The organism is Streptomyces sp. SCSIO ZS0520 (genome assembly GCF_025643355.1).
In the GTDB taxonomy this organism is placed as follows: Bacteria; Actinomycetota; Actinomycetes; order Streptomycetales; family Streptomycetaceae; genus Streptomyces; species Streptomyces physcomitrii.
In genome coordinates this window covers 1,549,339-1,664,681 of record NZ_CP092644.1, presented here as the reverse complement: position 1 = coordinate 1,664,681, position 115,343 = coordinate 1,549,339, and the positions used below count along the sequence as shown (strand labels likewise).

Genomic DNA, 115,343 nt, shown 5'->3' with positions numbered 1-115,343 from the left:
CTTCAAGGTCGCCGGCACCAAGCAGTTCGTGACCGCCCTCCAGCTCGACACCAAGCTGGACGGTATCCCGGCCTCCGTCCTGGGCGCGGCCCTCAAGCAGGCCCGCGACGCCCGCCTCCACATCCTCGACGTGATGATGGAAGCGATCGACACCCCGGACGAGATGTCCCCGAACGCCCCGCGGATCATCACCGTCAAGATCCCGGTGGACAAGATCGGTGAGGTCATCGGCCCCAAGGGCAAGATGATCAACCAGATCCAGGAGGACACCGGCGCCGACATCACGATCGAGGACGACGGCACCATCTACATCGGTGCCCAGCAGGGCTCGCAGGCCGAGGCCGCCCGCGCCACGATCAACGGCATCGCCAACCCGACCATGCCGGAGGTCGGCGAGCGCTACCTGGGCACCGTCGTGAAGACGACGACCTTCGGCGCGTTCGTGTCCCTGCTGCCGGGCAAGGACGGTCTGCTGCACATCTCGCAGATCCGCAAGCTCGCCGGCGGCAAGCGCGTGGAGAACGTCGAGGACGTCCTCGGTGTGGGCCACAAGGTCCAGGTCGAGATCGCCGAGATCGACTCCCGCGGCAAGCTCTCCCTGATCCCCGTGATCGAGGGCGAGGACGACAGCGCGGAGAAGAAGGACGACGCCGACAAGTGACGTCCCGTAGTCCCGAGACGACGGCCCGCACCTCCCCGGAGGCGCGGGCCGTCGCCCGTACCCAAACCCTCCTCGAAGGCCGCGACGGCATCGGCACGGTCCGCCGTACGACCCTGCCGGGCGGCCTGCGCGTGGTCACCGAGACCCTGCCCACGGTGCGCTCCGCGACCTTCGGCATCTGGGCGCACGTCGGCTCCCGCGACGAGACCCCCAGCCTGAACGGCGCCACCCACTACCTGGAGCACCTGCTCTTCAAGGGCACGAAGAAGCGTTCCGCCCTCGACATCTCCGCCGCGATCGACGCGGTCGGCGGCGAGATGAACGCCTTCACCGCCAAGGAGTTCACGTGCTACTACGCGCGTGTCCTCGACAACGACCTGCCGCTCGCCATCGACGTGGTCTGCGACATGCTCACCGGCTCGCTGATCCGCCAGGAGGACGTCGACGCCGAGCGCGGCGTCATCCTCGAGGAGATCGCGATGACCGAGGACGACCCCGGCGACTGCGTGCACGACCTCTTCGCGCACACCATGCTCGGCGACACCCCGCTGGGCCGCCCCGTCCTCGGCACCGTCGACACGATCAACGCCCTGACCGCCGACCGCATCCGCCGCTTCCACAAGCGGCACTACGACCCGACGCACCTGGTCGTCGCCGCGGCCGGGAACGTCGACCACCACAAGGTCGTACGCCAGGTCCGCGCCGCCTTCGAGAAGGCGGGAGCCCTCGGGAGCCCCGGCGCCGAGCCGGTCGCCCCCCGTTCCGGCCGCCGCGCGGTCCGCGCCGCGGGCAAGGTCGAGCTGCTGCACCGCCGCACCGAGCAGGCCCACGTCATCCTCGGCATGCCCGGGCTGGCCCGCACCGACGAGCGCCGCTGGGCGCTCAGCGTGCTGAACACCGCGCTCGGCGGCGGCATGTCCTCCCGGCTCTTCCAGGAGGTCCGGGAGAAGCGCGGCCTCGCGTACAGCGTCTACTCCTACACCTCCGGCTTCGCCGACTGCGGCCTCTTCGGCGTCTACGCGGGCTGCCGCCCGAGCCAGGTGCACGACGTACTGAAGATCTGCCGCGAGGAGCTCGACCAGGTCGCCCGCGGCGGGCTGCCCGACGAGGAGATCGGCCGGGCCATCGGCCAGCTCTCCGGCTCCACCGTCCTCGGCGTCGAGGACACGGGTGCGCTCATGCACCGCATCGGCAAGAGTGAGCTGTGCTGGGGCGAGCAGATGTCCGTGGACGACATGCTGGCCAGGATCGCGGCGGTCACCCCGGACGACGTACGCGAGGTCGCGCGCGAGGTCCTGGGGCAGCGGCCGTCCCTGTCGGTCATCGGCCCGCTGAAGGACAAGCAGGCGGACCGCCTGCACGAGGTGGTCTCCTAGTCCGGGAGAGCACCTGGACAGTCCAGGAGAACACCTGGCGGAGCGGCCTTCGGAGAAGCGCGTCTCGGAAGAAGCCGTCTCCCGGAACGGAAGCGGTCACCCGGCCCCGGGCACTCCCGGGGCCGGACCGCCGGCTGCGAAGGAACGAAGACATGAGCAAGCTGCGTGTGGCCGTGCTCGGCGCGAAGGGCCGCATCGGCTCCGAGGCGGTACGGGCCGTCGAGGCGGCCGAGGACCTGGAACTCGTCGCCGCCCTCGGCCGGGGCGACAAGCTGGAGACCCTCGCCGAGCGGGGCGCCCAGGTGGCGGTCGAACTCACCACCCCCGCCTCGGTCATGGGCAACCTCGACTTCTGCGTACGGCACGGCATCCACGCCGTGGTCGGCACCACCGGCTGGACCGAGGACCGCCTCGGCCAACTGCGCGGCCGGCTCGCCGACTTCCCCGGCACCGGGGTGCTGATCGCCCCGAACTTCTCCCTCGGCGCCGTCCTGACCATGAAGTTCGCCCAGATCGCCGCCCCGTACTTCGAGTCCGTCGAGGTCGTCGAGCTGCACCACCCGAACAAGGCGGACGCCCCCAGCGGCACCGCGACCCGCACCGCCCAGCTCATCGCCGCCGCGCGCGAGCAGGCGGGCAGCGCACCGCAGCCGGACGCCACCGCCACCGCCCTCGACGGCGCTCGGGGCGCGGACGTCGACGGGGTCCCCGTGCACTCGGTGCGGCTGCGCGGGCTCCTCGCCCACCAGGAGGTCCTGCTCGGCGGCGAGGGCGAGACCCTCACGGTGCGCCACGACTCGCTGCACCACAGCAGCTTCATGCCGGGCATCCTGCTCGCGGCCCGGCGCGTGCCCACCGTGCCCGGCCTCACCTTCGGCCTGGAACACTTCCTGGACCTCGGCTGAGCATGCGCGCCAAGCTCGCCTACGCCGTCACGGCCGCCGCCCTCCTCGTCTACTTCGTCCTGGCCGGCAGCCGCGGGGTGCTGCTGCTCCGGCACGGCACGGCCCTCAGCGTCGCCCTCGGCGCCGCCGTGCTCGTGCTGCCGCTGATCGGCCTCTGGTTCCTGTGGCAGAGCACCCGCTTCGCGATCCGGGGGGGCCGGCTCGCCGCCGTACTCGAAGCCGAGGGCGGGCTGCCCGTCGACGAACTCCGGCGCACGCCCAGCGGCCGCATCGACCGGGACTCCGCGGACGCCGTCTTCGCCCGGCGCAAGGCGGAGGCGGAGCGCTCACCCGAGGACTGGCGGTGCTGGTTCCGGCTGGCGGTCGCCTACCGCGACGCCCGCGACACCCCGCGCGCCCGCCGGGCCATGCAGCGCGCGATCGCCCTGCACGAGCAGGACGGGAAGCCGCACGCGGTCTGAGCCCGGCCGTGGTGCGAGCCTGGCCGTGGTCCGAGCGCGGCGGGCCACCCGCCCAGGGCACGACCGCCCGTACGCGCGGGCGCGTGCCGTCCGGCCTCAGTGGTGGCCGTGCTCCTGCGCCCAGGCCTCGATCCGGTCGGCGGCCCGCTCGAAGGCGGTGGGCCGCGCGAGGAAGTCCGCGTCGTGGGTGGTCAGCAGGGCCCGCTGCGGCTCGCTGTGCTGGGTGAGCCGTTCCAGTACGAGCGCCTGGCCCTGCACGGTGCGCGGCAGGCCGAGCCAGCGCACCGGCTGCTGCCGGGTGCGCACCGAGACGACATGCGCCCAGGACACCGTGCGGGTGCTGAACATGCCCACGTGGCGCAGCCCGCGGCCGCCCACCCAGGTGCCCATCCGCAGCATCCGCAGCGCCGCCGCGATGATGACCACGGCGAGGGCGCCGCAGACCAGCATCTCGACCGGCGACCCCGCGAAGGCGATGATCACCGCGGAGAGCAGCACGAAGGCGGAGAGCAGCAGCAGGGAGGCGGCGAGGCCCACCCGCCAGGGGCCCGGGCGGTACGGGCGGCGCCAGCGGTCCGGGTCCTCCGGGAAGAGCTGGTCCTCCTCGTCCCGCGACTCGTCGAAAGCGCGGTCGGCCGTGAGAAAGGTCAAGGGCACGGACGGTTCCTCACTCAAAAGCGGCTGGGGCTGCCCGGTGAGGCTATCGAGCCCGGACCGCGCCCACCAGCCTGGGTGCCCTCGGCTCAGCGCCCGTGGGAGGCCTCGGAGTGCTGGGTGACCTCCGGTGACTGCTCCGGCGAGAGGGCGGGCATCCCCACGATCACGGACCCGACCAGGCCCGCGAGCACGGTGGCACCCAGCAGGACCTGGCCGGCTATGCGCCGTGCCGAGGCCCGCTCGCGGGGCGGGGGAGCGATATTGCTGCGGAAGGTGTCGGCTTCGGCGATGAAGGCGAACGGTACGGGCTCACGCCGACGGAACATGGGTGCTGCTTCTCCTTGCGGGGTTGCGGGGCCGGACCTCGCAGGACCCGGAGAGCGCGAGGAGCACGGCGGACGCGACCGAGGTGACGGAGGCGACCGGTGCGCAAGGCTCTGCGGGCGCGGCGAGGAAGAACGACTGTCACCAGGACAGACGTACGAGAACGCCGGAAGGTGCCCGTATGCGCCGAGTTCGCCGAACTTCGTTGTGCTTCGGTGACCTTGGGGCCTTGGTGATCTTCGCCGGGTTCGGGCGCCGCTCGGCGGTGCGGCCGATTGTCGGAGGCGAGTCGTAGAGTTGGCGCCGCCCGAGAGCCGTGATGGGAAGGACCCCGCGACGTGACCGACACCCCCGCCGAAGACACCAAGCCCGCTTTCCGCAGCGAGGTCGCCGTGGAGCTGGTGAAACACGCGGCGAGTGACTCCGACGTGTTGTGGGCGGCCCGCGTCTCCACCGTCGGCGAGCAGTCCCTGGACGAGCTGAAGAAGGACCCCGAGCGCTCCAAGGGCCTCATCAACTACCTCATGCGGGACCGGCACGGCAGCCCCTTCGAGCACAACTCGATGACCTTCTTCATCAGCGCCCCGATCTTCGTCTTCCGCGAGTTCATGCGGCACCGGGTCGGCTGGAGCTACAACGAGGAGTCCGGCCGGTACCGGCAGCTCCAGCCGGTCTTCTACGTCCCGGGCGAGGAGCGCAAGCTCGTCCAGGAGGGCAGGCCGGGCAAGTACGTCTTCGTCGAGGGCTCCGCGGAGCAGCAGGCGCTCACCGGCCGCGTGATGGAGGAGTCCTACCGCCACTCCTACGAGGCGTACCAGGAGATGCTGGCGGCCGGGGTGGCACGCGAGGTGGCCAGGGCCGTGCTGCCCGTCGGGCTCTTCTCGTCCATGTACGCCACCTGCAACGCGCGCTCCCTGATGCACTTCCTCGGCCTGCGCACCCAGCACGAGCTGGCCAGGACCCCCTCCTTCCCGCAGCGCGAGATCGAGATGGTGGGCGAGCAGATGGAGGCCCACTGGGCGACCCTGATGCCGCTCACCTACGCGGCCTTCAACGCCAACGGCCGGGTCGCCCCGTGAGGCACTGATGTACGGGTCAGTCCTACGAGGCGTCCGGATTGCGGGGGTTCGAGAAGTTCCTCTAGCCTGATCGAACGGACCCGGCACTGCTTGAACCCCCGAGCAGGCAGTGCCGGGCTCCGTCTACGTCACGTCCCCGCTCGTCCCCCGAGGGACGACCGCGCGCTGAGCAGCGAGTAGCGTGTTACCCATGGCTCCGATCTCCACTCCGCAGACGCCCTTCGGGCGCGTCCTGACCGCCATGGTCACGCCGTTCACGGCGAACGGCACCCTCGACCTCGAGGGCGCGCAGCTGCTGGCCCGCCACCTGGTCGACGCAGGCAACGACGGCCTGATCGTCAACGGGACCACCGGCGAGTCCCCGACCACCAGCAATGCGGAGAAGGAAGCCCTCGTACGCGCGGTGGTGGAGGCGGTCGGCGACCGCGCCCACATCGTCGCCGGAGTCGGCACCAACGACACCCGGCACAGCATCGAGCTGGCCGAGGCCGCGGAGCGGGCCGGGGCGCACGGTCTGCTCACCGTGACGCCCTACTACAACAAGCCCCCTCAGGAGGGCCTGCTCCGGCACTTCACCGCGGTGGCCGATTCCACCGGACTTCCCGTGATGCTCTACGACATCCCGGGCCGCAGCGGAGTGCCGATCAACACCGAAACCCTGGTGCGCCTGGCGGAGCACCCCCGTATCGTCGCCAACAAGGACGCCAAAGGGGACCTGGGCCGCGCCAGCTGGGCCATCGCCCGCTCCGACCTCGCCTGGTACTCGGGCGACGACATGCTGAACCTCCCCCTCCTCTCGGTCGGCGCCATCGGCTTCGTCTCGGTCGTCAGCCATGTCGTGACCCCGGAGCTGCGCGCACTGATCGACGCCTACACCGCGGGCGACGTGCACAAGGCGACCGAGATCCACCAGAAGCTGCTGCCCGTGTTCACCGGCATGTTCCGCACCCAGGGCGTCATCACCTGCAAGGCCGCACTCGCCCTGCAGGGTCTGCCCGGCGGACCGCTGCGCCTGCCCCTGGTGGAACTCTCACCCGAGGAGACGGCCCAGCTCAAGATCGATCTCGCCGCCGGCGGGGTACAGATCTGATAAGCGGAACGCCCGCCCCCCGGGTGCCCCGGTCTCCGGCCGGGGCCGCGCTCCGCGCACAGACCTCACAACTGAATAGGCGGGGACTCACCGTCCCCGCCATCCCTGCACACAGCCATACGCACGAACGTCATACGCGCCACGTGCCCGCGGGGTACGTGGCGCGCATGGTCAGGAGAGTCTTTTGAGTCATCCGCATCCCGAACTCGGCCCGCCCCCGAAGCTCGCCAAGGGGGCCCTCCGGGTCACCCCGCTCGGCGGCCTCGGCGAAATCGGCCGCAACATGACCGTCTTCGAGTACGACGGCCGTCTGCTGATCGTCGACTGCGGAGTGCTCTTCCCCGAGGAGGAGCAGCCCGGAATCGACCTGATCCTGCCGGACTTCACGTCCATCAGGGACCGCCTCGACGACATCGAGGGCATCGTCCTCACGCACGGCCACGAGGACCACATCGGTGGCGTACCGTTCCTTCTCCGCGAGAAGCCCGATATTCCGCTGATCGGCTCGAAGCTCACCCTCGCTCTCATCGAGGCGAAGCTTCAGGAGCACCGCATCCGCCCCTACACGCTCGAAGTGGCCGAAGGCCATCGCGAACGCGTCGGACCCTTCGCATGCGAGTTCGTCGCGGTCAACCACTCCATCCCGGACGCCCTCGCCGTGGCCATCCGCACCCCCGCGGGCATGGTCGTGCACACGGGCGACTTCAAGATGGACCAGCTGCCGCTGGACAACCGCCTCACGGACCTGCACGCCTTCGCGCGGCTGAGCGAGGAGGGCATCGACCTCCTCCTCTCCGACTCGACGAACGCCGAGGTCCCCGGCTTCACCCCGCACGAGCGCGACATCTCCAATGTGCTGCGCCAGGTCTTCGCCGGGGCACGCAAGCGGATCATCGTGGCCAGCTTCGCCAGCCATGTGCACCGCATCCAGCAGATCCTGGACGCCGCCCACGAGTACGGCCGCCGGGTCGCCTTCGTCGGCCGCTCGATGGTCCGCAACATGGGCATCGCCCGCGACCTCGGCTATCTGAAGGTCCCGCCGGGGCTCGTCGTGGACGTCAAGACCCTCGACGACCTGCCCGACCACGAGGTCGTCCTGGTCTGCACCGGTTCCCAGGGCGAGCCCATGGCCGCGCTGTCCCGGATGGCCAACCGCGACCACCAGATCCGGATCGTCCAGGGCGACACCGTGATCCTGGCCTCCTCGCTCATCCCGGGCAACGAGAACGCGGTCTACCGCGTGATCAACGGTCTGACCCGCTGGGGCGCCAACGTCGTCCACAAGGGCAACGCCAAGGTGCACGTCTCCGGGCACGCCTCCGCCGGCGAGCTGCTGTACTTCTACAACATCTGCAAGCCGCGGAACCTCATGCCGGTCCACGGCGAGTGGCGCCACCTCAGAGCCAACGCCGAACTGGGCGCGCTCACCGGTGTCCCGCACGACCGGATCGTCATCGCCGAGGACGGCGTCGCCGTCGACCTCGTCGAGGGCAAGGCCCGCATCTCCGGCAAGGTCCAGGCCGGTTACGTGTACGTCGACGGCCTCTCGGTCGGCGATGTCACCGAGTCCTCGCTGAAGGACCGCCGGATCCTCGGCGACGAGGGGATCATCTCGGTCTTCGTGGTGATCGACTCCAGCACCGGCAAGATCACGGGCGGTCCGCACATCCACGCCCGCGGCTCCGGCATCGAGGACTCGGCCTTCGGCGCGGTGGTCCCCAAGGTCCAGGAGGTTCTGGAGCGCTCCGCGCAGGACGGGGTCGTCGAGCCCCACCAGATGCAGCAGTTGGTGCGCCGCACGCTGGGCAAGTGGGTCTCCGACACCTACCGCCGGCGCCCGATGATCCTGCCCGTCGTGGTCGAGGTCTGACACCTCGGCAGGGGCCCGCAGGGGCCGTACCGGAGCGGAGGCTCCCCGATTTGCCTCGGGGGACTCCGCTCCAGTACGTTTACGGCTCCGCCAGCGAGGGAACGGCAGCCGCTCATACGGTTGTTGGGCCCGAAGCGGGTGGAAAATCCGACTCAGAACCTCTGATAAAGTCGGGTCCACCGAAAGGGAGCCGGAAGGCGACTGAATAGGTACGGCTCTCCAACGGCCACTGGATGACATTACGGACCGGAAATCGGGACGGAAAGCGTCTGGTAGGGTTGGAAACACCGAAGGGAAACGCCCGGAGGAAAGCCTCGGCTGAATGGTCGGGGTGAGTACGAAGGAAGTGTCCGTTCCTTGAGAACTCAACAGCGTGCCAAAAGTCAACGCCAGATATGTTGATACCCCTGACTCTCGGCAGTCGTTTGTGGCTGTCTTGGGTTTGGGTTCCTTTGAAGAAACACACAGCGAGGATGCTGTGGACCGGGGGGATTATTCCTCCCTCTGGTTCCGCTCTCGTGTGTGTGACCGGATTACCGGTACACATTCACGGAGAGTTTGATCCTGGCTCAGGACGAACGCTGGCGGCGTGCTTAACACATGCAAGTCGAACGATGAACCCGCTTCGGTGGGGGATTAGTGGCGAACGGGTGAGTAACACGTGGGCAATCTGCCCTGCACTCTGGGACAAGCCCTGGAAACGGGGTCTAATACCGGATATTGACCTGCTTGGGCATCCAAGTGGGTGGAAAGCTCCGGCGGTGCAGGATGAGCCCGCGGCCTATCAGCTTGTTGGTGAGGTAGTGGCTCACCAAGGCGACGACGGGTAGCCGGCCTGAGAGGGCGACCGGCCACACTGGGACTGAGACACGGCCCAGACTCCTACGGGAGGCAGCAGTGGGGAATATTGCACAATGGGCGGAAGCCTGATGCAGCGACGCCGCGTGAGGGATGACGGCCTTCGGGTTGTAAACCTCTTTCAGCAGGGAAGAAGCGTGAGTGACGGTACCTGCAGAAGAAGCGCCGGCTAACTACGTGCCAGCAGCCGCGGTAATACGTAGGGCGCAAGCGTTGTCCGGAATTATTGGGCGTAAAGAGCTCGTAGGCGGCTTGTCGCGTCGGTTGTGAAAGCCCGGGGCTTAACCCCGGGTCTGCAGTCGATACGGGCAGGCTAGAGTTCGGTAGGGGAGATCGGAATTCCTGGTGTAGCGGTGAAATGCGCAGATATCAGGAGGAACACCGGTGGCGAAGGCGGATCTCTGGGCCGATACTGACGCTGAGGAGCGAAAGCGTGGGGAGCGAACAGGATTAGATACCCTGGTAGTCCACGCCGTAAACGGTGGGCACTAGGTGTGGGCAACATTCCACGTTGTCCGTGCCGCAGCTAACGCATTAAGTGCCCCGCCTGGGGAGTACGGCCGCAAGGCTAAAACTCAAAGGAATTGACGGGGGCCCGCACAAGCGGCGGAGCATGTGGCTTAATTCGACGCAACGCGAAGAACCTTACCAAGGCTTGACATACACCGGAAAACTCTGGAGACAGGGTCCCCCTTGTGGTCGGTGTACAGGTGGTGCATGGCTGTCGTCAGCTCGTGTCGTGAGATGTTGGGTTAAGTCCCGCAACGAGCGCAACCCTTGTCCCGTGTTGCCAGCAGGCCCTTGTGGTGCTGGGGACTCACGGGAGACCGCCGGGGTCAACTCGGAGGAAGGTGGGGACGACGTCAAGTCATCATGCCCCTTATGTCTTGGGCTGCACACGTGCTACAATGGCCGGTACAATGAGCTGCGATACCGCAAGGTGGAGCGAATCTCAAAAAGCCGGTCTCAGTTCGGATTGGGGTCTGCAACTCGACCCCATGAAGTCGGAGTCGCTAGTAATCGCAGATCAGCATTGCTGCGGTGAATACGTTCCCGGGCCTTGTACACACCGCCCGTCACGTCACGAAAGTCGGTAACACCCGAAGCCGGTGGCCCAACCCCTTGTGGGAGGGAGCTGTCGAAGGTGGGACTGGCGATTGGGACGAAGTCGTAACAAGGTAGCCGTACCGGAAGGTGCGGCTGGATCACCTCCTTTCTAAGGAGCACTTCTCGGCTGTCCGGCTCTGCCGAACAGTCCAGAGGCCAGATCGCGAGCGAACGTCTCGCGCTGGTTGCTCATGGGTGGAACGTTGACTACTCGGCACACTCGGTTCGGTGGGTTCGCTAGTACTGCTCGTAAGGGCGTGGAACGTGAAGATCGTGGAGCTGGGGGTGTCGGGCACGCTGTTGGGTGTCTGAAGGTACGGCCGTTGAGGCTGCCTTCAGTGCCGGCCCCGGTGAAGCATCACGTTGGTGGTGTGTGACGGGTGGTTGGTCGTTGTTTGAGAACTGCACAGTGGACGCGAGCATCTGTGGCCAAGTTTTTAAGGGCGCACGGTGGATGCCTTGGTACCAGGAACCGATGAAGGACGTGGGAGGCCGCGATAGGCCCCGGGGAGCTGTCAACCGAGCTGTGATCCGGGGGTGTCCGAATGGGGAAACCCGGCAGTCGTCATGGGCTGTCACCCATGCCTGAACACATAGGGCATGTGGAGGGAACGCGGGGAAGTGAAACATCTCAGTACCCGCAGGAAGAGAAAACAACCGTGATTCCGGGAGTAGTGGCGAGCGAAACTGGATGAGGCTAAACCATGTGTGTGTGAGACCCGGCAGGGGTTGCGCATGTGGGGTTGTGGGATTCTTCTTGATCAATCTGCCGGTTGGTCGACGAGTCAGAAACCGTTGGTGTAGGCGAAGGACATGCGAAAGGTCCGGCGTAGAGGGTAAGACCCCCGTAGCTGAAACATCAACGGCTCGTTTGGAGAACACCCAAGTAGCACGGGGCCCGAGAAATCCCGTGTGAATCTGGCGGGACCACCCGCTAAGCCTAAATATTCCCTGGTGACCGATAGCGGATAGTACCGTGAGGGAATGGTGAAAAGTACCCCGGGAGGGGAGTGAAATAGTACCTGAAACCGTGTGCCTACAAGCCGTGGGAGCGTCGGGCAAGCACTTGTGCTTGTCTCGTGACTGCGTGCCTTTTGAAGAATGAGCCTGCGAGTTTGCGGTGTGTTGCGAGGTTAACCCGTGTGGGGAAGCCGTAGCGAAAGCGAGTCCGAATAGGGCGGTATAGTAGCGCGCTCAAGACCCGAAGCGGAGTGATCTAGCCATGGGCAGGTTGAAGCGGAGGTAAGACTTCGTGGAGGACCGAACCCACCAGGGTTGAAAACCTGGGGGATGACCTGTGGTTAGGGGTGAAAGGCCAATCAAACTCCGTGATAGCTGGTTCTCCCCGAAATGCATTTAGGTGCAGCGTCGTGTGTTTCTTGCCGGAGGTAGAGCACTGGATAGGCGATGGGCCCTACCGGGTTACTGACCTTAGCCAAACTCCGAATGCCGGTAAGTGAGAGCGCGGCAGTGAGACTGTGGGGGATAAGCTCCATGGTCGAGAGGGAAACAGCCCAGAGCATCGACTAAGGCCCCTAAGCGTACGCTAAGTGGGAAAGGATGTGGAGTCGCAGAGACAACCAGGAGGTTGGCTTAGAAGCAGCCATCCTTGAAAGAGTGCGTAATAGCTCACTGGTCAAGTGATTCCGCGCCGACAATGTAGCGGGGCTCAAGCGTACCGCCGAAGTCGTGTCAATCCAGCAGATAGCCCTAACGGGTGTTGGGTTGGGTAGGGGAGCGTCGTGTGCCGGGTGAAGCCGCGCCGGAAGGCAGTGGTGGATGGTTCACGAGTGAGAATGCAGGCATGAGTAGCGATACACACGTGAGAAACGTGTGCGCCGATTGACTAAGGGTTCCTGGGTCAAGCTGATCTGCCCAGGGTAAGTCGGGACCTAAGGCGAGGCCGACAGGCGTAGTCGATGGATAACCGGTTGATATTCCGGTACCCGCTGTAGAGCGTCAAACATCGAGCATCGTGATGCTAAGGCCGTGAAGCCGCCCTGATCTCTTCGGAGTTGAGGGGAGTGGTGGAGCCGCCGGTCCAAGCGGTTAGTAGGTGAGTGATGGGGTGACGCAGGAAGGTAGTCCATCCCGGGCGGTGGTTGTCCCGGGGTAAGGGTGTAGCCCGTGCGATAGGTAAATCCGTCGTACATAGGGGTGAGACCTGATGCCGAGCCGATTGTGGTGAAGTGGATGATCCTATGCTGTCGAGAAAAGCCTCTAGCGAGTTTTATGGCGGCCCGTACCCTAAACCGACTCAGGTGGTCTGGTAGAGAATACCGAGGCGTTCGGGTGAACTATGGTTAAGGAACTCGGCAAAATGCCCCCGTAACTTCGGGAGAAGGGGGGCCATTTCTGGTGATCCCACGTGCTGGGTGAGCTGGGGGTGGCCGCAGAGACCAGCGAGAAGCGACTGTTTACTAAAAACACAGGTCCGTGCGAAGCCGTAAGGCGATGTATACGGACTGACGCCTGCCCGGTGCTGGAACGTTAAGGGGACCGGTTAGCTCACTTTCGGGTGGGCGAGGCTGAGAACTTAAGCGCCAGTAAACGGCGGTGGTAACTATAACCATCCTAAGGTAGCGAAATTCCTTGTCGGGTAAGTTCCGACCTGCACGAATGGCGTAACGACTTCTCGACTGTCTCAACCATAGGCCCGGTGAAATTGCACTACGAGTAAAGATGCTCGTTTCGCGCAGCAGGACGGAAAGACCCCGGGACCTTTACTACAGTTTGATATTGGTGTTCGGTTCGGCTTGTGTAGGATAGGTGGGAGACTGTGAACTTGTCACGCCAGTGGCGGGGGAGTCGTTGTTGAAATACCACTCTGGTCGTGCTGGATGTCTAACCTGGGTCCGTGATCCGGATCAGGGACAGTGTCTGATGGGTAGTTTAACTGGGGCGGTTGCCTCCTAAAGGGTAACGGAGGCGCCCAAAGGTTCCCTCAGCCTGGTTGGTAATCAGGTGTTGAGTGTAAGTGCACAAGGGAGCTTGACTGTGAGACCGACGGGTCGAGCAGGGACGAAAGTCGGGACTAGTGATCCGGCGGTGGCTTGTGGAAGCGCCGTCGCTCAACGGATAAAAGGTACCCCGGGGATAACAGGCTGATCTTCCCCAAGAGTCCATATCGACGGGATGGTTTGGCACCTCGATGTCGGCTCGTCGCATCCTGGGGCTGGAGTCGGTCCCAAGGGTTGGGCTGTTCGCCCATTAAAGCGGTACGCGAGCTGGGTTTAGAACGTCGTGAGACAGTTCGGTCCCTATCCGCTGTGCGCGTAGGAATATTGAGAAGGGCTGTCCCTAGTACGAGAGGACCGGGACGGACGAACCTCTGGTGTGCCAGTTGTTCTGCCAAGGGCATGGCTGGTTGGCTACGTTCGGGAGGGATAACCGCTGAAAGCATCTAAGCGGGAAGCCTGCTTCGAGATGAGTGTTCCCACCTCCTTTGAGAGGGTAAGGCTCCCAGTAGACGACTGGGTTGATAGGCCGGATATGGAAGCCCTGTGAGGGGTGGAGTTGACCGGTACTAATAGGCCGAGGGCTTGTCCTCAGTTGCTCGCGTCCACTGTGTTGGTTCTGAAACCACGAACAACCGCTGCCCCGCATCCAGGTGGGTGTGGTGTGGCTTCGGTTGTGTGTTTCATAGTGTTTCGGTGGTCATAGCGTGAGGGAAACGCCCGGTTACATTCCGAACCCGGAAGCTAAGCCTTACAGCGCCGATGGTACTGCAGGGGGGACCCTGTGGGAGAGTAGGACGCCGCCGAACTCAACGTCAGGGAGCGGGTTCTCGATCTTAGGATCGGGGACCCGCTCCTTTTTGTTTCCCGTCATCTGACGTTCATGTCGCGCGGTGACCATCGCCGGTATGGGGACACTTGCATTGCTGCGGGCCGCAGGTATCGGCGCTGGTGACGAGGTTGTCGTCCCGGCGTTCGGGACTCCGGAAGCGGCCAGGGTCGTGGTCCTTGCGGGGGCCGTGCCTGTCTTCGCCGACATCGATCCCATCACCTACTGCCTCGACCCGGCGGCGGTCGCCGAGGTGATCGGCCCTCGTACCGCCGGAGTGGTCGCCGTGGGCACCTTCGGCAGACCCGTGGAGAGCGTGCGGCTGCACGGTCTGGGCCGGCGGCACGGACTCCTCGTACTGGAACACCGGGAGGAGGGGGCCGCGGTGGCGGATGTGCCGCAGCGGCGGGTGCATGCGGCCTATCTGGACCGGCGGTTGAGCGGTGTGGTGACGCCGGAGTGCGTCGAGGGGCACAGCTACCGGCAGTACGTGGTGCGGGTGCCCGGGAACGGGCGGCCCGACCGGGATGCCTTCGCGCGGGCCATAAGGGCGCGCGGGGTGGCGTGCAGCGTGCCGGTGAAGACGCCGGTGCACCGCACCCCGGACTATCTGCGGCGAGCGGTGCTGCCGCGTACCGAGCGGGCGGCGGACGAGACGCTGGCGCTTCCGGTCGACGCGGCGATGAGCCGGCGGGACCTCCAGCGGGTCGTCTCGGCCTGCAACGCGCTGGGCGGGCTGCTCGCTCCGGCCTGAGGCCGGGCCTTCGGCGGACTGAGCCCGAGAGCCTACGGAGTCCGCATCCGCTGAGCCCGCGCCTCCGGGCGGTGCGCCGTGCCGTGCGCGGTGCGGGTTCCGCCCGGAGGCGGTGCCGAGCACCCTTCCGTACGGGGTATGATCTACATCGTCGCCAAGCGGGATTCCGCGCAGGCGACAGGCCCCTATAGCTCAGTCGGTAGAGCGTCTCCATGGTAAGGAGAAGGTCAACGGTTCGATTCCGTTTGGGGGCTCCACCACAGCAGAGGACCCCGCCCAACTGGGCGGGGTCCTCTGGCGTTTGAGGGGTGTGCGGGACGGGGGCGGAGGAGATCCGCCCCCGCGGCTCAGTCCGTCTGGAGGCCGGGGACGCGCATGGCGAGGATGGCCATGTCGTCGGAGGGGGCGTCCGAGGCGAAGCGCTCGACGGCGCGCATCACGCGGGCGGCGACCGCGCCGGCGGTCAGGCCGGTGCAGGTGGTGAGGACCTCGGTGAGGCCGTCGTCGCCGAGCATGCGGGTGCCCTCGCGGCGCTCGGTGACCCCGTCGGTGACGCACAGCAGGACGTCGCCCGGGTCGAGGGTGACCGTCTGCTCGTACAGCTCCAGGTCGTCCATGACGCCGAGCAGCGGCTGCGGTTCGGCCGCCGGTTCCACCGAGCCGTCCTGGCGCAGGCGCAGCGGCAGCGGATGGCCCGCGCAGACCACCTTCAGTACGGCGCTGCCGTCCTCCTGGGGCCACAACTCCCCGTAGAGCAGGGTGAGGAAGCGGCTGCGGGCGCCCTCGTCGAGGATGGCGGAGTTGAGGCGCTCCAGGACGGCCGGGCCGCCGAAGCCCTCGCGGGCGAGCAGGCGCAGGGCGTGCCGTGCGAGGCCGGTGACGGCGGCGGCCTCCGGTCCGGTGCCGCAGACGTCGCCGATCGCGAAGCCGTAGGCGCCGTCGCGGATGGGGAACAAGTCGTAGAAGTCGCCGCCGACTTCGTTGCCCTCGCCCGCCGCCCGGTAGATGACCTCGACCTCGACGTTCGGCACCTGCGGCAGCTCCGGCGGGAGGAGGCTGCGCTGCAGGGACTGGCTGATGGCGGTGCGCTCGGAGTAGAGGCGGGCGTTGTCCAGGGCGAGGGCGGCCCGGCGGGAGAGGTCCTCGGCGAGTTCGAGGATCTCCTGGCGGAAGTGCTCGTCGGTGGGCTTGCCGAGGGTGAGCATGCCGATGACGCGGTTGCGGGCGACCAGGGGCAGGACCACGGTCTCGCCGCCTACCGCGGAGGCGGTGGCGAGGGTGGTGCCGACGCCGGAGCCGAGGCGCGGGGTCTCGCCGAGGTCGAGGCTGCGCATCGAGGTCCGCAGGGCCGCCTCGTGCGCGGCGGTGGCGGGGGCGTTCCAGATCCGGGCGCCGGGGGTGGGCACCGGGTCGGGCGGCGCGATCCGGGAGAGCAGGGCCTTGAGACCGTCGATGCGCTCCTCGTCCTCGTGCAGGACATAGGAGAGGTACGGGTCGGAGGCCTGGTCGGCGATGGTGTAGACGGCGCACCAGGTGGCGAGCGTCGGCACGGTCATCTGGGCCATCAGGGCGAGGGTCTGGTCCCGGTCGAGGGTGCCCGCGAGCAGGTCGGAGGCCTCGACGAGGAAGGAGAGCGAGCCGCGGCGCAGCCGCTCCAGCTCGCCGAGGCGGGCGGACTCGACGGCGAGCGCGATGCGGTCCGCGGCGAACTGCAGGCGCAGCGCCTCCTCGTTGGAGTAGCGCCCGGGGCCCTCGGCGGCGACGCCCAGGGAGCCGGTGAGGCGGCCCTCGACCTTGAGCGGGACGGTGACCACCGAGCGCATGCCGGTGCTGCCGAGCAGCGGCACCGCGCCGGGGACGACGGTGAGGTCCTCGTGGACGGCGGGCATCCGGGCCGAGCCGTAGCGGCCGGGGCCCGCCTCGACGGGGACGCGGGCGAAGCGCTGGCGGGCGGAGGGCAGTCCGGTGGAGGCGCGGACCTCCAGCTCGGTCTCGTCGTCGGTGGCGAGGAGCAGGAAGGCGGCGTCGCCGTCGAGCATGTCGCGGGCGCGTTCGACGGTGCGCTGGAGCAGCCCGTCGAGGTCGTCGGGGGCGGGGGAGCCGATGAACACCTCGAAGGGGTCGGCGGCGCCCGCCTCCTGGCTCCCGCCGGACCCGCTCTCGGTGCCGTTGGCACGCAGCGGGGTCTGCAGCACGGCGCGCTCGTGGTCGCGTACGAGGAGGCAGACCGTGGAGGGCTCGCCGTCGGCGTCGCGGACCCGCAGATGGGAGGCGTAGACGGGGGTGACGCGGCCGTCGGAGCTGCGGATGCCGTAGCTGCCCTCCCAGCGGGAGAGCTGGAGGGCCTCGGCGATGCCGGTGCTGATGCCGGGGGTGTGCGGCCAGGCCGCGAGGTCGGTGAGCGGCTTGCCGGTGACCTGGTCGGCGGGATAGCCGAAGAGGTCCTCGGCGTCGTCGTTCCAGGCGCTGATGCTGCCCGCGCGGTCGATCTGGACGACGCCGACGCGTACCCGGCCGTCCGCGAGGGGCAGCACGTCCGGGGGCAGGGTCGGTCCGGCGGAGCGGGTGCCCACGGAGCGGGCCGGCAGGTCGAGCTGGAACCAGACGCGCTTGTGGGTGGGGCTGTACTCCACTCCCCAGTTCCCGGCGAGCGCGGCGCAGAGCTGGAGGCCGCGGCCGCCCTCGCGGTCGGGGCTGCCCATGTTGACGGCCGACTGCTGGAGGGGGATCTCGCGCTCGGGGTAGCGGTCGGCGACCTCGATGCGTACGGCGTCCTCGCTGCGCAGGCACAGGACCTCGGCGGCGGTGCCCGCGTGGACGACGGCGTTGGTGACGAGTTCGCTGGTGAGGACGACGGCGTCATCGATGACGTCGGTGAAGCCCCAGCCCTGCAGGGTGTCCCGGACGAAGGAGCGGGCGGTCGCGACGGAACGCCCGACGGGGTCGAAGGTCGCGGCCGCGCGGGCGGTGATCACAGAGCTCCTTGTACCGATGTCGTCATGCAGTGCCTGGCGGCCCGCCTCGTGCGCCCCGGGTTCAGGCGTGTGTTCCCCGGGCAGGTGCAGTCCGGTGGTCATGTGCGGCCGCGCCCTCCGATGCCCGTGTTCTTCCCCTGCCACCCCCGGCCGGGCGGACCGGGTGGGTGGACAGCCGTCGCCCAGGTTACTTACCTTCGCCATTCATGCGGATGCCGCCCGCAACACTTTCCGCCCGGAGGGTGTGCGGAGGGTGTGCGAAGCTGCCGAACTGTTATGGCCTGGTTCAGCCGGGGTGAAACACTGGGCAGGCTTGAAACAGAAGCCCGAACACGAGGTCAACCCCTGCGGGAGGGACACGGTGGAGTCTGGCGCAGCGACGCGTAGCACCGGCACGCGCGCACAAGGCGGACAAAACCCGGGTAAGCCGCGAAAGTCGCGCAACGGGACAACGGCTGTCGACGCGGCAGCCATGAAAAGACTGCTCGCCGCCCTGGTGGCGATGCGCGACGGGAACTTCCGCAAGCGCCTCACTGTCTCCGGCGACGGAGAAATGGCCGAGATCGCCGCCGTCTTCAACGAGGTGGCCGAGCGCAATATGCACCTCACCGGCGAGCTGACGCGGGTGCGCCGCATGGTCGGGCGTGAGGGAAAACTCACCGAGCGCCTGGAGAAGGGGGCGAGCGAGGGCTCCTGGGCGGTCGCCATCGACGCCTCCAACGCGCTGGTCGACGACCTCGTACGCCCGGTCTCCGAGGTCGGCCGGGTGCTGTCCGCGGTCGCCGAGGGCGACCTGGAGCAGCGGATGGAGCTGCGGGCGGAGTCCGACGAGGGGGCGGGGCATCCGCTGCGCGGCGAGTTCCTGAAGGTCGGGCGGACCGTCAACAACCTCGTCGACCAGCTGTCCACCTTCACCGACGAGGTGACCCGGGTGGCCAGCGAGGTCGGCACCGAGGGCAAGCTCGGCGGGCAGGCCCGGGTGCGCGGGATGTCGGGGTCCTGGAAGGACCTCACCGACTCCGTCAACACCATGGCGTACCGCCTCACCGCGCAGGTCCGCGACATCGCCCTGGTCACGACGGCGGTGGCCAAGGGCGACCTCTCCCGCAAGGTCACCGTGCACGTCGCGGGCGAGATGCTCGAACTGAAGAACACCGTCAACACGATGGTGGACCAGCTCTCCTCCTTCTCCTCCGAGGTGACCCGGGTGGCCCGGGAGGTGGGCACCGAGGGCGAGTTGGGCGGTCAGGCCCAGGTGTCCGAGGTCGCCGGTGTCTGGAAGGACCTCACCGACTCGGTGAACCTGATGGCGGGCAACCTCACCGCCCAGGTCCGCGGGATCGCCCAGGTCACCACGGCCGTCGCCAACGGCGACCTCTCGCAGAAGGTGACCGTCAGCGCGCGCGGCGAGGTCGCGCAGCTCGCCGAGACCATCAACCAGATGACCGAGACGCTGCGCACCTTCGCGGACGAGGTCACCCGGGTCGCCAACGAGGTCGGCGCCGAGGGGCGGCTCGGCGGCCAGGCCAATGTGCCGGGCGCCGCGGGCACCTGGAAGGACCTCACCGACTCGGTCAACACGGTCTTCCGGAACCTGACCACCCAGGTCCGCGACATCGCCCAGGTGACGACGGCGGTGGCCAGCGGCGACCTCTCGCAGGAGGTCACGGTCGACGTCTCCGGCGAGATGCTGGAGCTGAAGAACACCGTCAACACCATGGTCGGCCAGCTGTCCTCCTTCGGCGCCGAGGTCACCCGGGTCGCCCGCGAGGTCGGCGTCGAGGGCATCCTCGGCGGTCAGGCCGAGGTGCCGGGCGCTGCGGGTACCTGGAAGGACCTCACCGACTCGGTGAACACCGCCTTCCGCAACCTCACCGGGCAGGTCCGCAACATCGCCCAGGTGACCACGGCGGTGGCCAACGGCGACCTCTCGCAGAAGGTCACGGTCGACGTCTCCGGCGAGATGCTCCAGCTGAAGAACACCGTGAACACGATGGTGGACCAGCTCTCCAGCTTCGCCGACCAGGTCACGCGGATGGCCAGGGACGTGGGCACCGAGGGCCGCCTCGGCGGCCAGGCCCGGGTGGACGGGGTCAGCGGTACGTGGAAGGAGCTGACCGACTCCGTCAACTTCATGGGCCAGAACCTCACCTCCCAGGTCCGCCAGATCGCCCAGGTGACGACGGCCGTCGCCAGCGGCGACCTCTCGCAGAAGATCGACGTGGACGCCCGGGGCGAGATCCTGGAGCTGAAGAACACCATCAACACGATGGTCGACCAGCTGTCCGCCTTCGCCGACCAGGTGACCCGGGTGGCCCGCGAGGTGGGTACCGAGGGCCGCCTCGGCGGTCAGGCGCAGGTGCCCGGCGTCGCCGGTGTCTGGCGGGACCTGACCGACTCGGTGAACGGCATGGCCGGCAACCTCACCGCGCAGGTCCGCAACATCGCGCAGGTGGCCACGGCGGTGGCCCGCGGTGACCTCTCGCAGAAGATCGACGTGGACGCGCGCGGCGAGATCCTGGAGCTGAAGAACACCCTCAACACGATGGTGGACCAGCTCTCGAACTTCGCCGAGCAGGTCACCAGGGTGGCCCGCGAGGTGGGTACGGAGGGCCAGCTCGGCGGTCAGGCCGAGGTGCAGGGCGTGAGCGGTACCTGGAAGGACCTCACGCAGTCCGTGAACTTCATGGCCAACAACCTGACCATCCAGGTGCGCAACATCGCCGAGGTCACCACCGCGGTGGCCAGGGGCGACCTCTCGAAGAAGATCACCGTGGACGCGAAGGGCGAGATCCTCGAACTCGTCACCACCGTCAACACCATGGTCGACCAGCTCTCCAACTTCGCGGAGCAGGTGACCCGGGTGGCCCGCGAGGTGGGCACCGAGGGCAACCTCGGCGGCCAGGCCCGGGTGCCCGGGGTCACCGGCATCTGGAAGGACCTGAGCGACAACGTCAACCTGATGGCCAACAACCTCACCGGCCAGGTCCGCAACATCTCCCAGGTCGCCACGGCGGTGGCCAACGGCGACCTCACCAAGAAGGTCACAGTCGAGGCCAGCGGCGAGGTGGCCCAGCTCGCCGACACCGTCAACACCATGGTGAAGACGCTGAGTTCCTTCGCCGACCAGGTGACTCGGGTGGCCCGCGAGGTGGGCACCGACGGCATCCTCGGCGGCCAGGCCCGGGTGCCCGGGGTCTCCGGCACCTGGAAGGACCTCACCGAGTCGGTGAACGGCATGGCCGCGAACCTCACCGGCCAGGTCCGCAACATCGCCATGGTCACCACCGCCATCGCCAAGGGCGACCTGACGAAGAAGATCGACATCGACGCCCGGGGCGAGATCCTGGAGCTCAAGACCACCATCAACACCATGGTCGACCAGCTCTCCAGCTTCGCCGAGGAGGTCACGAGGGTGGCCCGCGAGGTGGGTACGGAGGGCCAGCTCGGCGGCCTCGCCCGGGTGCGCGACATCGACGGCACCTGGCGCGACCTGACCGAGTCGGTGAACGAGATGGCCGGGAACCTCACCCGGCAGGTGCGCGCCATCGCCGCGGTGGCCACCGCGGTGACCCGCGGCGATCTGAACCTCAAGATCGACGTGGACGCCGCCGGTGAGATCCAGGTCCTCCAGGACAACATCAACACCATGATCGCGAACCTGCGCGACACCACCCTGGCCAACAAGGAGCAGGACTGGCTCAAGGGCAACCTGGCCCGCATCTCCGGCCTCATGCAGGGCCGCCGCGACCTCGACGACGTCGCCTCGCTGATCATGAGCGAGCTGACCCCGGTGGTCTCCGCCCAGCACGGCGCCTTCTTCGTGGCGATGCCCACCGACGACGATCCGGGCGCCGTCCAGGAGAACGCGTACGAACTGCGGATGCTCGGCAGCTACGGCTACTCCATGGGCTCCATGCCGACCAGCTTCCGCCCCGGCGAGACGCTGATCGGCACGGCCGCCCTGGAGCGGCGCACGATCCTGGTGGAGAACGTGCCGCCGGGCTATCTGAAGATCGCCTCCGGGCTCGGGGAGGCGCCGCCCGCGCATGTCATCGTGCTGCCGGTGCTCTTCGAGGGGACCGTGCTCGGCGTGATCGAGCTGGCCTCCTTCCAGCCGTTCACGCAGATCCAGAAGGACTTCCTGAGCCAGATCGCGGAGATGATCGCGACCAGCGTCAACACCATCTCCGTCAACACCAAGACCGAGGTGCTGCTCAAGCAGTCCCAGGAGCTCACCGAGCAGCTCCAGGAGCGCTCGGCCGAGCTGGAGAACCGGCAGAAGGCGCTCCAGGACTCCAACGCGGAGCTGGAGGAGAAGGCGGAGCTGCTCGCCCAGCAGAACCGCGACATCGAGGTGAAGAACACCGAGATCGAAGAGGCCCGGCAGGTCCTGGAGGAGCGCGCCGAACAGCTCGCGGTCTCGATGCGCTACAAGTCCGAGTTCCTCGCCAACATGTCGCACGAGCTGCGCACCCCGCTCAACTCGCTGCTCATCCTGGCCAAGCTGCTCGCCGACAACGCTGACAGCAACCTCACCCCCAAGCAGGTCGAGTTCGCCGAGACGATCCACGGCGCGGGCTCCGACCTGCTCCAGCTGATCAACGACATCCTCGACCTGTCCAAGGTCGAGGCCGGCAAGATGGACGTCTCCCCGACCCGGATCGCCCTCGTCCAGCTCGTGGACTACGTGGAGGCCACCTTCCGGCCGCTGACCGCGGAGAAGGGCCTCGACTTCTCCGTACGGGTCTCCCCGGAGCTGCCCGCCACCCTGCACACCGACGAGCAGCGCCTGCTCCAGGTGCTGCGCAACCTGCTCTCCAACGCGGTGAAGTTCACCGACTCCGGCGCGGTGGAGCTGGTCATCCGCACCGCGAGCGCCGATGTGCCGGTGGCGATCCGGGAGCAGCTTTTGGAGGCCGGTTCGCTCGTCGACGCGGACGCCGATCTGATCGCCTTCTCGGTCACCGACACCGGTATCGGCATCGCGGCCAGCAAGATGCGGGTGATCTTCGAGGCCTTCAAGCAGGCGGACGGCACCACCAGCCGCAAGTACGGCGGTACCGGGCTCGGACTGTCCATCAGCCGGGAGATCGCGCGGCTGCTCGGCGGCGAGATCCACGCGGCGAGCGAGGCGGGCCGCGGCTCCACCTTCACCCTCTACCTGCCGCTGCACCAGAGCGAGCTGCCCCCGCAGGGCTATCCGCAGCCCTCGCCGGGCGCCGAGGGGCCGGAGCACGGCGGCTCACCGGAGGAGCGCCCGGAGGTCTCCACCCCCGCCGAGGTGAAGTCGTACCAGGAGACGCAGAACGGCCCCGCCGCGCTCTTCCGCAAGCGCCGCAGGGCGGCTCTGACGGAGAGTGAGCAGCCCTTGGCCCTGCCGCCCGCGCCGCCGGTCCAGGAGGAGGCGCCGCCGGGCCCGCCGCCGGAGCAGCAGGACGCCGCGGAGGCGCCGCAGCCGCGGGCCGGCGGCGCGCGGGGGATGCACTTCGCCAGCGAGAAGGTCCTCATCGTCGACGACGACATCCGCAATGTCTTCGCGCTGACCTCCGTCCTGGAGCAGCACGGGCTGACCGTGCTGTACGCGGAGAACGGCCGGGAGGGCATCGAGGTCCTGGAGCAGCACGACGACATCACCGTCGTCCTGATGGACATCATGATGCCGGAGATGGACGGCTATGCGACCACCACCGCGATCCGCAGGATGCCGCAGTTCGCGGGGCTGCCGATCGTGGCGCTGACCGCGAAGGCGATGAAGGGCGACCGGGAGAAGGCGATCGAGTCGGGCGCCTCCGACTACGTCACCAAGCCCGTCGACCCCGACCACCTCCTGTCGGTGATGGAGCGCTGGATGCACGAGAGGTGAGCCCCCCGCGGGCCCGCGTGCCCGCGGGAGGCAGGGCCCCGCGGCCCCAGATGGTGCCCGGGGCAGCGCGCGGGGTGACCTAGGCCCTAGGGTGAGAGGGACAGGCCGGAGGGACGTACCCCATGCGCGGGAACTTTCCCTTCGCCTGCCCCGTTTCCGGGATGTGCACAGTGACATCGCGGTGACAGGGTGTGGCGACGGGCAGGGTACGGCTACCATGACCGGCACAAGGGCGGGCGGCGCAAGGGAGTCGCCGCCTGGGGCGGCGCCCGGCTCAAGGCCGGGTCGAGGAGGGCGGGCCATGGTGCAGAAGGCCAAGATCCTCCTGGTCGATGACCGGCCGGAGAATCTGCTGGCGCTGGAGGCGATCCTCTCGGCGCTGGATCAGACGCTGGTACGGGCATCCTCCGGGGAGGAGGCGCTCAAGGCGTTGCTCACGGACGACTTCGCGGTCATTCTGCTGGACGTCCAGATGCCGGGCATGGACGGATTCGAGACCGCGGCGCACATCAAGCGCCGGGAGCGGACCCGGGACATCCCGATCATCTTCCTCACCGCGATCAACCACGGCCCGCACCACACCTTCCGTGGGTACGCGGCCGGGGCGGTGGACTACATCTCCAAGCCCTTCGACCCGTGGGTGCTCCGGGCGAAGGTCTCCGTCTTCGTCGAGCTGTACATGAAGAACTGCCAACTGCGGGAGCAGGCGGCGCTGCTGAGGCTCCAGATCGAGGGCGACGGCAAGGCGGAGGTCGCCAAGGAGCCCGCCGGGCTGCTCGCCGAGCTCTCCGCGCGGCTCGCCGCGGTCGAGGAGCAGGCGGAGGCGCTCTCCAAGCAGCTCGACGAGGAGTCCGCGGACACCGCGGCCGTCGCCACCGCGGCGCACCTGGAGCGCAAACTCACCGGTCTGCGCAGGGCACTTGACGCCCTGGAGCCGGGAGCGGGCTCGGACGCGCCGCCGCTGCCCTCGCAGAACTGACCGCGGGGCCACTCGGCGGCGCGGCGGAACTGCCGGTGCGGGAGGGGCCCGTTGAGGAAGCGTCAGTTCCGCGTGTCGCCGAGTACGACACGAACGGGTGAACCAGCGGGCGCACGTGTCCGAGGCCTCCGGCACCGGTAACCTCACCACCATGGCCTCACGTACGTCCGGCAAGGGTTCCCAGGGCACGGCGGGCACCGGCCGTACCGCGGGTGCCGCCAAGAAGGCGCCCGCGAAGAAGGCACCCGCCAAGAAGGCGGCGGCGAAACCCGCCGCCAAGAAGGCTGCCGCGAAGCGGGCACCGGCCAAGAAGGCGGCGCTCAAGAAGCCGCCGCCCAAGCCCGCGCCCAGTCCGACCAGCGGAGTGCTCCGCCTGGTGCGCGCCGTCTGGCTCGGCGCGGCGCACACCGTCGGCGCGGGCTTCCGCGGTGTGGGCCGGGGGGCCAGGGGCCTCGACCCCGCCCACCGCAAGGACGGCAGCGCGCTGCTGCTGCTCGGCCTCGCGCTGATCGTGGCCGCCGGCACCTGGTCCAACCTCAAGGGCCCGGTCGGCGACCTCGTCGAGATGCTGGTCACCGGCGCCTTCGGCCGGCTCGACCTGCTGGTGCCGATACTCCTCGTCATCGTCGCGATCCGCCTGATGCGGCACCCCGAGCGTCCCGAGGCCAACGGCCGTATCGTCATCGGCCTGTCCGCGCTCGTCGTCGGCGTCCTCGGCCAGGTCCACATCGCCTGCGGCTCGCCCCGGCGGGACGAGGGCACCCAGGCCATCCAGGACGCGGGCGGCCTGATCGGCTGGGGAGCCGCCGCGCCCCTGCTCTTCACGGTCGGCGAGATGCTCGCGGTGGCCCTGCTGCTCCTGCTCACCGTCTTCGGCGTCCTCGTCGTCACCGCCACCCCCGTCAACGCGATCCCGCGGCGGCTGCGCGTGCTCGGCGTCAAGCTGGGCATCCTGGAGGGCCGCGAGGGCGAGAACGGCCCGCACGGCTCCGGCTACGACTACGACGCCGATCCCGAGGACGAGGACGCCTACGACGAGAGCTGGCGCGAGGAGGCCAGGCGCCCGCGCCGCGGCAGCCGCGCCCCGCAGCAGGCCGGTGACCCCGAGCAGGCCGAGCAGGACGCGCTCGCCAAGCGGCGCAAGCCCCGCCGCCCCTCCGTACAGCCCGCCATGGACGGCTCCATGGACCCGGTCGACGTCGCCGCCGCGGCGGCCGCCGCCCTGGACGGGGCGGTGCTGCACGGCATGCCGCCCTCGCCGGTGGTCGCCGGACTCACCCAGGGCGTCACCGTCGAACGCGACCCCGAGCCCTCGCCCTCCGTGCCGCCCGCCCGCGTCGACGAGGCGCCGCCCGCGGGCAGGCCCGGCGCGGTGGCGGGCAAGCAGGGCGCGCTGCCGGTGCAGGACCTGACCAAGGCCGCGCCCGAGCAGCCCCGGGAACTGCCGTCGCGCGCCGAGCAGTTGCAGCTCTCCGGCGACATCACCTACGCGCTGCCCTCGCTCGACCTGCTGACCCGGGGCGGCCCCGGCAAGGCCCGCAGCGCCGCCAACGACGCCATAGTGGCCTCGCTCAGCAATGTCTTCAGCGAGTTCAAGGTCGACGCGGCCGTCACCGGCTTCACCCGCGGCCCGACGGTCACCCGCTACGAGGTCGAGCTCGGCCCCGCGGTGAAGGTCGAGCGGATCACCGCGCTCACCAAGAACATCGCCTACGCCGTCGCCAGCCCCGACGTCCGCATCATCAGCCCCATCCCGGGCAAGTCCGCCGTCGGCATCGAGATCCCCAACACCGACCGCGAGATGGTCAACGTCGGCGACGTGCTGCGCCTCGCGGACGCGGCGGAGGACGACCACCCGATGCTCGTCGCACTCGGCAAGGACGTCGAGGGCGGCTATGTGATGGCCAATATGGCGAAGATGCCGCACATCCTCGTCGCCGGCGCCACCGGCTCCGGCAAGTCCTCCTGCATCAACTGCCTGATCACCTCGATCATGGTGCGGGCCACCCCCGAGGACGTCCGGATGGTCCTCGTCGACCCCAAGCGCGTCGAACTCACCGCCTACGAGGGCATCCCGCACCTGATCACGCCGATCATCACCAACCCCAAGCGGGCTGCCGAGGCGCTCCAGTGGGTCGTACGCGAGATGGACCTGCGCTACGACGACCTCGCCGCCTACGGCTACCGGCACATCGACGACTTCAACGCGGCCGTGCGCAGCGGCAAGGTCAAGCCGCCCGAGGGCAGCGAGCGCGAGCTGCAGCCCTATCCGTACCTCCTGGTCATCGTCGACGAGCTGGCCGACCTGATGATGGTGGCGCCGCGCGACGTGGAGGACGCGATCGTGCGGATCACCCAGCTCGCGCGCGCGGCCGGCATCCACCTGGTGCTCGCCACCCAGCGGCCCTCGGTGGACGTGGTCACCGGACTGATCAAGGCGAACGTGCCCTCCCGGCTCGCCTTCGCCACCTCCTCGCTCGCCGACAGCCGCGTCATCCTCGACCAGCCGGGCGCCGAGAAGCTCATCGGCAAGGGCGACGGGCTCTTCCTGCCGATGGGCGCGAACAAGCCCACCCGGATGCAGGGCGCCTTCGTCACCGAGGAGGAGATCGCCCAGGTCGTCCAGCACTGCAAGGACCAGATGACGCCCGTCTTCCGGGACGACGTCACGGTGGGCACCAAGCAGAAGAAGGAGATCGACGAGGACATCGGCGACGACCTGGACCTGCTGTGCCAGGCGGCCGAACTCGTCGTCTCCACCCAGTTCGGCTCGACGTCGATGCTCCAGCGCAAGCTGCGCGTCGGCTTCGCCAAGGCCGGGCGCCTCATGGACTTGATGGAATCGCGCAATATCGTCGGACCGAGTGAAGGTTCGAAGGCTCGTGACGTTCTTGTGAAGCCTGACGATCTCGACGGTGTGCTCTCCGTGATCCGGGGGGAGGCTCAACCCTGAGGATCCGGTGCACTCGCACGGACGGACGGCGCTCGGACCGCCGATCGAGTCCTTTCCGTAAGCGATGCGAGGGCAACCGTTTCCCTTCGGCGTACGTCAAGTTGAGGGAGGGGACAGAATGGTGTCCCACCATGGGAGACAGCGGCCATTCAGATGGCGTAAGAAGTCCCGACGCCCGGTTGCCCCACTCTTTCGCACCCCCCCTAGACTGAACCTCCAGCAGGTGGCTACACGCTCGAAAGGCGCCCCCGTGTCCATCGGCAACTCCCCCGAAGAAGACAGCCAGTCGGACATCCCGTCGGTACCCGACGGCCCGTCGGTCGGTGAGTCGCTCAGGCAGGCCCGCATCGAAGCCGGTCTCAGCGTCGAAGAAATCAGCGCGGCCACCAGGGTCCGCGCGCCGATCGTCCAGGGCATCGAACAGGACGACTTCTCCCGCTGCGGCGGCGATGTGTACGCCCGCGGCCACATCCGCACGCTCGCCCGCGCCGCACACCTCGACCCCGACCCCCTCACCGAGCGGTACGACGCCGAGCACGGCGGCCGTCCCGCCCCTACCCCGGCCACCCCGCTGTTCGAGGCGGAACGTATCCGCCGTGCGGAGCCCCGCCGTCCCAACTGGACCGCCGCCATGGTCGCCGCGATCGTCGTGGTGATCGGCTTCGTCGGCTTCACTCTGGTGAACGGCGACGACAAGGGCGCCAAGAACCACGAGGCGGCCGAAGGCTCCACCCCGCAGACCAGCAAGCCGGGCACCAAGCCGGGCCACTCCAAGGACACCGAACCCAAGCCCGACCCCTCGGAGAGCGCCATCGCGGCGGCTCCCCGCGACAAGGTCACCGTCCTGGTGGACGCGGCCGAGGGCCGCAGCTGGATCTCCGCCAAGGACCACAACGGCCGCATCCTCTTCGACGGGCTCCTCGAAAAGGGCCAGAAGAAGACCTTCCAGGACAAGCAGAAGATCGACCTGATCCTCGGCGACGCCGGTGCCATACAGCTCATGGTGAACGGCAAGCAGATCGAGGACGAGTTCCGTCCCGGGCAGGTCGAGCGGCTCTCGTACACCAAGGGCGACCCCGAAGCCGGATGAGTCCGGGGCAGGGGCGCGATGATCTTGCGGCGGTGATCGTGGCAGGGGCTGTCGGCCGGGCGTGGATGTCCGCGTAGGCTTGCCCCATGCCCGATCGCCGCACCGTCGCCCTTGTCACGCTTGGCTGCGCCCGCAACGAGGTGGACTCGGAGGAGCTCGCAGGCCGCTTGGAGGCGGACGGCTGGCAGCTCGTCGAGGACGCCGAGAGCGCGGACGTCGCCGTCGTCAACACCTGCGGCTTCGTCGAAGCCGCCAAGAAGGACTCCGTAGACGCCCTCCTGGAAGCCAACGACCTCAAGGAGCACGGCCGCACCCAGGCCGTGGTCGCGGTCGGCTGCATGGCCGAGCGCTACGGCAAGGAACTCGCCCAGGCACTGCCCGAGGCCGACGGAGTCCTCGGCTTCGACGACTACGCGGACATCTCCGACCGGCTGCGGACCATCCTCGGCGGCGGCATCCACGCCTCGCACACCCCCCGCGACCGCCGCAAGCTGCTGCCCGTCAGCCCCGCCGAGCGCCAGCAGGCGGGCGCGGACGTCGCGCTCCCGGGCCACGGCCCCACGGACCTGCCCGAGGGCCTCGCCCCGGCCTCGGGCCCGCGCGCCCCGCTGCGCCGCCGCCTCGGGAACTCCCCGGTGGCCTCGGTGAAGCTGGCCTCCGGCTGCGACCGGCGCTGCTCCTTCTGCGCCATCCCCTCCTTCCGCGGCTCCTTCATCTCCCGCCGCCCCTCGGACGTCCTCGGCGAGACCCGCTGGCTCGCCGAGCAGGGCGTGAAGGAGATCATGCTGGTCTCCGAGAACAACACCTCGTACGGCAAGGACCTCGGCGACATCCGGCTCCTCGACACCCTGCTGCCCGAACTCGCCGCCGTCGACGGCATCGAGCGCGTCCGCGTCAGCTACCTCCAGCCCGCCGAGATGCGCCCGGACCTCATCCAGGTGCTCACCTCCACCGAGAAGGTCGTCCCCTACTTCGACCTCTCCTTCCAGCACTCGGCCCCGGCCGTGCTGCGCGCGATGCGGCGCTTCGGGGACACCGACCGCTTCCTCGGGCTCCTGGAGACCATCCGCGCCAAGGCGCCCCAGGCCGGGGTGCGCTCCAACTTCATCGTCGGCTTCCCCGGCGAGAGCGAGGGCGACCTCGCCGAGCTGGAAAGATTCCTCACCGGCGCGCGTCTGGACGCGATCGGCGTCTTCGGCTACTCCGACGAGGAGGGCACCGAAGCGGCCGGATACGAGCAGAAGCTGCCCGAGGACGTGGTCACCGAACGCCTGAGCCGCGTCTCCCGTCTCGCCGAGGAACTCACCGCCCAGCGCGCCGACGAGCGGATCGGTGAGACCGTGGAGGTACTGGTGGAGAGCGACGGCCACCGGGCGGACGAGGAGGGCGAGGTGTACGGCCGCGCGGCCCACCAGGCCCCCGAGACCGACGGACAGGTACGCCTGAGCGGCGGCGCGGGCCTTCGGATCGGCCGTATCGTCGAGGCGAAGGTGGTGGCCACCGAAGGGGTCGACCTGGTCGCCGAGCCGATCGGGGTGAGCCACGAGTGTCACGAGGAGGCGGGCAGATGACCGGAGTTCCGGCGTCCGCCGCGGGTGGCTCCGGCGCCTCGGCGGCGAAGCCGGTGCGCGGGGGGAAGCCGGGCGGCCCGGCCGTCAGGCAGGCCAGCCTCTGGAACGTCGCCAACCTCCTGACCATGGTCCGGCTGCTGCTCGTGCCCGCCTTCGTGGCGCTGCTGCTCACCGGCGGCGGATACGACCCGGCCTGGCGCTCGCTGGCCTGGGCCGCCTTCGCCGTCGCCATGATCACCGACCTCTTCGACGGCCACCTGGCGCGGACGTACAACCTGGTGACCGACTTCGGCAAGATCGCCGACCCGATCGCGGACAAGGCGATCATGGGGGCCGCGCTGATCTGCCTCTCCGGCCTCGGTGATCTGCCGTGGTGGGTGACCGCGGTGATCCTCGCCCGGGAGCTGGGCATCACCGTGCTGCGGTTCTGGGTCATCAGATTCGGCGTCATCCCCGCCAGCCGCGGCGGCAAGATGAAGACGCTCGCCCAGGGCACCGCCGTCGGCATGTACGTACTGGCCCTGACCGGCCCGCTGGCCACCCTGCGGTTCTGGGTGATGGCCCTCGCCGTCGTCCTCACCGTCGTCACCGGACTCGACTACATCCAGCAGGCCGTGGTGCTGCGCCGGCGCGGCAAGGCGGCACAGGCCCGCGCGCTGGCCGCCCCCGGCAAGCACGACGAGCCGCTCCTCCCGGCCGGAGCCGCCCCGGAGACCGAACCGGTCAGCGGGGACGGCACCCTGCCCGGGCTCGGCAGAGCGGCGGGCGCCGCCCACGAGGCCGGGGGCGGGGAAGTGGCCCCGCGCCAGCCGGTGGAGCGGGAGTGACCCAGCCGCCCGCCGCCGAGGTACTGCGCCTGTTGCAGGCGCGGCAGCAGACGCTCGCCGTAGCCGAATCGCTGACCGGCGGGCTCGTTGCGAGCGATCTCACATCCGTCGCCGGGGCCTCGGCTGTCTTCCGCGGCTCGGTCACCGCCTACGCCACCGAGCTGAAGCAGCGGATCCTCGGCGTCGACGGGGCCCTGCTTGCCGCCCGTGGCGCGGTGGACGCGCAGGTCGCGGGGGAGATGGCGCGGGGCGTCCGCGCGGTACTCGGCGCGGACTGGGGCCTTGCCACCACCGGTGTCGCGGGCCCGGAGCCGCAGGACGGGCAGCCCGTGGGCACCGTCTTCGTGGCCTTCGCGGGTCCGTCCGGTGAGGAGAAAGTGGCCGCACTGCGGTTGAACGGCGACCGGGCGGAAATCCGTAGGGAGAGTGCACGGAGCGTGCTCACGATGCTCCGGGCACACCTTCTGGGCCAACCGGCGCGGAACGAGCGGACACAGGATACGGAAGAATACGGGGGGACTTGATGTTTGCAGCCCTGAGTGAACACGACATCGTCCCCCGCACGACCGCGGCGCTAGGCGGTACGGTGGGGCGAGAAGGATGCGGCTACACGGTCCGAGGAGGGAGCCACCGATGATTCTGCTCCGTCGCCTGCTGGGTGACGTGCTGCGTCGGCAGCGCCAGCGCCAGGGCCGTACTCTGCGCGAAGTCTCCTCGTCCGCCCGAGTCTCTCTCGGCTATCTCTCCGAGGTGGAGCGGGGGCAGAAGGAGGCTTCCTCCGAGCTGCTCTCCGCCATCTGCGACGCGCTTGATGTACGGATGTCCGAACTCATGCGTGAGGTCAGCGACGACCTCGCACTCGCCGAGCTGGCCGAGTCGGCAGCCGCCACCGAACCGGTGCCCACGCCGGTGCGCTCGATGCTGGGTTCTGTGTCGGTGACCGGTGTGCCACCGGAACGCGTGACGATCAAGGCGCCCGCCGAAGCGGTCGACGTGGTCGCCGCCTGATTCCCGCGCCTGCCGGAGCCCCGGCCGGGGCAGGGTCCGCACAGGATCCGCCGCGGCCGGGGTTTCGCCTTTCCCAGCTCCTGCCGATATGCCCTACTGGGTCCCCGTCTGCGTTTTTTGCGGCTCTTCACCGAAATGTTTCCTTTGCTCTTGTGTGACATGGTGGGACGAGTCCGGGGAAGACGTGGGGGAGCAGACGAAGCAATCGGAGGATTCGGATGTACGTCGTGAAGAGCCCACTGGCCGATGCGGACCTGAAGGTCGTCTCGGAAGCACTGCAGGGCGCGCTGGTCGACCTGGTGGACCTCTCCCTGGTGGCCAAGCAGGTCCACTGGAATGTCGTCGGCCCGCGATTCCGTACGGTGCATCTGCAGCTCGACGAGGTCGTCACCAGCGCCCGCACCCACTCCGACACCGTGGCCGAGCGGGCGTCCACCCTGGGTGTCTCGCCGGACGGGCGCGTGGTGACCGTCGCGCAGAGCAGCGGGATCGACAAGGTCGCCGAGGGCTGGATCAAGGACACCGACGCCGTGGAGACGCTGGTGAAGGCGCTCGGCGCGGTCATCACCAGGATGCGTGAGCGGGTCACCGCCACCGCCGACCCGGACCCGGTGAGCCAGGACATCCTCATCGCGGTCACCGCGGACCTGGAGAAGCACCACTGGATGTTCCAGGCCGAGAACGGCTGAGCAGCAGCCGCACACGAGACCCGCCGCGGTGCGTGACACCGCACCCGGGCCTCACCGGACCACCGGGCGAGCCCCGGCCGCGCACCGCGGCTGGGGCTCGCCGCATGTCCGGGGCGGACGGGAACGCCGGACTGTCCCTGCCCGGGGGCCGGTGTCGGCGCCGAACCGTTCCTGGTGCGGGTCCGGGGCGCCCGGGTGAGACTGTTCCGCGGAGGTCGATGCCGGATGCCTGTGTGCTGCGGTCATGACGTTCCGTACGAGGACGGTCGCCGCCGGTGCCCCTGCCGGGGTGCCGCCGGAGGCCGGGTCCCTGGGCTCCACCGGCGGGAGGTGGCCCCGTGGCCGGGCGAATAGGCCGCTGGGGGGCGGCGTTGATGCTGGGCGGTCTGTGGTGGGTGGCCGTGCTGCGGCTCGCCTTCTCGCCGGGCGCCGGGGTCCTCGAGGGCACGGTGGCCGCGGGCGGCTGGGGGCTGAGCGTGCTGCCGGTGCACTGCGTACCGCGAGGGCGGGCCCGCCGGGTGGACGCGGGGAGCGCGGGCGGCCGGGAGTGGGCGGGTTCCGGGGGACCGTACGGGGTGGAGGTGCGAGACGGGTATCCGGCGGGACCGCATGGGTCGGAGGTGCGGGGCGGGTATCCGGCGTCATGGGGTGAGCCGCCCGGCTCTGGGGGAGAGCTGGCCGAGCCGTGGGAGGAGTCCCCGGCGTCTTGGGGTGAGCCGCCGGCCTCGGCGGGTGAGCCGCCCGGGGTGTGGGACGAGCCGCGGGGGAGGTAGGGGAGGTCGGCGTCGGGCCGGGGCCCGGGAGTTCAGCGGGGCCGGGGTGCCGGTGCGGGGGCGGGGCCGTGCTGGCAGTGGGGGCACCAGTAGGTGGGGCGTTCGCGGCCCGGCTCGCCCTGGTCGGCGCTGCGGATCGGGGTGCCGCAGCGCAGGCAGGGGCGGGGAGCGCGGCCGTAGACGTAGTGGCGCTGGTCGCGGCGGCCGGTGGTGAGGCGCATCGGGCGGTCGCGGTTGGCCTCCAGGGCGCGCTGGGCGAGGGCGGGCAGCCGCTCTGCCGCGGGCCCCGGGAGCTCGCCGACCGGGAGCCAGGGGGTGGCGCCCACCAGGAAGCAGATCTCCGACTTGTAGATGTTGCCGAAACCGGCCAGGTTGCGCTGGTCGAGGAGGGCCTCGCCGAGTTCCCTGCCGGGCTCGGTGAGGAGGTTGGCCAGGGCCTGCTCGGCGTCCCAGTCCGCCCCGAGCAGATCGGGGCCGAGGTGGCCGACGGCGCCCTGCTCGTCGGCGGTCCGGAGCAGTTCCAGTACGGGCAGCCGGTAGCCGACCGCGGTGTGCGCCGCGTTGCCGAGGACCGCGCGGATCTGGTGGCCGGGGCCGCCGCGCCAGCGCTCGCCTGCGCCGAAGACCCGCCAGGAGCCCTCCATGCCGAGGTGGGTGTGGAGGGTCAGCCCGCCCTCGAACCGGCTGAGGAGGTGCTTTCCGCGCGCGACGACCTCCAGGACCCGGCGGCCCCGGAGGTCGGCCGTCGCGAACCGCGGCACCCGCAGATCGCACCGGGTCACCTCCTGCCCGGCGAGCGCGGTGTGCAGCTTGCCGGCCGCCTGCCAGACGGAGTCACCTTCGGGCATGGCACCAGGGTGGCACGGGGCCGCGGGCCATCGGGCCGCTCATGCCCGCAGCCGCAGTCCCCGCGGGGTGGCGTGGAAGCCCGCGTTCTCCAGTACGGGCCCGAGCGGCGAGGTCAGCGCGGGGGCGCCGTTGATGCGCTCCACGGTGACCGTGCCGAGGGAGCCCGCGGCGGCCGCGGCGGCCAGGGAGGCGGCGGCCGCGGTGAGCCGGGTGTCCTCCAGGGCGTCGGCGGCGCTCTCCGCGGGGGCCCAGGCGAGCAGGGTCTTGCCGCCGCGCTCCATGTACAGCGTCAACTCGCCGTCCACCAGGACCACCAGGGAACCCGCCTTGCGGCCCGGTTTGTGGTGGGCGCCCGGTGGGGGCTCCGGCCACGGCAGGGCGGCGCCGTAGGCGTTCGCCGGGTCGGCGGCGGCCAGCACCACGGTCCGCTGCGCCGCCGCCGCCGCGGCGGGGGCGGGGCGGGGGTAGCCGTCCGCGTAGGAGGACTCGCCCGCGGTGGGCAGGGCCGCCGCGCGTTCGCGGGCGGTGGCCGCGGCGCGCAGCCGGTCCACGGCGCCGTCCATCGCGAACTGGGCCGCGCCGAGGCCCTCGACCACATAGCCGCGGCGGGCCTGGCCGCTCTCCTCGAAGGCGGACAGCACCCGGTAGACCGCGGCGAAGCCGCCCTCGACGCCTTCCGCGCCGACCGCCCCGCGGGTGACCACACCGTGCCGGTCGAGGAGCGCCCGGGCCCGGGCGTGCGCCCGCACGGTGGCATCCGGTTCCGGGGAGGGCAGCAGCGACCAGCGACCGGCGACCGTCGGCGGGCCGGTGCGCGAGGCCGTACGCGCGGCCGCGGTCAGGCTCCCGTACCGGCCCCGGGGCACGCTCCGCTTCGCCCGGTGGGCGGTGGATCCCGCGGTGCGGCCCGAGCCGAGCAGTGCCCGCATCGGCGCGAGGGTGTCGTTGGTCAGCCGGCCCGACCAGGCCAGATCCCAGAGGGCGTCGGCGAGTTGGGGGTCGGTGGCCTCCGGGTGGGTGGTGGCGCGTACCTGGTCGGCGATCTGGCGGAAGAAGAGCCCGTACCCGCCCGCGAGGGTGTCCAGGACCGACTGGTGCAGCGGGGAGAGTTCGAGCGGATGCGGGGGCGGAAGCAGCAGCGGGGCGGTGTCGGCGAGGTAGAGGCTGACCCAGCCGTCCTTGCCGGGCAGCGCCCCCGCCCCCGCCCAGAGCAGCTCGCCCGCGGAGGTGAGCTCGTCGAGCAGCGCGGGGGTGTAGCCGCTGACCCGGGAGGGCAGGACCAGGCGTTCGAGTGCGGAGGCGGGGACCGAGGCGCCCTGGAGCTGCTCCACCGCGCGCACCAGGCCGTCGATGCCGCGCAGCCCGTGGCCGCCGAGGTTCTGCCACTGCGGCAGGAACTGGGCGAGCGCGGCCGGGGGCACCGGCTCCAGCTCTTGGCGCAGCGCGGCGAGGGAGCGTCTGCGGAGCCTGCGCAGCACGGTGGCATCGCACCACTCCTGGCCGATGCCCGCGGGATGGAACTCGCCCTCCACCACCCGGCCGCCCGCGGCGAGACGCTTCAGGGCGCCCTCGGTGACCGCGCCGCCGAGGCCGAAGCGCGCCGCCGCGGTGGCGGTGGTGAACGGCCCGTGGGTGCGGGCGAACCGGGCCAGCAGATCGCCGAGCGGATCCTTGACCGGTTCGGTGAAGGCCTCGGGCACCCCCACCGGCAGCGCGGTGCCCAGCGCGTCCCGCAGCCGCCCCGCGTCCTCGACGGCGGCCCAGTGGTCCCGCCCCGCGAGCCGTACCCGGATCGCCCGGCGGGCGGCGGCCAGCTCCTCGGCCCAGCCCTCCTCCGCGCCCCGCTCGGCCAGCTCCGCGGCGGTCAGCGGACCGAGGAGGCGCAGCAGATCGGCCACGCCCTCGGAGTCCTTCACCCGGCGGTCCTCGGTCAGCCACTGGAGTTCGCGCTCCAGCTCGGTGAGGACCTCGGCGTCCAGCAACTCCCGCAGCTCCGCCTGGCCGAGCAACTCCGCGAGCAGCCGGGAGTCCAGCGAGAGCGCCGCGGCACGGCGCTCGGCCAGCGGTGAGTCCCCCTCGTAGAGGAACTGCGCGACATAGCCGAAGAGCAGGGAGCGCGCGAAGGGGGAGGGCTCGGGGGTGGTGACCTCGACCAGCCGCACCGAGCGGGACTCGATGTCGCCCATCAGCTCCGTCAGGCCCGGTACGTCGAAGACGTCCTGGAGGCATTCGCGGACCGCTTCCAGGACGATCGGGAAGGAGCCGAACTCCCCGGCCACCTCCAGGAGCTGGGCCGAGCGCTGGCGCTGCTGCCACAGCGGGGTGCGCCGCCCCGGGCTGCGGCGGGGCAGCAGCAGGGCGCGGGCCGCGCACTCGCGGAAGCGGGAGGCGAACAGGGCGGAGCCGCCGACCTGTTCGGTGACGAGCCGGTCCACCTCGCCCCGGTCGAAGGCGACATCGGCCGCGCCGAGGGGTGCCTTCTCGCTGTCGTACTCGGTGCCCGGGGAGAGCGGATCCTGGTCGAGCAGGTCGAGGCTCATCAGACCGGCGTCGGGCAGCCGCAGCACGATGCCGTCGTCGGCGTGCATGACCTGCGCGTCCATCCCGAACCGCTCGGTCAGGCGGGCCCCGAGGGCGAGCGCCCAGGGGGCGTGGACCTGGGCGCCGAAGGGGGAGTGGACGACCACCCGCCAGTCGCCCAGCTCGTCCCGGAAGCGCTCGACGACGATGGTGCGGTCGTCGGGGATGTGGCCGCAGGCCTCGCGCTGCTCGCCCAGATAGGCGAGGACATTGTCCGCGGCCCAGGCGTCCAGGCCCGCCGCGAGGAGCCGCAGCCGGGCGTCCTGCTCGCCGAGCGCGGCGATCTCGCGCAGGAACGCGCCCAGCGCCCGGCCGAGTTCGAGGGGGCGGCCGAGCTGGTCGCCCTTCCAGAACGGCAGCCGCCCCGGCACCCCCGGCGCGGGCGAGACGAGGACCCGGTCGCGGGTGATGTCCTCGATGCGCCAGGAACTGGTCCCCAGCGTGAAGACATCGCCGACGCGGGACTCGTAGACCATCTCCTCGTCCAGCTCACCGACGCGTCCGCCGCCCTTCTTCGGATCCGCCCCGGCGAGGAAGACCCCGAACAGGCCCCGGTCCGGGATGGTCCCGCCGGAGGTGACCGCGAGGCGCTGGGCGCCGGGCCGCCCCGTCACGGTGCCCGCCACCCGGTCCCAGACCACCCGCGGGCGCAGCTCCGCGAAGGCGTCCGAGGGATAGCGGCCCGCGAGCATGTCCAGGACACCGGTGAACGCCGACTCGGGCAGCGCCGCGAACGGGGCGGCCCGGCGGACCAGGGCCAGCAGGTCGTCCGCCTGCCAGACATCCATCGCGGTCATCGCGACCAGCTGCTGGGCGAGCACGTCCAGCGGATTGGCGGGCACCTTCAGCGCCTCGATGGCGCCGCTGCGCATCCGCTCGGTGACCACCGCCGCCTGCACCAGATCGCCCCGGTACTTGGGGAAGACGACACCGGTGGAGACCGCGCCCACCTGGTGCCCGGCCCGGCCCACCCGCTGCAGACCGGAGGCCACCGACGGCGGCGACTCCACCTGGACGACCAGGTCCACCGCCCCCATGTCGATGCCCAGCTCCAGGCTGGAGGTGGCGACGACCGCGGGCAGCCGCCCCGCCTTCAGATCCTCCTCGACCAGCGCCCGCTGCTCCTTGGAGACCGAGCCGTGATGGGCCCGCGCGAGAACGGGCGCGGCACCCCGCGCGCCCCCCGAGCCGCCCATCAGCTGCGCCGGGGCGTGCGCCTCCTCCAGCGGCTCGCCGGTGGCGCGCTCGTGGGCGATCTCGTTCAGCCGGTTGCACAGGCGCTCCGCGAGGCGGCGGGAGTTTGCGAAGACGATCGTCGAGCGGTGCGCCTGCACCAGGTCCGCGATCCGCTCCTCCACATGCGGCCAGATCGACGGACCCTCCCCGCCCTGCGCCTCGCTCTCCGCCGCCCGGCCCGCCGGGGCGGGCGCCTCGCCCGGTGCGCTGAGGTCCTCGACCGGCACCACCACCGAGAGGTCGAACTCCTTGCCGGACGGCGGCTGTACGACCTCCGCGCTGCGCTGCGGCGACAGGAACCGGGCCACCTCGTCCACCGGGCGCACCGTCGCCGACAGGCCGATCCGCCGCGCGGGACGCGGCAGCAGCTCGTCCAGGCGCTCCAGGGTCAGCGCCAGATGCGCGCCGCGCTTGGTCCCGGCGACCGCGTGCACCTCGTCCAGGATGACCGTCTCGACCCCGGTGAGCGCCTCCCGGGTCGCCGAGGTGAGCATCAGGAAGAGGGACTCGGGCGTGGTGATGAGGATGTCCGGGGGCCGGGTGGCCAGCGCCCGGCGCTCGGCGGGGGGAGTGTCACCGGAGCGGATCCCGACCCGCACCTCCGGCTCGGGAAGCCCCTGGCGCACCGCCTCCTGGCGGATCCCGGTCAGCGGACTGCGCAGATTGCGCTCCACATCCACGGCGAGCGCCTTCAGCGGCGAGACGTACAGCACCCGGCAGCGCTTCTTCGCCTCCGCGGGCGGCGGGACGGCGGCCAGCCGGTCGAGCGCGGCGAGGAAGGCGGCGAGCGTCTTGCCGGAACCGGTCGGCGCCACGACCAGCACATCCGAGCCCTGCCCGATCGCCCGCCAGGCACCCTCCTGGGCGGGCGTGGGCGCCGAGAAGGCCCCCGTGAACCAGCTGCGGGTCGCGGGGGAGAAGTCGTCGAGCGCGGACCTGACCATGCCCCCATCGTGCACCCGGCCACCGACAATCACCTCCCACCTGGGGAAACACCCTCGCGGGCGGTATCGCAGAATGGGGCCATGGCCGGATCACAGGAGCAGGCGCGGCACTGGCGGTACGCGCCGCTGCCGGACGTGGACCTGCTGCGCGCCAGCTATGTGCACAAGACCTTCGTACGGCACACCCACGAGAACTTCGTGATCGCCGGGATCGCCGAGGGCGTCGAGATCTTCCAGCACCACAGCTCCGAGGTGCACGCGGGACCCGGCACCCTCGCCCTCGTCAACCCCGACACCCCGCACACCGGCCGCGCGGGCGTCCCCGAGGGCTGGCGCTACGGAGCCGTCTACCCCGCGCCCGCACTCGTCGCCGAGATCGCCGCCGAGACCACCGGCCTGCGCGGCGCCCCCGGATTCCGGGAACCCGTCTTCGAGGACCCCTACGCCGTACGGCTCGTGCACCAGGTGCTGCGCGCCGCCGAGGAGGGCAACGCGCTCGCCGCGGACACCCTGCTGCGGGTCGCCGTCACCCGCCTCCTGCGCCGCAACGGGGGCGTGCTGCCCAGCCGCCGGGTGCCCACCGCGGGGGCGCGGATCGCCGGGCGGGCCCGCGCCCTGCTCGCCGAGCGGATGGCCGCGCCGCCCTCGCTCGACGCGCTCGCCGCCGAACTCGGCACCAGCCCCTTCGCCCTGCTGCGCGCCTTCCGCGAGACCTACGGGATGCCGCCGCACACCTGGCTGACCGACGCCCGGGTCCGCCGCGCCCGGCGCTTCCTGGACCAGGGCACCAGCCCCGCCGAGGCGGCCGTGGCCGTGGGCTTCACGGACCAGCCGCACCTGAACCGCCATTTCACCCGGATCGTCGGGGTGCCCCCGGGCGCGTACCAGCGCGAGCGCAAGAACGTACAAGACGATGAACACCAACTCCTCGTACCGTCCGGGACGTGGGAGAACAGGAACTCGCAGCAGCGATACGACGAGCACGCACACGACGCGCAGAACCGGCACGACGAGCAGAGCGACCCGACGACGGCCGAGGAGCCGCCGGGGACGCCCGGGGCACAGCCCTAGCAGCCGGCCCGGCGGACACCGACCCGGCCCGCGCCGCGTCGGGACCCGCCCAGGACGGGCACGGCCACGACGACGGTGACGGCAAGAGCGCTTCCGCGGTGGTGCGGGACGCCCTCGGGGTCGGTGTCGCCGTCGGGCTCTCCGGCTTCGCCTTCGGGGTGACCTCCGCGGGCGGCGGACTCAGCATCTGGCAGACCTGCGCGCTCAGCCTCCTCGTCTTCACCGGGGCCTCGCAGTTCGCCCTGGTCGGCGCGCTGGCCGCGGGCGGCAATCCGCTCACCGCCGCGGCGGGCGCCTTCTTCCTCGGCGTACGCAACGCCTTCTACGGGCTGCGCCTCTCCCAACTCCTCGCCCTGCCCCGGGCCGTACGCCCCTTCGCCGCGCACTGGGTCATCGACGAGACCACCGCCGTGACCCTGGCCCAGCCCGGCCGCCGCAGCGCCCGCCTCGGCTTCGCCGTCACCGGACTGAGCCTCTACCTGCTGTGGAACCTCACCACCTGGCTGGGCGCGGCAGGGGCCGAAGCCCTCGGGGACACCGCCGCCTGGGGACTGGACGCCGCGGGCCCCGCCGTCTTCCTGGCGCTGCTCGCACCGATGCTGCGCACGGCCACCGAACGCGCCGTCGCCGCCCTGGCCGTCGTGCTCGGCCTCGGCCTGCTGCCGGTGCTGCCCACCGGGGTGCCGGTGCTCGCCGCCGCCCTCGCGGCACCGGCGGTGCTGCTCCTCAAGGGAGCCGGGCCGCGGAAGGCAGCGCGGGGAGAGAAGGACAAGCGGGACCGGCAGGCCGAGCGGGCACAGCGAGAAGCAGGAGAGAAGGAAGACCGTTGAACATCTGGATCGCCGTCGCCGTCACCGCCGCGGGCTGCTACCTCGTCAAGCTCGCGGGCCTCCTCGTCCCCGCCGGTGTGCTCGAACGGCCCCTGGTGCAGCGCCTTGCCGCGCTGCTCCCGGTCGCCCTGCTCGCCGCGCTCACCGCCCAGCAGACCTTCGCCGCAGGGCAGAGCCTCACCCTCGACGCACGCGTGGCCGGGGTCGCCGCCGCGGGCGTGGCCCTGCTGTGCCGCGCGCCCTTCCTCCTCGTCGTGGCCGCGGCCGTGCTGGTCACCGCGGGGGTGCGGGCGCTCGGCGGCTGACCGGGCGGGACTCGGCGGGCGGGGCCGACCGGGCGTTCAGTCCAGGCGGCGGCCGTAGGCGTCGAGGGTGAGCAGCCGCCCGATCGTCACCACCGGACGGCGCTCCAGGACCGTGCCGGGAGCCTGCGCCCGTACCCGCAGCTCCGCCGGACCGCCCATCGGCCGGTCCGGCCAGCCGCCGTCCTCGCGCTGCTGACCGGCGAGGAAGTCCAGCGCCGCCGCCGTCTCCGCGTCGGTGAACCAGGACCGGGCCAGCGAGGACGGCCGGGGCGCGAAGTCGTACGGGAGGTAGTGGGCGCTCGACGTCCCCGGGCGGGCCGGGTCGAGGACCACCAGGCGCTGCTCGCGGACGAGCCTGCCGAGACGGTCGGCGGCGGCCTGGGCGCGGCAGCGGTCCGCGGCCCCGTCCAGGAAGGTGACCGCGGCCGCCACCTCGTGCGGATCGGGCGCGGACAGCGCGTCCACCGCCCGCCAGCAGAACTCGGTCGCGCGGAAGAGCCAGGCGTGCCAGACGTCGTTGCGGTGCAGGAGGCCGACCACGGGACCGGTCACGGCCAGCTCCCCGCGCGGGTGGCGCCGGGCGGCCGCGCCCCGGGGCACCGGCACCGCCGCGCTCCTCGGCGCGCCCTCCTCCGCGAGCGCGGGCAGGGCGCCCTCGGCCGTGGAGACGGAGGTCAGGTAGCGGCAGATCAGCTCCGCCCTGCGTCCGCCGCAGCGCCCGATCGCATCGAGCACGCCCAGCGCGTGCGCCGTGTGCGCCGCGCGGCTGAGGGGCCCGCGCACCGCGGGGTCGAGGGCGTGGCCGAAACCGCCGTCGTGGTTGGCGTAGGCGGTCAGTGCCGCGTCGACCGCCTCGGCCGGTCCACCGAGGAAGTGGTGGTCGAACAGCCGCTGTTCGAGGACCCGGGCGGTCAGCCAGACGAACTTCGCGGCCCGCCCGAGCGCCGTGGCGGGCGGCTCGGCGGGCGCCGCGGGCGCGGACCGGCCCACCGGCGGGGCGCCTCCCGGACGCGAGGGGAGTGCGGTAGCTCCTGTTTCGGCCATGTTCCGACGGTAGAGCGCCCGGCCGCCGCGGCAAGGCTTCTCCGTCCGGCTGCACTCTCAGGAGCGGGATACTGGTGTCATGCGGTTGACGGTTTTCTGGCAGCGGATGGCGGACCACTTCGGCGCCGGGTACGCCGACACCTTCGCGCGCGACCATGTGATGAGCGAGCTGGACGGGCGCACGGTGCACGAGGCGCTGGACGCGGGCTGGGAGGCCAAGGACATCTGGCGCGCGGTGTGCGTCAGCATGGGAGTGCCGCCCGAGAACAGGTGAGGGCGGGCAGGCGCCACCGCGCCACTTCGCGCGATATGCCGCTCATATCGGACATCGCGACGAAGATCTGCCGGTTCCGTGCCCCGGGCGGCGATGGCGGGAAGTGACCCTGGCGGCAGCGATGTCGGTGCCATAGGCAACACTGTGCCCGTGGCCCCGACAGACGAGACCCCGCAGGCCGTGAAGAGCATCCCGGCCCCCGGTACGACACCGCAGGCAGGACCGCCGCCCGCCCCGGGACCGGCCGACAACGCCACCCGCATGCCCCGCTGGCTGCCGCGGGCGCTCGTACTCGCCCTTGTCCTCGTCGCCGGCTTCCAGTTCAGCATCTGGGCCTTCCACCAGCTCACCAGCCTGCTGATCAACGTGCTGATCGCCTTCTTCCTGGCCCTCGCCGTCGAACCGGCGGTCAGCAGGCTCGCCCAGCTGGGCATGCGCCGCGGCCTGGCCACCGGCATCGTCTTCCTGATGGTCGTCGTCGCCGCGGCGGGATTCATCACCCTGCTCGGCTCGATGCTGGCCGGGCAGATCGTGAACATGATCGAGGAGTTCCCCAAGTACCTCGACCAGGTGATCAACTGGACCAACACCACCTTCCACACCGAGCTGAGCCGGGTCGAGGTCCAGGACAGCGTCGTCCACTCCGACTGGCTGCGGAAGTATGTGCAGAACAGCGCCTCCGGCGTCCTCGACGTCTCCGCGCAGGTGCTCGGCGGGCTCTTCCAGCTCCTGACCATCCTGCTGTTCGCCTTCTACTTCGCCGCCGACGGCCCCCGGCTGCGGCGTACCGTCTGCTCCCTGCTGCCGCCCGCCCGGCAGGCCGAGGTGCTGCGCGCCTGGGAGATCGCCGTCGACAAGACCGGCGGCTACCTCTACTCCCGCGGACTGATGGCACTCGTCTCCGGCATAGCGCACTACATCCTGCTCGAGTTCCTCGACGTGCCCTACGCGCCCGTGCTCGCCGTCTGGGTCGGCCTCGTCTCGCAGTTCATCCCCACCATCGGCACCTATCTCGCCGGCGCGCTGCCCATGCTGATCGCCTTCACCGTCGACCCCTGGTACTCGCTGTGGGTCCTGGTCTTCGTGGTGGTCTACCAGCAGTTCGAGAACTACCTGCTCCAGCCGAAGCTCACCGCCCGCACCGTCGACATCCACCCCGCCGTCGCCTTCGGCTCCGTCATCGCGGGCACCGCCCTGCTCGGCGCCGTCGGCGCGCTGATCTCCATCCCCGCGGTCGCCACCCTGCAGGCCTTCTTCGGCGCCTACGTCCGGCGCTACGAGGTCACCGACGACCCGCGCGTCCACGGCCACCGGCGCAGCAGCGCCTCCGCGATGGCGGTCCTGTCCCGGTTCCGCCGGGCGGCCAGCGGGGCGGACAGCGGCCGGTGACCCGGCCCGCGGTCCGGTCCGCACCTGCGGGCCGATAGTCCGGAATACCGCCCCTTGCCCCCCGGTTTCCGCGCTCGGGCCCACATGATGGCTCCATGACAGCTACGCATGCCTACGACGTCACCGTCGCGTGGACGGGCAACCTCGGGCCCGGCACCAGCACATACCGCTCCTTCAGCCGGGACCACGACGTGCTCGCGGAGGGCAAGCCGCCTCTTGCGGGCTCCTCGGACCCCGCCTTCCGCGGCGACTCCGCGCGCTGGAACCCCGAGGAACTCCTGGTGGCCTCCCTCGCCCAGTGCCACATGCTCTGGTACCTGCATCTGTGCGCGACCAACGGGGTCGTCGTTACCGACTACGCGGACCGCGCCCACGGGGAGATGGCCCTCGACGCGAGCGGCGGCGGCCAGTTCACCGGCGTCACCCTGCGCCCCGAGGTGGCGGTCGCCGACGCCTCGATGCTGGAGAAGGGCCACCGCCTCCACGCCGAGGTGCCCGCCCTCTGCTTCATCGCCCGCTCGGTGAACTTCCCCGTCACCCACGTCCCCGTCCTCCGCGTCGAGAAGGACTGAGGCGGCGCTGCCCCTCTCTCCTCCCTTACGTGTCTTGCGTGCACCGGCCCGTGCCGTGGCGTCCACGGCGTCGTTCTCCACGGCATCGGGCGGGCCCCGGACGACGGCGTACGCTCGGTGAAGCGGCGGGTTGCGCTTGACACCAAAATCGAACATCCATTCTTATGGGGGCTCCGGCGGTACGCGTGACGGGACCTGCCCGGCGGATTCCGGTGTGAACTCCCCGAGTTATCCACAGGCTGGAGGGCGTCGGAGCGCATTGTCAGTGGCAGGCGCTAGCGTCATGGACGTGAAGCGATCGACTCAAGCAAATCGGGTGGAACCCATGGCTGGAACGGACCGCGAGAAGGCGCTCGACGCCGCCCTCGCGCAGATTGAACGGCAATTCGGCAAGGGTGCCGTGATGCGCCTCGGTGAGCGGCCGAACGAGCCCATCGAGGTCATCCCCACCGGGTCGACCGCGCTCGACGTGGCCCTCGGTGTCGGCGGCCTGCCACGCGGCCGAGTCGTCGAGGTGTACGGACCGGAGTCCTCCGGTAAGACCACCCTGACCCTGCACGCGGTGGCGAACGCCCAGAAGGCGGGCGGCCAGGTGGCGTTCGTCGACGCCGAGCACGCACTCGACCCCGAGTACGCGAAGAAGCTCGGCGTCGACATCGACAACCTCATCCTGTCCCAGCCCGACAACGGCGAACAGGCCCTGGAGATCACGGACATGCTGGTCCGCTCCGGCGCCCTGGACCTCATCGTCATCGACTCCGTCGCCGCGCTCGTCCCCCGGGCCGAGATCGAGGGCGAGATGGGTGACTCCCATGTGGGCCTCCAGGCCCGCCTGATGAGCCAGGCGCTGCGGAAGATCACCAGCGCCCTCAACCAGTCCAAGACGACCGCGATCTTCATCAACCAGCTCCGCGAGAAGATCGGCGTCATGTTCGGTTCCCCGGAGACCACGACCGGTGGCCGCGCCCTCAAGTTCTACGCCTCGGTGCGCATCGACATCCGCCGCATCGAGACCCTCAAGGACGGCACGGACGCGGTCGGCAACCGCACCCGCTGCAAGGTCGTCAAGAACAAGGTCGCCCCGCCCTTCAAGCAGGCCGAGTTCGACATCCTGTACGGCCACGGCATCAGCCGCGAAGGCGGCCTGATCGACATGGGCGTGGAGCACGGCTTCGTGCGCAAGGCCGGCGCCTGGTACACCTACGAAGGCGACCAGCTCGGCCAGGGCAAGGAGAACGCCCGCAACTTCCTCAAGGACAACCCCGACCTGGCCAACGAGATCGAGAAGAAGATCAAGGAGAAGCTGGGAGTCGGCGTCACCCTGGCGGAGCCCGCGGCCGAGCCCGGCGCCGACGCCGCCGTGACCGCTCCCGTGACGGAGGCCCCGAAGACCGTGCCCGCCCCGGCGGCAAAGGCCACCAAGCCCAAGGCCGCGACGGCCAAGAGCTGATCCGTGACGCGGCGTACCGACTGGCCCGAGCCCCCGGCTGAAGACGGGCGAAGCGGCCAGGGGAACGAAAGCGTCCCGAGCACCGGACGCGGCGCGTACACCGACGCCGACCCGTACGACGACGGCCCTGGCCGACGGGGGCGTGCGGGGAGGCGGGCGGGACGACGTCCGGGCGGCCATCAGGACAGCGCCCCTTCCTCGTCGAGGGCCGAGAAGGGGGCGCCCCCAGGGGACCCGGTGGAGCAGGCGAGGGCGATCTGTCTGCGCCTGCTCACCGGGACCCCGCGCACACGGGCACAACTCGCCGAAGCACTGCGCAAACGCGGCATCGCGGAAGAGGCCGCCGAAGAGGTGCTCGCCCGCTTCGAGGACGTCGGCCTGATCAACGACGGCGCTTTCGCCGACGCCTGGGTCGAGTCACGCCACCATGGGCGCGGTCTCGCCCGGCGCGCCCTCGCCCAGGAACTCCGTACCAAGGGCGTCGACTCCACGGTGATCGAGGAAGCCGTGGGGCAGGTGGACGCGGAGCAGGAAGAGGAGAGGGCCCGCGAGTTGGTGGCCCGCAAGCTGCGGTCCACCCGCGGCCTCGAACGGGACAAGCGCCTCCGCCGCCTCGCGGGAATGCTCGCCCGCAAGGGGTACTCGCAGGGGCTCGCGCTGAAGGTGGTGCGCGAAGCACTGGAACAAGAGGGGGAAGACGTGGGGGAGTTGGACGAAGAGGGGTTCTGACCGTGGCCGCGTCGCGGCGGGGTCGGGGAAGCCGGGCAGAGTGCTCGGGCTTGCCCCATCCCTTCACCGAGAACGCTGGGCCGCAGCCGCAGCCGCAGCCGCAGCCGCAGCCGCAGCCGCAGCCGCAGCCGCAGCCGCTGTGCGGGGAACGCGGTGCGTCCCGCGCACAGCGGGTCTACGGGTGGGCGTAGGTCAGACGCCGAAGGGTGCCGCGTAGCGGATGGTGCCGCGGGGCAGCGGATGGTCCGCGTCGAGCGTGAGCGCCATCAGTGCCTCGTCGGGGACCTCGAAGCTGAGGCCGATGCCGTACTGGGAGGCCCGGGTGAAGCCGAACCTGGGGTAGTACTCCGGGTGCCCGAGGACGGTGACGAAGCGCTCGCCTCTGTCCTTGGCGGCCTTGAGTGCGGCGCGGATGACCGCCGAACCTGCCCCGGTCCTCTGGTGGTCGGGGAGAACGGCGACCGGAGCCAGGCACAGGGCCGGGGTGTCGCCGATATGGCAGCGCGTCAGCAGCGCATGGCCGACGACTCGGCCTTCGGCAGTGGTGCTGACGAGGGACAGGCCGTCGATCCACGCCGGGTCGGTCCGGAGGGCGTCGACGAGATCGGCTTCGAGCGGGGTGTCGAAGGCCGCGAGTACGGTCTCGCGGATCGCGGGGAGGTCTGTGTCGGTCTCCGCGCGAGTGGTCCAGGAAAAGGACGGAGCAGTGCTCATGACGGGATGAAGGTCCGTTTCATCTGAGTTCGTGTGGGACTCGCGAGCTCACGCTCTCAGCGAGGCGGATCAGGATGCGGTCAGGCCATGGCCCGGGACGTGAGGAGGACGCGGGCGCCGCACAGGGCAGGGGCCTTGAGCGCGGTCATCAACCTCACCTCCTTCAGGGTCTTCATCCGCTATCCGATGCGTACACGAACGTCCGCCACCGTAGCAGCTGTGCTCGGAGGGGTGCGAGGGCGTTGGGCGCGGGGGTGGGCCGGCTTGGGTGGGCTCGGCTCGGGGGCTGGGTGGGGGTGTGGGCGTGGGGGTTATGAGGGTTGTGGGGGCGGCTGGCTGAGGGAGTGGGGGGGAGGCGGGGTGGGGGGGGGGGGGAGGGGGCCCCACCCCAACGACACAAGAACTGAAAGCCCGTTACCCCCCCGGCCCACCCAGCCGGACCAAAGGCCCACCGCCCCAGACCGACTCAAGCCGCCGCCCTCACGCCCCCGCCGCCCCTACGCCCCCGGCTGGTCCACCGGAAGTCCCGCCTTGCGCCAGGCCTGGAAGCCGCCGATGAGGTCGGTGGCGCGGTGCAGGCCCAGTTGCTGGAGGGAGGCGGCGGCGAGGCTGGAGGCGTAGCCCTCGTTGCAGAGGACGACGATATGCAGGTCGTGGCCGGTCGCTTCGGGGAGCCGGTGGCTGCCGCGGGGATCGAGGCGCCACTCCAGCTCGTTGCGCTCGACGACCAGGGCGCCGGGGATCAGACCGTCGCGCTCGCGCAGGGCCTGGTAGCGGATGTCGACGAGGACGGCGTTGCCCGAGGCGGCGGCCTGATGGGCGGTCGCGGCATCGACGCGGTCCAGCCCCGTGCGTACGCGTTCCAGGTGGTCGTCGATGGAGATCTGTTCGGCCTCGTCCCGCTCGCTCACTGCCAGTCCTCCGGACGCTCGACCTGTTCGAGCCGCAGAACGGGACCGCTGCGGCTGTAGCGACGCAGATGCGGCAGGGGCGGGTAGTAGGCGTGCACGGAGACGGCGTGCTCGGTGGTCTCGTTGAGGACCTCGTGCACGTGCTGCTGCCCGAAGAACCGTCCCTTGCCTGCCGCGATGGTGCGGTGCCGGTCGACGCCCTCGGCGAGTTCGAGGGTCTTCCAGCCGTCGGTGGGGAGGCGTACGGCCAGGGAGTTCTCGGTGAGTTCGCCGGAGGCCGCGATGAAGGCGCCGAAGGACTCGGCGTGGTCGTGCCAGCCGGTGCCCGTGCCGGGCGGCCAGCCGATCAGCCAGGCCTCGCTGCCGCCGGGACCCTCCAGACGGAGCCAGGTCCTCTCCTCCGGGTCCAGGGGGAGGGAGGCGACCAGCTCGGCGTCGGTTGCCGCGCGGCGGACGAAGTCGAGCAGCTGTTGGGGATCAGGTGCCTCCGGGGAGTGCCCTTGCGGCGTGGAGGTGGTGGGGACCTCGGGGCTGGGCGCCGAGAGAGGGGCGGCCGCCTGCGGGGGAGCCGCCGGAATCAGGGCTTCTGGGGAGGGCGCCGATGGGTCCGAGGCAGCGGGCTGAGCCGTGGAGGGAGCGGGCTCGGCCGGGGCGGCGGGCGCAACGACAGCGGGCGCGGAGGTAACAGGTTGTGACACAGGGGGCCGTCCTGGATATTCGCTGGAGTCTCACGTCGCGGCGTGCCCGGCGGTGCTTTCGGCACAGAGGCTGCGCGCACCCGGGCAGCGGGACATGCGGCGTGAGGAGGTCAATGCGAGATCAACAGGACGGGCGACACACGCAGCCTGCGTAGCGGACGAGGTCCATATGGACCCGCCGCCAGAGGCGCACATGTGTATCGCTCATGGTCCGGAGTACACCATGTGCGCCACGGAGGGTCAACTCACTGTCCAGGTAGTAGACACCGGAGGGCGGGCACAGGGCGGGGCGGAGGAATCGCCGCGTCACGCGTGGAACGCGACACAGTTCTCAGCTGACGCGACCGCGGCGCTCGGCCACACCGCATCCAGCACCTCACGCACCCACACCCCACGCATCCACACCCCACGCATCCAGCACCGCGTCAACCGCACACAGCACCCCACCACGAGCCGCCCTCTCACGAGCCGCCCCTCACGCACCCTGCTTACGCACCGTGCCCGACTCGCCCCCGCGAGGCCCTGCTCCTCAGCGCCCTGACTCCCCGTGCCGATTGCCGCGCGCGGCCTCCGGGGGCCCGGGCGCCGGGCGCGGCATCCTCACGCGCTCACCGCCCTCCCGCGGCGGTCCCTCGCCGACGACTCCGCCCCCGGAACGCTCCCCAGCGCTTCCACGATTCTCGCCGCCCCCACCCTCTCCGCCGCGCCCTCCGCTGCCGCCGCGCGTACCCGCCGGACCCATCCCGTCCGCGTGCCCTAACGACCCCAGCCCCGCCCTGACCCGCGCGTCCGCCCCCGGCACCTCGCTGCCTGCCGCCGCGGTACCGCCAAGCTCTTCGGACCCGGACCGGCCCCTGCCCCGCGCCTCCGCGCGCACGGACCCGCCGCCCTGAGCCCCCTCCTCCGTACCGCCCCCGGCCTTCCCCGCAGAGGCCCCCTCCGCCGTAGCCTCGCCCCCCTCTGTCTCGGCAGCAGGCCCCATCCCGAGGACCCGCTCGGCCGCCTCCCGCAGTGCGCGGGGGTGGACGCCTCCGAAGGCGGTGGCCAGGTGGCCGTCGGGTCGGATGAGCAGGACGGTGTGCGCGGCGGCGCCGGGGTAGTCCTCGGCGACGAGGAGTTCGGCCGGGGCGGGCAGCGACTCGACGGCTGCGGCGAGGCGGGGCATCAGGCCCGCGCTCTGCCAGTGGCGCCGGTCCCAGACGCCGGTGCCGGGGGCGACGAGGAGGACGAGGAGGGTGCTGTGGCCGAGGCGGTCGCGGAGCTGGACGAAGGTGCCGTCCTCGGCGGTGACCCGTACGTCCGTCACCGGGGCCCCGGGCGCCGTGCCGACCACCGTGAGGGCGGGTGAACTCGGGGGCGTGAGCGGGGAGTTGGCGTAGGTGCCGGGGGAGCCGAGGGCGCCCTGGCCGAGGTGGCCGTCGGCGAGCAGCGCGTCCTGGCCGCGGGTGCTGCCGGGCATCAGGGCGCGCAGGCCGCCGGTGCCGCGCAGCAGGGGCAGGGCCTGGTCGGCGGCGCGCAGGCGGGCGGAGAGCGCGGCTCTGCGTTCGGTCTGGTAGCTGTCGAGCAGGGCTTCGCGGGCGCCGTGGTGCCAGGCCAGGGCCAGTTTCCAGGCGAGGTTGCCGGTGTCGCGCAGGCCTTCGTCGAGCCCGTGGGTGCCGAGCGCGCCGAGCAGGTGGGCCGCGTCGCCCGCGAGGAAGACCCGGCCGACGCGCCAGCGCCGGGCGAGCCGGTGGTGGACGGCGTGCACCCCGGTGTCGAGGAGTTCGTAGGGCGGGGTCTCGCCGCCGGTCCAGCCCGCGAGGGTGGACCGTACGCGGGTGAGCAGGGATTCGGGGGTGACCAGTTCCTCGCGGGAGGCGAGCAGCCAGTCCAGGCGCCAGACGCCGCCGGGCAGTGGGCGGGCCGAGATCTCCGCGCTCTCGCCGCGCCAGGGGGGCGAGCGGTGCAGCAAGGCCTCGTCCTGCCAGGGGAGTTCGGTGCGCAGGGCGGCGACGGCGTGGCGTTCCACGGCGGTGCGGCCGGGGAAGCGGACACCGACGAGTTTGCGTACGGTCGAGCGGGGGCCGTCGCAGCCGACGAGGTGGCTGCCGCGCCACCAGGTGGCGGTGCGGCCCCGGGTGTGGGCGCTGACGCCGTTCTTCTCCTGCTCCAGGGCGTCGAGCCTGCTGTCGACGGCGACCTCGATCAGGGGTTCGCGGGCGACGGCGGTGCGCAGTGCCGTGGTCAGGGCGTCCTGGGCGAGGTGCAGGGGCGCGGGATCCTCGTCACCGAACGTGACATGGCGTACTTCCTGCTTGCGCCGCATCGAGCGCCAGCCGGTGAGGCGGCAGCCGGCGGCGGAGAGGTCTCTCCCGGTGAGCCGGGTGACGAGCGCGGCGGTGTCCTCGTGGAGGACGGCGCTGCGGGCGGGGCGGCCGGTGGCCGTTCCGGGGCTCTCGTCCAGGAGCACCGAGGGGACGTGGTGCCTCGCGAGGGCGAGGGAGAGCGTGAGCCCGACGGGCCCGGCTCCCACGATGATCACCGGATCCACGGCGTGGCGTCCCCGTTCCGGAGCGGAGTCCTGTGCCGAGCGCAGGAGGAGTCATCTGGCGGAGGGGAGGCGATCACAGAACGTATGCAACCTATTGCGGGTGTCCGCGTCAAGCGACGGAGGCAGTGGCGATCATGCCACTGCCTCCGAGTCGGATCAATTCATCCGGGCCGCCTAAGAGCCCTGGCCCGGGGGCTTGCGTCCGGATCAGGCCGGATCCGGCGGGATCAGGGAGCCGGGACCGGCCGCCGCGAGTCCGGCCTGATCCGGATGAGAGGCTCTAGCGTCCGCCGCCACCGGCGCCGCCGCCCTCCCCTGTGTTGTGCGGGAGGTCGGCGCTCTTGCCGGGGGCGTTGATGTCCTCCACGGCGTCCGCGCCGAGGACCGCGCCGGTGCTGCGCCTGCTGCCTCGGAGCCAGCCTTCCAGCCAGGAGGCGAAGGTCGTCAGGAGGAGGTTCAGGATGATGTAGATGACGGCGGCCACGGTGAGGGCCTGGACCATGTTGGTGTAGTTCGAGGCCAGCGTCTTGCTGGAGTTCAGGAGCTCGTCGAAGGTCAGGATGGCGCCACCGAGGGCGGTGTCCTTCACGATCACGACGAGCTGGCTGACGATGGCCGGGAGCATCGTGGTGACGGCCTGCGGCAGCAGCACCGAGCGCATGGTCTGGCCCTTGCGCAGGCCGACCGACTGGGCCGCCTCGGTCTGTCCCCTGGGCAGCGCGAGGATGCCGGCCCGGACGATCTCGGCGAGGACCGAGGCGTTGTAGAGGACGAGTCCGGTGACCACGGCGTAGAAGGGCCGGTCCTCGCTGCTGATGTTGCCCGCGTTCACGTACAGCTGGTAGGCGAAGAGCATCATCAGCAGGACGGGGATGGCGCGCAGGAACTCCACCACGGCGGAGACGGGCACCCGGATCCAGCGGTGGTCGGAGAGCCGGCCGATGCCGAGGAGGGCGCCGAGCGGCAGGGCGATCACCATGGAGAGCGCGGCGGCCTTGAGCGTGTTGGCGAGACCCGGCAGCAGATACGTGGTCCAGGCCTCGGACGTGGTGAAAGGCTTCCAGAGCGACCAGTCGAGCTGCTTCTTCTGGTCCATCTGCTCCCAGGCCCACCACAGGACCAGGGCGAGCAGGGCGAGGAAGACGACCGTGATGATCCGGTTGCGGATCCGGGCCCGGGGGCCGGGTGTGTCGTAGAGGACGGAACTCATCGCTTCACCGCCAGGCGCTTGCCGAGCCAGTTGAGGAACAGGCCCATGGGGAGGGTCAGGACCACGAAGCCGAAGGCGAAGACCAGGCCGATGAGGACCGTCTGGGCCTCGTTCTCGATCATTTCCTTCATCAGGTACGCGGCTTCCGCGACACCGATGGCGGCGGCGACGGTGGTGTTCTTGGTCAGCGCGATTAGGACGTTGGCCAGCGGGCCGATGACCGCGCGGAAGGCCTGCGGGAGGACGATCAGGGTGAGTACCTGGAAGAAGCTGAGCCCGATCGCCCGGGCCGCCTCGGCCTGTCCGAGATGGACGGTGTTGATGCCGGAACGCACGGCCTCGCAGACGAAGGCCGAGGTGTAGGCGGTCAGGCCCAGGATGGAGAGCCGGAAGGCCAGGGTGTCGACGTTGCCGCCCGCGCCCATCGTCACCGCGAAGACGTCGGCGAGGCCGAGCGAGGTGAAGACGATGATCACGGACAGCGGGATGTTCCGGACGACGTTCACGTACACCGTCCCGAATCCGCGCATCAGCGGGACCGGACTGACCCGCATCGCCGCCAGCAGGGTGCCCCAGATCAGGGAGCCGACGGCGGAGAAGAACGTCAGCTGGATGGTCTTCCAGAACGCCCCGAGCACGTCGTAGCCATCAAGAAAGTCGAACACGATCTCCCGCGCTTCCGCGTCAGTGGAAGGAATGGGGGTGCCGCGTCACCGCGCGGCACCCCGCACCTGGACTTACTTCTTGATCTCGCCGATCTTCGGGGCCGGCTCGTTCTCGTAGTCGGCCGGGCCGAGGTTGGCCTTGACGGCCTTCTCCCAGGCGCCGGAGGAGACCATCTTCTCGATGGCCTTGTTGATCTTTTCCTTGGTGGCCTTGTCGCCCGACTTGACGCCGACGCCGTAGTTCTCGTTGCTGAGCTTGAGGCCGAGCAGCTTGAACTTGCCCTTGTTCTGCTTCTGCGCGGCGTACCCGGCGAGGATCGAGTCGTCGGTGGTCATCGCGTCCACGGCGCCGCTGTTGAGGCCGGACACGCACTCGGAGTACGTGTTGTAGCGCTTGAGCTGGGCCTTGGGGGCGATCTTCTTCTGCACGTTCTGCGCCGAGGTCGAACCGGAGACCGAGCACAGCGTCTTGCCGTTGAGGTCGGTGCCCTTGTTCACGTCGGAGTCGGAGCGCACCAGCAGGTCCTGGTGGGCCAGGAAGTACGGTCCGGCGAAGTCGACCTGGGCGTCGCGCTCGGGGGTGATCGAGTAGGTGCCGACGATGAACTTCACGTCGCCGTTCTTGAGCGCGTTCTCACGGTCGGGGGTCTTGGTCTCCTTGAAGGTGATGTCGCCCTTCTTGTAGCCGAGCTGCTCGGCGATGTAGGTGGCGACATCCACGTCGAAACCGGCGAAGTCGCCGCCCGGCGTCTTCTGGCCCATGCCGGGCTGGTCGTACTTGATACCGACGGTGATCTTGCCCTCGTCGGAGCCCTTGTCGTTGGAACAGGCCGTGGCGGTGCCGGTCAGGGCGAGCACGGTGGCGGCGGCGACGGTGACCTTGCGGAGCTTCATGGTGAACATCCTTTGATTCGGCGCCTCGTGGCGTGGAGGCAAGGAAAGCCGAGCGGGAGGGGGCGCGCGGAACGCGCCACGCCTCAGTGGTGCAGGATCTTGGAGAGGAAGTCCTTCGCCCGGTCACTGCGCGGGTTGCTGAAGAACTGGTCCGGGGTGGCCTCTTCCACGATCCGGCCGTCCGCCATGAACACGACGCGGTTGGCGGCCGAGCGGGCGAAGCCCATCTCGTGGGTCACCACGACCATCGTCATGCCGTCCCTGGCGAGCTGCTGCATGACCTCCAGGACCTCGTTGATCATCTCGGGGTCCAGGGCCGAGGTGGGCTCGTCGAAGAGCATCACCTTGGGGCCCATGGCCAGTGCGCGGGCGATCGCCACGCGCTGCTGCTGGCCGCCGGAGAGCTGCGCCGGGTACTTGTCCGCCTGCGAGGCGACGCCGACCCGGTCGAGCAGTTCGCGGGCCTTCTTCTCGGCCGCCTTCTTGTCCGTGCGCCGGACCTTGAGCTGGCCGAGCGTGACGTTCTCCAGGACGGTCTTGTGCGCGAAGAGGTTGAACGACTGGAAGACCATGCCGACGTCGGCGCGCAGCCGGGCGAGGGCCTTGCCCTCCGCGGGCAGTGCCTTGCCGTCGATGGTGATCGAGCCGGAGTCGATCGTCTCCAGGCGGTTGATCGTGCGGCACAGCGTCGACTTGCCGGAACCCGAGGGCCCGATGACGACCAGCACCTCGCCCCGGGTGATCGTCAGGTCGATGTCCTGGAGGACGTGCAGCGCACCGAAGTGCTTGTTGACGCTGCTCAGCACCACCAGTTCGTCGGCCGCGGGAACACTGTCCTTGGCCACCGATACGTGGGTCATCCGCTACTTGCTCCGTCCTCCTCGGTTGCGAGGACCTTAGTGACGCCGCCGGAGCAGCGTCATTACATCTGAGGGAGAATTGAGCATAACGATCCGGCCTCGGGCGGGCACCGGGTGTGAGCGCGGCCGCGGCGGCGCGTACCGGCTGGATAACGGATGCCGGGGCCGCGGGGACTTCCCTTGACGGGGCGCCCGCGATGGGGATGGATTGCTCTGATGAGCACCCAAATGTGCTCCGACGGCCGGGGGGATTACCTCGAACGGGCGACATCGGGGGCTCGCAGGCGGGCGCGGGCGGTGCGTTTCGGTGCGGCCCGCAGGTGAAGCCAGGCGAAAGCCAGGTGAAGGGGGACAGGTGAGACTGCTGCTCGTCGAGGACGACGACCATGTGGCGGCGGCGCTCTCGGCGGTGCTCGCCCGGCACGGCTTCCAGGTCGTCCACGCGCGCAGCGGTGAGGAGGCCCTGCGGGCCCTGCTGCCCGACCCCGACGGCATGGTGCCGCCCTTCGGCGTGGTGCTGCTCGACCTCGGGCTGCCCGACCAGGACGGCTTCGAGGTCTGCGGGAAGATCCGCAAGCGCACCGGCACCCCCGTGATCATGGTGACCGCGCGGGCCGACGTCCGCTCCCGGATCCACGGGCTCAACCTCGGCGCCGACGACTACGTGGTCAAGCCCTACGACACCGGGGAACTCCTCGCCCGTATCCACGCCGTCAGCCGCCGCCATGTCTCCGAGGAGAGCGAGGGGGCCGCCGCCGAGGAGGTGCTCACCCTCGGCAGTGTGCACATCGAGCTGCCCACCCGGCAGGTCTGCGTCGGCGGCGACGCGGTGCAGCTGACCCGCAAGGAGTTCGACCTGCTCGCCCTGCTCGCGCAGCGGCCCGGGGTGGTCTTCCGGCGCGAGCAGATCATCAGCGAGGTCTGGCGCACCAGTTGGGAGGGCACCGGGCGCACCCTGGAGGTGCATGTGGCCTCGCTGCGCTCCAAGCTGCGGATGCCCGCGCTGATCGAGACGGTGCGCGGGGTCGGCTACCGGCTCGTCGCGCCGGCCGGGTAGGGCCGCGGGTGCGGTCACGTCTTCTCCCGCTGCTCATCGTGCTCATGGCGGGTGTGCTGCTCGCCCTGGGCTTCCCGCTCGCGGTGAGCGTGGCGGCGGCCCGGCAGCAGGAGGTGGTCGTCGACCGCATCGACGACACCGCCCGCTTCGCCTCCCTCGCCCAGTACGTCACCAAGCGGTCCGGGGGCTCCCGGCTGACCACCAAGGACGAGCGGCAGGAGACCCTGCAGAAGGAGCTCTCCCGCTACTACGAGGTCTACGGGATCCGGGCCGGCGTCTTCTACCGCGACGACGAGGCGATGGCCCACGCCCCCGAGTTCTGGTACCTGCCCGGCGAGGGCGAGGCGCGGGAGGCCTTCCGGGAGGCGCTGCTCTCGCGGCCCGGCCACGACCCGGCGCAGGTGTGGCCCTGGCAGCGCGGCGGGCGGCTCATCGTGGCCTCCCCGGTGGTGCGCGACGGCGATGTGGTCGCGGTGGTGATGACCGACTCGCCGACCGGGGAGATGCGCGCCAAGACCCTGCGCGCCTGGCTGCTGATCTGCGCGGGCGAGGCCGCGGCGATGCTGCTCGCGGTGGGCGCGGCGCTGCGCCTGACGGGCTGGGTGCTGCGGCCGGTACGGGTCCTCGACGCGACCACCCACGACATCGCGACCGGGCGGCTGAAGTCGCGGGTCGCCGAGGCCGGGGGCCCGCCCGAACTGCGGCGCCTGGCGCGCTCCTTCAACGAGATGGCGGGCAATGTCGAGGAGGTCCTGGAGCAGCAGCGGGCCTTCGTCGCGGACGCCTCGCACCAGCTGCGCAATCCGCTCTCCGCGCTGCTGCTGCGGATCGAGCTGCTCGCCCTCGAACTCCCGGAGGGCAATGAGGAGATCGCCTCGGTGCGCGCCGAGGGCAAGCGGCTCGCCCAGGTCCTCGACGATCTGCTCGACCTCGCGCTCGCCGAGCACGCCCCGGCCGATCTGCGGCTCACCGACATCGGCGAACTGGCCGCCGAGCGCGTCGAGTCCTGGCGGGCCGCCGCCGAGGCCAAGGGCGTGACGCTCAGCGGCAACTGCCCGGCGGTCACCGCCTGGGCGGACCCGGTGACCCTCTCCAGCGCCCTGGACGCCGTCATCGACAACGCGGTGAAGTTCACGCCCGAGGGCGGCGGGGTCACCGTCGCGGTCGCCGGGGAGCAGGACACGTCCACGATCGTGGTGGCGGACGAGGGGCCGGGCCTGACCGAGGACGAACTCGCCCGTATCGGCGGCCGGTTCTGGCGCAGCGGCAGGCACCAGAACATCAAGGGCTCGGGCCTCGGCCTGTCGATCACCCGGGCCCTGCTCGCCGCGGGCGGCGGCTCGCTCTCCTTCGCCCGCCGCGAGCCCTCGGGCCTGGAGGTCACCGTCAGCCTCCCGCGCAGCGGGCCGGGGAGCTGACGGGGCGGTACGCGGTACACGGCACGGCTCCCGCGCCGGAGTCCCCCCACGCCGTTCGCAGTGCACCGACGTGCCCCGCCCTCGGCACAGCACGTCCCGGGCGCACCCCGCCCGTACGCACCCAGGACGCACGTCGGCCGCGCCAGGAAACCCCCGGCGCGGCCGACGTGCCCGAAGCGGTGACCCCTCGGCCGCCCCCGCTCAGCCCTGCCGCGCCAGCCGCAGCGTGACCAGCTGGAAGGGGCGCAGCGAGAGCGCGACGCCGCCGTCCTGGACCGGGTACGCGGGGGCCTCGGCGAGCGGGCGCTCCAGGAGGTCGGTGGCGACCGCGGAGGCGGCCCCGAAGCCGAGGCGCAGGGTGCCGGTGGCCCGGCCGCCCGCGGCCTCGTAGACGCGGACGACCACATCGCCGGAGCCGTCGTCGGCCAGCTTGACCGCGCTGACCACGATGGCCTCGTTCTCGCTCACCGCCAGCGGCGCGACCTCCGCCTCGCCGGTGACCCGGCGCTCGGGCAGGTTGATGCCGTAGCCCTCGCGCACCGCGTCGGTGACCGTGGCGCCGGGCACCAGGGCGTGCCGGAAGCGGTGCACGCCCTGGTCGGTCTCCGGGTCGGGGAAGCGGGGCGCGCGCAGCAGGGAGACGCGGACCGTGGTGGTGGTGCCGGAGTCCTCGGGGCGCACGGTGCGGGTCACGTCGTGCCCGTAGGTGGAGTCGTTGACCAGGGCGACGCCCCAGCCGGGCTCCTCCAGGTGCACGAAGCGGTGCTGGCAGGCCTCGAACTTGGCCGCCTCCCAGCTGGTGTTGGTGTGGGTGGGCCGGTACAGGTGGCCGAACTGGGTCTCGGCGGCGTACCGGTCGGCGTGCAGGTCGAGCGGGAAGGCGGACTTGAGGAACTTCTCCGTCTCGTGCCAGTCGACCTCGGTGTCGATGTCCAGGCGCTTGCTGCCCGCGGCGAGCCGCAGCACCTGGCTCACCCGCGAGTCGCCGAAGGCGCGCTCCACGCGCACCGCCGCCGCGCCGGGCTCCTCGGTGAGGGTGACCGACTCGGCCTCGGTGAGGTCGGTGACGACATTGCGGTAGAACTCGTCCACGTCCCAGGCGTCCCACATGTTCGGGAAGTCCGGGTGGATCTGGAGCAGGTTCGCGGCCTTGCCGGGGGCCACGGTCTCCCGGGCGGCGGCGATGTCGTACACGGAGACGATCAGTCCGCGGGCGTCGATGCCCACCCGCAGCAGTCCGTTGTCCAGGACGTGCCCGCCGCCTTCGCGGGGGCTCGCGGTGACCTGCCCCGGTGCTGCGGCCAGCGGGCCCGCGCCGCCCGCGCCGACGCCGGAGCGGGTGTGCGGGGCGGCGTTGAAGACCAGCTCGGTGCCGGCCGCGGCGTCACCGGCGAGCACCCGCTGCGCGGCGTCGACGATCGCGTCGAGCTCCTCGGCGACCTTCCGGTAGGTGGCCCGGGCCTCGCGGTGCACCCAGGCGATGGAGGAGCCGGGCAGGATGTCGTGGAACTGGTGCAGCAGCACCGTCTTCCAGATCCGGTCCAGGTCCTCGTACGGGTAGGTGAAGCCGGTGCGCACGGCCGCGGTCGCCGCCCACAGCTCGGCCTCGCGCAGCAGGTGCTCGCTGCGCCGGTTGCCCTGCTTGGTCTTGGCCTGGCTGGTGAGGGTGGCCCGGTGCAGCTCCAGGTACAGCTCGCCCACCCACACCGGGGGCTCCGGGTACTCGGCCTCGGCCTTGGCGAAGAAGGCGGCCGGGGCCTCCCACTCGACGGTCGCGGAGCCCTCCAGGGAGGCCAGGCGGCGGGACTTGGCGATCATCTCGCGGGTGGTGCCGCCGCCGCCGTCGCCCCAGCCGGTCGGCGCGAGGGAGTGGCGGGCCTTGCCCTTGTCCTTGAAGTTGCGCGCGGCGTGCGCGATCTCGCTGCCCTGCATCGAGCAGTTGTAGGTGTCGACGGGCGGGAAGTGGGTGAAGATCCGGGTGCCGTCGATGCCCTCCCACTGGAAGGTGTGGTGCGGGAACTTGTTGATCTGCGACCAGGAGATCTTCTGGGTGAGCAGCCACTTCGCCCCGGCCGCCTTGATGATCTGCGGGAGCCCCGCGGCGAAGCCGAAGGTGTCCGGCAGCCAGGCCTCGTCGTTCTCGACGCCGAACTCCTCCAGGAAGAAGCGGCGGCCGTGCACGAACTGCCGGGCCATCGCCTCCGAGCCGGGCATATTGGTGTCCGACTCCACCCACATCCCGCCCGCGGGCACGAACCTGCCCTCGGCGACGGCCTTCTTGACCTTGGCGTAGACCTCGGGCCGGTGCTCCTTGATCCAGGCGAACTGCTGCGCCTGGGACATCGCGAAGACGAACTCCGGCTCGTCCTCCAGGAGCGAGGTCATGTTCGAGGCGGTACGGGCGACCTTGCGGACGGTCTCGCGCAGCGGCCACAGCCAGGCCGAGTCGATGTGCGCGTGGCCGACCGCGCTGATGCGGTGCGCGGAGGCGTCGGCGGGGGAGGAGAGCACCTCCTGCAGCTGGGCGCGGGCGGCGGCCGCCGAGGAGGGCACGTCCTGGAGGTCCACCAGGTCCAGGGCGCGGCTGATGGCGCGCAGCAGCTCGTGGCGGCGCCCGCTGTCCAGGGGGAGTTCGTGCATCAGCTCACCGGCGACCTCCAGGTCGACGACCAGCTCCCAGACCTCGGTCTCCAGGACGGCGAGGTCCATCCGCGCGAGGCGGTACTGGGGTTCGCTGCCCGCGGTGTCCTTGTCGCCGAGCGGGGTCGGCACGAAGGGGTGGTAGTCCAGGATGACCGGGTTGGAGGCGGCCTCCAGGTGCCATTCCACCTGCTCGCCGCCGGAGACCGGCGCGCCCACCCGCACCCACTGGTTGCGCGGGTTGAGCCCCTTCACCGGCTCCCCGGTGGGTGTGTAGACCAGGGCCTCGCACTGGAAGCCGGGCATCTTCTCGTCGAAGCCGAGGTCGAGTACGGCCTCCACGGTGCTGCCCGCCCACTCCTTCGGGACGGTGCCGGTCACCTTGAACCAGGTGGTGGCCCAGGGCGCGCCCCAGGCGTCGCCGACCGCGACCGGGGTGTGGGCGGCGGCAAGCCCCTCGGCCACCGGGACCGGTTCGCCCGGGGCGACCCACGCCTCGACGGTCAGCGGAACCGAGCGCGAGTAGACGGCGGGGCGGATCCGCTCCTTGAGTACGCGGTTCAGGCGGGCCTCGATCAGACCGCGGTCGTCATGCATGGGCACTCCGTGATTCTGTGTGGTGGCGGCTGCGGGTGCCGCCGGGCGGGCCCGGCGGGGCGGTGAGAGGGCGCGCTGTACAACTCACCCACCGCGGACGGTTCGAAACGGGTGGCGCGCCTCCGGTCGGCCGGGCCTCAGCCGACCTGCTCCGGGCGGACCACCTCGGTCAGGCCCCGGGCACTGAGATGCGCGGCGTCCTCGGCGAGCGGGGCCAGGACGACGGCGGGCCGCACCCCCTCGGCGGCCAGCCGCGCCCAGGCCTCGAAGAAGGCGCCGCCGGGCGCGCAGCCGGCCCGGTGCGGGGCGGCCACCGGGTCGCCGACATCCAGGACGAGCGCGGTGGTGCGGGGCGCCGGGGTGTGGGCGGTGCCGCGCCACCGCTCGGCGATCCGGGCGATGGCGGCTCCGGCGGGCTTGACGGCCCGGTCGTTGGTGAGCAGTCCGAGGCTGTACTCCAGGAGCGGGAAGTCGGCCAGCTCCCGGTCCACGTCGTGCGAGCACCACCAGGTCACGCCCCACAGGTCCGTGCAGTCCAGGGCGTTGTCGATGGTCGCCTCGGTGAAGTGCGCGGCGCCGGAGGCCGGGATGTGCGGCTGCGGGGCGCCGACCTCCTGGAGCCACAGCGGCCGGTGCGGGTCCAGGTGCCAGGCGCGGGCCAGCTCGATGAGGTAGGCGGCGTGCTGCTCGGTGGCCGTGCCGCCGGGTCCGTGGCGCTGGGCGGTGCCGTTGAACACCCAGGAGTGCACGGCGGTCGCCCCGCCGATGCGGGCGGCCTGCGCGGGGGTGAAGGGGTGGCCGTCCTGGTACCAGGCGGCGTCGTACTCGGCGTGCAGGTGCAGCCGCCCGGGGGCGCCCTTCTCGCAGGCCGCCAGCATCCGGCGCAGCCAGGACTCGGCCTCCAGGTGGCTGATGCGGTCGGGGTCGGGGTGCGGCCCGTCGGAGAACTGGTTGATCTCGTTGCCGACCGTCATGCCGAGGAAGTTGGGCCGCTCGGCGAGGGCGGCGGCCAGGGTGCGCAGATACTCCTCCTGGGCGCCGGTCACGTCCGGGTCGGTGAAGAGGTTGCGGCGGTGCCAGGTCTGCGTCCAGGCGGGCAGGAAGTCGAAGCTGGACAGATGGCCCTGGAGCCCGTCGACGTTGACGTCCAGTCCGCGTTCGGCGGCGGCGTCGGCGAGCTGCACCAGCTGCTCCACGGCGCGCGGCCGGATGAGCGCGCGGTTGGGCTGGAACAGCGGCCAGAGCGGGAAGACGCGTACGTGGTCCAGGCCGAGGGCGGCGATCGAGTCCAGGTCGGCGCGCACCTCGTCGAGGTCGAAGTCGAGCCAGTGGTGGAACCACCCCTTGGTGGGGGTGTAGTTGGCGCCGAAGCGCAGGGTGCGGGCGGCGTCGGGCATGTGGGGTCCTCGCGCGGTGGAGCGGGTGGGCAGGGGGCGGGGCCGGGCGGCGCGGCGGTCGGGCGGGGGCGGCTCAGCCCTTGACGGCGCCCTCGCCGACGCCGCGGAAGAAGTAGCGCTGCAGGCAGGCGAAGAGCACGATCAGCGGGGCCACCGCGATGATCGTCCCGGCGGCGACCAGCCGCTGGTTGTCCGCGAAGGCGCCGTGCAGATAGTCCAGGCCGATGGTCAGGGTGAACTTCTGCTGGTCGCTGAGGACGATCAGCGGCCACAGGAAGTCGTCCCAGGCGCCCATGAAGGCGAAGATCGCGACGACGGCGAGGGTGCCCTTGACCGAGGGCAGCGCGATGTACAGGAAGCGCTGCCAGGCGCTCGCCCCGTCGACGTAGGCGGCCTCCTCCACCTCGTAGGGCAGGTTGGCGAAGGCGTTGCGCATCAGCAGGACGTTCATCGCGCCGATGCAGCCGGGCAGCACCACCCCGATCAGGGTGTTGTTGAGCTGGAGCTCCCGCATCGTCATGAACTGGGCGATGATGATCGACTCCACCGGCACCAGCATCGCCATCACGAAGGCCACCAGGGCGACCTTGCGGCCCTTGAAGCGCAGCCGGGCCAGGGCGTATCCGGCGAGCGCGGCGCCGGCGCAGTTGGTGAGGACGTTGGTGACGGCGACCTTCAGCGAGTTCAGGGCGAAGTCCCACACCGGGATCAGGTCGGCGACCTTGGCATAGTTGTCGAAGGTGGGGTCGGCCGGGATCAGCTGCGGGGTCTTGCTGTAGATGTCCTCGGTGGGGCCCTTCAGCGAGGTGGACAGCTGCCACAGGAAGGGGCCGATCATCAGGGCGAGTACGGCGAGCAGCAGCAGGTAGCGCAGTACCAGCTGCCACAGCGGCATCCGTCGGCCGCCGCTCTCGGCGAGGCGGGCGGCCCGGCGTGCGCGGCGGCGCTCCGCGCGGGCGGGGGTGCCGGGGGCGGTGGTGCTCATGCGTCCTCCTTGCGGTTCGCGCGCAGCACGAGCAGCATCAGGCCGAGCGTGATCACGAAGACCACGACGGAGATCGCCGAGGCGTAGCCGACCCGGCCGCTGAGCCCGGTGCCGGTCCGCTGGATCAGCATCACGAGGGTGGTGTCGTCGCCGCCGGGCCCGCCGGAGGGGCCCGCCATCAGATAGACCTCGGAGAAGACCTTGAAGGCGTTGACCGAGGAGAGCGCGCCGACCAGGACCATGGTGGAGCGCACCGCGGGCACGGTGACCGTGAAGAAGCGGCGGATCGCTCCGGCGCCGTCCACCGAGGCCGCCTCGTGCAGTTCGCGCGGCACGTTCGCCAGCGCGGCCAGGTAGATGATCATGTAGTAGCCGAGGCCCTTCCAGACCGTGACCAGCATCGCCGAGACGAGCAGCAGCGCGGAGTCGCTGAGGAAGGGGATCCGGTCGAAACCGAGGCCGGTGACCACCGAGTTGACCAGTCCCCGGTCGTCCAGCAGCCAGACCCAGATCAGTCCGACCACCACCACCGAGGCGACCACGGGCGTGTAGAAGGCGGAGCGGAAGAAGGCGATCCCGGGCATCTGCCGGGCCACCAGCAGGGCGAGCAGCAGCGGCAGGACCACCAGGAGCGGCACCACGCCGACCATGTAGAGCAGGCTGTTGCGCAGCCCGGTCCAGAACATCTCGTCGTGGATCAGCTCCTGGTAGTTGGCCCCGCCGACGTACTGGCCGCCGATGAGCGTGCGCCGGTCGGTGAAGGAGTCGACCACCGTGGAGACGAAGGGGTAGAGGCTGAAGCCGGCGACGATCAGCAGTCCGGGGCCGAGGAACAGCCAGGGGGTGCTGGGCAGTTGGGTGCGGATGCGCCGGCGGCGGCCCTCCCCGGCCGGGCGCCCGCCCGCCGGGGCCTCCTTGCGCGGGGGCGCCTCGGCGGGTCGGGCGGCGGCCCGGCCGGTCGCGGATGCGGGGCTCATGCCGTCTTCAGCAGCCGGTTGCACTCGGCCACCGCGTCGTCCAGCGCCTGCTTCGGGCTCTTCTTGCCCTGCATCGCCTTGGCGACCTCATTGCGCAGCGCGACCTTCATCTGCTCGCTGAAGACCGCGGGCGTGTAGTTGACGGCCGTCTTGATCGCCTTCGCGGCGGCGATCTTCACCCGGCCCTCGTCGGTGCCGTCCTCCTCGGTGAAGAAGGGGTCGTCCAGGCTGCCCTCGGTGGAGGGGAAGACGGTGACCTCGTGCGCGAAGTCCATCTGGTTCTTCGCGTTCGTCACGAAGTGCGCGAAGGCCACCGCGGCGGGCTTGACCTTGCTCTGCTTGTTCACCATCAGGCCCTGGACGTACATGTTGTCCTTGCCGGTGTTGTTCACCGCGGGCGTGATGCCGATGTTCTTGTAGAGGCTCGGCGCCTCCTTCTTGTACTTCTGCAGGTCGAGCGCGCCGCCCGGGTTCATCGCGATGGACTGCTGCTGGAACTTGCGGCCCGCGCCCTCCGCCTGGTTGGTCAGCGCCTGCGAGTCCAGCGCCTTCGCGTCGTACAACTTCTTGTACTCGGTGACCAGTTCGACGCCCTTGGGCTCGTTGAAGGTGAACTGCGCGCCCTGCTCGTCCATCAGCTCCACCCCGTAGCGGCCGAAGTCCTCCACGGCGGGGATGTTGGCGAGCATGGCGATCTTGCCCTTGCTCCGCTTCGCCATGTCGATGCCGGAGTCGAAGAGCTGGCCGTACGTCTTCGGGGGCTTCTCGGGGTCGAGTCCGGCGTCCGCGAAGAGCTTCTTGTTGTAGAACATCGGGCCGGTGTTCAGATACCAGGGGAAGGCGTACACCCCGTCCATGCCCGGGAGTTCGTGGCTCTTCCAGGCACCGGGGAGGTACTCCCCCTTGTACTTCCCGGCGGCCTCCTCCAGGTTCATCGCCAGGCCCGCCTTGGCCAGCGGGTAGACGAGGTCGGGCGCCACATTGACCACGTCGGGCAGGTCGCCCGCCGCCGCGTCCGCGCTGAGCTTGTTGGCGTAGTTCTCGGCGGGCTGGTCGATCCAGTTGACCTCGGTGCCGGGGTGCTTCTTCTCGAAGTCGGCGATGAGGCCCTGGAAGTAGTCCTTGAAGTTGGTCTTCAGGTTCCAGGTCTGGAAGTCGACGGTGCCCTCGATCTTGCCGTCGGCGCTGTCGGACCCGCCGCCCGAGTCGGAGGACCCGCAGGCCGTGAGGACGAGTGCGCTGCCGAGGGCCACAGCGGCGGCTGTGGCGGCGCGAGTGGACATACGCATGGGGCGGCTCCCTGCTCGGACCGGAACATCTGAGGAATGTGGTGCGGCGGCCTCCCGCCGCGGACCCCTCGGCTTGTCGGGGGCTCTGCGGCGAGCGCGGCGGCCAGATCTCCCCGCGGCCCGGGAATTCCGAGAAAACCGATGATCTTCAGGGTGAAGAGCCGGATTCCCCGCGCAGGTTGGGGTGGCGCCGCAGACGCTAGTAATGCGATTTAGTAGATGTCAATAGACCGGCGATACCGGATTCATCCCGGGGCCGGTTCCCGGCAATCCCCGGATGCCGTACGGGGCTTGCCGCGAGGGCGCCGATACGTGCTCTCCGTGCAGGTGAGAACGGCGCCCCGGGAGCCCGCCGCACCCTCCGGCGGCGTTGACAGCGCACTTCGGGCCGGGGTAAACCTGCGGGGAGGTAATGCGGTTTAGCCAATTACCCTGGAAGGCGTTCGGCGAGGAGGGCGGGCCCCCGCGGGCGCGACCGTCCGCGCACCCGGCGGCGACCGTGTCGCGTACGGTCACCGACGGAGCACCCTGCCACCGCGTACCGCCGCGACGTACCTCCGAGGAGCCCACGAGATGACAGCGCCGGCCGGCGACGGAGCCCGGGCAACTCCCGCGCGCCGCCCCACCATCAAGGACATCGCGCGCCGGGCGGGCGTCTCCGAGAGCGCCGTGTCCTTCGCGCTCAACGGGCGCCCCGGCGTCTCGCAGACCACCCGCGAGCGGGTCCACCGGGTCGCCGCCGACCTCGGCTGGCAGCCCAACAGCGCCGCCCGCGCCCTGTCCGGGGAGCGCTCCGGCGCCCTCGGCCTGGTCCTCGCGCGGCCCGCGCACACCCTCGGCGTCGAATCCTTCTTCCTGCAACTGGTCTCCGGCGTCCAGGAGGTGCTGGCCGCCCGGAAGATCGCCCTGCTCTTCCAGGTCGTCGAGGACACCGCCGCCGAGTGCGAGCTGCTGCGGCGCTGGTGGGCCGAGAGACGGGTGGACGGCGTCCTGGTCGTGGACCCGCGCGCCCAGGACCCGCGCCCCGCGCTGCTCGACTCGCTCGGCCTGCCCGCGGTCCTGGTCGGCGCGCCCGCCCCGGGCGAGGACGCCGGTTCGCTCTCCACGGTCTGGGCCGACGACAGCGCCGCGATGGCCTCCGTCCTCGCCCATCTGCACGGGCTCGGCCACCGCCGCATCGTCCATGTCGCGGGCCTGCCCGGACTCGCGCACACCGAGCGCCGCATCGCCTCGCTGCGCGCCGAGGCCGCCGCGCTCGGCCTGAGCGGGGTCCGCTCGGTCACCACCGACTACTCCGACGCCGAGGGCGCCGCGGCCACCCGCAGGCTCCTCGACGCGGCCGAGCCGCCGACCGCGATCATCTACGACAACGACGTGATGGCCGTCGCGGGCGTCAGCGCCGCCGCCGAACGCGGCGTCGCCCTGCCCGCCGAGCTGTCCGTGGTCGCCTGGGACGACTCGGCGCTGTGCCGGGTCACCCATCCGAGGCTGACCGCGCTGGTCCGCGACACCACGGCCTTCGGGCGCCTCGCGGTCAGGGAACTCCTCGACCGGCTCGACGGCGGCCCGGCACGCAGCGTCCAGGCCGAACTGCCGCACCTGGAACCCCGCGAGAGCACCGCCCCGCCGCCGCCCGCCGAGCGGGAGCCGGCACCCGAGCAGGGGCTCAGGGCTTGACCGAGCGGTAGTAGCGCCGGGCCCCCTCGTGCAGGGCCAGCGGATCGGTGTACGGGGCGGTCCGCAGGTCCACCAGCTGCGCCGCGTGCACCACCGAGCCGATGTGGTCCCGGCTGTCGATCACCGTACGGGTCATGCCCTGGGTCAGCGCCGGATCGCTGCGGTCGGTGGTGACAAGGAGGTTCGCCACCGCGAGGGTGGAGACGGCGACGCCCTGCTGGGCGGCCGGATAGGCGTCGGCGGGCATCACCGAGCCCCGGTAGTAGCGGGAGGCGCCGCCCTGCGCGTGCAGTTCGTCCACCAGGTCGCCGAGCGGTACGAAGCGGATCTCGAAGCGCTCCGAGAGGGCCTTCACCGCGTTGGTGGGCAGCCCGCCGGACCAGAAGAAGGCGTCGATCTCGCCCTTCTCCAGGGCGCTCGGCATGGTGGTGATCGCCAGCGGCGAGGGCCTGATGTCCTTCGCCGGGTCCAGGCCCGCGGCGCCGAGCACCCGGTCCGCGATCAGCCGCACCCCCGAGCCGACCTGGCCGACCGCGACCCGCTTGCCCCGCAGGTCGGCCGCGGCCCTGACCTCCGAGGAGCGCGGCACCACCAGCTGGACGTAGTCGTCGTAGAGCCGGGCCAGAGCGCGCAGCCGGGAGGCGCCCGGGCCGTCGTCCGCCCGGTACTTCTCCACCGCGTCGGCGGCGGCGATGGTGAAATCGGCCTGGCCGGTCGCCACCCGCCGCACGTTCTGCTGGGAGCCCTCGCTCGGCTCCATGTCGACCCGCAGGTCCGGCATGTCCTCGGCCAGGGCCGCGTCGAGCAGCTGCCCGTACCGCTCGTAGACGCCCGAGGCCACCCCCGTGCTGAAGCTGACCGCACCACCCGGCGAGTCCTCGCCCTCGGGCGCCAGCCACCAGCCGAGCAGCGCGGCCACCACGAGGAAGGCGGCCGCGCCGAGCAGGAGGCGGCCGCGCGAGCCGCGGGGGAGTGCCGGGAACATGCGGGCGATCCTGCCATTTCACCCCGCGTACGGCCAGGGGCGGCCCCCGGTCGCTGCCCGCGGTCCGGGCCTCAGTCCAGGTGCTCGGCGAGGAAGTCCAGGGCGCCGGGCAGCCCGCTCGTCCAGTACTCCCAGTCGTGGGTGCCCTCGCGGGACAGGAAGCGGTGCGCCGCCTTCTTGCGGGTGAGCGCGAGATGGAGCTGGGCGTTGCCCTCGAAGAACTCGTCGTAGGCGCCGCAGTCCAGGTAGTACGGGGTGCGCGCCAGCTGCTCGGCGGGGGTGCGCTCGATGGTGTCGAGCAGGCTCCAGTACCGGCACAGGGCGTTCAGCCGCTCCTCGCCCACCAGGCCCTCGCCCCAGGCCCGGGCGAAGCGGACCCGGTAGCTCTCCGCGTCCAGGGCGACGAGCTGCGCGTCGGTGCGGTGCGCCGCGCTCAGCCCGAAGGCCCCGGCGAACATGCCCTGGTGGCGCAGCGCGAAGGAGAGCGCCCCGAAGCCGCCCATCGACAGACCGCCGATCCCGCGCCGCCCGGGGCTGCCCCCGGCCCCGTACCGCTCCTCGACGTAGGGCACGAACTCCTCGGTGACCATGTCGGCGTAGCGGTAGGAGCCGTCGGCATCGTTCATGTAGTACGTGAGCTGCCGGCCCTCCTTCGGCGCGTACGGATCGCGCCAGGCGTCCGGGATCGCCACCACGAGCGGCGGGATCCGGCGCCGCGCGATCGCCCGGTCCAGGAGCTGCCGGAGGCGGCCCTCGCGCAGCCAGGAGGTGCGGTCGTCGACCCCGCCGCCGTGCAGCAGGAAGAGCACCCGGTAGCGGCCGCGCGGCCGCCAGCCCGGCGGCAGGTAGAGGGCGTGCAGCACCTCGCGGCCGAGGATCCGGCTGTGGGTGCGCAGGGTCTCGGCGGTCCGGCCGCGCCCGCCGTGCGCCCGCGCGGGCGCGGCCGTGGCGGCGAGGGCGGCGGAGGCGGCGGTCGAGGCGGTGAGCAGAGTGCGGCGTTTCAAGGGGTCCTCCACGGGCGGGGCGTGGGACGTCGCGGGGGTGGCGCACGTGCTGCGGGGTCGATCCGGTACCGGGTGGATAGTGCGCCCGGTCGTCGAAGTCAATGCACGTGCACGGCCCGGGACTTGGGGCCGCGGGCACGCGGACCCGTGTCAATGCGCCTGAGTGGTACGGGACTTGGATGCGCGGGCGCGTACGCACCTGCCGTCCGTGCCGCCCCCGCCGTCCGTACCGCCCCCCGGCGAGCCGCCCGGTCGTCAGGGCTTGCGGGCCACTCCGCCGAAGCTGCTGACCACCGGCGGCGGTTCGGTGCCCTCCGGTGCCGGGCGCCAGCGGGAGACCGGGACCAGACCGGGTTCCAGGACCTCGAACCCCGAGAAGAAGGCGCCCAGTTGCTCCGGGGAGCGGTTGACGCGGGGGTTGTCGCTGGTCCGGTTCCACTCCTCGACCATCGCCCGCATGGCCGCCGGGCTGTACTCCTCGGTGCTGTCGCAGAGGACCAGGTAACTGCCCGCGGGCAGCGCGGACTTGAGCCGCTCGACCACCGCGTGGGCGCGCGCGTCGGGCAGATGGGCCACGATGCCGAGCAGCATCAGCGCGACCGGCCGCGAGAAGTCCAGCGTCTTCGCGGCGCCCTCCAGGATGGTCTCCGGGTCCCGCAGGTCGGCGTCGAGGTAGTCGGTGGCGCCCTCGGCGGTGCTGGTGAGCAGCGCCGCGGCGTGCGCGAGGACCACCGGGTCGTGGTCGACGTAGACGATCCGTGCCTCGGGGGCCAGCCGCTGGGCGACGTCGTGGGTGTTGTCCAGGGTGGGCAGCCCGGTGCCCACGTCCAGGAACTGCCGCACGCCCGCCTCGCCCGCGAGGTGCGTCACGGCCCGGCTGAGGAAGGCCCGCTGCGCCCGCGCCACCTCGACGATCTCGGGGTTCACCCGGCGGATCTCGTCGCCGACCCGCTGGTCGATCTCGTAGCAGTCCTTCCCGCCGAGCCAGTAGTTCCAGATCCGGGCGGAGTGCGGCACCGTGCTGCCCTGCGGGGGAAGGTCATGTGGCATGAGAACGCTCCGAGTTGGCCGACGACTGGGGCTCAACCTAGAACAGCGGACCCGAAGTCGCCTCTGCCGGGGCGCACTTCGGCCTCAGCCGCGGCCGGAGCGCCGGAACGTCACGTCCTCGCCGCTGAGTTCGGAGGTCAGCCCCTCGCCCGTGGTGCGGACCCGGTCCAGGGCGAGGCCCTCCGGGATCCCGTCCAGGGTGAGGCCGCGCTCCAGGGCGCCGCTCAGCAGTCCCTCGGCGGCCCCGGGCAGCGAACCCGAGGTCACCTCGGGCGAGCGGAAGGCGATCGAGCGCGGCCCCGAGGCGGCGACCTCCGCGCTCACCGACACCTCGCCGAGCAGGGGCAGCCGGGTGGTCGCGGTGACCCGGGGCCGCCCGTCCGCGCCGGGCCGCCCCGGGCCGACCCGGATCCCGAGGCCCCGCGAGAGGTCCGCCCAGGAGACCTGGGCCTCGGCCTTCGCGGAGCCCGCGTGCGCCTTGTCGGCACCGCCGCGCTCCACATCCGCCAGCTCCACGTGCAGCGTGGAGACCGGCACCCGGCGCCCGCCCTCGCCCGCGGGCACGTCATGGGCGGTCAGCTCCACCCGCTCCAGCCTGCCCCGCGCGAGCTGGGTGAGCACCGGCCTGCCGTGCACGGTCACCGAGGGCTCGCCCGGCAGCGACTGGGCCTCCTTGAAGTCCTCGGCCATCGAGTCCTCGACGCGGTGGGCGGTGAAGGCGTCCGCGCCGGCGGCGAGCAGCAGCAGCGCGGCCACCGCCGCCGCCCAGCGCGCCCACCGCGGAGTGCGCCGCGGGAGAAGCCTGGGGAGTCGCCGGTTCTGCGGGGCCAAACGCACGGGCGGCGCCTTTCGTGGGCGGGACGGTGCCGCGAGGGCAGCGGGCGGGCCTCAGCCTTCCGGCCGCCGCCCGCCCGGCGCTAGGACGTGGATCACTCGGCGGCGGGACCCGGGCCGCGCCCCGAAGCGGAATCCCGGCCTCAGGTGCCGCCGCCCGCGTACGGCCGGGCACCGCGGGCGAGCCCTTACCCTGGACGGGTGAAAGGCGATGAGGCGAGCGGCGTGAAAACCTACGAGGTCCGCACTTACGGCTGCCAGATGAATGTGCACGACTCCGAGCGGCTCTCCGGACTGCTCGAAGGCGCGGGCTACGTCCGGGCACCCGAGGGCAGCGACGGCGACGCGGATGTCGTCGTCTTCAACACCTGCGCGGTGCGCGAGAACGCCGACAACCGGCTGTACGGCAACCTCGGCAGGCTCGCTCCGAAGAAGGCGGCCAGGCCCGGGATGCAGATCGCGGTGGGCGGCTGCCTCGCCCAGAAGGACCGCGAGACCATCGTCGGCCGGGCGCCCTGGGTCGATGTCGTCTTCGGCACGCACAACATCGGCAAGCTCCCCGTCCTCCTGGAGCGGGCCCGGGTGCGGGAGGAGGCCCAGGTCGAGATCGCCGAGTCCCTGGAGGCCTTCCCCTCCACGCTGCCCACCCGCCGCGAGAGCGCCTACGCGGCCTGGGTCTCCATCTCGGTCGGCTGCAACAACACCTGCACCTTCTGCATCGTCCCCGCCCTGCGCGGCAAGGAGAAGGACCGCAGGACCGGCGACATCCTCGCCGAGATCGAGGCGCTGGTCGCCGAGGGCGTCAGCGAGGTCACCCTGCTCGGGCAGAACGTCAACGCCTACGGCTCCGACATCGGCGACCGGGAGGCCTTCAGCAAGCTGCTGCGCGCCTGCGGGCGGATCGAGGGCCTGGAGCGGGTCCGCTTCACCTCCCCGCACCCGCGCGACTTCACCGACGACGTCATCGCCGCGATGGCCGAGACCCCGAACGTCATGCCGCAGCTGCACATGCCGCTGCAGTCCGGCTCCGACCCGGTGCTCAAGGCGATGCGCCGCTCGTACCGGCAGGAGCGCTACCTCGGCATCATCGAGAAGGTGCGCGCCGCCATCCCGCACGCCGCGCTCACCACCGACATCATCGTCGGCTTCCCCGGCGAGACCGAGGAGGACTTCGAGCAGACCCTGCACGTGGTCCGCGAGGCCCGCTTCGCCCAGGCCTTCACCTTCCAGTACTCCAAGCGGCCCGGCACCCCCGCCGCCGAGATGGACGGGCAGATCCCGAAGGAGGTCGTCCAGCGGCGCTACGAACGCCTGGTCGCCCTCCAGGAGGAGATCTCCTGGTCGGAGAACAAGAAGCAGGTCGGCCGCACCCTGGAGCTGATGGTCGCCGAGGGCGAGGGCCGCAAGGACGGCGCCACCCACCGGCTCTCCGGCCGCGCCCCCGACAACCGCCTCGTGCACTTCACCAAGCCCGAGCAGCCGGTGCGCCCCGGCGACGTGGTCACCGTCGAGGTCACCTACGCCGCCCCGCACCACCTGCTCGCCGAGGGCGCGGTGCGCGAGGTGCGCCGCACCCGCGCCGGGGACGCCTGGGAGAAGCGCAACACCGCCGAGGCGGCGAAGCCCGCGGGCGTGATGCTCGGGCTGCCCACGGTCGGCGTCCCCGAGCCGCTGCCCGCGGCCGTCGGCGGCTGCGCCCGCGACTGACCGGCCGGGCCCCGCAGGCGCCTTCGCCGGACCTCAGCGGCCGGGGGCCGGTCGCAGGCGGGGCGGGCGCTCGTACCCGTACCGCTTCTTTTCCTGAACTCGCGGGAGGCGCGGGGCGGTTGGGCCGAGCCCAAAGGCGGGGCGGCGAGTCCGGGCCGGGTGCGCGTTAGGCTGCGGATCATGCTTGTCGCCGCCGCCGTCTGCCCCGGTCCACCCCTGCTCGTGCCGGAGGTGGCCGCGGGCGCCGCCCCGGAACTGGACGCGGCGCGCGCCGCCTGCGCCGAGGCGCTCGGCCGGCTCGCCGCGGCGCGCCCCGAGCGGCTGCTCGTCCTCGGCCCGGCCGACAGGGAACGGCGCGGCAGCCACCCCCAGGGCACCCGGGGCTCCTTCCGCGCGTTCGGGGTGGACCTGGAGGTACAGCTCGGCGCGGGGGAGCCCGGCGGGTCCGCACTGCCGCCCTCGCTGGCGGTCGGGGCCTGGCTGCTGGGCGCGTACGGCCCCGCCGTCGTGCCCGTGGCGGGGCTCGGGGTGGGGGAGCCGCTGGAGACCCCGCGCTGCCTGGAGGCGGGTGCCCGCGCGGCGGCGGGCGCCGAGCGGCTCGCGATGCTGGTCCTCGGCGAGGGCAGCGCCTGCCGGACGCTGAAGGCGCCCGGGTACCTCGACGAGCGGGCCACCGCCTTCGACGCGGCCGCCGCCCGGGCGCTCGGCGGGGCGGACGCGGAGGCGCTGGCCGCCCTCGACGCCGAGCTCGCCCAGGAGCTGAAGGCCGCGGGCCGCGCCCCCTGGCAGGTCCTCGCCGGAGCGGCCGGCGAAACCGCCCTGCACGGTGAACTCCTCTACGAGGACGCCCCGTACGGGGTCGGCTACCTGGTCGCCTCCTGGACGACGGACGACGGACGACGGACGACGGACGACGGACGCCTGACCCGGAGCCTCGGAGCGGAGCGCCCCTGAGCGGAACACGATGACGGGCGCACGGCGAGCAGATCGCCGTGCGCCCGTCATCGTGTTCCGCTCAGGCCGGTGAGGGGCTACCGGGCAGGCGGAGGCGGCGGGGTGCTGCCGCCCTCGTCCTTGCGGGCCATCTTGTCCACCGCGTCCTTGGCCTTGCTGCGACCCGTCTCGATCTTGTCGCTGTACTTGCCCTTGGTGCGCTGGTCGACCGCCCTGGCGGCCTTGTCGAGACCCTGGTCGATCTTGCCCCCGTGCTGCTGCGCGAGGTCGGAGACCTTGCCCTTCGCCGGTCCGAGCTTGGCCTTGAGGTTGTCCATGAAGCCCATGACGTCACCTTCCCTCGCTGTGGAAGCCGTTGCGATGCCTCGCGGCCGATCTTCGGCCTTCGGACCGGCTGCCCGCGATCTCCACGGGTAAACGGAGCGAAAACGCCTTATATGTCCTGCTCACCCTACCTGTGCCGGGTGACGGTGGCGGACCGTGCGGCCGGGGGCGAGGGCCGTGCACGCCGGGGCCGGGACTTTGGGAAACTGGCCGGGTGACGAACCAAGCCTTTGCCCCCCGGGTCCTCGCCGTCGTCGGCCCGACCGCCGCCGGCAAGTCCGACCTCGGGGTCTTCCTGGCCGAGCGACTCGGCGGCGAGGTGATCAACGCCGACTCGATGCAGCTCTACCGGGGCATGGACATCGGCACCGCCAAACTCACCGAGGCGGAGCGCGGGGGCGTCCCGCACCACCTGCTCGACATCTGGGACGTCACCGAGGCCGCGAGCGTCGCCGAGTACCAGCGCCTGGCCCGCGCCGAGATCGACCGGCTGCTCGCCGCGGGCCGCACCCCCGTCCTGGTCGGCGGCTCCGGGCTCTACGTGCGCGGCGCCCTCGACAACCTCGACTTCCCCGGCACCGACCCCGCCGTCCGGGCCCGCCTGGAGGCCGAACTCGACGCCGAGGGCCCCGGCGCCCTGCACGCCCGCCTGGCCCGCGCCGACCCCCCGGCCGCCGAGGCGATCCTGCCGGGCAACGGCCGCCGCATCGTGCGCGCCCTGGAGGTCATCGAGATCACCGGCCGCCCCTTCACCGCGAACCTGCCGGGCCACGACGCGGTCTACGACACCGTGCAGATCGGCGTGGACGTGGCCAGGGCCGAACTCGACGAGCGCATCGCCCGGCGGGTGGACCGCATGTGGGAGGCCGGACTCGTCGCCGAGGTGCGCGCCCTGGAGGAGCGGGGGCTGCGCGAGGGGCTCACCGCCTCCCGCGCCCTCGGCTACCAGCAGGTGCTCGCCGCCCTCGCCGGGCAGTGCACCGAAGCGGAGGCGCGCACCGAGACCGTACGCGCCACCAAGCGCTTCGCGCGCCGCCAGGACTCCTGGTTCCGGCGCGATCCGCGGGTGCACTGGCTCAGCGGCGCGGCGGCCGACCGAGGGGAACTCGGGGGCCGCGCACTGGCCTTGCTCGAACGACCGGTCACAGCCTGATCACGCGTTGGCATCGGGACGCCCCGGCGGTCATCCGGGCCCCCGCGGGCGTGCCATCATCGACCTTCGATCGACCAGTGAAGTCCTGAGTGGGAGGGCGCGTGGCGATGGAGGCCGGCCCTCGAAACACCGCACCGGGCGGTGAACAGCTCAGCCCCGACGGGCCCGAGGACCTGGACGCGCCGTCCGTCAGTGACGACGGCCCCGCCCAGGAGCCCGCGCCCGAGGAGGTCGAGGTCGAACTGCGGCCGCAGCGCCGCCTCGGCTTCTGGCAGCTCGCCCCGGTCGTCTGCCTGACCGCCGTCGGCTCCCTGATGTTCGCCTTCCCGCTCGCCTTCGAGTTCGGCGACGGGGGAGCGGTGGTGGCGATGCTCGGCCTCCTGCTCTGCTGCTGCGCCGCGGGCTGGGGCCTGATGGCCGCCCGCCGGGTGGGCCTCGCCCCGCCCGGGCTGCCCCCCGCGGACTCCGGCAGACGCCCCGACTGGCGCGTGGTCATCGGCTACGTCCTCGCCCTCGGCGCGGTCACCGTGCTCGCCGTCTGGCGGGTGGCCCGGCTGCGCTGAGCTGGGCCGGGGCCGCCGCGGCCGCCCGCGCCGGGCCGCCCGCCGACCCCGTACGATCGAGGCATGAGCACGTCGATCGCCTTCCTCAAGGGCCATGGCACCGAGAACGACTTCGTGATCGTCCCGGACCCCGGCAACACCCTCGACCTCGGCCCCGGCCGGGTCGCCGCGCTGTGCGACCGGCGGGCGGGCATCGGCGGCGACGGGCTGCTGCACGTGGTCCGCTCGGCGGCGCATCCTCAGGCCGTCGCGATGGCCGCCGAGGCCGAGTGGTTCATGGACTACCGCAACGGCGACGGCTCGGTCGCCGAGATGTGCGGCAACGGGGTGCGCGTCTTCGCCCGCTACCTCCAGCGCGCCGGACTGGTCGGCGAGGGCGATCTCGCGGTGGCCACCCGCGGCGGCGTCAAGCGGGTGCACCTCGCCAAGTCCGCCGCGGACGGGAGCCCCGGCGAGATCACCGTGGCGATGGGCCGCGCCCTGCTGCCCGAGGGCGCGGTCACGGTGGGTGTCGGGGAGCGCGAGTGGCCCGCCCGGCACGTGGACATGGGCAACCCGCACGCCGTCGCCTTCGTCGAGGACCTCGCGCACGCCGGTGAGCTGTCCGCCGCGCCCCGCTTCGCCCCGGCCGCCGCCTACCCGGAGGGCGTCAACGTCGAGTTCGTCGTCGACCGGGGGCCCGCGCACCTCGCGCTGCGGGTGCACGAGCGCGGCGCCGGCGAGACCCGCTCCTGCGGCACCGGCGCCTGCGCCGTGGCGGTGGCCGCCGCCCGCCGCGACGGCGTCGACCCCGCGGCCACCGGGACCCCGGCCACGTACACCGTGGACGTCCCCGGCGGGCGCCTGGTGATCACCGAACGCCCGGGCGGCGAGATCGAGATGACGGGCCCGGCGGAGATCGTCGCCGAGGGCGAGATCGACGGCGCCTGGTTCGAAACCCTGAACGCCTGAATACTCGCTCGAATGGGTGATCCTTTTCACGCCGGGCGGGAGCCGCGGTGCCCGGCGTGGTGGGCTCGGTAGCATCAAGCACCGGCCCGTCGGGAGAGCCCGCTTCAGGACCAGAAGCCTCGGCACCCCGCCGTACTGCGCCGGTCGACGCAGCCGGAGGTGCCCCATGAGTGCGGAGGCGAGCAACCCCGCCACGCCGCCCGTCCCCACGGCCGGACCGCAGCGCAGACGCCCCCGCCCCCGGATCGAGCTGCGCAGGCTCGGCCGGGCCGCCCTGCTCGGCTCCGCCGGACGCCACCGGCTGCCCGACGCGATCGGCCATGTCGCCGAGGCGCACCGCGCACACCATCCGGACGCCGACCTCGAACCGCTGCGCCGGGCCTATCTGCTCGCGGAGTCCTCGCACCGCGGGCAGATGCGCAAGAGCGGCGAGCCCTACATCACCCACCCGCTCGCGGTCACCCTGATCCTCGCCGAACTCGGCGCCGAGACCACGACCTTGACCGCCTCGCTGCTCCACGACACCGTCGAGGACACCGAGGTGACGCTCGATCAGGTGGGCCGCGAGTTCGGCCGCGAGGTGCGCTTTCTGGTCGACGGGGTCACCAAGCTGGAGAAGGTCGACTACGGCGCCGCCGCCGAGCCCGAGACCTTCCGCAAGATGCTGGTCGCCACCGGCAACGATGTCCGGGTGATGTCGATCAAGCTCGCCGACCGGCTGCACAACATGCGCACCCTCGGCGTGATGCGCCCCGAGAAGCAGCAGCGCATCGCCAGGGTCACCCGCGATGTGCTGATCCCGCTCGCCGAACGCCTCGGCGTGCAGGCACTCAAGACCGAGCTGGAGGACCTGGTCTTCGCCATCCTCCACCCCGAGGAGTACGCCCGCACCCGCGCCCTCGTCGCGAGCGGCACCGCCGAGGGCGCCGACGCCCTCACCGAGATCGCCGACCGGGCCCGTACGGTGCTGCGCGAGGCGGGACTCGCCGCCGAAGTCCTCGTCCGGCCGCGGCACTTCGTCTCCGTCTACCGGATCACCCGCAAACGCGGCACCCTGCGCGGCGCCGACTTCGGGCGGCTCCTCGTCCTGGTCGCCGAGGACGCCGACTGCTACGGGGTCCTCGGCGAGCTGCACACCTGCTTCACCCCGGTGGTCTCGGAGTTCAAGGACTTCATCGCGGTGCCCAAGTTCAACCTCTACCAGTCGCTGCACACCGCCGTCGCCCGCGAGGACGGCGAGGTGGCCGAAGTCCTCATCCGCACCCACCAGATGCACAAGGTCGCCGAGGCCGGGGTCGTCGCCCTCGGCAACCCCTACGAGCACGGCGGCGAGGACCGCGCCGAGCAGGAGCGGGGCCTCGCCGAGCGCGCCGACCCGACCCGGCCCGGCTGGCTCTCCCGGCTGCTCGACTGGCAGCGCGCCGCGCCCGACCCGGACACCTTCTGGTCCACCCTGCGCGCCGACCTCGCCCAGGACCGGGAGATCACCGTCTACCGCCCCGACGGCGGCGCGCTCGGCCTGCCCGAGGGCGCGAGCTGCGTGGACGCCGCCTACGCCCAGTACGGCGAGGAGGCCCACGCCTGTATGGGCGCCCGCGTCAACGGCCGCCTCGCCACCCTCGGCACCGTGCTCACCGACGGCGACAGCGTGCAGCTGCTGCGCGGGCAGGACCCCGCCTCCGGACCGCCGCGCGAATGGCTGGAGTACGCGCGCACCCCGGCCGCCCGGATCGCCATCAGCCGCTGGCTCGCCACCCACCCCCAGGACGTACCCGAGCAGGAGCCGGAGCGCCCGGCCCGGGGCCCGCGCGCCGAGGAGCCCGCCCGGCAGCCCGCGCCCGCCCCCGCGCTCACCGTCCGCCCCGACCAGGCCGGTGCCGTCGCCGAGCAGCCCGGCGCGGGCGTCCGCCTCGCCGGGTGCTGTACGCCGGTGCCGCCCGACAAGGTGGCCGCCTTCGCGGTACGCGGCGGGCATGTGGCCGTGCACCGCGCCGAGTGTTCCGGCGCCGCCCGGATGAAGGCCGAGGGGCGCCCCGAGGTGGAGGTGCGCTGGGCGGGGACGCCGCAGTGCCGGGTCACCCTGCGCGCCGAGTCCTTCGGGCGGGCCCGGCTGCTCGCCGACCTCACCGAGGCCATCGCGGTGGCCGGGGCCGCCATCGTCTCGGCCACCGTGGAACCGCCGAGCGAGCAGCGCGTGCGGCACACCTACACCCTCCAACTGCCCGACGCCCGGCACCTTCCGGGCCTGATGCGGGCCATGCGGGAGGTGCCCGGGGTGTACGACGTCAGCCGGGCCAGTTCCGCCCAGCACGCCTGACCGCGGGCCCCCGCGCTCAGAGCAGCACCACCGACCGCAGCACCTCCCCCCGGCGCATCCGCTCGAAGGCCTTCTCCACCCCGTCCAGGGTGATCGTCTCGGAGACGAACGCGCCGAGGTCCAGGCGCCCTTGCAGATGCAGGTCGACCAGGAGCGGGAAGTCGCGGGAGGGCAGGCAGTCCCCGTACCAGGAGGACTTGAGGGAGCCGCCGCGGCCGAAGACGTCGAGCAGCGGGAGTTCGAGCTTCATCTCCGGGGTGGGGACGCCGACCAGGACCACGGTTCCGGCCAAGTCCCGGGCGTAGAAGGCTTGTTCGTAGGTCTCGGGGCGGCCGACCGCCTCGATGACGACATCCGCGCCGAAGCCGCCGGTCAGCTCGCGGATCCTCTCCACGGCGTCCTCCTTGCGGGAGTTGACAATGTGGGTGGCGCCGATCTCCCGCGCGGTGGCCAGCTTCCGGTCGTCGACGTCGACCGCGATGATCCGCGCCGCGCCCGCGAGACGGGACCCGGCGATCGCCGCGTCCCCGACACCGCCGCAGCCGATGACCGCGACACTGTCCCCGCGGCCCACCTGCCCGGTGTTGACCGCCGCGCCGATCCCGGCCATCACCCCGCAGCCGAGGAGCCCGGCGACCGCGGGCGGGACCCGCTCGTCGACGACCGTGCACTGTCCGGCCGCCACCAGCGTCTTCTCCGCGAAGGCGCCGATGCCGAGGGCGGGCGAGAGCTCCCGGCCGTCCGCCAGGGTCATCTTCTGCCGGGCGTTGTGCGTGTCGAAGCAGTACCAGGGCCTGCCCCGGCGGCAGGCCCGGCAACGGCCGCAGACGGCACGCCAGTTGAGGATGACGAAGTCACCCGGCCGGACCTCGGTGACGTCCGGTCCGACCGACTCCACCCGGCCCGCCGCCTCGTGGCCGAGGAGGAAGGGGAAGTCCTCGCTGATGCCGCCCTCGCGGTAGTGCAGATCGGTGTGGCAGACCCCGCAGGCCTCGACCTTCACCAGCGCCTCGCCGGGTCCCGGATCGGGCACCCGGATCGTCTCCAGGCCGACGGCGGCCCCCTTGCCCGTCGCGACGACCCCCTGCACCTGCTGCATCCTCACCACTCCCCGACGAGAACCGATGTGTACTCCGTGGCCGCGTCCAGCAGCCACGCGCCCAGATGACCCGCGTACGAGGACCGCACCAGGACCCAGAAGCCGGGCTTCTGCGCGCCGCGGGCCACCAGCACCACCGGCGCGTGCGCGAGCGTGGTCTGCGCGCAGCCGCCCCGGAAGGCCCGCGGATGCAGGTCCAGGGCGCAGCCGCGGGCGAGGAGTTCATGGCTCGCGGGGCCCCCGACGAGGACGGTGGTGCGCTGCCCGGAGACATCGGCGACCGCGGCCGACTCCTCGTCCGCCAGGGCCTCCCGCAGCCGGTCCTCCAGGACACCGGCCTCCTCGGGCGGGGCGAGGACCAGCCACTCGTCGGGGCCCATCCACAGGGCGGTGCGGCTGCCGCGCCGGGTGAGCGTGTTGGGCTCGGTGGGCAGCGGCAGGCCGAGGACGCGCTCCGCGCCGGACACCGCCGGGCCCCCGGGCTCCGCGCGCACCGTGAGCTGGGTCAGATACGGGACCTCGGCCAGGCGCAGCGCGCCCCCGCTCAGCCGGGTCACCGTGCGGAAGCGGTCGGCGGCGTGGGCCAGCGGGCTGTGCCGGGGCACGGATTCAGCCGTCACGGCGTTCCCCCTCGGGGTCGTAGAGGACCGGGTGCGCCACGGTCACCGGGACCAGGGCCTCGCCGGTACGCGCGTACAGGAGCTGCCCGGTGCGCTCGCGGCCGCCCTTGACCAGGGCCAGCGCGAAGGTGCGGTCCAGGGCGGCGCTGCGGTAGCTGGAGGTGACATTGCCGAGCATCGGCACCGGCCGTTCGGCGGGCAGTGTGCCCTCGGCGACGAGCTGGGTGCCCTCGGGGAGCAGGAACCGGGGATCGGCGGGCAGCAGGGCGACCAGCTGGGGGCGGTCCCCGCGGCTGGTGTCGGCCCGGCTGTGCGAGCGCTTGCCGAGGAAGTCCGCCTTCTTCTTCGAGACGACCCAGCTCATGCCGAGGTCCTGCGGTGTCACGGTGCCGTCGGTGTCCTGCCCGATGATCGGGTAGCCCTTCTCCGCCCGCAGGACGTGCATGGTCTCGGTCCCGTACGGGGTCAGGTCCAGCGGGCGCCCCGCCTCGTACAGGGACTCCCAGACCGCGGGGGCCTCCCAGGAGCGGACGTTGATCTCGTAGGCCAGCTCCCCGGAGAAGCTGATCCGGCAGACCCGGGCCCGGACCCCGGCGACCACCGCGTCCCGCCAGCTCATGAAGGGGAAGCTGTCGTTGTCCACCGCGAGATCCGGGGCGAGCCGGGCCAGGAGCGCGCGGGAGGCGGGGCCGACCAGGGCGAGGGTGGCCCAGTGGTCGGTGACCGAGGTGCAGCGCACCCTGAGGTCCGTCCACTCGGTCTGCAGCCACTCCTCCATCCAGTCGAGTACGGCGGCGGCGTTGCCGGTGGTGGTCGTGGCCAGGAAGCGGTCGGGCGCCGCGCGCAGCACGGTGCCGTCGTCGAAGACCATGCCGTCCGCCCGGCACATCACCCCGTAGCGGATCCGGCCGACCTTCAGGGTGCTCATCAGGTTGGTGTAGAGCCGGTCCAGGAAGACGCCCGCGTCGGGTCCCTGGACGTCGATCTTCCCGAGGGTGGAGGCGTCCATCAGGGCCACGCCCGCACGCGCGGCCCGGCACTCGCGCTCCACCGCCGCCGCCATGTCCTCGCCCTCGCGGGGGTAGTACCAGGCCCGCTTCCACTGGCCGACGTTCTCGAAGGCGGCGCCGTGGGCGGTGTGCCAGGCGTGCAGCGGCGTGACCCGTACGGGGTCGAAGAGCCGGCCGCGGTCGCGTCCGGCGAGCGCGGCCATGGAGACGGGGTGGTAGGGCGCCCGGAAGGTGGTGGTGCCCAGCTCGCCGACCTCGGCGCCGAGCAACTGGGCGAGGGCCCCGGTGGTCAGCAGGGCGGAGGTGCGGCCCTGGTCGCGGCCGGTACCGGCGGTGGTGTGCCGCTTGATGTGCTCCACCGAGCGCAGTCCCGCGCGGGTGGCGCGGCCGAGGTCCGCGACGGTGACGTCCCGGGCGAGGTCGACGAAGTGCCGCGCGTGGCCCGACCCGCTGCGGCCCGGTACGACGTACAGGTGCACCGGCGGTGTCTCCGCCTCCTCCGGTTCGGTGGCGTGAGCGGCGGTGCGCCCGGCGGTGAATCCCTCCGCCTCGACCAGCCGGCGTCCGGCGGCGGCGCCGTCGGCGAGGCAGCCCGCGAGGTTCCCGATGCCCCGTGCCGCACCGGCGCTCTCCACCCGCTGCCTGGACCCGGCGGGCAGGAAGGCGCCGAGTCCCTCGTCGAAGCGGAGCCGCCCGCCGGACTGGCTGTACAGGTGGACGGCGGGGCTCCAGCCGCCGGAGACCAGGAGCAGGTCGGCGTCGAGCTCTTGGGCGGTGCGGTCGGCCTCGCCCCGGGCGGCGGCGGTCACCGAGGACAGGTGCTCCTCGCCGCCGGTGCCGAGGACCACGTGCCCGGCGCGGACGTCGAGTCCCGCCCGAGCGGCGCGGGCCGCCCGGCGGCCGGGCCGGGGCCGCGCGTCGAGGACGGCCGCGATGTCCAGCCCCGCGGCGGCGAGTTCGCCCGCCCCGGCGTAGGCGCTGTCGTTGGTGGTGAGGACGACGGCCCGGCGGCCGGGCAGCACCCCGTAGCGGTGCAGATAGGTGCGGGCGGCACCGGCGAGCATGATGCCGGGGCGGTCGTTGTCGGCGAAGGCGAGGGAGCGTTCGTGGGCGCCGGTGGCGAGCAGCACGCGCCGGGCCCGGATCCGCCAGACCCGCTCCCGGGAGACCGAGGCGGGCGCCAGGTCGCCGAGGTGCGCGGTGCGGCGCTCGACGGCGAGCAGGTAGTTGTCGTCGAAGTACCCGCTCACGGTGGTGCGCGGCAGCACCCGGGCACCGGCGGCCTCGATCTCCGTGCGGGCGCGGGCCGCCCAGACGGCGCCGGGCAGCCCGTCGACGTACTCGCCGGTGCCGAGCAGGCTGCCGCCGGGCTCGGGCTGCTCGTCGGCGAGGACGACCCGGGCCCCGCTGTGCGCGGCGGCGAGGGCGGCGGCCAGGCCCGCGGGTCCGGCGCCGACCACGAGCAGGTCGCAGTGGGCGTGCAGGGTGTCGTAGCGGGCCGGGTCCTCCTCGGGGGAGAGGCGGCCGCGGCCCGCGAGGGAGGAGGCCCGCAGTCCCGCGTGGAGCTCCAGGGTGGTGGCGGGCACCAGCGGTTCCGGGAAGGGCGATTCGACCTGGACCAGGGCGCAGGGCTCCTCGCTCCCCGCGGTGTGGATGCCGCGCGGGCGCCCGAGCCGGACGCTGCGCGCGGCGCGGTGCACGCCGTTGGCGAGCAGCGCCGAGGCGAGGGTGTCGCCGCGGTACCCGGTCAGGGGGGTGCCGTCGAAGACGAAGTCGAGCGGCCGCGCGCGGTCGACGCGGCCCCGGTCCGGCAGGCGGTGCGGCTGGGAAGTCATGCGGTCTCCGGCTTCGGCTCGCCGATCCGGTGGACGGCGAGGATCTCGTGGTGCGCGGTGTCCCGGACGGTGTGGAACCAGCGGCGGCAGCCCGCGCTGTGGCAGCAGCGCTCGGCGCGCGGGCCGCGGGTGTTGTCGTGGAAGAAGAGGTAGCGGCCCCACTCCTCGTCGGAGAGGAGGGCGGGGTCGGCCGGATGGTCGTGGTGCGCCGGAGGGCCGTAGTGGAACTCGGCTTCGTCGCGGGGACCGCACCAGGGGCACGCGATCAGCAGCATCGAAGGGCCTCCTCAGTGGGCCACGGCGGCCGCGCCGTGCTCGTCGACGAGCGCGCCGGTCGTGAACCGTTCGAGTCCGAAGGGGGCGCCCAGCGGGTGGGGGGCGTCATGGGCGAGGGTGTGCGCGAGGACCCAGCCGGCCGCGGGGGTGGCCTTGAAACCGCCGGTTCCCCAGCCGCAGTTGACATAGAGGTGCTCCACCGGGGTGTGGCCGATGACCGGTGAGGCGTCGGGGCTGACATCGACCACGCCCGCCCAGGTGCGCAGGACGTGGGCGCGGGCGAAGAGCGGGAAGAGTTCCAGGAGCGCGGCCATCTGGCGCTCGACGATGTGGAAGGCGCCCCGCTGGGTGTAGGCGTTGTACGCGTCGATCCCGGCGCCGAGGACCAGTTCGCCCTTGTGCGCCTGACTGACGTAGGCGTGCACCGCGTTGGACATCACCACCGTGGGGTGGACGGGCTCCAGGAGTTCGGTGACCAGGGCCTGCAGCGGGTGGCTCTGCAGCGGCAGCGGGAAACCGGCCAGGGCGGCGAGGCGGCTGGAGTGCCCGGCCGCGCAGAGCGCCACCCGGTCCGCGGCGATCGCCCCGCGCGTGGTGCGCACCCCGGTGACCCGGCCCGCCCGGATGTCGATGCCGGTGACCTCGCAGTTCTCGACGAGGTCCACGCCCGCGGCCGCGGCCGAGCGCGCCAGGCCCCAGGCGACATGGTCGTGCTTGGCGATACCGGCCCGCGGCTGGTAGGTCGCGCCGAGGACCGGATAGCGCGCCTCGGGCGAGATGTTCAGGATCGGGCAGACCTCCTGGGCCTGCGCGGCGTCGAGCCACTCGGCGTCCACCCCGTTGAGCGCGTTGGCCTCCACCCGCCGCACCCCGTCGCGTACGTCCTGCGGGCTGTGCGCCAGGTTCAGCACGCCCCGCTGGGAGAAGAGCAGCGGGTAGTCGAGGTCCTCCGCGAGACCCTCCCAGAGCTTCAGGGCGTGCTCGTAGAGGGCGGCGCTGGCGTCGAGGAGGTAGTTGGAGCGGATGATGGCGGTGTTGCGGGCCATGTTGCCGCCCGCCAGCCAGCCCTTCTCCAGTACGGCGACCCGGGTGATGCCGTGGTTGCGGGCGAGGTAGTGGGCGGTGGCGAGTCCGTGTCCGCCGCCGCCGACGATCACCACGTCGTAGGCCTTCTTCGGCTCGGCCGCGTGCCAGAGCCAGTCGGGGTGTTCGACCGCGTCGGCGGCCTGGGCGTCGGTGCTCATCCCTCGGCTCCCGGGAGTTCGGCGTACAGCGGATGGCGCCCGGTGAGCGCCACCACCCGGGCGCGCAGCGCGGCGGTGTCGGGCTCGGGCAGCAGGGCGCGCGCGATCACCTCGGCGACCTCGGTGAACTCCGCCTCGCCGAAGCCCCGGGTGGCCAGCGCGGGGGTGCCGATGCGCAGGCCGGAGGTGACCATCGGGGGACGCGGGTCGAAGGGCACGGCGTTGCGGTTGACGGTGATGCCGATGCCGTCGAGGAGGTCCTCGGCCTGCCTGCCGTCCAGGTGCGCCTCGCGCAGGTCGACCAGGACCAGGTGCACATCGGTGCCGCCGGTGAGGACCCGCACCCCGGCGGCCGCCAGGTCCGGGCGGTTCAGCCGGTCGGCGAGCAGGCGGGCACCGGCGAGGGTGCGGCGCTGGCGGTCCTGGAACTCGGGCTGGGCGGCCAGGCGCAGGGCCACCGCCTTGGCGGCGATGACGTGTTCCAGGGGGCCGCCCTGCATGCCCGGGAAGACCGCCGAGTTGATCTTCTTGGCCAGCGCCGGGTCCCCGGTCAGGATCATTCCGCCGCGTGGGCCGCCCAGCGTCTTGTGGGTGGTCGTGGTGGTCACATGGGCGTACGGGACCGGGTTCGGGTGCAGTCCGGCGGCGACCAGTCCGGCGAAGTGCGCCATGTCGACCAGGAGCAGCGCCCCGACCTGGTCGGCGATCGCGCGGAACCGCTCGAAGTCCAGCTGCCGCGGGTACGCCGACCAGCCCGCGACGATCATCCTGGGCCGGTGCTCCTTGGCGAGGCGCTCCACCTCGTCCATGTCCACCAGGTGGTCGCGCGGGCTCACCTGGTACGGAACCGTGCGGAGGATGCGGCCCGAGTAGTTCAGGCGCATGCCGTGGGTGAGGTGGCCGCCGTGCGCGAGGTCGAGTCCGAGGACGGTGTCCCCGGGGTCGAGGAGCGCGAAGTAGGCGGCGATATTGGCCTGCGCCCCCGAGTGCGGCTGCACATTGGCGAAGCGGGCGCCGAAGAGCTGCTTGGCCCGGTCGATCGCGAGCTGCTCGGTGACGTCGACGTGCCGGCAGCCCCCGTAGTAGCGGCGGCCCGGGTAGCCCTCGGCGTACTTGTTGGTGAGCACCGAGCCCTGGGCCTCGAGGACCGCGGGCGGCGCGAAGTTCTCCGAGGCGATCATCTCCAGGGTGGACCGCTGGCGGTCCAACTCGGCCTGGACCGCGGCGAACACCTCGGGGTCCAGGGCGGCGAGCGAGGTGGCGGCGGGGGAGTCGGAAGGGTTCATGTCTGCCTGCCTCCGAAGGGACGTGGCACGAGACCGGGTGGGGAGTACCGGAGCCGGACGGGGCGTACCGCGACCGGGCGGGGGAGTACCGGGACCGGACCGGGAGCGTCGGGACCGGACCGGGGAGTACCGGACCGCCGTCAGCCGCGCAGCCGCGTCATCGACGGGTCGAAGAGGGGCTCCTCGGTGACGACGACCGGGACGCGCCGGTCGAAGTAGCCGATGTCGAGGCGCTGCCCCGGGGTGGCCAGGCGGGCCGGGAGCCAGGCGTAGGCGATGGCCTTGCCGAGGGTGTAGCCGTAGGCCGCGCTGGTGACGTAGCCGACCGGTTCGGCGCCGTCGTACACCGGCTCGTTGCCGAGGACGGTGTCCTGCGGGTCGGCCGCGGTCAGGCAGGTCAGGCGGCGGCGGACCTCGCCGGAGCGGGCCTGGAGGGCGGCCCGGCCCAGGAAGTCGCCCTTGTCCTTCTTCACCGCGAAGCCGAGGCCCGCCTCGTAGGGGTCGTGCTCGTTGGTCATGTCGGTGCCGAAGGCGCGGTAGCCCTTCTCCAGGCGCAGGCTGTTGAAGGCGCCGCGCCCCGCCGCGATCCCGCCGTAGGGGCGGGCCGCCTCCCAGAGGGTGTCCCACAGCTTGAGGCCGAGGTCGGCCTCGGTGTACAGCTCCCAGCCGAGTTCGCCGACGTAGCTCAGCCGCATCGCCGTCACCGGGACCGTGCCGATGTGGGCCCGCTTGGCGCGGAAGTAGCGCAGCCCGGTGGCGGAGAAGTCGGCCTCGGTCAGCGGCTGGAGCACCTCGCGGGCCTTCGGCCCCCACAGCCCGATGCAGCAGGTGCCCGCGGTGATGTCGCGGACCTGCACCGAGCCGTCGCCGGGCAGATGGCGGGTGAGCCAGTCGAGGTCCAGGCTCCCGTTGACCCCGGCCTGGAAGTGCTCGCGGCCGAGCCGGGCCACCGTGATGTCGCTGCGGATGCCGCCGTCCTCGTCGAGCAGCAGCGCGTACGTCACCGAGCCGACCGACTTGTCGACATGAGCCGTCGTCAGGTATTCGAGGAAGGCGCCCGCGCCGGGCCCGGTGATCTCCAGGCGCTTGAGCGCGGTCATGTCGTACAGGGCGACGCTCTCCCGGGTGGCCAGCGCCTCGGCGCCCACGATCGGCGACCAGTGCCGGGCCGCCCAGTCGCCGGGTGCCGGGATCCGCCGGTCCGCCAGGAGCGCCTCGTTGGCCCCGTACCACTGGGGGCGCTCCCAGCCGGAGGCCTCCAGGAAGTGGGCGCCGAGCTCGCGCTGGCGGGTGTGGAAGGGGCTGAGCCGCAGCGGCCGCAGGGTGGCGGGCGGCTGGAGCGGGTGGACGATGTCGTAGACCTCGACGAAGTTCTGGCAGGAGCGGGCCCGTACGTAGTCGGGGGAGAGCTGGTGCGGCTCGAAGCGGTTGAGGTCGCAGGCGTGCAGGTCGAAGGAGGAGCAGTAGCCGTCGACCAGCCACTCCGCCATCGCAAGTCCCACCCCGGCGGAGTGCGTGACCCACACCGCCTCGGCCACCCAGAAGCCCTTGGTCCGCGCGGACTCGCCGAGCAGCGGCAGTCCGTCGGTGGTGAAGGAGAAGAGCCCGTTGAGGCCCTCCTCCAGTTTGGCCTCGCGGGTGGCCGGGAGCAGCGAGCGGGTCTCGGTCCAGGCCTCGGCGAAGTCGGCCTCGGTGAAGGGCTGCACCGAGGGCATCTCCTCGGCCTCGTCCACCGAGGCGATCTGGTCCACGGTGACCGGCATCGGCCGGTGGCCGTAGTAGCCGATGTCGAGCCGGTCCCAGCGGTCGCGGTAGTAGAGGTCCGCCTCCTGGTGGCGCAGGATCGGGCGGACGGCCTCCCGCTCCTGCCCGGCGAGCGCGGGGATCGGGCCGGTACGCGCCAGTTGGTGGGCCAGCGGCGTCAGCGGCAGCTCGGTCCCGGCCATCCGGGCGATCTTCGGGCCCCAGATGCCGGCGCAGCAGACGACGATCTCGGCGGGGAAGTCGCCCCGGTCGGTGACGACCGCGGTGACCCTGCCCTCCTCGCTGCGGATGTCGAGCACCTCGTGCCGGGCCAGGAAGCGCACCCCGCGCTCCTCGGCCCGCCGGATCTGGGCTGCCACCGCGGGCAGGGCCCGGGCCAGTCCGTCGGTGGGCACATGGAGCCCGCCGAGCACCCGCTCCCGGTCCACCAGGGGGTGCAGGCGCAGGCACTCCTCGGGCCCGACGACCCGGGACTCGACGCCCCAGGAGGTGAGCCAGCCCTGCCTGCGGTGCAGTTCGGCCAACCGCTCGGCGGTGGTGGCGAGTTCGAGCCCGCCGACCTGCTGGAAGCAGGACTCGCCGTCGACTTCGAGGGCGAGGAATTTCTCCACCGTGCGGCGGGCCATCTCCGTCATGGTCTTCGAGGGGTTGGCCTGGAAGACCAGACCGGGCGCATGGGACGAGGATCCGCCGGTCGCCGGGAGCGGCCCCTGATCGACCACGGTGATCTCGGTCCAGCCGCGGTGGGAGAGCTCGTCGGCCAGTGCCGCGCCTACGACACCGGCTCCGATGATGACCACGCGAGGCCCTGCCATCAACACACCTCCGTTGCTTTTGACGCAACAAGATTCAGGCTGCGCAACTCACAGTGAGGGCAGCCCGAGGCACTGTCAAGGGGGTCTCCGGCACCCCGGACGACTCTCTCCGGCCCTCTTGACCGCAGCGGCGCGGATCCCGACGATGTTGCACATCGGACACAGCGTTGCGCATCGCGCACTCACGGAGGGAGCGCCATGTCTCCTCGCCCCGACTCCGGACGCGAGTACGTCCTGACCTTCTCGTGTCCCGACCGGCCCGGCCTGGTGCACGCCGTCAGCGCCTTCCTGCTGCGGCACGGCGGCAACATCCTGGAGAGCCAGCAGTTCAACGACCCCGAGCGCCGGCACTTCTTCATGCGGGTGCAGTTCACCGTCCCCAAGGGCCCGGGCTCCTCGGCCGAGGCCCTGCGCGCCGCCTTCGCGCGGGTCGCCGAGGGCCGCGGCATGAGCTGGGAGCTGTCGGGGGCGGCGGTGCCCAAGCGCACCCTGCTCATGGTCTCCCGGTACAGCCACTGCCTGAGCGACCTGCTCTTCCGCACCAGCACCGGGGAACTCAACATCGACGTCCCGCTGATCGTCTCCAACCACCCGGACCTGGCGGGTCTCGCCCGCTCCTACGAGGTGCCCTTCCGCCACATCCCGGTCGGCCCGGACACCAAGGAGCGGGCCGAGGCCGAACTCCGGGCCCTCATCGAGGACCTCGGCATCGAGATCGTCGTCCTGGCCCGCTACATGCAGATCCTCTCCGACGACCTCTGCAAGCACCTCGAAGGCCGGGCCATCAACATCCACCACTCCTTCCTGCCGAGCTTCAAGGGCGCGCGGCCCTACGCGCAGGCGCACGAGCGGGGCGTCAAACTCGTCGGCGCCACCGCGCACTTCGTCACCGGGGACCTGGACGAGGGCCCGATCATCGAGCAGGACGTCGTCCGGGTCGGCCACGCGCTCGGCCCCGCCGACCTGGTCGCCGTCGGCCGGGACGTCGAGGCGCTGGTGCTCGCCCGGGCGGTGCGGTGGCACGCCGAGAACCGGGTCGTCGTCAACGGCCGGCGGACCGTGGTGCTGCGCTGAGCCTCCCGCGGGCGCCCGGCACGCGCCCCGTGCGCACCGGGCGCCTCCCCTTTGCCCAGTTTGCCCGTGGTGCTCGCGCGGGGCGGCTCCGCTCGGCCACACGCACGTCACGGAAGCATCGCGGCCCAGAAACTTTGCCGCCGTGATCGCGGCGCCTTCTCCGGTCACGCGTATGGTTGCGCTATGAGCAACCAGACGGCAGCAGGCGATTCCGGGTCCCCGGCCCCCGGCGGCGTCCAGTCGGTCGACCGAGCCGTGAGCGTCCTGGAGATTCTGGCTCAGCGCGGTGAGGCCGGCGTCAGCGAGGTGGCCGCCGAGATCGACGTCCACAAGTCCACGGCCTTCCGCCTCCTCGGCGCGCTGGAGTCCCGCGGACTCGTGGACCAGACGGCGGAACGCGGCAAGTACCGGCTCGGCTTCGGCATCGTGCGCCTCGCGGGCGCGGTCACCCGGCGCTTCGACATCACCAAGGAGGGCCGGCCCGTCTGCGAGCGGCTGGCCGAGGTCTTCGGCGAGACGGTCAACATCGCGGTCCTGGAGGAGCACCACGCGATCAACGTCTACCAGGCGCTCGGCCCGGCCGCCGTCGCCGCCCAGAACTGGGTGGGCCGGCTGACCCCGCTGCACGCGACCTCCAGCGGCAAGGCCATGCTCGCGCACCTTCCCCGCGAGCAGCGCACCAAGCTCCTCGCGGCGGCGGGCATGCCGAAGGTCACCCAGCGCACCCTGACCGCGAAGACCAAGCTGGAGAAGGACCTCGAACGGGTACGGGAGAGCGGCTACGCGGTCACCCTGGAGGAGTTCGAGGTCGGCCTGCACGCGATGGCCGCGGTGATCCGCACCCCCGACAGCGAGCCCCTCGCCGCGCTCAGCGCCTCCGGCCCCGCCTACCGCTTCACCGAGGAGCGCATGCACGAGCTGGCGCCCCAACTCCTCGCGGGCGCCGCCGAGATCAGCAACCGCATGGGGCAGATGGAGCAGCTGGACTGAGCGCGGCGCCCGCGCGCCCCGCTCGGGCCCCTCCCGGCCGCCTCACTCCCCTATACGCCCCCGCACCCAGTCGTGGAACTCGGCGAGGTGGTGCTCGCTCGGCACCAGGACGCCGCCGCCCGCGTAGCCCCGGGAGCTCATGGCGGGCTGGCAGCGCTCACAGGCGTCGAAGTCCTGCCGGTTGACCCGGTCGAAGAGCTCCACCGAGCGCGTCAGGTCCCGGCCCTGCGCCACCACCTCCGGCAGGTACAGCCACTCGCACTCGACGAGCGTGCGGTCCGGGGCAAGCGGATACATCCGGTGGAAGATGACATGGTCGGGGACGAGGTTGACGAAGACCTGCGGCCGCACGGTGATCGCGTAGTAGCGGCGGTCCTGCTCCGCGGAGACGGTGGGTATCCGCTCCAGGCCCGCCGAGCCGTCCACGGTGAACCCTTCCGCCTCCTTCGCGAAGGCCGCGCCGTGCCCCACGTAGTACTGCGCCGCGAAGCCGTCCGCGAACTCCGGGAGCACCTCGGTGAGTTCGGGGTGGATGGTGGCGCAGTGGTAGCACTCCATGAAGTTCTCGACGATCAGCTTCCAGTTGGCCCGTACGTCGTAGCTGATCCGCTTGCCGGTCTCCAGGCCCGCGAGGTCGTAGCGGGCGATCGCCTCGCCGTCGCCGAGGCGGGCGGTGACCGCCGCCATCACCTCCTCCTCGAAGGAGCCCGGCCGCTCGGCCAGGTTCACCCACACATAGCCGAGCCACTCGCGCACCTGCACCCGGCTGAGCCCGTAGTCGCCGCGGTCGACATCGGCCATGCTCGTCAGGTTCGGCGCCGCGATCAGCTCGCCCTGGAGGTTGTAGGTCCAGGCGTGGTACGGGCACTGGAAGGCCCGCCGGACCGTGCCCGACTCCTCGGTGCACAGCCGGGCGCCGCGGTGGCGGCAGACGTTGAGGAAGGCGCGCACCCCCTGGTCGCGGCCCCGGGCCACCAGGACGCTCTCGCGCCCGATGGTCACGGTGCGGAAGGCGCCGGGGGCGGTGAGGTCGGCGGAGCGCACCGCGCAGAACCACGAGGTCTCGAAGATGTGCTCCTGCTCCCGTGCGAAGACCTCGGGGCTGGTGTAGTAGGTGCCCGGCAGGGTGGCGATGAGGCTCTGGGTCCGGCTGCTTGTCGTCACGGTGCACTCCTCACTTACACGATGGGGTCGGTCCCTACGACGGGGGAAGTCAGGGCGGACCGTCCCCGCCGCCCCGGTGGGCGGGGCGGCGGGGACGGTGGCCGGGGCGGCGCCGGCGCGTCAGCCGGCCGCCCGCGGGGGAGGGGTCACAGCACGGCGGGCTGCTGTCCGACGCGGGCCCCGGCCAGCTGGCGGCGCCACCGCATGAAGGAGCGCGTCCTGTTCACCCCGAGCGCCCCCACCGGGCGCCCGGCCTGCCGGTAGACGGCGAGGAAGCTGCGGTCGTCCACCGCGCCCTCCTCGATCGCCACGCTGTCGGCGGGGCCGGTGTGCCCGGTGAACTGGATCCGCACCCCGTACTGGTCGGACCAGAAGTAGGGCGGCCGGGGCAGTTCCCCGCCCGCCGTGCCGCCGGAGAGCAGGGTGGTCACGGCGGCCGGGGCGCGGTCCCGGGCGCCGGACCAGTGCTCCACCCGGCGGCCGGTGCCGAGCAGCGGGTCGTACCAGGAGGCGCAGTCGCCCACGGCGACGACGCCCGGCACCGAGGTGGCACCCGAGGCCGTGCACACCACGCCGTCGCCGAGGGCCACCGAGGAGCCGTCGAGCCAGTCGGTGCAGGGCCGCGAACCGATGCCGAGGACGACGATGTCGGCGGGGACGGTGCGCCCGTCCGCGAGGACCACCCCGCTCACCCGGTCGGTCCCGGTGAGGCCCCGCACGCCCGTCCCGCAGAGCATCCGCACCCCGTGGTCCGCGTGGAGCAGGGAGACGGCGCGGCCCATGGCGGTCCCGAGCACCCCGGCGAGCGGGGCCGGACCGGACTGGACCAGGGTGACGTCCATACCGAGCCCGCGCGCGGTCGAGGCGACCTCCGCGCCGACGAAGCCGCCGCCCACCACGACCAGGCGTCCGCCCCCGCGCAGATCACGGCGCAGGGCGCGGGCGTCGTCGAGGGTGCGCAGCAGGTGGACGCCGGGCAGCCGCCGCGCGCCCGGCAGTTCGCGTGCCGAGGCGCCGGTGGCCAGCACGATGCCGTCGGCCCCGAGGGTGCTCCCGTCGTCGAGGCCGAGGGTGCGGCTCGGCCCGTCCAGGGCGGTCGCCCGGGTGCCGAGCAGCCACTCCGCGCCGAGGTCCTCGTCCTCGGCCTCCAGGGACAGGGCCTCCTCGCCGATGCTCCCGGCGAGGAACTCCTTGGAGAGCGGGGGCCGGTCGTAGGGGCGGTGCGCCTCCTCGCCGATGATCAGCAGGCGTCCCGCATAGCCCTGCTTGCGCAGGGCCCGGGCGGCGGAAAGACCTGCCAGTGATGCTCCGACAATGGCCACACTCTTCATGTCGCGCCTCCTGCGACAGGGCCGCGGCCTGCGGCGAAGGGAAGGTTCGGAACGGCGTCCGACAGCACCAGGTGGATCGTCTCCCCCTCGATCACCACCTGGTGGGTGCGTACCGGAAGCCGGGCCGGCGGGACGTCGGCCTGCCCGGTGCGCAGGTCGAACTTCGAGGCGTGCAAGGGGCATTCGACCGCGCACCCCTCCAACCAGCCCTCCGCGAGGGAGGCGTCCTGGTGGGTGCAGGTGTCGTCGATCGCGTAGAACTCGCCGTCCTCGGTGTGGAACACCACGACGGGGGGCTTGGTGTCGAGCCGGAAGGCTTCGCCTCGCGGAAGATCGGCGAGACGGCACACGGGAATCATCATGACACTCCGGTGCGTATAGTGAAACAGATTGCGAGCCGCGCAACGCCAGTGTGGAGACGCCCCCATACCTTGTCAAGGAGCTGCCCGCCCTTCCTTGCCCGGCCGGCCGCGGGGCCGGACACGGCGGCTCGGATCTCGTAAAAGCCCAGCTCACAGCGGGAGTTGACGCTCAGGCGCGCAGCGGTCGAGGGTGCGGAAGCCCAGGACGGCGGCGGGAAGTCTGTCTCAAACTACGGGTTCTGTTGCGTAATGCGAGCCATCGGTGCCCCGTGCGGACAGACGAAAGCCCCCGGACCGGGGAGGGTCCGGGGGCGGTGGTGATCGTCGGGTCGGCCGGGTCGGCCGGGCCGCCGTGCGGCTCGGCCGACGCGGAGGGCGGCCGACGCCGATCTCGGCCGGGCCGGTCTCAGTCGATGCAGATGAAGAGCACGCAGATTCCGGAGGGGTCCGTCGCCGGGGGATCGCTCGGCTCCGTGGTGGAGGGCGGCGGAGTCGTCGGCGGTGCCGTCGGCGGCGGGGTGGTGCCCGGCGACTGCGGCGGCTCCTCGGTCGGCGCCGGGTCGGTGTGCTCGGGACGCTCGGGCGTGGCCGAGGACGGCTTCGCGGAGGGCGTGTTCTGCGGGTCCGCGGAGCGGTGCGCGCGGCTCGGCGAACCGGCCTGCCCGGGCCGGGAGCGGGCCTGCTCCGAGGCGTGCCCGGCGGACTCCTCCACGGGCCGCGTCGAGGTCCGGCTGTCCGGTTCCTGCGTCGCCGAGGGGCCGGAGCCGGGCGTGCCCGTGGAGGGCGCGGTGACCGGCTCGGGCGGGGTGGCGGCATGCGAGGAGCCCGGGGCGGACTTGCCGGGGAGCGCGGCGATGGTGAAGCCGCCGCCGATGAAGGCGAAGGCCGTCGCCGCGGCGGCGCGGCGCTTGTTCTTCCGCCAGCGCTCCTGCTGGCGGCGCCGGGCGGCCCGGCCGAGGCCCGAGGCGGCGGCCGGTTCGGGCAGCCGACCATGCGCCGCGGTGGAGCCGGAGGTCTCGGCGGCCGCTTCCGCCGCGGGCTCCGGGAAGTCGAAGTGCTCGGCCGGGGCGGACGGTTCCAGGGCCTCGTAGGGGGCCGTGGCGGCGGTGGCCGCGGCGCCGGACGAACCGTACGGCGCGATGTCCGGGGCGTAGGCGCCGCAGCCAGGGCAGACGAGGGCCCCGTTGAGCGTGCGGCGGCAGGTGTCGCAGTAATCCATCCGCGCTCTTTCTCTGACTGGTGTCGCGCCAGCGGGGGCCGACCATCGGTGAAGGGGACTCCCGCGGGGGAGCCGGGTGGAGGAGGAACGGGGCAGCAACGCTAATGGCAGCCGCGGGGCCGAGGGCTCACTCTGTGTGATGCTCTTGCGAAGATCTCTGGGGAATCGCGCGCCCTTCGGACGTGTCGGTCGAGGGGTCCGAAAGCTGCCCGGAGCCCGTCGAGTGCCGCGTTGCGGCACCCCGTCCGGGGCGCGCCGCAAACTCCGGTGACGGGGGAGGGGCCGCCGTGCGACCATCTTCGAGCGACGCCGCCGCCCGGTCCGTACTGGTACGGCACCGGGGCACCCGGGAATCCACGGGCCGTCCCGGACGTTGTCACAGCAGGCGGAGAAGTCTCCTCCGCTGTCCCATTCGCACTGCGTAAGGATCCAATGACCTCCTCTTCTTCCCTTCCCCAGGCCGCACAGAGCTCCGCTCAGACTCCCGTCGAAGGACTCGCCAAGGACCTTCGGGCCGATGCCCTGATGGAAGAGGACGTCGCCTGGAGCCACGGAATCGACACGGAGCGGGACGGCGCGCAGTACGACCGCTCCGACCGTGCGGCGCTGCGCCGCGTCGCGGGACTCTCCACCGAGCTGCAGGACGTCACCGAGGTCGAGTACCGGCAGCTGCGCCTGGAGCGCGTGGTCCTGGTCGGCGTCTGGACCACCGGCACCTCCCAGGAGGCGGAGAACTCCCTCGCGGAGCTGGCCGCCCTCGCGGAGACCGCGGGCGCGCTCGTCCTCGACGGCGTCATCCAGCGCCGCGACAAGCCCGACGCGGCCACCTACATCGGCTCCGGCAAGGCCCGCGAGCTGCTCGACCTCGTCCTGGAGAGCGGGGCGGACACCGTCATCTGCGACGGTGAGCTGTCCCCGGGCCAGCTGATCCACCTGGAAGACGTCGTCAAGGTCAAGGTCATCGACCGTACGGCCCTGATCCTCGACATCTTCGCGCAGCACGCCAAGTCCCGTGAGGGCAAGGCCCAGGTGGCGCTGGCGCAGATGCAGTACATGCTGCCCAGGCTGCGCGGCTGGGGCCAGTCCCTGTCCCGTCAGATGGGCGGCGGCAAGGGCGGCGGCCTCGCCACCCGCGGTCCCGGTGAGACCAAGATCGAGACGGACCGGCGGCGGATCCGCGAGAAGATGGCGAAGATGCGCCGGGAGATCGCGGAGATGAAGACCGGCCGCGAGATCAAGCGCCAGGAGCGCCGCCGCAACAAGGTGCCCTCGGTCGCCATCGCCGGATACACCAACGCGGGCAAGTCCTCGCTGCTCAACCGGCTGACCGGCGCGGGTGTCCTGGTGGAGAACGCCCTGTTCGCCACCCTCGACCCGACCGTGCGCCGGGCCGAGACGCCGAGCGGGCGGCTCTACACCCTCGCGGACACCGTCGGCTTCGTCCGGCACCTGCCGCACCACCTGGTGGAGGCCTTCCGCTCCACCATGGAGGAGGTCGGCGACAGCGATCTCATCCTGCACGTGGTGGACGGCTCGCACCCGGCCCCCGAGGAGCAGCTCGCGGCCGTCCGCGAGGTGGTCCGGGACGTCGGCGCCACCAAGGTCCCCGAGATCGTGGTGGTCAACAAGGCGGACGCCGCCGACCCGCTCGTCCTGCAGCGGCTGCTGCGCCAGGAGAAGCGGGCCCTGGTGGTCTCGGCCCGCACCGGCCAGGGCATCGCGGAGCTGCGCGCCCTGATCGACGCCGAACTCCCGCGCCCCGAGGTCGAGGTGACCGCCCTGGTGCCGTACGCGCTCGGCCGCCTGGTGGCCCGCGCGCACGACGACGGCGAGGTGATCTCCGAGGAGCACACCCCCGAGGGCACCCTGCTGAAGGCGCGGGTGCACGAGGAACTCGCCGCGGAACTGGCGCCGTACACCCCGGCCGCCGCGGGCTGAGCCCCGGCGCGCCCCGGCAGTACGAGGGCCCGCACCCCCCTCGGGAGTGCGGGCCCTTCGCCGTGCGCGCGGCTACTGCGAGCCGTACTTCTTGCTCATCATGTCGTAGACGCTCTTGGCGCCCTGGCCGAGCTGCGGTCCGGCCAGCCAGCTGTTGTCCGCCGGGCCCATCGAGGTGTTGGAGACCAGCCGGGACTTGCCGTCCACCGCCCGGAACCAGCCGCCGCCGGAGGAGCCGCCGGTCATGGTGCAGCCGATCCGGTACATGGTCGGCAGCTGGGCGCCGATGGACAGATTGCCGGGCCGGTCGAGGCACTTGTGCATGACCTGGCCGTCGTAGGGCGGGGCCGCCGGGTAGCCCCAGGCGCCCATGGTGCCGATCTCGCGGGCCTCGGGCACGGTGAAGTCGACGTCGAGCGCGTTGCCGACCGTCTCCTCCAGGGACTTGGTGCCCTGCTCGGGCTTGACGTGCATCACCGCGTAGTCGTAGGCGAAGGCGTCGCTGCCGGAGTGCGAGCCGCCCTCGATCCACTCGTTGGAGGTGGCGACCCAGTCCGCCCAGAACTGGCCGTAGGGCTGGATCTCCTGCTGGGTCGCGCTCTGCAGCGCGGCGCCCTGCTTGCCGTTGTCGTTGTACGAGGGCACGAAGGCGATGTTGCGGTACCAGCCGCCCTGGGCACCGGCGTGCACGCAGTGGCCCGCGGTCCACACCAGGTTGGACTTGCCGGGGTTGCGCGGGTCCTTCACGACCGTGCCGGAGCAGACCATCGAGCCCTCGGGGGAGTCGAAGAAGATCTTCCCGACCGGGGCCGCGTAGTCGTGGTACGGCGTCTTCTCACGCTTGGCCTGCACGGGCTGCGGGTCGGGGTCGCTGTAACCGCCGTCGCCGTACGAGCTCTTGGCGGCGAGCGTGGTGCCCGGGTCCTTGGCCTTCTCCATCCGGTCGGGCTTCCACAGCCCCTCGATGACCGGGTTGACGAAGTCCTTGGCCTCCCGCAGCCACTTGTCCTTGTCCCAGTTCTTCCAGCCGCCGTTCGCCCACTTGTCGGCGTCGATCCCGCGCTCTTTGAGGCGGTCCTTCAGATTGCCGGGCAGCTGGACCTTGTCGCCCTCGGTGCCCTGCGAGGCGGCGCCGGACGGCTTGTCCGCGGCCGAGGTGTCGTCGTCGCCCCCGCCGCAGCCGGTCGCGGTGAGCGACAGGGCGGCGATCAGGCCCGTGGCGGCGACCGTCAGGCGCCGGCCCCGGGAGAAGGGCGATCGTATGGAACGCATGGTGCGAAAACCCCCGTGTGTACCGAAAAGTGTCATGTGCTGGTCAGGGCATGGCCTGATCGAGTCCTCGACCCCGTGCCCCGCGGGCCCTACTATGCCGGGCCGATCGCGGACGAACCGGGGCGGGGTGGTGAAGATCTGGCAGTCGACCACCCCGCCCCGGCCCGTTGTCGTATCGCTCTACCGGCCGGCGTACTTCTTGCTCACGGCCTCGTACACGCCCTTGGCCTCCTTGCCCAGGCGCGGACCGGCCAGCCAGCCCGAAGTCACCGGGCCGATCGAGGTGTTGGAGACCAGCGCGGGCTTGCCGTCCGAGCCGGTGGCGAGCCAGCCGCCGCCGGAGGAGCCGCCGGTCATGGTGCAGCCGATCCGGTACATCGTCGGCTGCTCCTCGGTCAGCGACAGACGGCCCGGCTTGTCGGCGCAGGAGAAGAGCTTCTGCCCGTCGTAGGGAGGCGCGGCCGGGTAGCCCTTGGCCTTCATCGACGCGATCTTCGGGACCGCCGGGGCGTCGAAGTCGACCGGCACCGCCGAACCGACCGTCTCCTCCAGGGACTTGCCCTCCTTGCCCTTCTCCGGGGTCACATGGATCACCGCGAAGTCGTACGGCGCGCCCTCGCCGCCGACCGGACCGCCCTGCTCGATCCACTGGTCCGAGGTCTGCACCCAGTCGCCCCACCAGACGCCGTAGGGGGCGATCTCCTCGCGGGTGGCCCGCTCCAGCTCCGAGGTCGGCTTCGCGTCGTTGTTGTACGAGGGCACGAAGGCGATGTTGCGGTACCAGCCGCCCTCCTTGCCCGCGTGCACGCAGTGGCCCGCGGTCCACACCAGGTTGGACTTGCCGGGGTGCGCCGGGTCCTTCACCACGGTCGCCGAGCAGACCATCGAGCCCTTGGGGGAGTCGAAGAGCAGCTTCCCGGCCTCGGGCGCGCTGCCGTGGTAGGGCGCGGCCGCCGCCTCGGCCTTGACCGGCGACGGGGTCGGGTCGGTGACACCCTGGTCGCCGGAGATGTCGTTCTCGTCGACGTCCTTCTCCGGCGGGTTGGCGTCACGCATCCGGTCCGGGTCCCACAGCCCGTCGATGATCGGGTTGATGAAGTCCTTGGCCTCGCGGAGCCACTTGTCCCTGTCCCAGTTCTTCCAGTCGCCGTTCTTCCAGGAGTCCAGGTCGATCCCGCGCTCCTTGAGCCGGTCCCGGATGTCCGCCGGAATCCCGTCGTGCTCGCTGTGGCCCGGGTCCGAGGCGGCGGGGCTGCTCTCGCCGCCCGCGTTGTCGTCCTCGGGCCCGCAGGCGGTCGCGGTCAGGGCAAGTGCCGCACCGAGGGCGAGACTTGCCGCCACCGGGGTTCTGCGGCGCGCGGGGCCTCCCCTGCGCGCGGCGAAGAGCGGGCGTATGGATCGCATGGAGTTGACTCCCCCTGGCTGAAATGAGACGCACCCGCCGGACGGCGAAGCCCCGGCGGACCGGGCGCCGTCCGGCTCTGTGCTGCTGAACGGCCACCCACACTATGCCGGGGCCGTTCGCGGGTTCCGACGGGACGGCAACGGTTCCGTCACGACAAGGATCTTCCGGCCACCCGTGATCCCCCGGCGGATGCGTCGTTGTAGGGGCGGGGGGTCCGCCACCGGTGCCCGGCCCTCCGCGCCGAGCGAAGGCGCAGGCGGCGCCGGTGCGCAGCAGGGGAGGACGAGGACCCGTGGCCCTGACCGAGCCCGCGCACACCCGGGGGTCCCGCGAGCCCGGCCCGCTCCGGAGCGAGGGGCCCGCGGCCGGGCGCCCGCGGAGCCCCCGTGGACACGGCACCCGCGCCGAGCCGGGCGCCCTGCCGATCGTGCCGGTGCGCGCCCGCGGGCTCACCGTGGAGGGCGCCGACGGCCGCCGCTACCTGGACTGCCTCTCCGGCGAGGGCGCGCTCGCCCTCGGGCACAACCACCCCGTGGTGCTCGCGGCGATCCGGGGCGTCCTCGACTCCGGCGAACCCCTCCAGGCGGCCGGTCTCACCAGCCGCCTCCAGGACGCCTTCGTCACCGAACTGTTCAGGACACTGCCGCCGGATCTCGCCGGCCGGGCCCGGGTGCGGTTCTGCTCCCCGGCCGGCGCCCGGGCGGCGGCCGCGGCCCTGCGCCTGGTCCGCCCGGCCACCGGCCGCTCCGCGCTCCTCACCTTCGCCGATGCCCGACAGGACTCCTGCGCGGGCGGCCTGGCCGGGGCCGAGGTGATCCGGCTGCCCGCCCCGCGCGAGCACCCGGGAGACCCGGAGGCCGCCGGACTCCGGGAGGCCGAGGCGCTGCTCGCCGGGACCGGAGGCCGGGCGGGCGGCATCGCGGGCGTACTCCTCGCGCCCGTCCGGGACGAGGGCGGCACCCCGTCCGCCCAGGACGCGTGGCTGCGCCGACTGCGCGCGCTCACCGCCGCCCACGGCGTCCCGCTGCTCACCGACGAGACCAGGACCGGCCTCGGCCGCACCGGGACCTTCTGGGGCGTCGAGCACAGCGGGGTGGTCCCGGACGTGATGGTCCTCGCCGGCGCCCTCGGCGGGGGCCTGCCGCTCGCCGCCCTGGTCCACCGCGAGGAGTACGACGGCGAACTCCCCGACTCCGCCTGCCCGTTCCGCGCCAACCAGCTCGCCCTGGCCGCGGGCGCCGCCACCCTGGCCCACATCCGCCGGGCCGGTCTCGCCGACCGGGCGGCGCGACTCGGCGGGTACCTCCTCGGGCGGCTCCGGTCCCTCGCGGACGGATTCGCGGCCATGGGGGAGGTCCACGGACGGGGGCTGATGATCGGGATCCCGCTCCTCGCACCGGGCGGCGGCGCAGGCGAGCCCCCGGCCCCCGCGCCCCGGCTCGCCCGCCGCGTCCGGTCCGCCTGCCTCGCCCGCGGCCTCCTGGTCGGACTCGGCGGCCCCGACTCCTCGGTCGTACGGCTGCTGCCGCCGCTCACCCTCACCGAGGAGCAGGCCGCGGCCGTGCTCGACCGGCTCGCCGAAGCCCTGTCCGCGGCCCTCACCGCGCCCGCGGACCGCACCTTTCCCACACCCCCGAGGTAGCCCCCGTGAACGCCACGCCCTCATCCGACGGCACCCCCCGCAAGCCCGGCCGGGAGGAGTACGGCCCGCCCGGTGCCGCCGTGCCCCGGCAGGCGGCGGGACCGCGCCCCGTACCGGCGCACCCCGCCCGGGAGGTGCTCGGGCAGGCGGGCGCCGACCTCCTCGACCACCCCGACGCCCGGCTCGCCGCCCAGGGCGCCGCGGCCGAGAACCTGCTGCGCTGCTGGGTGCGCGAACGGCATCCGGCCAAGCCCGAGGGCGGCGTCCTGCGGCTGCCGCTGCCCGCGACCGGCACCGCCCTCCTGGTGCCGGTGCACTACTGGTCGGCCTGCGGCTGGCACCGCTTCGGGCTGCCCCGCCTGGAGGGCGCCCCGGCCGCCGCGCCACCGCTCGACGCGGTCGCCCTCGCGGCCCTGCTCGGCGCCGAGGGCGCGGATCCCGCGCCCGCCGAACAGGGCCGGGTGCCGGGCCAGGGGACCGGGCGCCGCGCCTCGCTGCCCTCCCCGGACGCCACCGAACTCGTCGCCAGGGTCGCCGACTCGGTGCGCCGCACCGCCGGATTCCTCGCCGGCCGCCGCGCCCGCCCCGGCGACCAGCCCGACCTCTTCCTCGCCGCCGAGCAGTCCCTCGTCCTCGGGCACCCCCTGCACCCCGCGCCGAAGAGCAGGGAGGGCTTCTCCGAGGCCGAGGGGGAGCGGTACGCGCCCGAACTGCGCGGCAGCTTCCCCCTGCACTGGATCGCCGTCCACCACTCCGTGCTGCGCGCCGACTCCGCGTGGACCGAGCGCGGCCGGGCCGTACCCGCCGAGACCCTCGCCGCCCGGCTCGGCGGCCGGGACCTCGTACTGCCGGAAGGATTCGCCGCCCTGCCCGCGCACCCCTGGCAGATCCGGGAATTGCGCCACCGGGAGGACGTCGGCGCCCTCTTCTCCGCGGGGCTGCTCCTCGACCTCGGGGCGCACGGCGACCCCTGGAGCCCCACCTCCTCGGTGCGCACCGTCTACCGCACCGGCGCCCCCGCCATGCTCAAGCTCTCGCTCGGCGTGCGGATCACCAACTCCCGCCGCGAGAACCTGCGCAAGGAACTCCACCGCGGGGTCGAGGTGCACCGGCTGCTGCGCGGCGGGCTCGCGGCGCGCTGGCGGCAGCGGCACCCCGGCTTCGACATCGTGCGCGACCCCGCCTGGCTCGGCGTCGACGGACCGGACGGCACGCCCCTCACCGGGCTCGACGTGGTGATCCGGCACAACCCCTTCGGCCCCGGCGACGACGTGGCCTGCGTCGCGGGCTTCCTCGCCCCGCGCCCCGTCGGGGACGGCACCGGCCCGCTGCGCTCCCGCCTCGCCGAGACGGTCGGCCGCCTCGCGGCCCGCACCGGGGCGCCCCTGCACGCGGTCTCCGCCGAATGGTTCCTGCGCTATTTGGAACAGGTCGTACGGCCCGTGCTCTGGCTGGACGGCGAGGCGGGCATCGCCCTGGAGGCGCACCAGCAGAACACCCTGCTGCTCCTCGACCCGGAGGGCTGGCCCGCGGGCGGCCGCTACCGCGACAACCAGGGCTACTACTTCCGCGAGTCCAGACGGGCCGAACTCTCCGCGCTGCTCCCCGGCGTCGGCGAGGCCGGGGACACCTTCGTCGCCGACGCCGTGACCGACGAGCGCTTCGCCTACTACCTCGGCATCAACAACGTCCTCGGCCTCATCGGCGCCTTCGGCTCCCAGGGCCTGGCCGAGGAGGAACTCCTGCTCGCCGCCTTCCGCCGCTTCCTCACCGAGGCGGCGGGCAGCGGGCGTTCGGCCCTGCCCGCCCAGCTCCTGGACGCGCCCGTACTGCGCTGCAAGGCGAACCTGCTCACCCGGCTGCGCGGACTGGACGAACTGGTCGGCCCGGTCGACACCCAGTCCGTCTACGTCACCCTCGCCAACCCCCTGCTGCCCTGACCCCGCCGCCGTTCCCGGCCGCCCCCGAGGAGCCCGCCGTGCCCCCTGCCGAAGCCGGTACGAGTCCCGGCACCTCCGCTGCCTCGGGGGCCGGACCCCGCCGGGCCCCGGCGGTTGCGGACACCGCGGGCCCCGAGGACACCCTCGAACTGTGGCTGCCCGCCGAGTTCACCCAGCTCTTCCTCTCCCGCCCGGCCGAGCCCGCCGCCGGATCGGCGGGCGAGGACCTGCTCGACGGGGTCGCCGGATGGGGGCCCGCCCGTACCGCCTTCGGCGAGTTCCAGCTCGAACCGGTGCGCCCGGAGCGGGACCTGGCGCTCCTGAGCCGCTGGATGAACGACCCCGCCGTGGACGAGTTCTGGGAACTGGCGGGACCCGAGGAGACCACCGCCGCGCATCTGCTGCCCCAATTGGAGGGCGACGGCCGCAGCCTGCCCTGCCTGGGACTCCTGGACGGCGCCCCCATGAGCTACTGGGAGCTCTACCGGGCCGACCTCGACCCGCTGGCCCGCCACTACCCGGCCCGTCCGCACGACACCGGTGTCCATCTGCTCATCGGCGCCGTGGGCGACCGCGGCCGGGGCCTCGGGAGCACCCTGCTGCGCGCCGTCGCGGACCTCGTCCTCGCGCACCGCCCCCGCTGCACCCGGATCCTCGCCGAGCCGGACCTGCGCAACACGCCCTCCGTGGCGGCCTTTCTGAGTGCTGGGTTCCGGCTGAGCGCCGAGGTCGACCTCCCCGGCAAGCGCGCCGCCCTGATGGTGCGCGAACGCGCCCTGCGCTCGGCCCTGACCCCGCCCCGGTAACCCCGGCCCGGGCAGCGTGCCGGGGCTCAGTAGGGAACCGGCCGGTTCTCCCGGAACCACAGCCGCTCCGCCTCGCTCCCGGTCGGCGGCGGCGCCAGCCCGTCGATCCTCCACAGGTCGCGGGGCGTCTCGTCGATGTGGAACTCGTAGGAGAGCCCGCGCTCCCTGGTGTACGGGTCGAGGATGCCGCTGATCGCCTCGCAGGTCCTGCGGCGGAACTCGGGGTCGTCCGAGTGCCGGGCGATGTGCTCGACGACCACGCGGACCGTGTTCCCGGCGGGTTCGCCGCCGACCAGGAAGGAGGACTCCTCGACCGGGTGGAAGAGGGCGACGACGTAGAAGGGGGGCAGGCCGAAGCGGGTGTAGAGCGCGGTGACCTCACCCGCGAGCTTCTTCCTGTCCTCGGCGGACCAGGCACCGGGCGGATGGTGGAAGTGCCACAACGGCATGGCGACGGGACCTCTCGACTGGTGGCGTCAGCGGGGGAGTCGGGGCGGTGTCCGGGGAGCGGTTCCGCCCGGGAGCGTGCCGGATCACGGCCCGCGGCGGGCCGCGGTGCGGGCCGCCGACGCGAGCGGGCCCGCCCCGGCGATCCGCTGCACACGGCCTACGCCGAGGGCTGCGCGAACTGGCGGCGGGCGTGGCCGGGTTGGCGCGGACCCCGGGCGGCGAGGGGGTGGACGAGAACCGGGCGCTCGCCGAACTGTTTACCCTCGTCGGCGCGCTGGTCCTCTCCCGGGCCGGCGCGGGCGAGGAGATCTCGGAGCGCATCCTGACCGCGATCCTCGACCGGCTCACCCGCGAGGAGGGGGCGGGGGACTGACCTCCGGGCCGCCGGGCTGCCGGTCCGCGCCGTCCGGCCGTCCGCCGGGGCCGCGGGGCCGCTCAGGGCTGACCGCCGTCGGCACCGTACGACCGGTCCGCCTGCCCACCGGTCTGCCTGCCCACTGGTCCGCCGGTCCACCGGTCCGCGCCGTCCGGCCGTCCGCCGGGCCGCCACCGCTGCCCGCGCCCGGGCTCACGGCCGTCTTCCCGCGGGTGCCCGGTGGCCCGCCGCCGCGGCCCGGCCGACCACTCGGGACGCCCTCCCACATGCCGGTTCGAACCCCTCCCCGCCTCCGGTGCACCGGGCCCGGGAGGCGGGCGCGCTGTCAGTGCCACGTCGTAGGCTGGTCGCCCTATGACGTCCTCGCGCCCCACACTCCCCGAGCTTCTGCACGCCGCCGTCGAAGCGGTCGGCGGCACCGAGCGACCTGGCCAGGTGGCCATGGCCGAAGCCGTCGGCGACGCCATCGACGACGGCTCCCACCTGCTGATCCAGGCGGGCACCGGCACCGGCAAGTCCCTCGGCTACCTGGTCCCCGCGCTGGCCCACGGCGAGCCGGTGGTCGTCGCCACCGCGACCCTGGCCCTCCAACGCCAGCTGGTCCAGCGCGACCTGCCGCGCACCGTGGACGCGCTCCATCCGCTGCTGCGCCGCAGGCCCGAGTTCGCGATGCTCAAGGGCCGCTCGAACTACCTGTGCCTGCACCGGCTGCACGAGGGCATGCCGCAGGAGGAAGAGGAGGGCCTCTTCGACCAGTTCGAGGCCGCCGCGCCCTCCAGCAAGCTCGGCCAGGACCTGCTGCGGCTGCGCGACTGGTCCGACGAGACCGAGACCGGCGACCGCGACGACCTCACCCCCGGCGTCTCCGACCGGGCCTGGGCCCAGGTCGCGGTCTCCTCCCGCGAGTGTCTGGGCGCGAGCCGCTGCGCGTACGGCGCCGAGTGCTTCGCGGAGAACGCCCGCGAGCGCGCCAAGCTCTCCGACGTGGTCGTCACCAACCACGCCCTGCTCGCCATCGACGCCATCGAGGGCGCCCCGGTGCTGCCCAAGCACGGCGTCCTCATCGTCGACGAGGCGCATGAACTCGTCTCCCGGGTGACCGGCGTGGCCACCGGCGAGCTGACCCCGGGGCAGGTCAACCGGGCGGTCCGCCGCGCCGCCAAACTGGTCGACGAGAAGATCGCCGACCAGATGCAGACCGCCGCCGAGGGCTTCGAGCGCCTCATGGAGCTGGCCCTGCCCGGCCGCCTCGAAACCGTCCCCGAGGACCTCTCGTACGCGATGCTGGCGATGCGGGACGCCGCCCGCAATGTGGTCTCCGCGCTCGGCCGGACCCGCGACAAGTCCGTGCAGGACGAGGACGCGGTGCGCAAGATGGCGCTCGCCTCCATGGAGACCGTGCACGATGTCGCGGAGCGGATCACCCAGGGCTCGGAGTACGACGTCGTCTGGTACGAGCGCCACGACCGCTTCGGCGCCTCGGTGAAGGTCGCCCCCATGTCCGTCTCCGGGCTGCTGCGCGAGAAGCTGTTCGCGGAGCGCTCGGTGGTCCTCACCTCCGCCACCCTCAAGCTCGGCGGCGACTTCAACGGCGTCGGCGCCTCCCTCGGCCTCGCCCCGGAGGGCACGGTCACCCCCGAGGGCACGGAGGACACCCCCGCCCCGGTGTGGAAGGGCCTCGACGTCGGCTCGCCCTTCGACTACCCGAGGCAGGGCATCCTGTACGTGGCCTCGCACCTCTCCCGCCCCGCCCGGGACGCGGACCGGCGCGACATGCTCGACGAACTGACCGAGCTGATCCAGGCGGCGGGCGGCCGCACCCTCGGCCTCTTCTCCTCGATGCGCGCCGCCCAGCTCGCCGCGGAGGAACTGCGCGCCCGCATCCCGGAGTTCCCGATCCTGCTCCAGGGCGAGGAGACCCTCGGCGAGCTGATCAAGAACTTCGCGGCGGACGAGAAGACCTGCCTCTTCGGCACCCTCTCGCTCTGGCAGGGCGTCGATGTCCCGGGCCCCGCCTGCCAGTTGGTGGTGATGGACAAGATCCCCTTCCCGCGCCCCGACGACCCGCTGATGAGCGCCCGGCAGAAGGCGGTCGAGGAGGCCGGGGGCAACGGCTTCATGGCGATCGCCGCCACCCACGCCGCCCTGCTCATGGCCCAGGGCGCGGGCCGCCTGGTCCGCGCCGCCGGCGATCGCGGCGTGGTGGCGGTCCTCGACCCCCGCCTGGCCACCGCCCGGTACGGCAGCTATCTGCGCGCCTCGATGCCCGCCTTCTGGTACACCACCGACCGCAACCAGGCCCGCAGGTCCCTGGCCGCCATCGACGCGGCGGCGCGCGCCACCTCCTAGGGCGCCGCGGTGGGTATGGCTGTGCCCGCCACGACCGCGCCGCCAACTATGGCGGTCGGCCCCATGTCCGGGACACCGCGCCGTTCCTACGGTGACGGCCATGGAGAGCACCCGCGGTCCCCAGGCCCGCCCGCCGCAGCCCACCGCCGACGCGCCCGCAGCCGAGCAGGGCCACGCCGGGCTCCCGCTGCCGGGCGGCCGGTTCCTGGCCGGCCGCACCGCACTCGTCACCGGGGCGGCCAGCGGCATCGGGCGCTCCTGCGCCTACGCCCTCGCCGCCGCCGGGGCCCATGTCCACGTGGTCGACCGCGCCGCGGACGAGGCCAAGGCGGTCGCCGAGGAGACCGGCGGCACCGTGCACCCGGTCGACCTCGCCGACCCCGAGGCGGTGGACGCCCTGCCCGCCGAGGTCGACATCGTGGTCAACAACGCGGGCTTCCAGCACATCGCCCCCCTGCACGAGTTCCCGCCCGAGCGCTTCGCCGCCATCCAGCGCGTGATGGTGGAGGCCCCCTTCCGCATCCTGCGCCAGACCCTGCCCCATATGTACGACCGCGGCTGGGGCCGGATCGTCAACATCTCCTCCGTGCACGGGCTGCGCGCCTCCCCGTTCAAGTCCGCGTACGTCACCGCCAAGCACGCCCTCGAAGGGCTCAGCAAGGTGACCGCCCTGGAGGGCGCCCCGCACGGGGTCACCAGCAACTGCCTGTGCCCCGGCTATGTCCGCACCCCCCTGGTGACCGAGCAGATCGCCGCCCAGTCCCGCGCGCACGGCATCCCCGAGGCCCAGGTCCTCGACGAGGTCCTGCTCGCCACCTCCGCCGTGAAGCGGCTGGTGGAACCCGAGGAGGTGGCCGGCGCCGCCCTGTGGCTCTGCGGCCCGCTCAGCGCCTCGGTCACCGGCATGTCCCTGCCCATGGACGGCGGCTGGACGGCCCGCTGAACCGCCGCCGCCCCTGAACACCCGTACCACCGAAGGCTCTTCGCCCGCTCCCCGCACCGGTCGCGGCCGCCCCGCGCACCCGGACCTCCCGCACCCCCGTCCCCTCCCCGAGAACGGTGACACCCATGGCCAGCGCTCCCGCCGACGCCGGACCCCCCGGCACCGCACCCACCAGCCCCCGGGCCCTGCGCAAGGTCGTCGCAGCCAGCCTCATCGGTACCACCGTGGAGTGGTACGACTACTTCCTGTACGGATCCGCCGCCGCCCTGGTCTTCGGCAAGGTCTTCTTCCCGGAGTCCGACCCGCTCACCGGCACCCTGCTCTCCTTCCTCACCTACGCCATCGGCTTCGCCGCCCGGCCGCTCGGCGCCCTGGTCTTCGGGCACTACGGCGACCGGATCGGCCGCAAGAAGCTCCTGGTCGTCAGCCTGCTGATGATGGGCGGCGCCACCACCCTGATCGGCTGCGTCCCCGGCTACAACACCATCGGCATCGCGGCGCCCATCCTGCTCACCCTGCTCCGGGTGGTGCAGGGCTTCGCCCTCGGCGGCGAGTGGGGCGGGGCGGTGCTCCTGGTCTCCGAGCACGGTGACGCCCGGCGCCGCGGCTTCTGGGCCTCCTGGCCGCAGGGCGGCGCCCCCGCCGGAAACCTCATCGCGGTCGGGGTGCTCTCCCTGATGACCACCCTGCTCAGCGACGAGGCCTTCAACAGCTGGGGCTGGCGGGTGCCCTTCCTGCTCTCCGCGGTCCTGGTCGGCATCGGCATGTGGATCCGGCTCGCGGTCGACGAGTCCCCGCTGTTCAAGGAGGCGCTGGCCCGCTCCGAGCGCCGCAAGGCCGAGCAGGGCGCCGTCGAGCAGCCGCCGATGCTGGCGGTGGTGCGCCACCACTGGCGGGACATCCTCGTCGCCATGGGCGCCCGGATGGCGGAGAACATCTCGTACTACCTGATCACCACCTTCGTCCTCGCCTACTGCGTGGACCACCTCGAACTCGGCAAGCAGACCGCGCTGAACGCCGTCCTGATCGGCTCCGCCGTGCAGTTCTGCCTGATCCCGCTCTTCGGCGCGCTCTCCGACCGGGTCGGCCGCAAACCGGTCTACTTCGTGGGCGCCCTCGGCGTCGGCGTCTGGACCTGGTTCTTCTTCGCCCTCCTGGACACCAAGTCCTTCCCCGCCCTGGTCCTCGCGGTCACCGTCGGACTGGTCTTCCACAGCGCGATGTACGCCCCGCAGGCCGCCTTCTTCTCCGAGCTGTTCGCGACCCGGATGCGGTACTCGGGGGCCTCCATCGGCGCCCAGTTCTCCTCCGTCGCGGCCGGGGCGCCCGCCCCGCTGATCGCCACCGCCCTGCTCTCCGGCTACGGCACCTCCACCCCGATCTCCGTCTATATGACGCTGGCCGCCGTGCTCACCCTGGTGGCCCTGCTCGCCGCCCGGGAGACCCGCGGCCGGGACCTGTCCGCGGTGGAACCCGGCGCCCCCGAGGAACCCCGCCCGACGGCCGGGAAGGCGGCCGCCACCCGCAGGTGAGGGCCAGGAGGGGACCGCCGCCCCGGTCCCCTCCCCGCCCCCGTTCTGACACGATGGCCCGCACCATGCGCGAACCCGCCCCCTCCCTCGCCCCCCACCTGCGCAGGCTGCTCGACCTCCTCGACCGGGACGCGCCCGCGGAGGACTTCGGCGCCCTGCTCGCCGCCGCCCGCGGCGAGGGCCTGCGCCCGCCCGCCCTGGACACCCTCGAAGGAGCCGCGCAGACCGCCCTGCGCATCCGCCGCACCCTGCACCAGCACCGGCGCCGGGAGACGGAGCTGTCCGCCCTCTTCGACACCGCCGGGGACCTCGCCGCCCTGCGCGAACTCGACGCCGTCCTGCGCTCCATCGTCCGCCGCGCCCGCACCCTGCTCGGCACCGACACCGCGTACCTCACGCTCCCCGACGAGGCCGCGGGCGACACCTATATGCGGGTCACCGACGGCAGCGTCTCCCCGGTCTTCCAGAACCTGCGCCTGGAGCTCGGCGAGGGCCTCGGCGGGCTCGTCGCGCAGACCGCCCGGCCCTACGCCACCGCCGACTACCCGACCGACAGCCGCTTCCGGCACACCTCGAACATCGACAACGGGGTGAGCGAGGAGGGTTTGGTCGCCATCCTCGGGGTGCCGCTGCTGCTCGGCTCGGACGCGGCGGAGGGCGGCAAGGTGATCGGCGTCCTCTTCGCCGCGGACCGCTCGCCGCGGTCCTTCAGCCCCGAGGAGGTGGCGCTGCTCGGCTCGCTCGCCGCGCACGCCGCCATCGCCATCGACACCGCGCACGCCATCGAGAACGCCCGCCGGGCACTGGCCGAACTCGCCGAGGCCAACGCCGTCATCCGGGAGCACTCCGCCGCCATGCAGCGGGCCGAGGAGGCCCACGACCGGCTCAGCGACCTGGTGCTCGGCGGCGGCGACATCGCGGACGTGGCCGCCGCCGTCGCCTCCCTCTTCCGCGGCCCGATCACCATCCACGACCCGGAGGGCCGCACCCTCGCCGCGGTCGGCGGCACCGGGGGCGGGGCCTACCGGGGGGCCGCCGCGGCGCCCTTCGCCACCCGCGCCGCCGAGGAGTCGCGGGCCGCGGGCCGCGCGGTGTACCGGGACGGCCGCTGGGTGTGCGCGGTGCTCGCCGGGGCCCAGCTCCTCGGCTCGCTGGTCCTGCACGAGCGGGCCGAGCTGAGCGACCCGGACCGCCGCCTCTTCGAACGCGCCGGGGTGGTGACGGCGCTCCTGCTGCTGCTGCGCCGCTCCGTCGCGGAGACCGAGAACCGGGTACGCGGCGAACTCGTCGCCGATCTCCTCGCCGCCCCCGACCGCGATCCGGACGGACTCGTCGCCCGCGGCCACCGGCTCGGCCTCGACCTCACCCGCCCCCTCCTGGTGCTCGCCGCCGAGGCCCCCGCCGAGAGCCGCGCCCGGCTCGCCGCCGCGGCCCCGCAGTACCTCTTCGGCGGCGAGGGCATCGGCGCCGAACACGGCCAGCGCGTCGTCCTGCTGCTGCCGTACGAGGGCACCGAGCCCGGCACCGCCGCCCGGGCCGCGGCGGCGGACCTCAGCCACCGGCTCGGCGTCCCGGTCACCGTGGCGGGGGCGGGCCCGGCCGCCGGTCCGCCCGAGCTGGCCGTGGCCCACGCCGAGGCGGTGCGCTGCCTGCGGGCCCTGCACATCCTGGGGCGGACCGGCGAGGGCGCCTGCGCGGCGGAGCTGGGCTTCCTCGGGGTGCTGCTCGGCGACAGCCACGACGTCGACGGCTTCGTACGGGCGGCGCTCGGCGCGCTCCTGGCCTACGACCGGCGCCGGGGGACCGAGCTGGTGCGCACCCTGGGGGCCTACTTCGCCTCCGGCGGCAGCCTGACCCGTACCAAGGACGTCCTGCACGTGCACGTCAATACGGTGGTGCAGCGGCTCGACCGGATCGGCGCCCTGCTCGGCAAGGACTGGAACAGCCCCGAGCGGGCCCTGGAACTCCAACTCGCCCTGCGGCTGCACCAGTTGGCGGAGGGCTCACCGGACTCACCTCCGGCCGCGGAATCCTGAGCCGGTCGCGACGCGCGTGACGACCGGCCGCGGAACCCTGAGCCGGTCCGCGGGCGGATGGCGATGTCACACAACCGACCCCGGAACCGGCGCAGTTGGTTCCGGGGTCGGCAGGGACGGCGCGCGATGGCGCCGGGGCCAGGGAGGAGAGGTCAGACGCGGCGCAGGACCGCGACCACCTTGCCGAGGATGGTGGCCTCGTCGCCGTTGATGGGCTGGTAGGCCGTGTTGTGGGGGAGCAGCCAGACATGGCCGTCCTCCCGCTTGAAGCGCTTGACGGTGGCCTCGCCGTCCAGCATGGCCGCTACGATGTCGCCGTTCTCCGCGACCGGCTGGCGGCGCACCGTCACCCAGTCCCCGTCGCAGATCGCGGCGTCGATCATCGAGTCGCCGACCACCTTCAGGACGAACAGCTCGCCGTCGCCGACCAGTTGGCGCGGGAGCGGGAAGACGTCCTCGACGGACTCCTCCGCGAGGATCGGGCCACCCGCGGCGATCCGGCCGACCAGCGGTACGTACGAGGCGGCTGGCTTGCCGCTGGTGTCGGTGGGCTGCACGCTCGGCGTGTCCGAGCCGCGGACCTCGTAGGCGCGCGGGCGGTGCGGGTCCCGGCGCAGGAAGCCCTTGCGCTCCAGGGCCATCAGCTGGTGGGCCACCGAGGAGGTGCTGGACAGGCCGACGGCCTGGCCGATCTCGCGCATCGACGGCGGGTACCCCCGGCGCTGCACGGAGTCGCGGATCACCTCGATCACCCGCCGCTGGCGGTCGGTGAGCCCCGAGCTGTCGGCCCTGATCCCGGGTGGCCTGCCGGGCAGGGAGCGCGCGGGGCGCGGCCCCTCCTGGTGTGGTGCCTGGTTCCTCGCTGCGTCGTTCATGGCATGCACCGGCTCGAATCGGCCCGGGGAACGGTCCTGGGCAGTGATGGCTGCACTGTCTGCGCTGGTGGTCACGTCGGCCCCTCTCGGCATCTTCTCCCTGGTTGGACAACGGTAGTTGCTTTCGAAAGGTTGCGCCAAACACACGTTCGAGTGAAAAAGCGGAGATTACCTGACGTGATCATGTGCACCGGTGTAGGGAACCCCTCCCGGGAGGCCTCCGGGTCCGTCGAGTACGCTGCACCGCCGTGACCGGGGCCGCCGCCCCGCCCTCGGCCGCGGGCAAGTCTGCCACCTGGCGGGCCGCGGGATCCGTACCGCCCCGCGCAACCGGCGCCCGCCCGCCGGCCCCGTGCTGCCGGTGTGTGACCCGGCGTGCGCGGCCGGTTCCCAACTCCCTGCGGCGACACGCGAGATGACGCGGAAATTCGCGCCGCGACACCATATCTAGTGGTTGGATTGCGGCAGCGGCCCAGAAGTTGTGCTGCGTGGTCTTGGAGTACCGGCGGGATCGCCTATGCTGGGCACTGCTTCCGCGGGGCCTCAACGGCCCCTCGGTGTCGAGGATTCGTGCGTGCGAAGGAGCGTCGAGAGTTATGCACTGCCCCTTCTGCAGGCACCCCGACAGCCGTGTGGTCGACAGCAGGACCACCGACGACGGCACCTCCATCAGGAGGCGCCGCCAGTGCCCCGACTGCTCGCGGCGGTTCACCACCGTCGAGACCTGTTCACTGATAGTGATCAAACGCAGCGGCGTCACGGAACCGTTCAGCCGCACCAAGGTGATCAACGGGGTGCGGAAAGCCTGCCAGGGCCGTCCGGTCACCGAGGACGCCCTCGCACAGCTCGGGCAGCGCGTCGAAGAGGCCGTGCGTGCCACCGGCAGTGCCGAGCTGACGACCCACGACGTGGGCCTCGCCATACTCGGCCCGCTGCAGGAACTCGACCTCGTCGCCTATCTGCGGTTCGCGTCCGTCTACCGGGCGTTCGACTCGCTGGAGGACTTCGAGGCCGCCATCGTCGAACTGAGGAACGGCCTCGCGCGCGGCTCCGCCGCCCGGCAGCAGGACGCCGGGCAGTCACGCGAGGCGAGCGACAGCGGACACGGGGTGACCGACGGCGCCCCCGTGCCCGCGGCGACGGCCGACTGACCGCACGCCCCGCCGCCCGCCAGACGGGCGGTGAAGGGGCAGGTCGTCGGCGCAGGAAGGTTTTGCTGCGGGCGGGCTCAGTGATGCCCGCGGCATCGATTCAACAATGTGTCACGGGAAGAACGCGGCACTTCGGGGCGTTATCGCCCGGTACAGGGAGGCGGCATGACAGAGACGGCGAGCGGTCCGGCACGAGGTTCCCGTTCCAAGGGAGCCAAGGCCGGCAAGGGAATGCGCGTGGAGCGTGTGCACACGACCCCCGGTGTCCACCCCTACGACGAGGTGGCCTGGGAGCGCCGTGACGTCGTCATGACCAACTGGCGCGACGGCTCGGTCAACTTCGAGCAGCGCGGCGTGGAGTTCCCCGACTTCTGGTCGGTGAACGCGGTCAACATCGTCACCAGCAAGTACTTCCGCGGTGCGGTGGGCACCCCGCAGCGCGAGACCGGTCTGAAGCAGCTGATCGACCGGATCGTGAAGACCTACCGGAAGGCCGGCGAGGACCACCGCTACTTCGCCTCCCCGGCGGACGCCGAGATCTTCGAGCACGAGCTCGCCTACGCCCTGCTGCACCAGATCTTCAGCTTCAACTCCCCGGTGTGGTTCAACGTCGGCACCGCCCAGCCGCAGCAGGTCTCCGCCTGCTTCATCCTCTCCGTCGACGACTCCATGGAGTCGATCCTCGACTGGTACAAGGAAGAGGGCATGATCTTCAAGGGCGGTTCGGGCGCCGGCCTGAACCTCTCCCGCATCCGCTCCTCCAAGGAGCTCCTCTCCTCCGGCGGCAACGCCTCCGGCCCGGTCTCCTTCATGCGCGGCGCGGACGCCTCCGCGGGCACCATCAAGTCGGGCGGCGCCACCCGCCGGGCCGCCAAGATGGTCATCCTCGACGTCGACCACCCCGACGTGGAGGACTTCATCCAGACCAAGGTGAAGGAGGAGGAGAAGATCCGCGCCCTGCGCGACGCGGGCTTCGACATGGACCTGGGCGGCGACGACATCACGTCCGTCCAGTACCAGAACGCCAACAACTCGGTCCGGGTCAACGACGCCTTCATGAAGGCCGTCGAGACCGGCGCCAAGTTCGGCCTGCGCGCCCGGATGACCGGCGAGGTCATCGAGGAGGTCGACGCCAAGTCGCTCTTCCGCAAGATGGCCGAGGCCGCCTGGGCCTGCGCCGACCCGGGCATCCAGTACGACGACACGATCAACCACTGGCACACGTGCCCGGAGTCCGGCCGGATCA

The 115,343-nt window shown here is 72.0% G+C and carries 84 protein-coding genes, 1 tRNA gene, 3 rRNA genes and 2 pseudogenes (2 of these 90 only partly in view); 51 read left to right on the top strand and 39 right to left on the bottom strand.

Annotation, left to right across the window (positions count from 1 at the left end):
- The 4 genes from MID12_RS05580 to MID12_RS05565 all read left to right on the top strand — a co-directional run.
- Nucleotides 1–661, top strand: partial view of a polyribonucleotide nucleotidyltransferase gene (locus MID12_RS05580; RefSeq protein ID WP_040247612.1) — the final stretch only. Its footprint begins 1,559 nt before the window's first position; only the last 661 of its 2,220 coding nucleotides appear in the window; its start codon lies off the left edge, out of view; it ends in the stop codon at nt 659–661.
- Nucleotides 658–2,037, top strand: coding sequence for a M16 family metallopeptidase (locus MID12_RS05575; RefSeq protein WP_263165207.1), 1,380 nt, complete (start codon nt 658–660; stop codon nt 2,035–2,037). The genes MID12_RS05580 and MID12_RS05575 overlap by 4 nt, the downstream gene beginning before the upstream one ends.
- A 152-nt stretch (nt 2,038–2,189) precedes the next feature.
- Nucleotides 2,190–2,942 (top strand): 4-hydroxy-tetrahydrodipicolinate reductase, encoded by a 753-nt coding sequence (gene dapB, locus MID12_RS05570; protein WP_040247607.1) that lies wholly within the window; start codon nt 2,190–2,192, stop codon nt 2,940–2,942.
- A 2-nt stretch (nt 2,943–2,944) separates the two neighbouring features.
- Complete coding sequence (locus MID12_RS05565) at nt 2,945–3,403, top strand: hypothetical protein (RefSeq protein WP_263165205.1); 459 nt, start codon at nt 2,945–2,947, stop codon at nt 3,401–3,403.
- A gap of 96 nt (nt 3,404–3,499) precedes the next feature.
- Here the strand turns inward: MID12_RS05565 and MID12_RS05560 are convergent, their stop codons facing one another.
- Nucleotides 3,500–4,060 (bottom strand): PH domain-containing protein, encoded by a 561-nt coding sequence (locus MID12_RS05560; RefSeq protein ID WP_040247603.1) that lies wholly within the window; start codon nt 4,058–4,060, stop codon nt 3,500–3,502.
- 86 nt (nt 4,061–4,146) lie between these two features.
- Nucleotides 4,147–4,386, bottom strand: coding sequence for a hypothetical protein (locus MID12_RS05555; RefSeq protein ID WP_040247601.1), 240 nt, complete (start codon nt 4,384–4,386; stop codon nt 4,147–4,149).
- 336 nt (nt 4,387–4,722) lie between these two features.
- Between MID12_RS05555 and thyX the strand changes: the two genes are divergently transcribed.
- The 8 genes from thyX (at nt 4,723) to MID12_RS05515 (ending at nt 15,185) form a co-directional block, all read left to right on the top strand.
- Nucleotides 4,723–5,463: an FAD-dependent thymidylate synthase gene (thyX, locus tag MID12_RS05550; protein WP_040247596.1), complete on the top strand. Its 741-nt coding sequence runs from the start codon at nt 4,723–4,725 to the stop codon at nt 5,461–5,463.
- 190 nt (nt 5,464–5,653) lie between these two features.
- Entirely contained in the window at nt 5,654–6,553 is a 900-nt protein-coding gene (gene dapA / locus MID12_RS05545) for a 4-hydroxy-tetrahydrodipicolinate synthase (RefSeq protein WP_263165202.1), read from the top strand.
- 184 nt (nt 6,554–6,737) lie between these two features.
- Nucleotides 6,738–8,423, top strand: coding sequence for a ribonuclease J (locus MID12_RS05540; RefSeq protein ID WP_263165201.1), 1,686 nt, complete (start codon nt 6,738–6,740; stop codon nt 8,421–8,423).
- Nucleotides 8,424–8,969: 546 nt separating this feature from the next.
- Nucleotides 8,970–10,497 (top strand): 16S ribosomal RNA (locus MID12_RS05535).
- A 318-nt stretch (nt 10,498–10,815) separates the two neighbouring features.
- Nucleotides 10,816–13,938: ribosomal RNA gene (locus MID12_RS05530) — 23S ribosomal RNA — on the top strand.
- A 99-nt stretch (nt 13,939–14,037) separates the two neighbouring features.
- A 5S ribosomal RNA gene (gene rrf / locus MID12_RS05525) occupies nt 14,038–14,154 on the top strand.
- The 16S, 23S and 5S rRNA genes sit together here, the layout of an rRNA operon.
- A 99-nt stretch (nt 14,155–14,253) precedes the next feature.
- Nucleotides 14,254–14,928, top strand: a complete 675-nt coding sequence (locus MID12_RS05520) for a DegT/DnrJ/EryC1/StrS family aminotransferase (protein ID WP_063778616.1) — start codon at nt 14,254–14,256, stop codon at nt 14,926–14,928.
- Between the two features lie 181 nt (nt 14,929–15,109).
- A tRNA-Thr gene (locus MID12_RS05515) sits at nt 15,110–15,185 on the top strand.
- A 90-nt stretch (nt 15,186–15,275) separates the two neighbouring features.
- Here MID12_RS05515 and MID12_RS05510 read toward each other — a convergent pair.
- Entirely contained in the window at nt 15,276–18,005 is a 2,730-nt protein-coding gene (locus MID12_RS05510; RefSeq protein ID WP_263165199.1) for a SpoIIE family protein phosphatase, read from the bottom strand.
- 259 nt (nt 18,006–18,264) lie between these two features.
- Between MID12_RS05510 and MID12_RS05505 the strand changes: the two genes are divergently transcribed.
- The 9 genes from MID12_RS05505 (at nt 18,265) to MID12_RS05465 (ending at nt 32,886) form a co-directional block, all read left to right on the top strand.
- Entirely contained in the window at nt 18,265–23,769 is a 5,505-nt protein-coding gene (locus MID12_RS05505) for a HAMP domain-containing protein (RefSeq protein ID WP_263165197.1), read from the top strand.
- A gap of 301 nt (nt 23,770–24,070) precedes the next feature.
- Nucleotides 24,071–24,748, top strand: a complete 678-nt coding sequence (locus MID12_RS05500) for a two-component system response regulator (RefSeq protein WP_040247583.1) — start codon at nt 24,071–24,073, stop codon at nt 24,746–24,748.
- Between the two features lie 151 nt (nt 24,749–24,899).
- Nucleotides 24,900–27,701 (top strand): DNA translocase FtsK, encoded by a 2,802-nt coding sequence (locus tag MID12_RS05495; RefSeq protein ID WP_263165195.1) that lies wholly within the window; start codon nt 24,900–24,902, stop codon nt 27,699–27,701.
- 250 nt (nt 27,702–27,951) lie between these two features.
- Nucleotides 27,952–28,791: a helix-turn-helix domain-containing protein gene (locus MID12_RS05490; protein ID WP_411576907.1), complete on the top strand. Its 840-nt coding sequence runs from the start codon at nt 27,952–27,954 to the stop codon at nt 28,789–28,791.
- Nucleotides 28,792–28,877: 86 nt separating this feature from the next.
- On the top strand, nt 28,878–30,362 hold the full coding sequence (gene rimO, locus MID12_RS05485) for a 30S ribosomal protein S12 methylthiotransferase RimO (protein ID WP_263165193.1): 1,485 nt from the start codon (nt 28,878–28,880) through the stop codon (nt 30,360–30,362).
- On the top strand, nt 30,359–31,189 hold the full coding sequence (pgsA, locus tag MID12_RS05480) for a CDP-diacylglycerol--glycerol-3-phosphate 3-phosphatidyltransferase (RefSeq protein ID WP_263165191.1): 831 nt from the start codon (nt 30,359–30,361) through the stop codon (nt 31,187–31,189). Before rimO ends, pgsA begins: the two co-directional genes overlap by 4 nt.
- On the top strand, nt 31,186–31,713 hold the full coding sequence (locus tag MID12_RS05475) for a CinA family protein (RefSeq protein ID WP_263165190.1): 528 nt from the start codon (nt 31,186–31,188) through the stop codon (nt 31,711–31,713). The genes pgsA and MID12_RS05475 overlap by 4 nt, the downstream gene beginning before the upstream one ends.
- A 109-nt stretch (nt 31,714–31,822) precedes the next feature.
- Nucleotides 31,823–32,197: a helix-turn-helix domain-containing protein gene (locus tag MID12_RS05470; protein ID WP_168540069.1), complete on the top strand. Its 375-nt coding sequence runs from the start codon at nt 31,823–31,825 to the stop codon at nt 32,195–32,197.
- Nucleotides 32,198–32,415: 218 nt separating this feature from the next.
- Nucleotides 32,416–32,886, top strand: coding sequence for a Dps family protein (locus tag MID12_RS05465; RefSeq protein ID WP_040247568.1), 471 nt, complete (start codon nt 32,416–32,418; stop codon nt 32,884–32,886).
- An 805-nt stretch (nt 32,887–33,691) separates the two neighbouring features.
- Here the strand turns inward: MID12_RS05465 and MID12_RS05455 are convergent.
- Complete coding sequence (locus MID12_RS05455) at nt 33,692–34,507, bottom strand: Fpg/Nei family DNA glycosylase (RefSeq protein WP_263165187.1); 816 nt, start codon at nt 34,505–34,507, stop codon at nt 33,692–33,694.
- A gap of 39 nt (nt 34,508–34,546) precedes the next feature.
- Entirely contained in the window at nt 34,547–39,268 is a 4,722-nt protein-coding gene (locus MID12_RS05450; protein WP_263165186.1) for an ATP-dependent helicase, read from the bottom strand.
- Nucleotides 39,269–39,349: 81 nt separating this feature from the next.
- Here MID12_RS05450 and MID12_RS05445 point away from each other — a divergent pair, with 81 nt between their 5' ends.
- The 3 genes from MID12_RS05445 (at nt 39,350) to MID12_RS05435 (ending at nt 41,474) form a co-directional block, all read left to right on the top strand.
- Nucleotides 39,350–40,339 carry an AraC family transcriptional regulator gene (locus tag MID12_RS05445; RefSeq protein WP_078844770.1) on the top strand — a complete coding sequence of 330 codons (990 nt, stop codon included), beginning with the start codon at nt 39,350–39,352 and terminating at the stop codon, nt 40,337–40,339.
- A 98-nt stretch (nt 40,340–40,437) separates the two neighbouring features.
- Nucleotides 40,438–41,169, top strand: coding sequence for an AzlC family ABC transporter permease (locus tag MID12_RS05440; RefSeq protein WP_040247561.1), 732 nt, complete (start codon nt 40,438–40,440; stop codon nt 41,167–41,169).
- Nucleotides 41,166–41,474, top strand: a complete 309-nt coding sequence (locus MID12_RS05435) for an AzlD domain-containing protein (RefSeq protein ID WP_263165184.1) — start codon at nt 41,166–41,168, stop codon at nt 41,472–41,474. The genes MID12_RS05440 and MID12_RS05435 overlap by 4 nt, the downstream gene beginning before the upstream one ends.
- A gap of 36 nt (nt 41,475–41,510) precedes the next feature.
- Here the strand turns inward: MID12_RS05435 and MID12_RS05430 are convergent, their stop codons facing one another.
- Nucleotides 41,511–42,518: a hypothetical protein gene (locus tag MID12_RS05430; protein ID WP_263165183.1), complete on the bottom strand. Its 1,008-nt coding sequence runs from the start codon at nt 42,516–42,518 to the stop codon at nt 41,511–41,513.
- A gap of 79 nt (nt 42,519–42,597) precedes the next feature.
- Between MID12_RS05430 and MID12_RS05425 the strand changes: the two genes are divergently transcribed.
- The 5 genes from MID12_RS05425 (at nt 42,598) to recX (ending at nt 46,932) form a co-directional block, all read left to right on the top strand.
- Complete coding sequence (locus MID12_RS05425) at nt 42,598–42,792, top strand: DUF3046 domain-containing protein (RefSeq protein ID WP_040247554.1); 195 nt, start codon at nt 42,598–42,600, stop codon at nt 42,790–42,792.
- Nucleotides 42,793–42,942: 150 nt separating this feature from the next.
- Complete coding sequence (locus MID12_RS05420) at nt 42,943–44,181, top strand: AI-2E family transporter (RefSeq protein ID WP_052482157.1); 1,239 nt, start codon at nt 42,943–42,945, stop codon at nt 44,179–44,181.
- Nucleotides 44,182–44,276: 95 nt separating this feature from the next.
- Complete coding sequence (locus tag MID12_RS05415; protein ID WP_263165182.1) at nt 44,277–44,753, top strand: OsmC family protein; 477 nt, start codon at nt 44,277–44,279, stop codon at nt 44,751–44,753.
- Between the two features lie 325 nt (nt 44,754–45,078).
- Nucleotides 45,079–46,203, top strand: a complete 1,125-nt coding sequence (recA, locus tag MID12_RS05410) for a recombinase RecA (protein WP_040247550.1) — start codon at nt 45,079–45,081, stop codon at nt 46,201–46,203.
- A 3-nt stretch (nt 46,204–46,206) separates the two neighbouring features.
- Nucleotides 46,207–46,932, top strand: a complete 726-nt coding sequence (gene recX, locus MID12_RS05405) for a recombination regulator RecX (RefSeq protein WP_078844767.1) — start codon at nt 46,207–46,209, stop codon at nt 46,930–46,932.
- Between the two features lie 192 nt (nt 46,933–47,124).
- Here the strand turns inward: recX and MID12_RS05400 are convergent, their stop codons facing one another.
- The 9 genes and pseudogenes from MID12_RS05400 to MID12_RS05365 all read right to left on the bottom strand — a co-directional run bounded on the left by MID12_RS05400 (nt 47,125) and on the right by MID12_RS05365 (nt 55,414).
- Complete coding sequence (locus MID12_RS05400) at nt 47,125–47,646, bottom strand: GNAT family N-acetyltransferase (protein WP_263165180.1); 522 nt, start codon at nt 47,644–47,646, stop codon at nt 47,125–47,127.
- Nucleotides 47,647–48,143: 497 nt separating this feature from the next.
- Nucleotides 48,144–48,557 carry a rhodanese-like domain-containing protein gene (locus tag MID12_RS05395; RefSeq protein WP_263165179.1) on the bottom strand — a complete coding sequence of 138 codons (414 nt, stop codon included), beginning with the start codon at nt 48,555–48,557 and terminating at the stop codon, nt 48,144–48,146.
- Nucleotides 48,554–49,138, bottom strand: coding sequence for a cysteine dioxygenase (locus MID12_RS05390; protein WP_263172874.1), 585 nt, complete (start codon nt 49,136–49,138; stop codon nt 48,554–48,556). Before MID12_RS05390 ends, MID12_RS05395 begins: the two co-directional genes overlap by 4 nt.
- Nucleotides 49,139–49,376: 238 nt before the next feature.
- Entirely contained in the window at nt 49,377–49,463 is an 87-nt protein-coding gene (locus MID12_RS32245; protein WP_317633416.1) for a putative leader peptide, read from the bottom strand.
- Nucleotides 49,464–50,177: 714 nt separating this feature from the next.
- Nucleotides 50,178–51,785, bottom strand: a pseudogene (locus MID12_RS05385) (FAD-dependent monooxygenase); the annotation flags it as partial.
- A gap of 280 nt (nt 51,786–52,065) precedes the next feature.
- Nucleotides 52,066–52,995, bottom strand: coding sequence for an amino acid ABC transporter permease (locus tag MID12_RS05380; protein WP_263165176.1), 930 nt, complete (start codon nt 52,993–52,995; stop codon nt 52,066–52,068).
- On the bottom strand, nt 52,992–53,660 hold the full coding sequence (locus MID12_RS05375; RefSeq protein ID WP_040247538.1) for an amino acid ABC transporter permease: 669 nt from the start codon (nt 53,658–53,660) through the stop codon (nt 52,992–52,994). The genes MID12_RS05380 and MID12_RS05375 overlap by 4 nt, the downstream gene beginning before the upstream one ends.
- Nucleotides 53,661–53,732: 72 nt before the next feature.
- Entirely contained in the window at nt 53,733–54,554 is an 822-nt protein-coding gene (locus tag MID12_RS05370) for a glutamate ABC transporter substrate-binding protein (protein WP_186095422.1), read from the bottom strand.
- A gap of 83 nt (nt 54,555–54,637) precedes the next feature.
- A complete protein-coding gene (locus MID12_RS05365) occupies nt 54,638–55,414 on the bottom strand; it encodes an amino acid ABC transporter ATP-binding protein (RefSeq protein ID WP_040247534.1) in 777 nt (258 codons plus the stop codon).
- 355 nt (nt 55,415–55,769) lie between these two features.
- Between MID12_RS05365 and MID12_RS05360 the strand changes: the two genes are divergently transcribed.
- Both MID12_RS05360 and MID12_RS05355 read left to right on the top strand, forming a co-directional pair.
- Nucleotides 55,770–56,471, top strand: coding sequence for a response regulator transcription factor (locus tag MID12_RS05360; RefSeq protein ID WP_040247531.1), 702 nt, complete (start codon nt 55,770–55,772; stop codon nt 56,469–56,471).
- 8 nt (nt 56,472–56,479) lie between these two features.
- On the top strand, nt 56,480–57,889 hold the full coding sequence (locus tag MID12_RS05355) for a sensor histidine kinase (RefSeq protein WP_040247529.1): 1,410 nt from the start codon (nt 56,480–56,482) through the stop codon (nt 57,887–57,889).
- Nucleotides 57,890–58,090: 201 nt separating this feature from the next.
- Here MID12_RS05355 and MID12_RS05350 read toward each other — a convergent pair whose 3' ends face one another.
- The 5 genes from MID12_RS05350 to MID12_RS05330 all read right to left on the bottom strand — a co-directional run bounded on the left by MID12_RS05350 (nt 58,091) and on the right by MID12_RS05330 (nt 65,774).
- Complete coding sequence (locus MID12_RS05350) at nt 58,091–61,126, bottom strand: alpha-mannosidase (protein WP_263165172.1); 3,036 nt, start codon at nt 61,124–61,126, stop codon at nt 58,091–58,093.
- 137 nt (nt 61,127–61,263) lie between these two features.
- Entirely contained in the window at nt 61,264–62,523 is a 1,260-nt protein-coding gene (locus MID12_RS05345; protein WP_040247524.1) for a glycoside hydrolase 5 family protein, read from the bottom strand.
- A gap of 73 nt (nt 62,524–62,596) precedes the next feature.
- Nucleotides 62,597–63,508, bottom strand: a complete 912-nt coding sequence (locus MID12_RS05340) for a carbohydrate ABC transporter permease (protein WP_040247521.1) — start codon at nt 63,506–63,508, stop codon at nt 62,597–62,599.
- Nucleotides 63,505–64,485 carry a carbohydrate ABC transporter permease gene (locus MID12_RS05335; protein WP_263165170.1) on the bottom strand — a complete coding sequence of 327 codons (981 nt, stop codon included), beginning with the start codon at nt 64,483–64,485 and terminating at the stop codon, nt 63,505–63,507. The genes MID12_RS05340 and MID12_RS05335 overlap by 4 nt, the downstream gene beginning before the upstream one ends.
- The gene (locus MID12_RS05330) at nt 64,482–65,774 is read right to left on the bottom strand and encodes an ABC transporter substrate-binding protein (RefSeq protein ID WP_263165168.1); all 1,293 of its coding nucleotides are present in this window, start codon (nt 65,772–65,774) and stop codon (nt 64,482–64,484) included. The genes MID12_RS05335 and MID12_RS05330 overlap by 4 nt, the downstream gene beginning before the upstream one ends.
- 573 nt (nt 65,775–66,347) lie before the next feature.
- Between MID12_RS05330 and MID12_RS05325 the strand changes: the two genes are divergently transcribed.
- Nucleotides 66,348–67,451: a LacI family DNA-binding transcriptional regulator gene (locus MID12_RS05325; protein ID WP_263165167.1), complete on the top strand. Its 1,104-nt coding sequence runs from the start codon at nt 66,348–66,350 to the stop codon at nt 67,449–67,451.
- On the opposite strand, the gene MID12_RS05320 is transcribed toward MID12_RS05325, so the two are convergent.
- The 4 genes from MID12_RS05320 to MID12_RS05305 form a co-directional block, all read right to left on the bottom strand.
- Nucleotides 67,441–68,436, bottom strand: coding sequence for a TAXI family TRAP transporter solute-binding subunit (locus tag MID12_RS05320; protein WP_040247511.1), 996 nt, complete (start codon nt 68,434–68,436; stop codon nt 67,441–67,443). The genes MID12_RS05325 and MID12_RS05320 overlap by 11 nt on opposite strands.
- 71 nt (nt 68,437–68,507) lie before the next feature.
- On the bottom strand, nt 68,508–69,440 hold the full coding sequence (locus MID12_RS05315; protein WP_040247509.1) for an alpha/beta hydrolase: 933 nt from the start codon (nt 69,438–69,440) through the stop codon (nt 68,508–68,510).
- 255 nt (nt 69,441–69,695) lie between these two features.
- Nucleotides 69,696–70,490 (bottom strand): SAM-dependent methyltransferase, encoded by a 795-nt coding sequence (locus MID12_RS05310; protein WP_040247506.1) that lies wholly within the window; start codon nt 70,488–70,490, stop codon nt 69,696–69,698.
- Nucleotides 70,491–70,574: 84 nt separating this feature from the next.
- A complete protein-coding gene (locus tag MID12_RS05305; RefSeq protein ID WP_263165164.1) occupies nt 70,575–71,246 on the bottom strand; it encodes a DUF2993 domain-containing protein in 672 nt (223 codons plus the stop codon).
- A 279-nt stretch (nt 71,247–71,525) separates the two neighbouring features.
- Here MID12_RS05305 and miaB point away from each other — a divergent pair, with 279 nt between their 5' ends.
- Together miaB and MID12_RS05295 are read left to right on the top strand one after the other, a co-directional pair.
- The gene (miaB, locus tag MID12_RS05300) at nt 71,526–73,031 is read left to right on the top strand and encodes a tRNA (N6-isopentenyl adenosine(37)-C2)-methylthiotransferase MiaB (RefSeq protein WP_263165163.1); all 1,506 of its coding nucleotides are present in this window, start codon (nt 71,526–71,528) and stop codon (nt 73,029–73,031) included.
- Nucleotides 73,032–73,211: 180 nt separating this feature from the next.
- Nucleotides 73,212–73,985 carry a hypothetical protein gene (locus MID12_RS05295; RefSeq protein ID WP_263165161.1) on the top strand — a complete coding sequence of 258 codons (774 nt, stop codon included), beginning with the start codon at nt 73,212–73,214 and terminating at the stop codon, nt 73,983–73,985.
- Between the two features lie 77 nt (nt 73,986–74,062).
- Here MID12_RS05295 and MID12_RS05290 read toward each other — a convergent pair whose 3' ends face one another.
- Nucleotides 74,063–74,311 (bottom strand): antitoxin, encoded by a 249-nt coding sequence (locus MID12_RS05290; RefSeq protein WP_040247496.1) that lies wholly within the window; start codon nt 74,309–74,311, stop codon nt 74,063–74,065.
- Between the two features lie 212 nt (nt 74,312–74,523).
- Between MID12_RS05290 and miaA the strand changes: the two genes are divergently transcribed.
- From miaA to MID12_RS05270, 4 genes are all read left to right on the top strand, one after another.
- Nucleotides 74,524–75,462 carry a tRNA (adenosine(37)-N6)-dimethylallyltransferase MiaA gene (gene miaA, locus MID12_RS05285; RefSeq protein ID WP_040247493.1) on the top strand — a complete coding sequence of 313 codons (939 nt, stop codon included), beginning with the start codon at nt 74,524–74,526 and terminating at the stop codon, nt 75,460–75,462.
- 107 nt (nt 75,463–75,569) lie between these two features.
- Nucleotides 75,570–76,025 carry a hypothetical protein gene (locus MID12_RS05280; protein ID WP_040256407.1) on the top strand — a complete coding sequence of 152 codons (456 nt, stop codon included), beginning with the start codon at nt 75,570–75,572 and terminating at the stop codon, nt 76,023–76,025.
- Nucleotides 76,026–76,088: 63 nt separating this feature from the next.
- Nucleotides 76,089–76,976: a diaminopimelate epimerase gene (dapF, locus tag MID12_RS05275; protein WP_263165158.1), complete on the top strand. Its 888-nt coding sequence runs from the start codon at nt 76,089–76,091 to the stop codon at nt 76,974–76,976.
- A 166-nt stretch (nt 76,977–77,142) separates the two neighbouring features.
- Nucleotides 77,143–79,293: a RelA/SpoT family protein gene (locus MID12_RS05270; RefSeq protein WP_040247488.1), complete on the top strand. Its 2,151-nt coding sequence runs from the start codon at nt 77,143–77,145 to the stop codon at nt 79,291–79,293.
- Between the two features lie 16 nt (nt 79,294–79,309).
- Here the strand turns inward: MID12_RS05270 and MID12_RS05265 are convergent, their stop codons facing one another.
- The 6 genes and pseudogenes from MID12_RS05265 to MID12_RS05240 all read right to left on the bottom strand — a co-directional run bounded on the left by MID12_RS05265 (nt 79,310) and on the right by MID12_RS05240 (nt 89,242).
- Complete coding sequence (locus MID12_RS05265; RefSeq protein ID WP_263165156.1) at nt 79,310–80,392, bottom strand: S-(hydroxymethyl)mycothiol dehydrogenase; 1,083 nt, start codon at nt 80,390–80,392, stop codon at nt 79,310–79,312.
- A 2-nt stretch (nt 80,393–80,394) separates the two neighbouring features.
- Nucleotides 80,395–81,012: a sarcosine oxidase subunit gamma gene (locus tag MID12_RS05260; RefSeq protein ID WP_263165154.1), complete on the bottom strand. Its 618-nt coding sequence runs from the start codon at nt 81,010–81,012 to the stop codon at nt 80,395–80,397.
- Nucleotides 81,002–84,132 (bottom strand): annotated as a pseudogene (locus MID12_RS05255) (sarcosine oxidase subunit delta). Before MID12_RS05255 ends, MID12_RS05260 begins: the two are co-directional and overlap by 11 nt.
- Before the next feature lie 12 nt (nt 84,133–84,144).
- The gene (locus MID12_RS05250; protein WP_040247473.1) at nt 84,145–85,377 is read right to left on the bottom strand and encodes a sarcosine oxidase subunit beta family protein; all 1,233 of its coding nucleotides are present in this window, start codon (nt 85,375–85,377) and stop codon (nt 84,145–84,147) included.
- On the bottom strand, nt 85,374–86,663 hold the full coding sequence (gene glyA, locus MID12_RS05245; protein ID WP_263165151.1) for a serine hydroxymethyltransferase: 1,290 nt from the start codon (nt 86,661–86,663) through the stop codon (nt 85,374–85,376). Before glyA ends, MID12_RS05250 begins: the two co-directional genes overlap by 4 nt.
- 140 nt (nt 86,664–86,803) lie before the next feature.
- Nucleotides 86,804–89,242, bottom strand: coding sequence for an FAD-dependent oxidoreductase (locus tag MID12_RS05240; protein ID WP_263165150.1), 2,439 nt, complete (start codon nt 89,240–89,242; stop codon nt 86,804–86,806).
- A gap of 198 nt (nt 89,243–89,440) precedes the next feature.
- On the opposite strand from MID12_RS05240, the gene purU reads away from it, so the two are divergent.
- Together purU and MID12_RS05230 are read left to right on the top strand one after the other, a co-directional pair.
- Nucleotides 89,441–90,316: a formyltetrahydrofolate deformylase gene (gene purU / locus MID12_RS05235; RefSeq protein WP_263165148.1), complete on the top strand. Its 876-nt coding sequence runs from the start codon at nt 89,441–89,443 to the stop codon at nt 90,314–90,316.
- Between the two features lie 183 nt (nt 90,317–90,499).
- Nucleotides 90,500–91,306 (top strand): IclR family transcriptional regulator, encoded by an 807-nt coding sequence (locus MID12_RS05230; protein WP_052482155.1) that lies wholly within the window; start codon nt 90,500–90,502, stop codon nt 91,304–91,306.
- 42 nt (nt 91,307–91,348) lie between these two features.
- Here MID12_RS05230 and MID12_RS05225 read toward each other — a convergent pair whose 3' ends face one another.
- The 4 genes from MID12_RS05225 to MID12_RS05210 all read right to left on the bottom strand — a co-directional run bounded on the left by MID12_RS05225 (nt 91,349) and on the right by MID12_RS05210 (nt 95,382).
- Nucleotides 91,349–92,470, bottom strand: a complete 1,122-nt coding sequence (locus MID12_RS05225; protein WP_263165145.1) for an aromatic ring-hydroxylating oxygenase subunit alpha — start codon at nt 92,468–92,470, stop codon at nt 91,349–91,351.
- A gap of 146 nt (nt 92,471–92,616) precedes the next feature.
- Nucleotides 92,617–93,801, bottom strand: a complete 1,185-nt coding sequence (locus tag MID12_RS05220) for an NAD(P)/FAD-dependent oxidoreductase (protein WP_263165143.1) — start codon at nt 93,799–93,801, stop codon at nt 92,617–92,619.
- Nucleotides 93,798–94,163: a bifunctional 3-phenylpropionate/cinnamic acid dioxygenase ferredoxin subunit gene (locus MID12_RS05215; protein ID WP_040247461.1), complete on the bottom strand. Its 366-nt coding sequence runs from the start codon at nt 94,161–94,163 to the stop codon at nt 93,798–93,800. Before MID12_RS05215 ends, MID12_RS05220 begins: the two co-directional genes overlap by 4 nt.
- A gap of 406 nt (nt 94,164–94,569) precedes the next feature.
- Nucleotides 94,570–95,382 (bottom strand): hypothetical protein, encoded by an 813-nt coding sequence (locus MID12_RS05210; RefSeq protein ID WP_052482154.1) that lies wholly within the window; start codon nt 95,380–95,382, stop codon nt 94,570–94,572.
- Between the two features lie 432 nt (nt 95,383–95,814).
- Here MID12_RS05210 and hflX point away from each other — a divergent pair, with 432 nt between their 5' ends.
- Nucleotides 95,815–97,320 carry a GTPase HflX gene (hflX, locus tag MID12_RS05205; RefSeq protein WP_040247460.1) on the top strand — a complete coding sequence of 502 codons (1,506 nt, stop codon included), beginning with the start codon at nt 95,815–95,817 and terminating at the stop codon, nt 97,318–97,320.
- Between the two features lie 72 nt (nt 97,321–97,392).
- Here hflX and MID12_RS05200 read toward each other — a convergent pair whose 3' ends face one another.
- Nucleotides 97,393–98,592 (bottom strand): trypsin-like serine peptidase, encoded by a 1,200-nt coding sequence (locus MID12_RS05200; protein WP_263165140.1) that lies wholly within the window; start codon nt 98,590–98,592, stop codon nt 97,393–97,395.
- A 180-nt stretch (nt 98,593–98,772) separates the two neighbouring features.
- Entirely contained in the window at nt 98,773–99,996 is a 1,224-nt protein-coding gene (locus MID12_RS05195; protein ID WP_040247456.1) for a trypsin-like serine peptidase, read from the bottom strand.
- A 293-nt stretch (nt 99,997–100,289) separates the two neighbouring features.
- On the opposite strand from MID12_RS05195, the gene MID12_RS05190 reads away from it, so the two are divergent.
- Genes MID12_RS05190 through MID12_RS05180 form a run of 3 tightly spaced genes read left to right on the top strand, consistent with a single transcriptional unit; the run spans nt 100,290 to nt 104,385 of the window.
- A complete protein-coding gene (locus MID12_RS05190; protein WP_263165137.1) occupies nt 100,290–101,639 on the top strand; it encodes an aminotransferase class III-fold pyridoxal phosphate-dependent enzyme in 1,350 nt (449 codons plus the stop codon).
- A 5-nt stretch (nt 101,640–101,644) separates the two neighbouring features.
- The gene (locus MID12_RS05185; RefSeq protein WP_411576906.1) at nt 101,645–103,579 is read left to right on the top strand and encodes an IucA/IucC family protein; all 1,935 of its coding nucleotides are present in this window, start codon (nt 101,645–101,647) and stop codon (nt 103,577–103,579) included.
- A gap of 38 nt (nt 103,580–103,617) precedes the next feature.
- Nucleotides 103,618–104,385 carry a GNAT family N-acetyltransferase gene (locus tag MID12_RS05180; RefSeq protein ID WP_263165135.1) on the top strand — a complete coding sequence of 256 codons (768 nt, stop codon included), beginning with the start codon at nt 103,618–103,620 and terminating at the stop codon, nt 104,383–104,385.
- Between the two features lie 26 nt (nt 104,386–104,411).
- On the opposite strand, the gene MID12_RS05175 is transcribed toward MID12_RS05180, so the two are convergent.
- Nucleotides 104,412–104,834: a tautomerase family protein gene (locus MID12_RS05175; protein ID WP_263165133.1), complete on the bottom strand. Its 423-nt coding sequence runs from the start codon at nt 104,832–104,834 to the stop codon at nt 104,412–104,414.
- 191 nt (nt 104,835–105,025) lie between these two features.
- Between MID12_RS05175 and MID12_RS05170 the strand changes: the two genes are divergently transcribed.
- The 5 genes from MID12_RS05170 to MID12_RS05150 all read left to right on the top strand — a co-directional run bounded on the left by MID12_RS05170 (nt 105,026) and on the right by MID12_RS05150 (nt 112,071).
- Nucleotides 105,026–105,208 carry a hypothetical protein gene (locus tag MID12_RS05170; RefSeq protein WP_263165131.1) on the top strand — a complete coding sequence of 61 codons (183 nt, stop codon included), beginning with the start codon at nt 105,026–105,028 and terminating at the stop codon, nt 105,206–105,208.
- Nucleotides 105,209–105,565: 357 nt separating this feature from the next.
- Nucleotides 105,566–107,560, top strand: coding sequence for an ATP-dependent DNA helicase (locus MID12_RS05165; RefSeq protein ID WP_040247442.1), 1,995 nt, complete (start codon nt 105,566–105,568; stop codon nt 107,558–107,560).
- A gap of 100 nt (nt 107,561–107,660) precedes the next feature.
- Nucleotides 107,661–108,503, top strand: a complete 843-nt coding sequence (locus tag MID12_RS05160; RefSeq protein ID WP_411576905.1) for a 3-hydroxybutyrate dehydrogenase — start codon at nt 107,661–107,663, stop codon at nt 108,501–108,503.
- Between the two features lie 125 nt (nt 108,504–108,628).
- Nucleotides 108,629–110,035, top strand: coding sequence for an MFS transporter (locus MID12_RS05155; protein ID WP_040247440.1), 1,407 nt, complete (start codon nt 108,629–108,631; stop codon nt 110,033–110,035).
- Nucleotides 110,036–110,100: 65 nt separating this feature from the next.
- On the top strand, nt 110,101–112,071 hold the full coding sequence (locus MID12_RS05150; protein WP_263165125.1) for a helix-turn-helix domain-containing protein: 1,971 nt from the start codon (nt 110,101–110,103) through the stop codon (nt 112,069–112,071).
- Nucleotides 112,072–112,223: 152 nt separating this feature from the next.
- On the opposite strand, the gene lexA is transcribed toward MID12_RS05150, so the two are convergent.
- Nucleotides 112,224–113,021, bottom strand: a complete 798-nt coding sequence (gene lexA, locus MID12_RS05145; RefSeq protein WP_040247437.1) for a transcriptional repressor LexA — start codon at nt 113,019–113,021, stop codon at nt 112,224–112,226.
- 521 nt (nt 113,022–113,542) lie between these two features.
- On the opposite strand from lexA, the gene nrdR reads away from it, so the two are divergent.
- Entirely contained in the window at nt 113,543–114,097 is a 555-nt protein-coding gene (gene nrdR, locus MID12_RS05140) for a transcriptional regulator NrdR (RefSeq protein WP_040247435.1), read from the top strand.
- Nucleotides 114,098–114,262: 165 nt separating this feature from the next.
- A protein-coding gene (locus tag MID12_RS05135) for a vitamin B12-dependent ribonucleotide reductase (RefSeq protein ID WP_040247432.1) crosses the window boundary here: on the top strand, nt 114,263–115,343 show its start. Its footprint extends 1,829 nt past the window's final position; 1,081 of the gene's 2,910 nt are visible here — the first part of the coding sequence; its start codon is at nt 114,263–114,265; its stop codon lies beyond the right edge, outside the window.

What these genes read in the sequence shown, in the direction of transcription:
- dapB (WP_040247607.1), top strand. Translation starts at nt 2,190, where the DNA reads ATGAGCAAGCTGCGTGTGGCCGTGCTCGGCGCGAAGGGCCGCATCGGC.
- MID12_RS05565 (WP_263165205.1), top strand. Translation starts at nt 2,945, where the DNA reads ATGCGCGCCAAGCTCGCCTACGCCGTCACGGCCGCCGCCCTCCTCGTC.
- MID12_RS05555 (WP_040247601.1), bottom strand. Translation starts at nt 4,386, where the DNA reads ATGTTCCGTCGGCGTGAGCCCGTACCGTTCGCCTTCATCGCCGAAGCC.
- dapA (WP_263165202.1), top strand. Translation starts at nt 5,654, where the DNA reads ATGGCTCCGATCTCCACTCCGCAGACGCCCTTCGGGCGCGTCCTGACC.
- MID12_RS05520 (WP_063778616.1), top strand. Translation starts at nt 14,254, where the DNA reads ATGGGGACACTTGCATTGCTGCGGGCCGCAGGTATCGGCGCTGGTGAC.
- MID12_RS05510 (WP_263165199.1), bottom strand. Translation starts at nt 18,005, where the DNA reads ATGACCACCGGACTGCACCTGCCCGGGGAACACACGCCTGAACCCGGG.
- MID12_RS05500 (WP_040247583.1), top strand. Translation starts at nt 24,071, where the DNA reads ATGGTGCAGAAGGCCAAGATCCTCCTGGTCGATGACCGGCCGGAGAAT.
- MID12_RS05495 (WP_263165195.1), top strand. Translation starts at nt 24,900, where the DNA reads ATGGCCTCACGTACGTCCGGCAAGGGTTCCCAGGGCACGGCGGGCACC.
- rimO (WP_263165193.1), top strand. Translation starts at nt 28,878, where the DNA reads ATGCCCGATCGCCGCACCGTCGCCCTTGTCACGCTTGGCTGCGCCCGC.
- pgsA (WP_263165191.1), top strand. Translation starts at nt 30,359, where the DNA reads ATGACCGGAGTTCCGGCGTCCGCCGCGGGTGGCTCCGGCGCCTCGGCG.
- MID12_RS05470 (WP_168540069.1), top strand. Translation starts at nt 31,823, where the DNA reads ATGATTCTGCTCCGTCGCCTGCTGGGTGACGTGCTGCGTCGGCAGCGC.
- MID12_RS05465 (WP_040247568.1), top strand. Translation starts at nt 32,416, where the DNA reads ATGTACGTCGTGAAGAGCCCACTGGCCGATGCGGACCTGAAGGTCGTC.
- MID12_RS05455 (WP_263165187.1), bottom strand. Translation starts at nt 34,507, where the DNA reads ATGCCCGAAGGTGACTCCGTCTGGCAGGCGGCCGGCAAGCTGCACACC.
- MID12_RS05450 (WP_263165186.1), bottom strand. Translation starts at nt 39,268, where the DNA reads ATGGTCAGGTCCGCGCTCGACGACTTCTCCCCCGCGACCCGCAGCTGG.
- MID12_RS05445 (WP_078844770.1), top strand. Translation starts at nt 39,350, where the DNA reads ATGGCCGGATCACAGGAGCAGGCGCGGCACTGGCGGTACGCGCCGCTG.
- MID12_RS05430 (WP_263165183.1), bottom strand. Translation starts at nt 42,518, where the DNA reads ATGGCCGAAACAGGAGCTACCGCACTCCCCTCGCGTCCGGGAGGCGCC.
- MID12_RS05425 (WP_040247554.1), top strand. Translation starts at nt 42,598, where the DNA reads ATGCGGTTGACGGTTTTCTGGCAGCGGATGGCGGACCACTTCGGCGCC.
- MID12_RS05415 (WP_263165182.1), top strand. Translation starts at nt 44,277, where the DNA reads ATGACAGCTACGCATGCCTACGACGTCACCGTCGCGTGGACGGGCAAC.
- recA (WP_040247550.1), top strand. Translation starts at nt 45,079, where the DNA reads ATGGCTGGAACGGACCGCGAGAAGGCGCTCGACGCCGCCCTCGCGCAG.
- MID12_RS05400 (WP_263165180.1), bottom strand. Translation starts at nt 47,646, where the DNA reads ATGAGCACTGCTCCGTCCTTTTCCTGGACCACTCGCGCGGAGACCGAC.
- MID12_RS32245 (WP_317633416.1), bottom strand. Translation starts at nt 49,463, where the DNA reads ATGAGCGATACACATGTGCGCCTCTGGCGGCGGGTCCATATGGACCTC.
- MID12_RS05380 (WP_263165176.1), bottom strand. Translation starts at nt 52,995, where the DNA reads ATGAGTTCCGTCCTCTACGACACACCCGGCCCCCGGGCCCGGATCCGC.
- MID12_RS05370 (WP_186095422.1), bottom strand. Translation starts at nt 54,554, where the DNA reads ATGAAGCTCCGCAAGGTCACCGTCGCCGCCGCCACCGTGCTCGCCCTG.
- MID12_RS05365 (WP_040247534.1), bottom strand. Translation starts at nt 55,414, where the DNA reads ATGACCCACGTATCGGTGGCCAAGGACAGTGTTCCCGCGGCCGACGAA.
- MID12_RS05350 (WP_263165172.1), bottom strand. Translation starts at nt 61,126, where the DNA reads ATGCATGACGACCGCGGTCTGATCGAGGCCCGCCTGAACCGCGTACTC.
- MID12_RS05345 (WP_040247524.1), bottom strand. Translation starts at nt 62,523, where the DNA reads ATGCCCGACGCCGCCCGCACCCTGCGCTTCGGCGCCAACTACACCCCC.
- MID12_RS05340 (WP_040247521.1), bottom strand. Translation starts at nt 63,508, where the DNA reads ATGAGCACCACCGCCCCCGGCACCCCCGCCCGCGCGGAGCGCCGCCGC.
- MID12_RS05335 (WP_263165170.1), bottom strand. Translation starts at nt 64,485, where the DNA reads ATGAGCCCCGCATCCGCGACCGGCCGGGCCGCCGCCCGACCCGCCGAG.
- MID12_RS05330 (WP_263165168.1), bottom strand. Translation starts at nt 65,774, where the DNA reads ATGCGTATGTCCACTCGCGCCGCCACAGCCGCCGCTGTGGCCCTCGGC.
- MID12_RS05325 (WP_263165167.1), top strand. Translation starts at nt 66,348, where the DNA reads ATGACAGCGCCGGCCGGCGACGGAGCCCGGGCAACTCCCGCGCGCCGC.
- MID12_RS05320 (WP_040247511.1), bottom strand. Translation starts at nt 68,436, where the DNA reads ATGTTCCCGGCACTCCCCCGCGGCTCGCGCGGCCGCCTCCTGCTCGGC.
- MID12_RS05310 (WP_040247506.1), bottom strand. Translation starts at nt 70,490, where the DNA reads ATGCCACATGACCTTCCCCCGCAGGGCAGCACGGTGCCGCACTCCGCC.
- MID12_RS05295 (WP_263165161.1), top strand. Translation starts at nt 73,212, where the DNA reads ATGCTTGTCGCCGCCGCCGTCTGCCCCGGTCCACCCCTGCTCGTGCCG.
- MID12_RS05290 (WP_040247496.1), bottom strand. Translation starts at nt 74,311, where the DNA reads ATGGGCTTCATGGACAACCTCAAGGCCAAGCTCGGACCGGCGAAGGGC.
- MID12_RS05280 (WP_040256407.1), top strand. Translation starts at nt 75,570, where the DNA reads ATGGAGGCCGGCCCTCGAAACACCGCACCGGGCGGTGAACAGCTCAGC.
- dapF (WP_263165158.1), top strand. Translation starts at nt 76,089, where the DNA reads ATGAGCACGTCGATCGCCTTCCTCAAGGGCCATGGCACCGAGAACGAC.
- MID12_RS05270 (WP_040247488.1), top strand. Translation starts at nt 77,143, where the DNA reads ATGAGTGCGGAGGCGAGCAACCCCGCCACGCCGCCCGTCCCCACGGCC.
- MID12_RS05265 (WP_263165156.1), bottom strand. Translation starts at nt 80,392, where the DNA reads ATGCAGCAGGTGCAGGGGGTCGTCGCGACGGGCAAGGGGGCCGCCGTC.
- MID12_RS05250 (WP_040247473.1), bottom strand. Translation starts at nt 85,377, where the DNA reads ATGAGCACCGACGCCCAGGCCGCCGACGCGGTCGAACACCCCGACTGG.
- glyA (WP_263165151.1), bottom strand. Translation starts at nt 86,663, where the DNA reads ATGAACCCTTCCGACTCCCCCGCCGCCACCTCGCTCGCCGCCCTGGAC.
- MID12_RS05240 (WP_263165150.1), bottom strand. Translation starts at nt 89,242, where the DNA reads ATGGCAGGGCCTCGCGTGGTCATCATCGGAGCCGGTGTCGTAGGCGCG.
- purU (WP_263165148.1), top strand. Translation starts at nt 89,441, where the DNA reads ATGTCTCCTCGCCCCGACTCCGGACGCGAGTACGTCCTGACCTTCTCG.
- MID12_RS05230 (WP_052482155.1), top strand. Translation starts at nt 90,500, where the DNA reads ATGAGCAACCAGACGGCAGCAGGCGATTCCGGGTCCCCGGCCCCCGGC.
- MID12_RS05220 (WP_263165143.1), bottom strand. Translation starts at nt 93,801, where the DNA reads ATGAAGAGTGTGGCCATTGTCGGAGCATCACTGGCAGGTCTTTCCGCC.
- MID12_RS05215 (WP_040247461.1), bottom strand. Translation starts at nt 94,163, where the DNA reads ATGATGATTCCCGTGTGCCGTCTCGCCGATCTTCCGCGAGGCGAAGCC.
- MID12_RS05210 (WP_052482154.1), bottom strand. Translation starts at nt 95,382, where the DNA reads ATGGATTACTGCGACACCTGCCGCCGCACGCTCAACGGGGCCCTCGTC.
- hflX (WP_040247460.1), top strand. Translation starts at nt 95,815, where the DNA reads ATGACCTCCTCTTCTTCCCTTCCCCAGGCCGCACAGAGCTCCGCTCAG.
- MID12_RS05200 (WP_263165140.1), bottom strand. Translation starts at nt 98,592, where the DNA reads ATGCGTTCCATACGATCGCCCTTCTCCCGGGGCCGGCGCCTGACGGTC.
- MID12_RS05195 (WP_040247456.1), bottom strand. Translation starts at nt 99,996, where the DNA reads ATGCGATCCATACGCCCGCTCTTCGCCGCGCGCAGGGGAGGCCCCGCG.
- MID12_RS05175 (WP_263165133.1), bottom strand. Translation starts at nt 104,834, where the DNA reads ATGCCGTTGTGGCACTTCCACCATCCGCCCGGTGCCTGGTCCGCCGAG.
- MID12_RS05165 (WP_040247442.1), top strand. Translation starts at nt 105,566, where the DNA reads ATGACGTCCTCGCGCCCCACACTCCCCGAGCTTCTGCACGCCGCCGTC.
- MID12_RS05160 (WP_411576905.1), top strand. Translation starts at nt 107,661, where the DNA reads ATGGAGAGCACCCGCGGTCCCCAGGCCCGCCCGCCGCAGCCCACCGCC.
- MID12_RS05155 (WP_040247440.1), top strand. Translation starts at nt 108,629, where the DNA reads ATGGCCAGCGCTCCCGCCGACGCCGGACCCCCCGGCACCGCACCCACC.
- MID12_RS05150 (WP_263165125.1), top strand. Translation starts at nt 110,101, where the DNA reads ATGCGCGAACCCGCCCCCTCCCTCGCCCCCCACCTGCGCAGGCTGCTC.
- nrdR (WP_040247435.1), top strand. Translation starts at nt 113,543, where the DNA reads ATGCACTGCCCCTTCTGCAGGCACCCCGACAGCCGTGTGGTCGACAGC.